This is a genomic window from Nocardiopsis sp. NPDC006139, from assembly GCF_040614155.1.
Lineage (GTDB): Bacteria > Actinomycetota > Actinomycetes > Streptosporangiales > Streptosporangiaceae > Nocardiopsis > Nocardiopsis changdeensis.
Map to the genome: position 1 here is coordinate 112186 of NZ_JBEXTT010000005.1, position 113389 is coordinate 225574.

Annotated in this window: 104 protein-coding genes, 1 CRISPR repeat array and 1 riboswitch (2 of these 106 running past the window's edge); of the genes, 68 read left to right on the forward strand and 36 right to left on the reverse strand. The window is 74.9% G+C overall.

Going from position 1 to position 113389, the window contains the following annotated elements:
- Positions 1–102 carry the start of a mandelate racemase/muconate lactonizing enzyme family protein gene (locus tag ABZ249_RS08295; protein WP_355259040.1) on the reverse strand. Its footprint begins 1065 nt before the window's first position, so only the first 102 of its 1167 coding nucleotides appear in the window; its start codon is at positions 100–102; its stop codon lies off the left edge, out of view.
- A gap of 115 nt (positions 103–217) precedes the next feature.
- Here ABZ249_RS08295 and ABZ249_RS08300 point away from each other — a divergent pair, with 115 nt between their 5' ends.
- The gene (locus tag ABZ249_RS08300; protein ID WP_355259043.1) at positions 218–916 is read left to right on the forward strand and encodes a GntR family transcriptional regulator; all 699 of its coding nucleotides are present in this window, start codon (positions 218–220) and stop codon (positions 914–916) included.
- Positions 917–968: 52 nt separating this feature from the next.
- On the opposite strand, the gene ABZ249_RS08305 is transcribed toward ABZ249_RS08300, so the two are convergent.
- Both ABZ249_RS08305 and ABZ249_RS08310 read right to left on the reverse strand, forming a co-directional pair.
- Positions 969–1445 (reverse strand): hypothetical protein, encoded by a 477-nt coding sequence (locus ABZ249_RS08305; protein WP_355259046.1) that lies wholly within the window; start codon positions 1443–1445, stop codon positions 969–971.
- A gap of 56 nt (positions 1446–1501) precedes the next feature.
- The gene (locus ABZ249_RS08310; RefSeq protein ID WP_355259049.1) at positions 1502–2185 is read right to left on the reverse strand and encodes an HAD-IA family hydrolase; all 684 of its coding nucleotides are present in this window, start codon (positions 2183–2185) and stop codon (positions 1502–1504) included.
- A gap of 66 nt (positions 2186–2251) precedes the next feature.
- Here ABZ249_RS08310 and ABZ249_RS08315 point away from each other — a divergent pair, with 66 nt between their 5' ends.
- Positions 2252–3445, forward strand: a complete 1194-nt coding sequence (locus ABZ249_RS08315; RefSeq protein WP_355259052.1) for an ROK family protein — start codon at positions 2252–2254, stop codon at positions 3443–3445.
- Positions 3446–3750: 305 nt separating this feature from the next.
- On the opposite strand, the gene ABZ249_RS08320 is transcribed toward ABZ249_RS08315, so the two are convergent.
- From ABZ249_RS08320 to ABZ249_RS08355, 8 genes are all read right to left on the reverse strand, one after another.
- A complete protein-coding gene (locus ABZ249_RS08320; RefSeq protein ID WP_355259055.1) occupies positions 3751–4968 on the reverse strand; it encodes a glycosyltransferase in 1218 nt (405 codons plus the stop codon).
- Complete coding sequence (locus ABZ249_RS08325) at positions 4965–5435, reverse strand: MarR family transcriptional regulator (protein ID WP_355259058.1); 471 nt, start codon at positions 5433–5435, stop codon at positions 4965–4967. Before ABZ249_RS08325 ends, ABZ249_RS08320 begins: the two co-directional genes overlap by 4 nt.
- Positions 5436–5591: 156 nt before the next feature.
- Complete coding sequence (locus ABZ249_RS08330; RefSeq protein WP_355259061.1) at positions 5592–7094, reverse strand: hypothetical protein; 1503 nt, start codon at positions 7092–7094, stop codon at positions 5592–5594.
- Positions 7091–7945 carry an ABC transporter ATP-binding protein gene (locus ABZ249_RS08335; RefSeq protein ID WP_355259064.1) on the reverse strand — a complete coding sequence of 285 codons (855 nt, stop codon included), beginning with the start codon at positions 7943–7945 and terminating at the stop codon, positions 7091–7093. The genes ABZ249_RS08330 and ABZ249_RS08335 overlap by 4 nt, the downstream gene beginning before the upstream one ends.
- Positions 7942–8532: a helix-turn-helix domain-containing protein gene (locus ABZ249_RS08340; protein WP_355259067.1), complete on the reverse strand. Its 591-nt coding sequence runs from the start codon at positions 8530–8532 to the stop codon at positions 7942–7944. The genes ABZ249_RS08335 and ABZ249_RS08340 overlap by 4 nt, the downstream gene beginning before the upstream one ends.
- Before the next feature lie 85 nt (positions 8533–8617).
- Entirely contained in the window at positions 8618–10237 is a 1620-nt protein-coding gene (locus tag ABZ249_RS08345; protein WP_355259070.1) for an antibiotic ABC transporter, read from the reverse strand.
- Positions 10234–11139, reverse strand: a complete 906-nt coding sequence (locus ABZ249_RS08350) for an ABC transporter ATP-binding protein (RefSeq protein WP_220561707.1) — start codon at positions 11137–11139, stop codon at positions 10234–10236. Before ABZ249_RS08350 ends, ABZ249_RS08345 begins: the two co-directional genes overlap by 4 nt.
- Positions 11136–11801 (reverse strand): helix-turn-helix domain-containing protein, encoded by a 666-nt coding sequence (locus tag ABZ249_RS08355; RefSeq protein ID WP_355259073.1) that lies wholly within the window; start codon positions 11799–11801, stop codon positions 11136–11138. The genes ABZ249_RS08350 and ABZ249_RS08355 overlap by 4 nt, the downstream gene beginning before the upstream one ends.
- A gap of 140 nt (positions 11802–11941) precedes the next feature.
- On the opposite strand from ABZ249_RS08355, the gene ABZ249_RS08360 reads away from it, so the two are divergent.
- From ABZ249_RS08360 to ABZ249_RS08370, 3 genes are read left to right on the forward strand one after another with little or no spacing between them, the layout of a single operon-like run.
- Positions 11942–12496, forward strand: coding sequence for a hypothetical protein (locus ABZ249_RS08360; RefSeq protein WP_355259076.1), 555 nt, complete (start codon positions 11942–11944; stop codon positions 12494–12496).
- A gap of 32 nt (positions 12497–12528) precedes the next feature.
- Positions 12529–13143: a TetR/AcrR family transcriptional regulator gene (locus ABZ249_RS08365; protein ID WP_220561704.1), complete on the forward strand. Its 615-nt coding sequence runs from the start codon at positions 12529–12531 to the stop codon at positions 13141–13143.
- 2 nt (positions 13144–13145) lie between these two features.
- Positions 13146–14414: a glycosyltransferase gene (locus ABZ249_RS08370; protein WP_355259080.1), complete on the forward strand. Its 1269-nt coding sequence runs from the start codon at positions 13146–13148 to the stop codon at positions 14412–14414.
- Here the strand turns inward: ABZ249_RS08370 and ABZ249_RS08375 are convergent.
- Positions 14411–17005, reverse strand: coding sequence for an ATP-binding protein (locus ABZ249_RS08375; protein ID WP_355259083.1), 2595 nt, complete (start codon positions 17003–17005; stop codon positions 14411–14413). The genes ABZ249_RS08370 and ABZ249_RS08375 overlap by 4 nt on opposite strands.
- A gap of 221 nt (positions 17006–17226) precedes the next feature.
- Here ABZ249_RS08375 and ABZ249_RS08380 point away from each other — a divergent pair, with 221 nt between their 5' ends.
- The 7 genes from ABZ249_RS08380 (at position 17227) to ABZ249_RS08410 (ending at position 24119) form a co-directional block, all read left to right on the forward strand.
- On the forward strand, positions 17227–17391 hold the full coding sequence (locus ABZ249_RS08380) for a hypothetical protein (RefSeq protein WP_355259086.1): 165 nt from the start codon (positions 17227–17229) through the stop codon (positions 17389–17391).
- Positions 17388–17477, forward strand: a complete 90-nt coding sequence (locus ABZ249_RS08385; RefSeq protein ID WP_355259089.1) for a potassium-transporting ATPase subunit F — start codon at positions 17388–17390, stop codon at positions 17475–17477. The genes ABZ249_RS08380 and ABZ249_RS08385 overlap by 4 nt, the downstream gene beginning before the upstream one ends.
- A complete protein-coding gene (gene kdpA / locus ABZ249_RS08390) occupies positions 17477–19177 on the forward strand; it encodes a potassium-transporting ATPase subunit KdpA (RefSeq protein WP_355259092.1) in 1701 nt (566 codons plus the stop codon). Before ABZ249_RS08385 ends, kdpA begins: the two co-directional genes overlap by 1 nt.
- Positions 19178–19185: 8 nt before the next feature.
- On the forward strand, positions 19186–21333 hold the full coding sequence (gene kdpB / locus ABZ249_RS08395) for a potassium-transporting ATPase subunit KdpB (RefSeq protein ID WP_355259095.1): 2148 nt from the start codon (positions 19186–19188) through the stop codon (positions 21331–21333).
- 1 nt (position 21334) lies between these two features.
- Entirely contained in the window at positions 21335–21904 is a 570-nt protein-coding gene (kdpC, locus tag ABZ249_RS08400) for a K(+)-transporting ATPase subunit C (protein ID WP_355259098.1), read from the forward strand.
- A gap of 101 nt (positions 21905–22005) precedes the next feature.
- Entirely contained in the window at positions 22006–22725 is a 720-nt protein-coding gene (locus ABZ249_RS08405) for a response regulator (protein ID WP_220561697.1), read from the forward strand.
- Between the two features lie 83 nt (positions 22726–22808).
- Positions 22809–24119 carry a potassium transporter TrkG gene (locus ABZ249_RS08410; protein ID WP_355259585.1) on the forward strand — a complete coding sequence of 437 codons (1311 nt, stop codon included), beginning with the start codon at positions 22809–22811 and terminating at the stop codon, positions 24117–24119.
- A gap of 61 nt (positions 24120–24180) precedes the next feature.
- Here ABZ249_RS08410 and ABZ249_RS08415 read toward each other — a convergent pair whose 3' ends face one another.
- On the reverse strand, positions 24181–25746 hold the full coding sequence (locus ABZ249_RS08415; protein WP_355259101.1) for a DASS family sodium-coupled anion symporter: 1566 nt from the start codon (positions 25744–25746) through the stop codon (positions 24181–24183).
- Positions 25747–25967: 221 nt separating this feature from the next.
- A complete protein-coding gene (locus ABZ249_RS08420; RefSeq protein WP_355259104.1) occupies positions 25968–26873 on the reverse strand; it encodes a 2-dehydropantoate 2-reductase in 906 nt (301 codons plus the stop codon).
- A 408-nt stretch (positions 26874–27281) separates the two neighbouring features.
- Here ABZ249_RS08420 and ABZ249_RS08425 point away from each other — a divergent pair, with 408 nt between their 5' ends.
- The 16 genes from ABZ249_RS08425 to ABZ249_RS08500 all read left to right on the forward strand — a co-directional run bounded on the left by ABZ249_RS08425 (position 27282) and on the right by ABZ249_RS08500 (position 44557).
- Positions 27282–27590: a hypothetical protein gene (locus ABZ249_RS08425; RefSeq protein ID WP_355259106.1), complete on the forward strand. Its 309-nt coding sequence runs from the start codon at positions 27282–27284 to the stop codon at positions 27588–27590.
- Between the two features lie 242 nt (positions 27591–27832).
- Complete coding sequence (locus ABZ249_RS08430) at positions 27833–28846, forward strand: Gfo/Idh/MocA family oxidoreductase (RefSeq protein WP_355259109.1); 1014 nt, start codon at positions 27833–27835, stop codon at positions 28844–28846.
- Positions 28830–29708 carry a sugar phosphate isomerase/epimerase family protein gene (locus ABZ249_RS08435; protein WP_355259112.1) on the forward strand — a complete coding sequence of 293 codons (879 nt, stop codon included), beginning with the start codon at positions 28830–28832 and terminating at the stop codon, positions 29706–29708. The genes ABZ249_RS08430 and ABZ249_RS08435 overlap by 17 nt, the downstream gene beginning before the upstream one ends.
- Positions 29705–30985, forward strand: coding sequence for a M20/M25/M40 family metallo-hydrolase (locus ABZ249_RS08440; protein WP_355259115.1), 1281 nt, complete (start codon positions 29705–29707; stop codon positions 30983–30985). The genes ABZ249_RS08435 and ABZ249_RS08440 overlap by 4 nt, the downstream gene beginning before the upstream one ends.
- Complete coding sequence (locus ABZ249_RS08445; protein WP_220561690.1) at positions 30982–32121, forward strand: Ldh family oxidoreductase; 1140 nt, start codon at positions 30982–30984, stop codon at positions 32119–32121. Before ABZ249_RS08440 ends, ABZ249_RS08445 begins: the two co-directional genes overlap by 4 nt.
- Positions 32118–33038, forward strand: coding sequence for a Gfo/Idh/MocA family oxidoreductase (locus tag ABZ249_RS08450; RefSeq protein WP_220561689.1), 921 nt, complete (start codon positions 32118–32120; stop codon positions 33036–33038). Before ABZ249_RS08445 ends, ABZ249_RS08450 begins: the two co-directional genes overlap by 4 nt.
- Positions 33035–33505, forward strand: a complete 471-nt coding sequence (locus ABZ249_RS08455) for a hypothetical protein (RefSeq protein ID WP_220561688.1) — start codon at positions 33035–33037, stop codon at positions 33503–33505. Before ABZ249_RS08450 ends, ABZ249_RS08455 begins: the two co-directional genes overlap by 4 nt.
- A 156-nt stretch (positions 33506–33661) precedes the next feature.
- Positions 33662–34192 (forward strand): EF-hand domain-containing protein, encoded by a 531-nt coding sequence (locus ABZ249_RS08460; RefSeq protein WP_220561687.1) that lies wholly within the window; start codon positions 33662–33664, stop codon positions 34190–34192.
- Between the two features lie 85 nt (positions 34193–34277).
- Positions 34278–35483, forward strand: coding sequence for a DegT/DnrJ/EryC1/StrS family aminotransferase (locus tag ABZ249_RS08465; protein WP_355259121.1), 1206 nt, complete (start codon positions 34278–34280; stop codon positions 35481–35483).
- The gene (locus ABZ249_RS08470; protein WP_220561685.1) at positions 35480–36628 is read left to right on the forward strand and encodes a DegT/DnrJ/EryC1/StrS family aminotransferase; all 1149 of its coding nucleotides are present in this window, start codon (positions 35480–35482) and stop codon (positions 36626–36628) included. The genes ABZ249_RS08465 and ABZ249_RS08470 overlap by 4 nt, the downstream gene beginning before the upstream one ends.
- Positions 36625–37608: a UbiA family prenyltransferase gene (locus ABZ249_RS08475; RefSeq protein WP_220561684.1), complete on the forward strand. Its 984-nt coding sequence runs from the start codon at positions 36625–36627 to the stop codon at positions 37606–37608. Before ABZ249_RS08470 ends, ABZ249_RS08475 begins: the two co-directional genes overlap by 4 nt.
- Positions 37605–38948, forward strand: coding sequence for an NAD(P)/FAD-dependent oxidoreductase (locus ABZ249_RS08480; RefSeq protein WP_355259125.1), 1344 nt, complete (start codon positions 37605–37607; stop codon positions 38946–38948). Before ABZ249_RS08475 ends, ABZ249_RS08480 begins: the two co-directional genes overlap by 4 nt.
- A complete protein-coding gene (locus ABZ249_RS08485; protein WP_355259128.1) occupies positions 38945–40561 on the forward strand; it encodes a class I adenylate-forming enzyme family protein in 1617 nt (538 codons plus the stop codon). The genes ABZ249_RS08480 and ABZ249_RS08485 overlap by 4 nt, the downstream gene beginning before the upstream one ends.
- Positions 40561–42174: a CoA transferase gene (locus tag ABZ249_RS08490; protein WP_355259131.1), complete on the forward strand. Its 1614-nt coding sequence runs from the start codon at positions 40561–40563 to the stop codon at positions 42172–42174. Before ABZ249_RS08485 ends, ABZ249_RS08490 begins: the two co-directional genes overlap by 1 nt.
- Positions 42171–43760: a fatty acid--CoA ligase family protein gene (locus tag ABZ249_RS08495; protein ID WP_355259134.1), complete on the forward strand. Its 1590-nt coding sequence runs from the start codon at positions 42171–42173 to the stop codon at positions 43758–43760. The genes ABZ249_RS08490 and ABZ249_RS08495 overlap by 4 nt, the downstream gene beginning before the upstream one ends.
- On the forward strand, positions 43757–44557 hold the full coding sequence (locus ABZ249_RS08500) for a methyltransferase domain-containing protein (protein WP_355259137.1): 801 nt from the start codon (positions 43757–43759) through the stop codon (positions 44555–44557). Before ABZ249_RS08495 ends, ABZ249_RS08500 begins: the two co-directional genes overlap by 4 nt.
- A 52-nt stretch (positions 44558–44609) precedes the next feature.
- Here ABZ249_RS08500 and ABZ249_RS08505 read toward each other — a convergent pair whose 3' ends face one another.
- Together ABZ249_RS08505 and ABZ249_RS08510 are read right to left on the reverse strand one after the other, a co-directional pair.
- Positions 44610–45056: a carboxymuconolactone decarboxylase family protein gene (locus ABZ249_RS08505; RefSeq protein WP_355259140.1), complete on the reverse strand. Its 447-nt coding sequence runs from the start codon at positions 45054–45056 to the stop codon at positions 44610–44612.
- 154 nt (positions 45057–45210) lie between these two features.
- Complete coding sequence (locus ABZ249_RS08510; protein ID WP_355259143.1) at positions 45211–45969, reverse strand: IclR family transcriptional regulator; 759 nt, start codon at positions 45967–45969, stop codon at positions 45211–45213.
- A 215-nt stretch (positions 45970–46184) separates the two neighbouring features.
- Between ABZ249_RS08510 and ABZ249_RS08515 the strand changes: the two genes are divergently transcribed.
- From ABZ249_RS08515 to ABZ249_RS08525, 3 genes are all read left to right on the forward strand, one after another.
- Entirely contained in the window at positions 46185–47537 is a 1353-nt protein-coding gene (locus ABZ249_RS08515; RefSeq protein ID WP_355259146.1) for an NAD(P)-binding domain-containing protein, read from the forward strand.
- Positions 47538–47625: 88 nt separating this feature from the next.
- Entirely contained in the window at positions 47626–48972 is a 1347-nt protein-coding gene (locus tag ABZ249_RS08520) for a TRAP transporter large permease subunit (protein ID WP_355259149.1), read from the forward strand.
- Entirely contained in the window at positions 48969–49232 is a 264-nt protein-coding gene (locus tag ABZ249_RS08525; protein ID WP_355259152.1) for a hypothetical protein, read from the forward strand. Before ABZ249_RS08520 ends, ABZ249_RS08525 begins: the two co-directional genes overlap by 4 nt.
- A gap of 289 nt (positions 49233–49521) precedes the next feature.
- On the opposite strand, the gene ABZ249_RS08530 is transcribed toward ABZ249_RS08525, so the two are convergent.
- Positions 49522–49752, reverse strand: a complete 231-nt coding sequence (locus ABZ249_RS08530) for a hypothetical protein (RefSeq protein WP_355259155.1) — start codon at positions 49750–49752, stop codon at positions 49522–49524.
- A gap of 215 nt (positions 49753–49967) precedes the next feature.
- On the opposite strand from ABZ249_RS08530, the gene ABZ249_RS08535 reads away from it, so the two are divergent.
- The 3 genes from ABZ249_RS08535 to ABZ249_RS08545 all read left to right on the forward strand — a co-directional run bounded on the left by ABZ249_RS08535 (position 49968) and on the right by ABZ249_RS08545 (position 53587).
- Positions 49968–50990 carry a zinc-dependent alcohol dehydrogenase family protein gene (locus ABZ249_RS08535; RefSeq protein WP_355259158.1) on the forward strand — a complete coding sequence of 341 codons (1023 nt, stop codon included), beginning with the start codon at positions 49968–49970 and terminating at the stop codon, positions 50988–50990.
- A 95-nt stretch (positions 50991–51085) separates the two neighbouring features.
- The gene (locus ABZ249_RS08540; RefSeq protein ID WP_355259161.1) at positions 51086–51457 is read left to right on the forward strand and encodes a metalloregulator ArsR/SmtB family transcription factor; all 372 of its coding nucleotides are present in this window, start codon (positions 51086–51088) and stop codon (positions 51455–51457) included.
- Between the two features lie 3 nt (positions 51458–51460).
- Positions 51461–53587: a cation-translocating P-type ATPase gene (locus tag ABZ249_RS08545; RefSeq protein WP_355259164.1), complete on the forward strand. Its 2127-nt coding sequence runs from the start codon at positions 51461–51463 to the stop codon at positions 53585–53587.
- A gap of 19 nt (positions 53588–53606) precedes the next feature.
- Here the strand turns inward: ABZ249_RS08545 and ABZ249_RS08550 are convergent, their stop codons facing one another.
- Entirely contained in the window at positions 53607–56081 is a 2475-nt protein-coding gene (locus ABZ249_RS08550; protein WP_355259167.1) for an AAA family ATPase, read from the reverse strand.
- Between the two features lie 279 nt (positions 56082–56360).
- On the opposite strand from ABZ249_RS08550, the gene ABZ249_RS08555 reads away from it, so the two are divergent.
- The 4 genes from ABZ249_RS08555 to ABZ249_RS08570 all read left to right on the forward strand — a co-directional run bounded on the left by ABZ249_RS08555 (position 56361) and on the right by ABZ249_RS08570 (position 61634).
- Positions 56361–57173 (forward strand): hypothetical protein, encoded by an 813-nt coding sequence (locus ABZ249_RS08555; protein WP_355259170.1) that lies wholly within the window; start codon positions 56361–56363, stop codon positions 57171–57173.
- Positions 57174–57237: 64 nt separating this feature from the next.
- On the forward strand, positions 57238–57945 hold the full coding sequence (locus ABZ249_RS08560; protein WP_355259173.1) for a DnaJ domain-containing protein: 708 nt from the start codon (positions 57238–57240) through the stop codon (positions 57943–57945).
- Positions 57946–58627: 682 nt separating this feature from the next.
- Positions 58628–58888, forward strand: coding sequence for a hypothetical protein (locus ABZ249_RS08565; protein WP_355259176.1), 261 nt, complete (start codon positions 58628–58630; stop codon positions 58886–58888).
- Positions 58889–58919: 31 nt separating this feature from the next.
- Entirely contained in the window at positions 58920–61634 is a 2715-nt protein-coding gene (locus ABZ249_RS08570) for a CHAT domain-containing protein (RefSeq protein WP_355259179.1), read from the forward strand.
- Between the two features lie 26 nt (positions 61635–61660).
- Here the strand turns inward: ABZ249_RS08570 and ABZ249_RS08575 are convergent, their stop codons facing one another.
- Both ABZ249_RS08575 and ABZ249_RS08580 read right to left on the reverse strand, forming a co-directional pair.
- Entirely contained in the window at positions 61661–62518 is an 858-nt protein-coding gene (locus tag ABZ249_RS08575) for a hypothetical protein (protein WP_355259182.1), read from the reverse strand.
- Positions 62519–63165: 647 nt separating this feature from the next.
- Positions 63166–64647, reverse strand: coding sequence for an MFS transporter (locus ABZ249_RS08580; RefSeq protein WP_355259185.1), 1482 nt, complete (start codon positions 64645–64647; stop codon positions 63166–63168).
- A gap of 110 nt (positions 64648–64757) precedes the next feature.
- On the opposite strand from ABZ249_RS08580, the gene ABZ249_RS08585 reads away from it, so the two are divergent.
- Together ABZ249_RS08585 and ABZ249_RS08590 are read left to right on the forward strand one after the other, a co-directional pair.
- A complete protein-coding gene (locus ABZ249_RS08585; RefSeq protein WP_355259188.1) occupies positions 64758–65366 on the forward strand; it encodes a TetR/AcrR family transcriptional regulator in 609 nt (202 codons plus the stop codon).
- A 168-nt stretch (positions 65367–65534) separates the two neighbouring features.
- Positions 65535–66758, forward strand: coding sequence for an aminotransferase class I/II-fold pyridoxal phosphate-dependent enzyme (locus ABZ249_RS08590; protein ID WP_355259191.1), 1224 nt, complete (start codon positions 65535–65537; stop codon positions 66756–66758).
- A gap of 50 nt (positions 66759–66808) precedes the next feature.
- Here the strand turns inward: ABZ249_RS08590 and ABZ249_RS08595 are convergent, their stop codons facing one another.
- The 3 genes from ABZ249_RS08595 to ABZ249_RS08605 all read right to left on the reverse strand — a co-directional run bounded on the left by ABZ249_RS08595 (position 66809) and on the right by ABZ249_RS08605 (position 67982).
- Positions 66809–67063, reverse strand: coding sequence for a glutaredoxin domain-containing protein (locus ABZ249_RS08595; protein WP_220561661.1), 255 nt, complete (start codon positions 67061–67063; stop codon positions 66809–66811).
- A gap of 77 nt (positions 67064–67140) precedes the next feature.
- Complete coding sequence (locus ABZ249_RS08600) at positions 67141–67515, reverse strand: CrcB family protein (RefSeq protein ID WP_355259194.1); 375 nt, start codon at positions 67513–67515, stop codon at positions 67141–67143.
- The gene (locus tag ABZ249_RS08605) at positions 67515–67982 is read right to left on the reverse strand and encodes a CrcB family protein (RefSeq protein ID WP_355259197.1); all 468 of its coding nucleotides are present in this window, start codon (positions 67980–67982) and stop codon (positions 67515–67517) included. Before ABZ249_RS08605 ends, ABZ249_RS08600 begins: the two co-directional genes overlap by 1 nt.
- 39 nt (positions 67983–68021) lie before the next feature.
- Positions 68022–68093: riboswitch (Fluoride riboswitch) on the reverse strand.
- 119 nt (positions 68094–68212) lie between these two features.
- Here ABZ249_RS08605 and ABZ249_RS08610 point away from each other — a divergent pair.
- Entirely contained in the window at positions 68213–69559 is a 1347-nt protein-coding gene (locus tag ABZ249_RS08610; RefSeq protein ID WP_355259200.1) for a CoA transferase, read from the forward strand.
- 19 nt (positions 69560–69578) lie between these two features.
- On the opposite strand, the gene ABZ249_RS08615 is transcribed toward ABZ249_RS08610, so the two are convergent.
- Complete coding sequence (locus ABZ249_RS08615) at positions 69579–70502, reverse strand: aminoglycoside phosphotransferase family protein (protein WP_355259203.1); 924 nt, start codon at positions 70500–70502, stop codon at positions 69579–69581.
- Between the two features lie 178 nt (positions 70503–70680).
- On the opposite strand from ABZ249_RS08615, the gene ABZ249_RS08620 reads away from it, so the two are divergent.
- The gene (locus ABZ249_RS08620; protein ID WP_355259206.1) at positions 70681–71619 is read left to right on the forward strand and encodes an alpha/beta hydrolase; all 939 of its coding nucleotides are present in this window, start codon (positions 70681–70683) and stop codon (positions 71617–71619) included.
- A 30-nt stretch (positions 71620–71649) separates the two neighbouring features.
- Here ABZ249_RS08620 and ABZ249_RS08625 read toward each other — a convergent pair whose 3' ends face one another.
- The gene (locus ABZ249_RS08625) at positions 71650–72390 is read right to left on the reverse strand and encodes a GntR family transcriptional regulator (RefSeq protein ID WP_355259209.1); all 741 of its coding nucleotides are present in this window, start codon (positions 72388–72390) and stop codon (positions 71650–71652) included.
- A gap of 139 nt (positions 72391–72529) precedes the next feature.
- Between ABZ249_RS08625 and ABZ249_RS08630 the strand changes: the two genes are divergently transcribed.
- The 14 genes from ABZ249_RS08630 (at position 72530) to ABZ249_RS08695 (ending at position 87079) form a co-directional block, all read left to right on the forward strand.
- Entirely contained in the window at positions 72530–73534 is a 1005-nt protein-coding gene (locus ABZ249_RS08630) for a Gfo/Idh/MocA family oxidoreductase (RefSeq protein WP_355259212.1), read from the forward strand.
- A 109-nt stretch (positions 73535–73643) separates the two neighbouring features.
- Complete coding sequence (gene iolC / locus ABZ249_RS08635) at positions 73644–74609, forward strand: 5-dehydro-2-deoxygluconokinase (protein WP_355259588.1); 966 nt, start codon at positions 73644–73646, stop codon at positions 74607–74609.
- Positions 74606–75481, forward strand: a complete 876-nt coding sequence (locus ABZ249_RS08640) for an aldolase (RefSeq protein ID WP_355259215.1) — start codon at positions 74606–74608, stop codon at positions 75479–75481. The genes iolC and ABZ249_RS08640 overlap by 4 nt, the downstream gene beginning before the upstream one ends.
- Complete coding sequence (gene iolB / locus ABZ249_RS08645; protein WP_355259218.1) at positions 75478–76377, forward strand: 5-deoxy-glucuronate isomerase; 900 nt, start codon at positions 75478–75480, stop codon at positions 76375–76377. The genes ABZ249_RS08640 and iolB overlap by 4 nt, the downstream gene beginning before the upstream one ends.
- Positions 76374–78257 carry a 3D-(3,5/4)-trihydroxycyclohexane-1,2-dione acylhydrolase (decyclizing) gene (iolD, locus tag ABZ249_RS08650; protein ID WP_355259221.1) on the forward strand — a complete coding sequence of 628 codons (1884 nt, stop codon included), beginning with the start codon at positions 76374–76376 and terminating at the stop codon, positions 78255–78257. The genes iolB and iolD overlap by 4 nt, the downstream gene beginning before the upstream one ends.
- A 30-nt stretch (positions 78258–78287) precedes the next feature.
- Positions 78288–79223: a TIM barrel protein gene (locus ABZ249_RS08655; protein ID WP_355259224.1), complete on the forward strand. Its 936-nt coding sequence runs from the start codon at positions 78288–78290 to the stop codon at positions 79221–79223.
- Positions 79224–79275: 52 nt separating this feature from the next.
- The gene (locus ABZ249_RS08660) at positions 79276–80256 is read left to right on the forward strand and encodes a sugar ABC transporter substrate-binding protein (protein WP_355259227.1); all 981 of its coding nucleotides are present in this window, start codon (positions 79276–79278) and stop codon (positions 80254–80256) included.
- A 2-nt stretch (positions 80257–80258) separates the two neighbouring features.
- On the forward strand, positions 80259–81332 hold the full coding sequence (locus ABZ249_RS08665; protein ID WP_355259230.1) for an ABC transporter permease: 1074 nt from the start codon (positions 80259–80261) through the stop codon (positions 81330–81332).
- A complete protein-coding gene (locus ABZ249_RS08670) occupies positions 81329–82117 on the forward strand; it encodes an ATP-binding cassette domain-containing protein (protein ID WP_355259233.1) in 789 nt (262 codons plus the stop codon). The genes ABZ249_RS08665 and ABZ249_RS08670 overlap by 4 nt, the downstream gene beginning before the upstream one ends.
- Positions 82118–82324: 207 nt before the next feature.
- Positions 82325–83155 carry a CoA-transferase gene (locus tag ABZ249_RS08675; RefSeq protein WP_220561645.1) on the forward strand — a complete coding sequence of 277 codons (831 nt, stop codon included), beginning with the start codon at positions 82325–82327 and terminating at the stop codon, positions 83153–83155.
- A gap of 41 nt (positions 83156–83196) precedes the next feature.
- Positions 83197–83925, forward strand: a complete 729-nt coding sequence (locus tag ABZ249_RS08680) for a CoA-transferase (protein WP_355259591.1) — start codon at positions 83197–83199, stop codon at positions 83923–83925.
- The gene (locus ABZ249_RS08685; RefSeq protein ID WP_355259236.1) at positions 83925–85103 is read left to right on the forward strand and encodes a thiolase family protein; all 1179 of its coding nucleotides are present in this window, start codon (positions 83925–83927) and stop codon (positions 85101–85103) included. The genes ABZ249_RS08680 and ABZ249_RS08685 overlap by 1 nt, the downstream gene beginning before the upstream one ends.
- Positions 85104–85143: 40 nt before the next feature.
- Positions 85144–86604 carry a benzaldehyde dehydrogenase gene (locus ABZ249_RS08690; RefSeq protein ID WP_355259239.1) on the forward strand — a complete coding sequence of 487 codons (1461 nt, stop codon included), beginning with the start codon at positions 85144–85146 and terminating at the stop codon, positions 86602–86604.
- Positions 86605–86722: 118 nt separating this feature from the next.
- A complete protein-coding gene (locus tag ABZ249_RS08695; RefSeq protein ID WP_355259242.1) occupies positions 86723–87079 on the forward strand; it encodes a VOC family protein in 357 nt (118 codons plus the stop codon).
- Between the two features lie 7 nt (positions 87080–87086).
- Here ABZ249_RS08695 and ABZ249_RS08700 read toward each other — a convergent pair whose 3' ends face one another.
- Positions 87087–87962: a helix-turn-helix transcriptional regulator gene (locus ABZ249_RS08700; protein WP_355259245.1), complete on the reverse strand. Its 876-nt coding sequence runs from the start codon at positions 87960–87962 to the stop codon at positions 87087–87089.
- 194 nt (positions 87963–88156) lie between these two features.
- Here ABZ249_RS08700 and ABZ249_RS08705 point away from each other — a divergent pair, with 194 nt between their 5' ends.
- Positions 88157–89782 carry an AMP-binding protein gene (locus ABZ249_RS08705; protein ID WP_355259248.1) on the forward strand — a complete coding sequence of 542 codons (1626 nt, stop codon included), beginning with the start codon at positions 88157–88159 and terminating at the stop codon, positions 89780–89782.
- Between the two features lie 57 nt (positions 89783–89839).
- Here the strand turns inward: ABZ249_RS08705 and ABZ249_RS08710 are convergent, their stop codons facing one another.
- Entirely contained in the window at positions 89840–91552 is a 1713-nt protein-coding gene (locus ABZ249_RS08710; protein WP_355259251.1) for a dihydroxyacetone kinase family protein, read from the reverse strand.
- A 37-nt stretch (positions 91553–91589) separates the two neighbouring features.
- Complete coding sequence (locus tag ABZ249_RS08715) at positions 91590–92561, reverse strand: aldo/keto reductase (protein WP_355259254.1); 972 nt, start codon at positions 92559–92561, stop codon at positions 91590–91592.
- A 276-nt stretch (positions 92562–92837) separates the two neighbouring features.
- Here ABZ249_RS08715 and gndA point away from each other — a divergent pair, with 276 nt between their 5' ends.
- Positions 92838–94277, forward strand: coding sequence for an NADP-dependent phosphogluconate dehydrogenase (gene gndA / locus ABZ249_RS08720; protein ID WP_355259257.1), 1440 nt, complete (start codon positions 92838–92840; stop codon positions 94275–94277).
- A gap of 33 nt (positions 94278–94310) precedes the next feature.
- On the opposite strand, the gene ABZ249_RS08725 is transcribed toward gndA, so the two are convergent.
- A complete protein-coding gene (locus ABZ249_RS08725) occupies positions 94311–94577 on the reverse strand; it encodes a BON domain-containing protein (RefSeq protein ID WP_220561636.1) in 267 nt (88 codons plus the stop codon).
- A 259-nt stretch (positions 94578–94836) separates the two neighbouring features.
- Between ABZ249_RS08725 and ABZ249_RS08730 the strand changes: the two genes are divergently transcribed.
- Together ABZ249_RS08730 and ABZ249_RS08735 are read left to right on the forward strand one after the other, a co-directional pair.
- Entirely contained in the window at positions 94837–95259 is a 423-nt protein-coding gene (locus ABZ249_RS08730) for a CPCC family cysteine-rich protein (protein ID WP_355259260.1), read from the forward strand.
- A gap of 192 nt (positions 95260–95451) precedes the next feature.
- Complete coding sequence (locus ABZ249_RS08735) at positions 95452–96222, forward strand: isocitrate lyase/phosphoenolpyruvate mutase family protein (RefSeq protein WP_355259263.1); 771 nt, start codon at positions 95452–95454, stop codon at positions 96220–96222.
- A gap of 89 nt (positions 96223–96311) precedes the next feature.
- On the opposite strand, the gene ABZ249_RS08740 is transcribed toward ABZ249_RS08735, so the two are convergent.
- The 3 genes from ABZ249_RS08740 to ABZ249_RS08750 form a co-directional block, all read right to left on the reverse strand.
- Positions 96312–97598, reverse strand: a complete 1287-nt coding sequence (locus ABZ249_RS08740) for a DUF3500 domain-containing protein (protein ID WP_355259266.1) — start codon at positions 97596–97598, stop codon at positions 96312–96314.
- 281 nt (positions 97599–97879) lie between these two features.
- The gene (locus ABZ249_RS08745; protein ID WP_355259269.1) at positions 97880–98458 is read right to left on the reverse strand and encodes a dihydrofolate reductase family protein; all 579 of its coding nucleotides are present in this window, start codon (positions 98456–98458) and stop codon (positions 97880–97882) included.
- A gap of 222 nt (positions 98459–98680) precedes the next feature.
- Positions 98681–99970 (reverse strand): Ig-like domain-containing protein, encoded by a 1290-nt coding sequence (locus tag ABZ249_RS08750; protein ID WP_355259272.1) that lies wholly within the window; start codon positions 99968–99970, stop codon positions 98681–98683.
- A 338-nt stretch (positions 99971–100308) separates the two neighbouring features.
- Between ABZ249_RS08750 and ABZ249_RS08755 the strand changes: the two genes are divergently transcribed.
- The gene (locus tag ABZ249_RS08755) at positions 100309–100554 is read left to right on the forward strand and encodes an alcohol dehydrogenase catalytic domain-containing protein (RefSeq protein ID WP_355259275.1); all 246 of its coding nucleotides are present in this window, start codon (positions 100309–100311) and stop codon (positions 100552–100554) included.
- Between the two features lie 118 nt (positions 100555–100672).
- Here ABZ249_RS08755 and ABZ249_RS08760 read toward each other — a convergent pair whose 3' ends face one another.
- Together ABZ249_RS08760 and ABZ249_RS08765 are read right to left on the reverse strand one after the other, a co-directional pair.
- Positions 100673–101308, reverse strand: a complete 636-nt coding sequence (locus tag ABZ249_RS08760) for a DUF305 domain-containing protein (RefSeq protein ID WP_355259278.1) — start codon at positions 101306–101308, stop codon at positions 100673–100675.
- Positions 101309–101406: 98 nt separating this feature from the next.
- A complete protein-coding gene (locus ABZ249_RS08765; RefSeq protein ID WP_355259281.1) occupies positions 101407–101886 on the reverse strand; it encodes a hypothetical protein in 480 nt (159 codons plus the stop codon).
- 392 nt (positions 101887–102278) lie between these two features.
- On the opposite strand from ABZ249_RS08765, the gene ABZ249_RS08770 reads away from it, so the two are divergent.
- Positions 102279–102692: a hypothetical protein gene (locus ABZ249_RS08770; RefSeq protein ID WP_355259284.1), complete on the forward strand. Its 414-nt coding sequence runs from the start codon at positions 102279–102281 to the stop codon at positions 102690–102692.
- A 48-nt stretch (positions 102693–102740) separates the two neighbouring features.
- Positions 102741–103535 carry a helix-turn-helix transcriptional regulator gene (locus ABZ249_RS08775; protein ID WP_355259287.1) on the forward strand — a complete coding sequence of 265 codons (795 nt, stop codon included), beginning with the start codon at positions 102741–102743 and terminating at the stop codon, positions 103533–103535.
- A gap of 79 nt (positions 103536–103614) precedes the next feature.
- Here ABZ249_RS08775 and ABZ249_RS08780 read toward each other — a convergent pair whose 3' ends face one another.
- On the reverse strand, positions 103615–104385 hold the full coding sequence (locus ABZ249_RS08780) for a DUF1963 domain-containing protein (RefSeq protein ID WP_355259290.1): 771 nt from the start codon (positions 104383–104385) through the stop codon (positions 103615–103617).
- Positions 104386–104457: 72 nt separating this feature from the next.
- Positions 104458–105498, reverse strand: coding sequence for an iron-siderophore ABC transporter substrate-binding protein (locus ABZ249_RS08785; protein ID WP_355259293.1), 1041 nt, complete (start codon positions 105496–105498; stop codon positions 104458–104460).
- Positions 105499–105780: 282 nt separating this feature from the next.
- Between ABZ249_RS08785 and ABZ249_RS08790 the strand changes: the two genes are divergently transcribed.
- The 5 genes from ABZ249_RS08790 to ABZ249_RS08810 all read left to right on the forward strand — a co-directional run bounded on the left by ABZ249_RS08790 (position 105781) and on the right by ABZ249_RS08810 (position 112985).
- On the forward strand, positions 105781–106830 hold the full coding sequence (locus ABZ249_RS08790; RefSeq protein ID WP_355259296.1) for a glucose 1-dehydrogenase: 1050 nt from the start codon (positions 105781–105783) through the stop codon (positions 106828–106830).
- 112 nt (positions 106831–106942) lie between these two features.
- Positions 106943–107884, forward strand: coding sequence for a universal stress protein (locus ABZ249_RS08795; protein WP_355259299.1), 942 nt, complete (start codon positions 106943–106945; stop codon positions 107882–107884).
- A gap of 351 nt (positions 107885–108235) precedes the next feature.
- Positions 108236–109417, forward strand: a complete 1182-nt coding sequence (gene rhaI / locus ABZ249_RS08800; RefSeq protein ID WP_355259302.1) for an L-rhamnose isomerase — start codon at positions 108236–108238, stop codon at positions 109415–109417.
- A 68-nt stretch (positions 109418–109485) separates the two neighbouring features.
- On the forward strand, positions 109486–111522 hold the full coding sequence (locus ABZ249_RS08805) for a bifunctional aldolase/short-chain dehydrogenase (protein WP_355259305.1): 2037 nt from the start codon (positions 109486–109488) through the stop codon (positions 111520–111522).
- Positions 111519–112985, forward strand: a complete 1467-nt coding sequence (locus ABZ249_RS08810) for a rhamnulokinase family protein (protein ID WP_355259308.1) — start codon at positions 111519–111521, stop codon at positions 112983–112985. The genes ABZ249_RS08805 and ABZ249_RS08810 overlap by 4 nt, the downstream gene beginning before the upstream one ends.
- Positions 112986–113153: 168 nt before the next feature.
- Positions 113154–113389: direct repeats of the CRISPR family, unit length 29 nt; unit sequence GTGAGCCCCGCGCATGCGGGGATGGACCG; it runs 707 nt beyond the window's last position.

Sequence of the window (113389 nt, forward strand, 5' to 3'; positions counted from 1 at the left end):
CAGGGCCAGGATCGTGCAGTCCATCTTGCTGAAGTCGATGTACGCGTTGCGCATCGACGAGCTGATCGGGATGGTTCCCACGTGGGCGGAAACGATTCGCATGGGTCTCTTCCTGCGGAAAGGGGTCTTATAAGACACTTATAAGTTATGCGGGACCCTATACTGGCCGAGGTGGGGCCACAAGCCCATGAGGGAAAATCTTGTGAGAGAGGTCACGATGACCGGCGCGAACGTCTTCTCCAGCAAGGGCGGGCTGGCCTATACCGAGCTGCGCCGCCGCATCACCTCGGGCGAGCTCGCCCCGGGATCACGCCTGTCGCAGTACGAGCTGGCGGAGGAGATGGGGATGAGCATCACCCCTCTGCGCGAGGCGATCAGGCGGCTGGCCAGCGAGGACTGGGTCGTGATGGACACCCACCGGGACGTGCGCGTGGCGACCATGAGCGCCTCCGAGGCGCGCGAGCTGCTGGAGGCCCGCTTCTCGCTGGAACCCTCCGCCACCGAGCTCGCCGCGCTGCGCCGGACGGAACGGGAGATCGCCGCGATGAGGGCAGCGGCCGACGCGCTCCTGCCGGTCACCCGCACCTGGGGCGAGGAGGCCATCGCGGCGCACAGGGCCTTCCACCGGGCGATCTACACCGCCTCCCACAACAACGTGATGATCCGGCTCCTGGACGACCTGTGGGACAAGGCAGACCGGTACCGGCGGATCGGCCTGGAACTGCCGGCGGGCGCCGAACCGCGCACCATCGACCTGAACCAGCACCACGAGATCCTGGAGCTCGTCGTCATCGGCGACGGCGCCGCCGCGGCCGGACTGGTGCGCTCCCACATCCTCAACAGCCTCGGCGCCATGGTCACGGACACCCTCGAGGGCAGGGAGCACGCCGCCTACCACCCGATCGCCGGGCACTAGGCCGAGCGCACCGCGGCCCGGGCGGCCGGGGGGCGGGGCCGCCCGTCGTTGGTCAGGTCGGGGTCGGAAGCCAGGCGTCCGTGCGGCGGTGCCGGCCGAGCCCGGCGGCGTCGAACTCGTCGAAGTGGTCGCCCCTGGCGACGCCGAGCCTCCGGAGCGCCTGGGAGATCGGGCTGCCGGCCGGTGGGGCGGGTTCGCCCTCGGCGGTGTGCAGGGGGCCGAGGACCACCTCGCCGCGGTCCCACACCTGCGCGGACTGCGTTCCGGTCCCGCCGAAGAAGTCCGCCTCGACGTAGGCCACCGGGCCGTGCGCCGAGCACGCCGCCGACCTGTCGCCGAGCCCGGCGGGAGCCTTCCAGAACCCGTCGAGGCCCGGGGCCCCGGCGACGGTGAGCGCCTCGAACAGCGCGTCGGTCATCGGCAGCAGCGACAGGCCCTGGCCGAGGGGCACGATGTGCGCCTGCCGGACGGGGGCGGCCAGCTCACGGAGCACCGCTCGGTCGGCGATGACTGCTTCCAGGCAATACACGCCTCCATTGTCGTCCGGCCCAGAGAGGCGGGGGAGGGCGGGGCACCCGTTCGGGGTCAGGGGGTGGAGCGGTGGGGCCAGTGGAGGCGGGCGCCGCCGTGGGCGGCGGGGGTGGCGCCGACCGGGCGCAGGTCCGGGACGCGGTCCAGGTGGCGGGTGGCGGGGGAGAGGTGGGAGCCGACCACCAGCGTGTGCGCGCCCGAGGCCAGGCCGGCGAGGATGCCCGCCTCCGCGTCCTCCAGCACCAGGCAGCGGTCCGGGGCGACGCCCAGGCGCGCGGCCGCGGCCACGTAGCCGGACGGGTCGGGCTTGCCCGCGGCCACGTCCTCGGCGGCCACGAGCACCTCGGGCACGGGGAGGCCCGCGGCGAGCAGGCGCGCCTCGGCCAGCGGCCGGGAGGCGGAGGTCACGACGGCCGTGCGGGCGCCGCGCAGCAGTTCCAGCAGGCGGCGCGCCCCGGGGATCTCGGTGATGCCGTCGGTGCGCGTGGTCTCCTCCCGCTCGATCTCCTCGGCCACCGCGTCCACGTCGTGCCCCGGCGGCAGGAAGCGGAGCAGCGTGTCCTTGGTCTGGCGGCCGTGCGAGTACGCGAGCACGTCGGCGAGCACGACGCCGTGGCGGGCGGCGAAGCGGGCCCACACGTCCTCCACCACCGCGGTGGAGTCCACGAGGGTGCCGTCCATGTCGAACAGCACCGCCTCGACCTCGACCGTGGTGCGGCCGGCCTGGTCCGTGCTCATCGGGCCTCCTCGCGGTAGTTTTACTCGGAGCCCGAGTATATTTCCCGAGCGGAAGGACCACCAGTCGTGACCGGAGACCGGATGTCCCGTTCGGCGCGCCTGCGGTGGTCCACCGCCTCGGAGCTGCTCCGGCTGGTGTACGCCGAACCCGGGATCACCCGCACCGCGGCCTGCGAGCGGCTGGCCCTGGCCAGCGGCGCGGCCGCCGAGCTGATCGAACGGCTGCGCGCCGCCCGCCTGCTGGCCGAGCACCGCGCCGGGCGGGGCGGGCCCGGCCGCCCGACCACTGTGTTGGGCGCCCACCCGCGGGGTCCGCTCGCGGCCGTCGTGGACCTGCGCGCCGCCGGGTGGCGGGTGCTCCTGGGCGACCTCGCCGGCACCGTGACCGAGGCCGCCGCGGGCACCTACGGCGACCGGGAGCCCGCGGACTTCCTTCCGGAGGTCGCCGGGGCGGTGGGCGCCGCGGCGCGCCGCGAGCACGGCCGGGTCGGGGCGGTCGTCGCCGCGGTCGCGGGCGCCGTGAGCGGGACCCGGCTGCTGCAGTTCTCCACCCGCGGCTGGCACGAGGCCGACCTGGGCGTCCTGGCGGGCGGCACCGGCGTACCGCTGCTGGTGGGCAACGACGCGACGCTCGGCGGCATCGCGGAGGCGCGCGGGGGCGCCGCCCGCGGCGCGCGCGCCGCGCTGCACCTCCTGGTCGCGGTCGGCGTCGGGGGCGCGCTGCTGGTGGACGGCCGTCCGGTGACGGGGGCGCGCGGAGCGGGCGGCGAGTACGGGCACCTGCCGCTGGGCGATCCCGACCTGGCCTGCCCCTGCGGGGCCCGGGGCTGCTGGGACCTCATGGTCGACGGCCGCGCCCTGGCCCGCCACCGGGGCGATCCGGCCCCCGGGGACCCGTTCGCCTACGGGCGGGAGGTACTGGAGGCCGTCCGCTCGGGGAGGGCGCCGGACCGGGACCGGCGGGCGGTCGAGCGCACCGCGCGGGCGCTCGGGGCGGGGATCGCGGGCCTGGTCAACCTGCACGACCCCGACGCGGTCACCCTCGCGGGCCTGGCGCCCGGCCTGCGGGCCGCGGCCCCGGACGCCTTCGCCGACGCCTACCGCGGCGGCCTCATGGCGCTCCACCGCGCCGACCCGCCGCCCGTGGCCGACGCGGTCCACGGCTCCGACGGTCCGGTCCGGGGCGCCCTCGCCCTGGGCTTCGACGAGATCACCGGACCGGCGGCGCTGGCCCGTTGGAGCGCGCACAGGACCCCTTGAGCGCCCCTTCGGTGCGGTGCGGGATGAAGCGCGGATCATCGCCTTTGGCGGTGGCGGTGGCGCCGGCGCCGCTGTCGGCGGTCGCCTTCCGCCTGCCGGCCGGCTGCGCAACGGGCTGGACCCGCGGTTCACGCTGCCCCGGATGTCCGACCTCAGGGGTGTCCAGAGCCGGGGAGAGCCCGACGGACCGGCTCGGCGTCCGCCGGTCCGGCCGCGTCCCCGGCCGGACGCGACGGGGACCGACCGTCCGCGCTCCGGTGCCCCGCACCACCGCCCGGTGGTGCGGGGCACCGTGCCCCCCCGGCTCAGGCCGCCGCCGCGAGCACGCGTTCGGCGGTGCGGTCCGCCGCCGTGGCCTCCTCCTCCGCGACCGCCCCGGCCAGCTCCCGGGCCCGGCCGGAGCACGCCGCGGCCCCGTCGATCGCGGCGGCCAGCCGTTCCGGGGTGAGCCTCCCGGTCAGGGGGGCGGGACCCGCCCCGATCCGGTGGACCCGGTCGCCCCAGAACCACTGGTCCCCGGCGAACGGCCGCACGGCCTGGGGGACCCCGGCGCGCATCGCCGCGGCGACGGTCCCCGCCCCGCCGTGGTGCACCGCCGCCGCCACGTGCGGCAGCAGCAGGTCGTGCGGGACCTCGTCCACCACCAGGACGTTGTCGGAGGGCGCGGAACCGGGGGAGAGGGCGCCCCAGCCGGAGGCCAGCACCGCGCGGCGCCCGCTGAGCCGCACCCCCTCGACGACCGTGCGGGTCAGCCCGGTCGGGTCCCGGTGCACCGTGCTCCCGAAGCCGACGTACACCGGCGGCTCCCCCTCCTCCAGGAAGCGCGCCAGCGCCCCGGGCAGGGTGCGGCCCCGCTCGGGCGGCAGGTGCAGGGCGCCCAGGGGAGCGGCGGAGGGCGGCCAGTCGGCCGGCGCCGGCAGCAGGTGGCGGCTCCAGGCGTGCACGGCCCCGCCCGCGGCGATGCGCTCCGGCAGGTCCGGGCCCGGGCCCAGGTCCAGCCTCTCCGCGCGCCAGCGGCGCAGCATCCGCCGGTAGGGCGCCTCCACCGCCGAGGCCAGCCGCCAGCTCGGCCGGTTGAGCGCGGCGGGCGGGCGGAAGGGCAGCAGCGGGGAGGCGAACCCTCGGGTCGGCGTGTACAGCGGGATCGCCAGGAGCGGGACCGCGGGCACCCCCAGCCGGTCCGCGAGGTCGGCCGCCCCCAGCGCCTTGGGCGCGAAGACGACGGCGTCGCACGCCGTCCCGGCCAGCCCGGCCACGCTGTCCAGCCAGGCCCGCAGAGCGGGGGCGACCCGGCGCGCCGAGGTGAGCGCGGCCATCGTCCCGCGGCCGGCGAGCTCGTCCTGGAGCGCGAGCGTCCCCTCGTCCAGGGCGGCGAAGTCCACCCCGTGCCGGGAGACGAGCGTGGAGAACCGGCCGGGCGCCGCGAGCACGGCGTCGTGGCCCCGCCGCCGCAGGGCGAGGGCCAGGGCCGCGAACGGCTGGACGTCGCCCCTGCTCCCGGTGGTGACGAGCAGCGCCCTCATTCTCCGCGCCCCTTCCTGACCCGGTCCCATTCGTCCAGCAGGTCTGGGAACCGGTCGGCCATGAACCCGTACATGTCCCGCATCAGCTCCAGCCGCTCGCGGCGCCGGGGATCGTCCCCCACCGCGGCCAGCCCGCGTTCGGCCAGGGCCCGGAAGCGGTCGAACTCGGCCATCTTCGCCCGGAACGCGCGCTGGAAGACGTCCTCGGCGAGCCGGTACCGGTCCCGCCGCTCCCCGGGTCGCCGGAACCGCTCCACCAGGCCCGCCTGCTCCAGCCTGCGCAGGGAGACGCTCATGCTGCTCTTGGCCACGCCCAGCGCCTCGCACAGGGCGGGGGCGTCGGCGTCGTCCTCGGGGGCGCTCAGCAGCCGGCCCATGACGCGGCCCTCGGTCCGGCTCAGCCCCAGGCGCTCGTAGAACAGCCCGGCCTCTTCGACGAAGGCCGCCACGGCCTCTTGCTCGCTCATGCCCACCACTTCCATCGCTTTGTTCGGATCATTCCGAACAAACGGGAAATGGTCAAGGCCGCACGGTCCGCCTTCCCGGACTCGGGGATGGAGTGACCGCCACCGGTTCCGGGGAAGCGGGCCGCCTCCCCCGAACCGGGGACGGGGGCCGTGGGCTCAGGCGTTCTCCAGGCGTCGGCGGGCGCGCCGGACCAGCGGCCACCCGGCCGCCGCCGTCCAGGCGATCCCGAGGGGCAGGCACCACCACGGGGTCAGCGGGCCGGCGTCGTAGCCGGGCAGGGCGAGCGCCGCCCAGACCGGGGGCAGGACGGCCGCGGCCAGGTTCCACGGGGAGGGGGCGGCCCAGGCCAGGACGGGGCTCAGGACCAGGACGGCGCCGACGGCCTTGGCGGCGACCAGCGCCTCCACCGTGTTCGCCGCGAACGCCGCCATGAGCGCCACCAGCAGCGGGGCCTGGAGGGACGCCAGCAGCACGGCCGCCACGGGCAGGGGCCCGCCCCCGCCCAGGGACGGGCCGCTCAGGGGCAGCGCCACGGCCAGCCCGGCCAGCGACGCCGCGCCCGCCAGCGCCATCCGGTAGGCCAGGTAGGCGGGGACCGACACCGGGGAGACGCGCAGGACGAGCAGGACCCCGCCGTCGAGCTCCTCGGCCGCCCGCAGCCCCTGGACGAGCCCGAACATCATCGGCACGTGCAGCAGCACCAGCGCCGCGACGAGCGCCGGTGCGTGGGGCCGCAGGTCGAACCCGAAGGCGTCCATCACGAACCCGGACACGGGCGGGAACAGCAGCCGCAGGCCGACCGCCAGCAGGGCCGGGGAGCACAGCAACAGCAGGAGGAGGGGGTCGCGGCCGGTGCCGAACAGGTCGGTGCGGGCGAACCGCACGATCGCCGGCGTCCGACCCCGGCCGACGGCCCGGACCCCGGGGCGGGGCCGGACGCGGACGGGCCGGGTGCGCCCCGGCGGCGCCTCCGCCCCCGGGCGGACCAGGAGGGGGCCGAGCACCGCCCACCCCAGCGCGTACACCACGGCGGCCGGAGGCGGGGAGCCGGCGCCCCCGGCCAGGCCGGAGCGGATGAGCTCTGCGCCCGCCGTGGTGGGGACCGCGTACAGGAGCGGGTGCCCGGACGGCCCGAACACGTGCACCAGCGGGACCAGGACGAGCGGCGCGACCACCGGCGGCAGCACCAGCAGGAAGCGCGGCAGGTCCGGGCTGCGCGCCCCCGCCGCCAGGCACGCCGCGGTCAGCAGCGCGGACGTGAGCGCCACGCCGCCCAGGACGGGCGGGAGCGCCGCGACCAGGTCCGCGGGCCGGTCCCGCAGCGCCGCCACCGCCATGGGCAGGGCGATGAGCAGGGCCAGGGCGGTCAGCGTCGCGATCCGGGCCGCCGCACCCTCCGCGGGCCGCAGCGGGCTCGCCTCCAGGGCCCGCCGCGAGCCCTCGACCCGCTCGAAGAGGAGCAGGAAGGCGCCGAAGAGCGCGCCGAAGCCCGCGGTGTCGAGGAACAGCAGGTGGGCCGCCACCTCGTCGGCCGCCCCGGCGGGCAGGGCGACCAGGGTGAGCGTCCACACCGCGCCCAACGCGGCGGCGACGGCCGCGATCCCGTACCCCGCCTGGAGCCGGGCCTCCAGCGCGGCGGCGGCGAGCAGCCGGTTCACAGCCGCTCCCGGGTGACCTCGGTGAAGACGTCGGCCAGCGACGCCTCCCGCGTGTGCAGGGTCTCCACGGCGCCCTCCCGGAGCAGCCCCAGGAGTTCGGCGTCGTCGGCCAGGGCCCGGGCCGCGACCTCCCGGACGCCGCCCCCGCGCAGCTCGGCGACGATCCCCGGGCGCCCGTGGCGGAGCCTGAACCCGCGCGGGGAGTCGACGGCGGCGATCCGCCCCCGGACCACGAAGGCCACCCGGTCGCACAGCAGGTCGGCGGTGGCCATGTCGTGGGTGGTCAGGAAGACTGCGCACCCCCGGTCGGCGGCCGCCCGGACGACGTCGCGCACCAGGGCGGCGCGCACCGGGTCCTGGCCGGAGGTGGGCTCGTCCAGGAAGAGGACGTCGGGCCGGTTGACCAGGGCCCGGGCCAGGTTGAGGCGCATGCGCATCCCCTTGGACAGCTCCGACAGGCGCAGGTCGGCCGCCCCGGCCAGGTCCACCCGCTCCAGCAGCTCCGCGGGGTCCTCGACCGGGCCCCGGTACAGGGAGGCGAACGCGGCGAGGTTCTCCCGGGCGGTGAGCCGCCCGAACCCGGCCGGGAGCTCGAACCCCACCCCCACCCGCTCGAAGTAGTCCCGCCCCCACTCCTCCAGGCGCCGGCCCAGGACGCCCACATCGCCCCGGTAGCGGCGGAGGAGCCGGGTCAGCACCTTCTGCGCGGTCGACTTGCCCGCGCCGCTGGGCCCCAGGAACCCGAACACCTCGCCGCGGCCGACGGTGAAGTCCATGCCGTCGACCGCCGGGGACGCGGCGCCCGGGTAGCGGACCGAGAGGCCCTCGACGGAGATGACGGGGGCGCTCACGGGCGCGCCCCCTGCTCCGGGGCGGGCAGTCCGCGCAGCGCGTGGAACACCCGGTCGATCACGTCGGGCAGTTCGACCCGCTCGTGGGCCTCGCTCCAGGCGATGACGGCCTCGGCCAGGGCCGACGCGCACGCCGCGGCCACCGCCCGGGTCTCCATGTCGGGCTCCCGCCCCTCGGGGGTCAGCCCGCGCTCGAAGGCGGTGCGGGCCGAGGCGAGGTTCTCGCCGATCCGGGCGCGCAGGCCCGGGATCGACAGCAGGAGTCCGACCCGGCCCAGCAGGGCCTCCCGGTTGTGCTCGTAGACCTGCCCGAGTCCGGCCATGGTGGCCCGGTGGACGCGCTCCACGGGGGGTTCGGCGGCGGGGCGGGCCCGGACCAGCTCCTCCAGCATGGGGTCGTAGTCGTCGTCCAGGACGACGTCCTCCTTGGTCGGGAAGCACCGGAAGAACGTCATGTGCGAGACCCCGGCCTCGCGGGCGATCTGCGCGACCGTGGTCGCCTCGTAGCCCTGCTCGGCGAAGAGCCGCAGGGCCGCCTCCTGGATGGCGGCCCTGTTCCGCCGCCGCGTGTGCGCCCTGCCGTCCATGCCGCCGCCCGTTCCCGCCGCAGAAAGTGTTAGTCACTAACATAATGCGGGTCGGGGCGCCGCGCCACCCCCGGCCGGGCGTCCTTCAGGCGGGCATGTCCCGGCGGTGCAGGGCCCACGCCCCGGCGGCGGCCAGCGCCCCCGCCAGGACGGCCAGCACCAGGGGAGCGGCGCCCGGCGGACCGTAGTAGGGGTTGACGTGGGCGAACGGCGAGGTGAGCAGGAACAGGACCTCCGGCACCGCCCCGGTCTTCACCGCGATCTCGACCAGGATCCCCGTGCCGAGCGCCGCCCACCCCAGCGCCGCGCACAGGCGCGGCAGCGCCCCGTACGCCAGGAAGGCCACCGCCGCCACCACCCACACGGACGGGACCAGCGAGAGGGTGAGCCCGGTGAACCGGACGAGGTCGGCCGCCGACCCCGGACCGCCCAGGAACACCCCGGCCCCGACCGCCGTGCCCAGCACCGCGAGCAGGACCGCGGGGCCCAGGAAGGCCACCGCCAGGTGCGCCAGCGCCCAGCGGACCCGCCCCACCGGTCCCGACAGCAGCAGCTCGGCGGTCCCGGCCGCCTCCTCCCGGCGGAGCCGCAGCACCGCCAGGACCGCCTGGGCGGCGATCGGGAAGACGAGGACGAAGACCACGTACACGAAGAAGGCGTCCCGGGGCGCCACCCCCAGCGCGTCGGCCATCGCGCGCACCCAGGGCGCGCCCGCGTACTCGGCCATGGCGCCCGCCCCCACGACCCCCATCGCCAGGCCGACGCCCGCGACCGCCCCCGCCCACAGGGCCAGGGAGGTCCGCTCCGAGCGCAGCGCCAGGGCCAGGGGGGACCGCAGCGAGCGGGCCGCCCGGGCCGGGCCCCGGCCGCGGGGGAGCAGTCCCTCGCCCGGGTCGCGCCGGTCGGCCAGGGCGAAGGCGGCCGCCGCCAGGGCGGCCGTGCACAGCAGCACGGGCACCAGCGCCCACCAGCGTTCGCCGGCGAAGGGCCGCACGTTCTCCAGCCACCCGGAGGGCACCGCCCAGGTGGCCCACAGGGCCGGTCCGCCCGCCATCGCCCCCAGCCCGCGGACCAGGTGCAGGGCGTAGAAGGCCCCGAACGCCAGCCCCACCGCAGTCCCGGTGCGCGCGGTGAACTGGGCGGCGACGGCGGCCAGGCCCGCGCCCACCCACGCCGCCGCGCCGACGACCAGCCCGAAGGCCGCCGATCCCGCGGCGGGCGCGCCGGTCGCGACCAGGCCCGCGGCGACGGCGGCCGCGATCGCCGCCCCCGCGCCCAGGGCCACGGCCAGGGCCGCCGCCAGGTCCGCGTGCCGCCCCAGCGGGAGCCCGGCGAGCAGCTCGCGCCGCCCGGAGCCCTCCTCCCCGCGGGTGGCCCGCACGACCAGCAGCACGGCGCCCAGAGCGGCGCACATCGTCCCGGCGCCGAACGCCTGCTGGACGGCGAGCGCCTCGGCGGAGTCGTCGAACGCCCGGCTCTGGAAGAGCACGAACATGGGGATCTGCCGGAGCTGCTCCCAGCGCGCCGCGCGGTCGGCGGCGGTCGGGTAGGTGGTCCCGGCCGCGGCCACGCCGCCCAGGGCGATGCCGACGGTGCACAGGGACCACACGGCGAGCAGGACGCGCTCCCGGCGCAGGACCGCCCGGGCCAGCGGGGCGGCCCCGGCCGCCGTCCCCCCGGCGGGGCGGGCGCCGACGGCGGTCATCGCGCCCCCTCGGCGGCCGTGTCGTAGTGGCGCAGGAACAGCTCCTCCAGGGTGGGCGGATGCGCGCCGAGGTCGCGCACCCCCAGTTCCCCCAGGCGCGCGCACAGCCCGGCCAGCGCCGCCGGGTCGGCGTGCAGCCGCAGCCGGTCGCCCTCGACCTCCAGATCGTGGACGCCGGGCAGGGCGGCCAGTCCGTCCGGGGGAGCGGACAGGACGGCGGTGACGGTGATCCGGGACAGGTGGCGCAGGTCGTCGAGGGTGCCGCTCTCCACGGTGCGGCCCGCGCGCACGATGGAGACCCGGTCACAGAGGGCCTCCACCTCGGACAGGATGTGGCTGGACAGCAGGACGGTGCGGCCCCGGTCGCGCTCCTCGGCGACGGTCCGGCGGAACACCTCCTCCATGAGCGGGTCCAGCCCGGAGGTGGGCTCGTCCAGGACGAGCAGCTCGGTGTCGGCGGCCAGCGCGGCCACCAGGGCGACCTTCTGCCGGTTGCCCTTGGAGTAGGCGCGGCCCCGGACGCGGGTGTCCAGCGCGAAGCGGTCCACGAGTTCGGCGAGCCGCCGTCCGTCGGTGCCGCCGCGCATGCGCCCGAGCAGGTCGAGGGTCTCCCCGCCGGACAGGCCGGGCCACAGGGCGACGTCGCCGGGGACGTAGGCCAGCCGCCGGTGCAGGGCGGCGGCGTCGTGCCAGGGGTCGCCGCCGAGCACGGACGCGGTCCCGGCGTCGGCGCGGGTGAGCCCGAGCAGGATGCGCAGGGCGGTGCTCTTGCCCGCGCCGTTGGGGCCGAGCAGGCCGTGGACCTCCCCGGTGCGAACGGTCAGGTCCAGGCCGTCCAGCGCGGTGGTGCGGCCGAAGCGCTTGGCGAGCCCGCTGACGCGGATCGCCTCGGTGGTCGTCATGGCTCTTCCTCCCGGGGGGTGGGGGGTGCGTCGCCGGTGAGGGCATCGGAGATCGGCCGGCCCTGCTCGCCGGACAGGAACGCGACCGTGGTCGTGTACACCCCGACCATGGCCGCGGCCAGCCGCGGGGTGTGGGCGGGGTCGAGCGGGTCGACGCCCATCCTGCGGCGCAGGTGGGTGTGCAGGGTGAGGGTGGACAGCTGCATGGCGCCCATGACCGCGGCGGCGTCCCGGGTGGCCTCGGCGCCGGGTGGAAAGCGTTCGGGGTCCTGTTCGGTGAGGAAGCGCTCGGCGAGCGCCGCCCCGGTGTCGAAGAGCTCGGCGGCCGCGGGGGAGTCCTCCACCAGGGCGCGGGCCAGGTAGCGGGTGCTCGCCCCGCTCGCGCGGTGCATCGAGTCCATGAACCCCGGGGCCCCGGTGTCCTCCTCCAGGGCGCGCCGGGCCTGCTCCAGCAGGGTGCCGACGGCGTACTCGTCGCAGGCCCGCCGCAGGCCGTCCTTGGAGCCGAAGTGGTGGCGGATGAGCCCGGTGGAGACGCCCGCGGCGGCGGCGATGAGCTGCACGGTGGCGCCCTTGGTCCCGCGTTCGGCGAAGACCTCCAGTGCGGCGTCGCGTATGCGCGCCCGGCCGGTGAGGTCCTCCGCGGGTCGTTCCGTGTCCATGCCCCGATGCTACACGTTCGTGTAGTCGACTACACGAACGTGTAGCGCTAAGAGAGCGCTAAATCCGTTGAAAACAAAAATTCAATCTGTTCATATGTTTCTAAGGGGTCCGAGGGACCCCGCAACGAAAGGCACCCTCCATGGAACAGCTCCACGACTTCCTCGCCTGGGCCTGGCCGCGCCACCTCAACCCGCTGAGCTGGTACATCCGGCCGCTCTTCTTCCTGCCCATCGCCTACTTCTGCTGGACCAGGCGCCCGGCGGCCCTGCCCCTGACCATCGCCGCCCTGCTGACGAGCTTCTTCTGGTTCCCCGAACCCGAGGAGATCGACCCGGCCATGGCCGGGGTCCTGGAGATGGAGGAGCGGCTGTTCGCCGACCCCACCTGGGTCACCTGGGTCAGCCTCGCGATGATCCCGGTGCTGCTCGGCTCCCTGTGCGCCGCCTTCTGGTACCGCTCCCTGGGCTGGGGACTGGTCGTCATCAACGGCGGACTCGCGCTCAAGATCGGTTGGACCGTCGCCAACTCGGGCACCGACGGCCTGGCCACCCTGCTCCCCTTGGGATCGGGCATGGTGATCATGACCGCCGCCGTCGTCTGGACCGCCCGCCGCCGCGGCCTGCCCCTGTCCCTCACGGGCGGGCGCCCGGGCGGGCACGGGAGCGGCCCGCGAGCCGAGACGGCCGCCCGATGACCGGGCGCACCACCCTGGAGGAGAGGACACACATGCCACCGGCGTTCACCGGGCAGGAGAAGGCCCGCATCACCGGACTGCTGATGGAGGCGGGGGCCGACCTGTTCACCGCGCGCGGCCTGCGCAAGACCTCCCTGGAGGACCTGGTCGCACCCGCCGGCATCGCCAAGAGCAGCTTCTACGCGTTCTTCCGCTCCAAGGAGGACCTCTACCTGGAGCTGATGCTGGCCCGGATGGCCGACGTCAAACGGCGGGTCGTCGACGAGGCCCTGGAGTCCACCGACGACACCGAGGAGGCGCTGCGCCGCTTCCTGCGCGCCACCCTGGAGGTCCTGGACACCGACCCCCTGTACCGGCGGCTCGTGACCCACCCCGAGGAGATGGACGCGGTCCTGCGCAGGGCCGACCCCGAGCGGCTGACCGCCTCCCCCGACAACCCGGCCAACGGGCTGGCCGCCTTCGTCACCGCCGCGCTGGAGCGCGGGGACCTGGTGCCCGCCACCCCGGCCGCCGTGGTCGGGGTCCTGCAGACCGTCATGCTCGTGCCCGTGAACGCCGGCCGGCTGGCCGACCCCGCGGCCTACGACCAGACCGTCGACCTGCTCGTCGACGTCATCGCGCGCGGCCTCACCGCGCGGAAGGAGTGAACGTGCACGCCCTACTGCTCACCCACGGCACCCGCGGCGACGTCCAGCCGTTCCTGGCCCTGGCACTGGCCCTGGAGGCCGCCGGTCACACGGCGACGGTCGCCGGACCGGAGTCCTACGCGCCGCTGGCCGCCGCGCACGGCGTGGCCTACCGCCCGGTCGACGACGGACCCAACGCCCTCATGGAGGACCCCGGCCTGTCCGGAGTGCGCGAGACCGGCCTGCGGGGCCTGCGCGGCGCCGTCCACACCGTCTCCCTGCTGCGCGCGATCACCCCGCTCATGCGCCGGGTGTACACCGACATGGCCGCGACCGCCGACTCCGGCGCCGACATCGTCGTGCACATCCCCGGCATGCCGGGCGGGCACATCGCCGAACGCCTGGGCGTGCCCGCCGTGCCGGTGGGGCTACAGCCCTCCTGGGTGCCCACCGGCGCCTTCCCCGCCCCCGGTGTGCCCTGGCCCGGCTGGGTCCCCGCCCGGTTCCACCGGCTGAGCTACCGGCTGGCCGGGGCGGCCCTGCGCGGCCAGCGCAAGATCGCCGAGGACCTGCGCCGCGACCTGGGGCTCGCGCCGCGCCCCGGCGCCCACGACCCGCTGCGGAGACCGGACGGGACGCCCGCCACCATGGTCCACGCCTTCAGCGGGCACCTGGTGCCCGCCGACGCGGGCTACCCCTCATGGGTGCGCACCACCGGGTTCTGGTTCGTGCCCCAGGACGCGGAGGGCGGCCTGCCCGACCGCGTGGAGGAGTTCCTGGCCGCGGGGGAGCCGCCGGTGTTCGTCGGCTTCAGCAGCCTGCCCACCGCCGACCCCGCGGCCACCGGCCGCCTGGTCGCCGCGGCGGTCCGGCGGGCGGGGGCCCGCGCGATCGTCGCCTCCGGCGGCGGGGGAGCCGTGGCGGTGGACGGCGGGGACGTGCTGGCCGTCGACCGGGTCCCCCACCTCGCCCTCTTCCCGCGCTGCGCCGCAGTGGTCCACCACGCCGGCGCCGGGACCACCGGCGCCGCCCTGGCCTCCGGGCGCCCCCAGGTCGTGTGCCCCTTCTGGGGCGACCAGCCGTTCTGGGCGGGACGCGTCCACGCCGCCGGGGCCGCGCCCGCCCCGCTGAACGGCCGCCGCCTCACCGAGGACGCCCTGGCCGCCGCACTGGACACGGCCCTCACGGACGCGGGGACCGCCGCCGGCGCCGCCGCCCTGGGCGAACGGGTCCGCGCCGAGGGCGGGGCCGCCGGGGCGGTCCGCCTACTGGAGGAGGCCCTGAAGCCCTAAGTTCTGCTGTCGGCGCGGCCTTCCGCGCCGGGGGGCGGGGCGGCGCCCGCCGCGTCCGGGGCGGCCGCGCGCAGCACCAGCCGCATGGTCAGGCCGCCCCCGGGGGTGGAGTCGGGGACGAGCGAGCCGCCCATCGCCTCGGCGAACCCCTGGGAGAGCGCCAGGCCCAGCCCCAGGCCGGTCCCCGTGTCGGTGTCCCCCAGGCGCTGGAAGGGCACGAACATCCGCTCGCGGTCCTCCTCCGGGATCCCCGGACCGTGGTCGATCACCAGCACCTCCACGGTGTCCCCCACCCACGACGCCGACACGGCGGGCGGCGCCCCGGCGGGGCTGAACCGCAGCGCGTTGCCGACCACGTTGGCCAGGACCCGGTCCAGCAGGCCCGGATCGGCCCGCACGTCGGGCAGCTCCTCCGGCACGTCCACCCGGACCGCGGCCGCCTCCCCGCCGAACTGCTCCAGCGCCGCGAACACCGATTCGCGCAGGGGCAGCGACTCCAGCCCCACGCCCAGCACCCCCGCCTGGAGGCGGCTCATGTCCAGCAGGTCGGTCACCAGCCGGGTGAGCTGGTCCAGGGACTCGTCGGCCATCGCGAGCAGGCCCTCCCGGTCCTCCTCGCTGAAGCTCACCTCCCGGCTGCGCAGGCTGGTGACGGACGCCTTGGCGGAGGCGAGCGGCGCGCGCAGGTCGTGGCTGACCGCCGACAGCAGGGCCGTGCGCATCCGGTCCGCCTCGGCCAGGGGCTTGACCGTGGCGGCCTCCCGGGCCAGCCGCTCCTGGCGCAGGGCGACCGCCGCCTGCGCGGCGAACGCCTCGATGACCCGGCGGTCCCCCGCCTCGGGCTCGCGGCCGCGCACGACCAGGGTGAGCCGTTCATCCACCGGGACGTCGATGTCCCCCTGGGCCGGCGCCCGGCACGACTCCTCGCCCTCGCGCACCGCGGAGGCGACCACCGACCAGTCCCGGGGGTCGCGCCGGTGCTCCGGCCCGCCGACCGCTCCGGCGCGCCGCTCCAGCAGCGAGACCGACGTGAACGAGAAGGTCTCCAGCAGCCGCTCCATGAGCGCCTCCAGCGGGCGCGAGCCGCGCAGCACGTTCCCGGCCACGGTGGCCAGGAGCTGCGCCTCGGCCCCGGCCCGGGCGGCCTCCCGGGTGCGCCGGGCCGCCTGGTCCACCACCAGGCTCACCGACACGGCCACGACCACGAACCCCGCCAGGGCCAGCAGGCTCTGCGGATGGGCCACCGTCAGGGTGAAGTAGGGCTCGGTGTACAGGAGGTTGAGCAGGGCCGAGCCGCACACCGACGCCAGCAGCGCGGGCCACAGGCCGCCCACCAGGGCCACCACGGTGACCGTCGCGAAGACCAGGACGACCCCGCTGGCGAGGTTCGCCTCGTCCGTGGAGAACCCCAGGCCGAAGCCCACCGACAGCAGGGCCATGAACGCCAGGGCGCAGGCGGCCAGGCGCCTGCGGCGCGACACCGGGCTCACCGCCCGGGCGCGGGTCCGCAGCCCCACCTGCTCGTGCGTGACCAGGTGGACGTCGATCGCCCCGGACAGGGCCGTGGTGGTGGCCCCGATCCCGGGGGAGAACATGCGGGCGATCCGCCCCCGCCGGCTGGCCCCCAGGACGAGCTGGGTGGCGTTGACCCCGCGGGCGAACGCGATCAGGGCGCGGGGCACGTCCTCGCCCAGGACCTGGTGGTAGGTGCCGCCCAGGCTCTCCACCAGCAGGCGCTGGCGGGCCAGCAGGGCGGGGTCGGCCCCGGTGAGGCCGTCGCTGCGGGCCACGTGCACCGCCAGCAGGTCGGCGCCCTTGCCGCGCTGGGCGATCCGGGCGGCCCTGCGGACGAGCGTCTCGCCCTCGGGGCCGCCGGTGAGGGCGACCACGACCCGCTCCCGGGCCTCCCAGGTGTCGGTGACCCCGTGCTCGGACCGGTACTGCTCCAGTTCGGCGTCCACCCGCCCGGCCAGCCACAGCAGGGCCAGCTCGCGCAGCGCCGACAGGTTGCCCGCCCGGAAGTAGTTGCTCAGGGAGGCGTCGATCTTCTCCGGGGCGTAGACGTTGCCGTGCGCCAGGCGGCGGCGCAGGGCCTCGGGGGTCATGTCGACCAGCTCGATCTGGTCGGCGCCGCGCACCCAGGCGTCCGGGACGGTCTCGCGCTGGCGGACGCCGGTGATCTGCTCGACCACGTCGTTGAGCGACTCCAGGTGCTGGATGTTGAGGGTGGACAGCACCGTGATGCCCGCCTCCAGCAGGACCTCGATGTCCTCCCAGCGCTTGGCGCTGCCGCTGCCCGGGACGTTGGTGTGGGCGAGCTCGTCGACCAGGACGACCTGGGGGCGGCGCCGGAGCACGGCCTCCAGGTCCATCTCCTCGAAGGAGGACCCGCGGTAGGCGACCCGCCGCCGGGGCACGGTCTCCAGGTCGTCGACCATGGCCTCGGTCAGGACCCGGCCGTGGCACTCCACGAACCCGATGACCACGTCCGCGCCGCGGTCGCGGCGCCGGTGCGCCTCGTCCAGCATCCGGTAGGTCTTGCCCACCCCGGGGGCAGCGCCCAGGTACACCCGCAGCTCACCACGTGTCACCACATCGCCTCCTCCGGGTTCATTCTCACCGGTCAAAGGGCGTTCTGATGTCGTATGGCGCTAATTGTCCGCTAAATCCGCCGGTCCAGGCGCTAAGGGAGCGCTATCCCGATGGCCCCGCCCCCGGCTCCGGCCCCACAGTCGTTCGGGCGGGTGCCGCATCGGCGGAGCCCGCCGGCGGGACCGCCCGGCCCCGCCGCGACCACGACAAGGAAAAGGACATGGCGGACACACTGCTCGTCCTGGCGACCATCGGCTTCTTCGGCCTGTGCGTCGCCTACGTCCGCGGCTGCGAACGCGTCATCGGGGACGACCCGGCGCTCGGGGACCCCGGGGACGGCACCGGCGCCCCGGCTTCCGAAGCGGAAACGGCGGTACCCCGATGACCTGGGAAGAGATCACCGCGCTGGCGATCGCGATCCCCCTGGCCGCCTACCTGACGGCCGCCCTGCTGTTCCCGGAGAAACTCTGATGACCGTCACCGGATGGGCCCAGTTCCTCGCGCTCATCGCGCTCCTGGGCCTCACCGCCCCCGTGCTCGGCCGCTACATCGCCGCCGTCTACGGCTACACCGACGGGGACAAGGCCCCCGGCGACCGCCTGTTCCTGCCGGCCGAGCGCCTGGTCTACCGGCTCTGCCGGGTGGACCCCGAACGCGAGCAGCACTGGACGCGCTACGCGTTCTCCCTGCTCGCCTTCAGCCTCATGTCCTTCCTGTTCCTGTACGCGCTGCTGCGCGCCCAGAGCGTGCTGCCCCTCAACCCCGACGGCCTGCCCGGCCTCGACCCCCACGTCGCCTTCAACGCCGCGGTCAGCTTCATGACCAACACGAACTGGCAGGCGTACGCGGGCGAGACCACGATGAGCCACCTCTCCCAGATGAGCGGGCTCACCGTCCAGAACTTCGTCTCGGCGAGCGCGGGCATGGCCGTGATGGCGGCGTTCATCCGCGGCATCGCCCGCCGGGGCGCCACCACGCTGGGCAACTTCTGGGTGGACCTCACCCGCGGCGTGGTGCGCGTCCTGCTCCCCCTGTCGTTCCTGGTCGCCCTGGTCCTGGTGACCCAGGGCGTCGTCCAGAACCTCAACGGGCAGACCGTCGTCACCACCGTCGAGGGGGCCGCCCAGGCGGTCCCCGGCGGCCCGGCCGCCAGCCAGGTGGCGATCAAGCAGCTCGGCACCAACGGCGGCGGGTTCTTCGACACCAACTCCGCCCACCCCTTCGAGAACCCCACCGCGCTGAGCAACCTCGTCCAGACCTGGGCGATCCTCATCATTCCCTTCTCCATGGCCTTCGCCTTCGGGCACCTGTGCGGCGACCGCCGCCAGGGCCGCGCGGTCTTCGGGATCATGTTCGCGGTGTGGGCGTTCATGTCCGTCGCCGTCATGCTCCTGGAGAGCGCGGGCAACCCGCTGCTGGGCGGCATGGGCGTGGACCAGTCCGCCGGGTACCTGGAGGGCAAGGAGACCCGCTTCGGCGCCGCCGCCTCCGGACTGTGGGCCGCGGCCACCACGGGCACCTCCAACGGCTCGGTCAACGCCATGCACGACAGCTTCACCCCGCTCGGCGGCGGCCTGTCGATGCTGCACATGATGTTCGGCGAGCTCAGCCCCGGCGGCGCGGGCGTCGGCCTCAACGGCCTGCTGGTCATGGTGATCCTGACGGTGTTCATCGCCGGGCTCATGATCGGCCGCACCCCCGAGTACCTGGGCAAGAAGGTCACCGCGCCCGAGATCAAGCTCGTGATGCTCTACCTCCTGGCGATGCCGGTGGTCCTGCTCGGCTTCGCCGCCGCCTCGGCCGTCAACGACGCCGCGCTGGCCTCGCTGAACAACACCGGGCCGCACGGGCTGTCGGAGATCCTCTACGGCTACGCCTCCACCGCCAACAACAACGGGTCGGCCTTCGCCGGGCTCAACGCCGCCACCTGGTGGTACACGACCACGATGGGGGTCGCGATGCTGGTCGGCCGCTTCCTGCTCATCCTCCCGGTCCTGGCCATCGCCGGGTCCCTGGCCCGCAAGCGGCCGGTGCCCGCCACCGTCTCCACCCTGCCCACCCACACCCCGATGTTCGGCGGGCTGGTCGTCGCGGTCGTCGTCATCGTCGCCGGACTGACCTTCCTGCCCGCCCTGACCCTCGGCCCCGTCGCCGAGTACTTCTCCCTGTGAGCCGCACCATGCACGACGACACGTCCGAACCCGCGCCCCGGGACGTCATCACCGCGCCCGAACGCGAACCCGTCTTCATCCACCCGCCGGACGAGGAGGCGTTCCCCGAGCCGAAGGGGAGCCTGGTCAGCGGGCCCATTCTGCGCCAGGCGCTGATCGGCTCGGTCCGCAAGCTCGACCCGCGCGTCCAGTTCCGCAACCCCGTCATGTTCGTGGTGCTGGTCGGCAGCGCGCTGGCCACCGTCCTGTTCACGGCCTCCCTCGTCCAGGGCGACACCGCGCGGGCCGGCTTCGGGGCCCTGCTCACCGTCTTCCTCTGGGCGACCCTGCTGTTCGCCGACTTCGCCGAGGCGCTGGCCGAGGGCCGGGGCAAGGCCCAGGCCGCGGCTCTGCGCGCCACCCGCAGGGACACCGAGGCCCGGGTGCGCACCCCCGGCGGGGAGCTCGTGACCGTCGCGGGCACCGATCTCAAGGTCGGCGACGAGTGCGTGGTCGCCGCCGGGCAGGTCATCCCCGGCGACGGCGACGTCGTCGAGGGCATCGCCACCGTCGACGAGTCCGCCATCACCGGCGAGTCCGCGCCCGTCATCCGCGAGTCCGGCGGCGACCGCTCGGCGGTCACCGGCGGGACCACGGTGCTGTCCGACGAGATCGTCGTGCGCATCACCACCCCGCCGGGCGAGACCTTCCTGGACCGGATGATCGCGCTGGTCGAGGGGGCCGAACGCAAGAAGACCCCCAACGAGATCGCCCTGAACATCCTCCTGGGCGGGCTGACGATCGTGTTCCTGGTGGCCGTGGTCACCCTCCAGCCCCTGGCGGTCTACTCGCAGGCGCGCCAGGACACCATCGTCCTCATCGCCCTGCTGGTGTGCCTCATCCCCACCACCATCGGCGCCCTGCTGTCCGCGATCGGCATCGCGGGCATGGACCGGCTGGTGCGCCGCAACGTCATGGCCACCTCCGGGCGGGCGGTGGAGGCCTCCGGCGACGTCACCACCCTGCTCCTGGACAAGACCGGCACCATCACCCACGGCAACCGGCAGGCGTCCGGGTTCCTGACCCTGCCGGGCGTCTCCGACGGGGAGCTCGCCGAGGCCGCCCACCGCTCCAGCCTGTCCGACGGCACCCCCGAGGGGCGCTCCATCGTGGACTTCGCCATGGCCGGGCGCCCGTACCTGAACGGACGCACCGCCGACCGGGGCGTGATGGTGCCCTTCACCGCCGAGAGCCGGATGAGCGGCCTGGACGACGGCGCCCACCTCATCCGCAAGGGGGCCGTGGACGCCGTCGCCCGCTGGGTGCGCGAGAACGGCGGAGAGGCCCCCGACCGGCTGTTCTCGCTGGCGGAGAAGATCTCCGACCAGGGCGGCACTCCGCTGGCCGTCGCCGAGGTGCCCGAGGGGGGCGGCCCCGCCCGCGCCCTGGGGCTGGTCCACCTCAAGGACACCGTCAAGCCCGGCATGCGCGAACGCTTCGAGCAGCTGCGCACCATGGGCATCCGCACCGTCATGGTCACCGGCGACAACCCCAGGACCGCCGCGGTGATCGCGAAGGAGGCCGGCGTCGACGACTTCCTCGCCCAGGCCGCCCCCGAGGACAAGCTCGCCCTGATCCGCCGCGAGCAGGCGGGCGGCGCCCTGGTCGCCATGACCGGCGACGGCACCAACGACGCGCCCGCCCTGGCCCAGGCCGACGTGGGCGTGGCCATGAACACCGGGACGCAGGCGGCCCGCGAGGCCGGGAACATGGTCGACCTGGACTCCGACCCGACCAAGCTCATCGAGATCGTCCACATCGGCAAGCAGCTGCTCATCACCCGCGGCGCGCTGACCACGTTCTCCATCGCCAACGACGTCGCGAAGTACTTCGCGATCCTGCCCGCGATGTTCGCCGCCTCCCTGCCGGGGCTGGACCGGATGAACATCATGGGCCTGGCCTCGGCCGAGTCGGCGATCCTGTCGGCGGTGGTCTTCAACGCCCTGGTCATCGTGGCCCTGGTCCCGCTGGCCCTGCGCGGCGTCGCCTTCCGGGCCCGGTCGGCCTCGGCCATGCTGCGCCGCAACCTCCTCGTCTACGGCGTGGGCGGCCTGATCGCCCCGTTCGTCGGCATCAAGCTCATCGACATGCTCATCAGCGCGCTGGGAGTGCTCTGACATGCTGCGCCAGCTCATCGCCGGGTTCACCATGATGGCGATCGCCACCGTCGTCCTCGGCCTCGCCTACCCCCTGGCCGTCACCGGGATCGCCCAGGCGGCCTTCCCGCACCGGGCGGACGGGTCCTTCGTCGAACACGACGGCCGGACCGTCGGGTCGGAGTGGATCTCCCAGGAGTTCACCGGGCCGGAGTACTTCCACCCGCGCCCCTCGGCCGTCGGCCACGACCCCCGGGACAGCGGCGGGGCCAATCTCGGCCCCACCGACGCCGGACTGCTGGACGAGGTGGCCGCCCGCACCGAGGCCTACCGCGACCTCAACGGCCTGGAGCCGGACGCCGGGGTCCCGGTGGACGCGGTGACCGCCTCCGCCTCCGGCCTGGACCCGCACATCTCCGTGGAGAACGCCCGGCTGCAGGCCGACCGGGTCGCCCGGGCCCGCGGCCTGGACGCCGCGCGGGTCGAGGCCCTCATCGGGGAGCACACCACGCGGCGGACCCTGGGCGTGCTGGGGGAGCCGGGCGTCAACGTCCTGGAGCTCAACCTCGCCCTGGACCGGGCCCCGGCCTGACACCCGGCGGCCGCCTGGGACGCAAGGGGGCCGCCCTTCCCTACCATCGGTGCGGTGGGACGCCGTTCCCACCGCACCGGACACACGAGAACGGACCGACCATGAGCGACGGGAACGAGGCGCCTCCCACGGTGCTCGTCGTCGACGACGACCCCCGCCTGCGCAAGACCCTGGAGCTGAACCTGCGGGCCCGCGGCTACACGCCCTACCTCTCCGACAGCGGCGAGCACGCGCTCAAGCTCATCGCGCACCACCACCCCGGGCTGGTCCTGCTCGACCTGGGCCTGCCCGGGATGAGCGGGCTGGACGTCCTGCGCGGGCTGCGCGGCTGGACGCAGGTCCCGGTCGTGGTGCTGTCCGGGCGCGACACCGAGCAGATGAAGGTGCAGGCCCTGGACCTGGGCGCCGACGACTACGTGGTCAAGCCGTTCGGCATGGACGAGCTGTTCGCCCGGGTGCGGGCCGCCATGCGCCGCACCGCGGCGTCGGCCGAGCCGGAGGCGTCGGTGGTCACCGACCACTTCACCGTGGACCTGGCCGCCAAGCAGGTCACCCGGGGCGGGGAGCAGGTCCGCCTGACCCCCCGGCAGTGGCACATCGTCGAGGTCCTGGTGCGCAACCGCGGCCGCCTGGTGACCCACCGCGAGCTGCTGCACGAGGTGTGGGGGCCCGAGTACGAACGGGAGACCAACTACCTGCGCGTGTTCATGACCAAGATCCGCCAGCGCCTGGAGCCCGACCCCCCGCGCCCGCGCTACTTCCTCACCGACCCGGGGCTGGGCTACCGGTTCCTGGCCGGCGGGGAGGAGGGGGAGCGGTGAGAAGCCCGCGCGCGTATCCGAGCCGCCCGTTCCCGCAGGTCGGGGGTCTCCGGTTCGGACCCGGGTTCTGGAAGCGGCCCCCGCTGGTGACGGTGGCGGCCTTCGGCGCGCTCATCCTGACCGGCACCCTGCTCCTGTCCCTGCCCGCCGCCGACCACGGCCAGGCGACCCCCTTCATGACGGCGCTCTTCACGGCGACCTCGGCGGCCAGTGTGACCGGCCTGGCGGTCGTCGACACCTCCGGGCACTGGTCCGGCTTCGGCGAGACCGTGATCCTCGTGCTGATCCAGGTGGGCGGGTTCGGGATCATGGCCCTGGCCACCGTGCTGTCGCTGCTGGTGAGCCGGCGCATGGGCCTGCGCATGGCCGTCACCACCGGGGCCGAGACCAAGTCGGTGTCCCTGGGGGAGGTGCGGCAGCTGGTGCTGGGGGTGCTGTGGGTCACCCTGGTCTTCGAGGCGCTGCTGGCGTCCGCGCTCACGCTGCGCTGGTGGACCGCCTACGACCTGACCTTCACGGCGGCGCTGCACACCGGTGTGTTCCACGCGGTCTCGTCGTTCAACAACGCCGGGTTCTCGCTGTACTCCGACAACCTGATGGGCTACGCCACCGACCCGTGGATCACGCTGCCGGTCGCGTTCGGCGTGATCGCCGGGGGGCTGGGCTTCCCGGTGTGGGTGGAGCTGTGGCGGTTCTCCCGGAAGCACAAGGAGAAGCGCCACTGGACGCTGCACGCCAAGTTCACGCTGGGGATGACGGCGGCCCTGCTGGCCGTCGGCTTCGTCGCGTTCCTGGCGCTGGAGTGGACCAACCCGGCGACCATGGGGCCCCTGGACACGGGGGACAAGGTCCTCACCGCCTTCTTCCAGGCGGTGATGCCGCGCACGGCCGGGTTCAACAGCCTGGACTTCGGCGCGATGCAGACGCAGACGCTGCTGGTCACCGACATGCTGATGTTCGTCGGGGGCGGGAGCGCGGGCACCGCGGGCGGCATCAAGGTGACCACGTTCGCCGTGCTGATCCTGGTCGCCTACGCGAACGTGCGCGGCGAGCCGACGGTCCACGCGGGCGGGCGGCGGCTGTCCGCGGGCACCGCCTCCCAGGCGACCACGGTCGCCATGCTGGCGCTGGGGCTGGTGCTGGCGGGAACCCTGGTCCTGATGATCGTGACCCCCTTCACCCTGGACCAGATCCTCTTCGAGACCACGTCGGCCTTCGCGACGGTGGGGCTGTCCACCGGCATCACCGCCGACGTGCCCCCCGTGGGGCAGGCGGTGCTGATCTTCCTCATGTTCGTCGGCCGCATCGGCCCCATCACCCTGGCGTCGGCGCTGGCGCTGCGCCGGCACAGCCGGCTGTACGAGCTGCCGGAGGAGCGCCCGATCGTCGGCTGACCCCGCTCGCGCGGCGGCCCGGGGCGGATCCGTCCGCCCCGGGCCGCCGACCGCGTAGGGGCTACATGGTGATGCCGATGGCCCAGGAGAACAGGGCGTACATCGAGCCCAGGATGACGACCAGGGCGATGAGGTTCAGCCACAGGCCGCCCTTGATCATCTGGCCGATGCGGACGTGCCCCGTGCCGAACACGATCGCGTTGGGCGGGGTGGCCACCGGGAGCATGAACGCCATGGTGGCGGCCAGGGCCACGGGGACCACGAGGGTGAGGACGTCCATGTCCATGCCCATCGCCACGCCCCCCAGGATCGGCAGGAACGTCGCGGCGGTCGCGGTGTTGCTGGTGAGCTCGGTCAGGAACAGCACCAGAGCGGTCACCACCAGGATCAGCACCCACAGGGGGATCCCGGCCAGGACCGAGACCTGGCTTCCGATCCAGGCGCTCAGGCCGCTGGCGGTGAACTGCGCGGAGATGGCCAGGCCGCCGCCGAACAGCAGCAGCACGCCCCAGGGGAGCTGCACCGCGGTCGCCCAGTCGAGCAGGCGGGTGCCCTGCCGGTCGATCGGGACCAGGAAGAGGACGACGGCGACCGTCATCGCGATCCCGGCGTCGGAGATGCCGGCCAGCCACGGCAGGGCGCCGCCGACGCTCTCGCTGCGGGCCAGGATCGGGATGAAGATCCAGGACAGGGCGGCCAGCGCGAACACCAGGGAGACGCCCTTCTCGCCGCGGGACATGGGCCCCATCGCGGCGAGCTCGGAGCCGATCAGCTCCTGGGCGCCCTCGACCCTCTTGGCCTGGGGCGGGAACACCTTGATCAGCACGAACCAGGAGATCAGGAGGAAGACCGCGGCCAGCGGCACCCCGGCGAGCATCCACTGGCCGAAGCCGATGGTGATGTCGTGGGTGTCGGAGAGGTAGCCGACCATGAGCACGTTGGGCGGGGTGCCGATGATGGTGGCCACCGAGCCGATGGACGACGCGTAGGCGATGCCGAGCATGAGGGCGGTCGCGAAGTTGGCGTCGGTGCGCCCGTTGCGGAACTGGGTGAGGACGGTGACGACGGACAGGCCCACGGGCAGCATCATTACGGCGGTGGCGGTGTTGCTCACCCACATGGTGATGAACCCGGTGGCGATCATGAAGCCGCCGATCAGCCCCGCGCTGTTGGAGCCCACCTTGGAGACGATGGTCAGCGCGATCCGCTTGTGCAGGTTCCACTTCTGCATGGCCAGGGCCAGCATGAAGCCGCCCATGAACAGGAAGATGGTGTCGGAGCCGTAGGAGGAGGACACGCTCGCGATGGGCGTGCCGTCCAGCATCACGGGGAACAGCACCAGCGGCAGCAGCGAGGTGACCGGGATCGGGATGGCCTCGGTCGCCCACCAGATGGCGATGAACGCGGTGATCGCGGCGACGGTGCGGCCGTTGGCCGAGATGACGGCCTCGTCCTCGCCCTCGGCGAGCGGCAGCGGCATGTCCGGCATGAGCAGGTAGACGATCAGGCCGACGAGGGGGCCCGCGATGAGACCGATGACGCGGGAGCGGGTGAAGCGGCCCTCGGCGGACTCCTCCGGGGGCGACGCGGTGCGGTCGTCCGGTTTCTGCTCGTTGGGGGAGGTCATGTGTTCCTTCGCTGTGCGGGGTGTGCGGAGTGTGCGGGTGCGGGTCGGGGCAGGACCGGCGGCGTCCGTTCGTTACCGGCAGGTCACCGGCGGATTTCCCGCCCTTTCCGAAGGAGGGTGAGCACGTTCGGGACGATGTGTCCACTTCTCGCCGAAGAATTGAGGTTCTCCTGACATTAGGTGACGTTCCGCCCGGAGCCCCGGACCCAGGGTGACGTGGGTCACGGACCGGAACAGGTCGCCGCGGTCAGCGCCAGGATCAGCCGGTTCACCGGCACGTCGATGCCGTGGCGCTCGGCGGCGCGCACCACCGCCCCCGTCAGGGCGTCGTACTCCAGAGGCCGCCCGGCGATCCGGTCCTGGAGCATCGACGTGGTGGCACCCTCCGGCGCGTTCTCCAGCCAGGCCAGGACCTCCCGGGCGTGCGCGGCGGACAGCGCGGCGCCCTCGGCGCGGGCGACCCGGAGGGCCTCGTCCATGATGCGGCGGGCGACGGCGCCGACCCCCGGGTCCCGGAGCACGTCCGCCCGGCGGCCGGTCAGGGCGGTGAGCGGGTTGGCGGTGATGTTGGCCAGCAGCTTGGCCCAGGCCGCCGTCACGAAGTCCGCCTCCAGGCCGACGCGCATGCGTCCCGCCGTCAGCTCCGCCGCCAGCGCCCGGGCCGGGGCCTCGTCGGGCAGCACCAGGTCCCGGCGGCCGACGCGGCGCAGGGTCGCCCGGCCCGGCCCCGTGCGCTCCACGTTCAGGTAGACCACGGCGGGCACCACGTACGCGCCGCCGGTGTGGGGGGCGACGCGTTCGCGCTGTTCCACCCCGTTCTGGGCCACCAGCACCGTCGTCCCGGGGGCGGAGACGGCCCTGAGCCACGCGGCGGCCGCCTCGGTCTGGTGCGCCTTGACCGCCAGGACCGCGGTGTCGTACCCGGCGATGTCGCCGGGGGAGTCCGCCTGCGCCACCGGCCAGGACTCGGTGGACCCGTCCTCGGTCACCTCGATCCGCCCGAACCGGCGGCTCGCGCCGCACACCGTCACCGGGCGGCCCGCCCGCGCCAGCGCCGACGCCACCGACGTCCCGATCGCGCCGGCGCCGATGACGGCGACCGGTCGCCCCTGCCCGCGCGCGGCCATCCCCACCCCCTGACGGCGCGGGGCCGCCCCGCGGGGGGGCGTCCCCTTTTCGGCCCCGTGCGGGCACCCTAACCGGGCGTGTCCGCGCGGGGCCGCTCCGCGTGCCAGGGGCGGGCATGGAGGGGGCAAACACTCGCCCACCCGGCCCCGTCAGGGCGCCGGGCGACGGGGTGCGGACGGGCGGCGGTACCGGCGCGCCCGCCGCGCGCGCCGGCGTCCGCTTTTTGTTCGAATTCCGTCCGGCGAGGCTTATTCGCGTGTCCCGGGCGGACCGAAACCGCGTTCTTCGCCTTTTCTGTTGCGGGCGCCCCCGGGTTCGGAGAGTATTGGCGCGGTGATCCTCCGTGTCATTGGTGCGCGAGGTGATCTTTTCCGTGAATCGCGTATGAAACGAGAAAGGATGGTGGAATGAGGGTTCTGTCCACCGTGCTCGCCCTTGCCCTGACGAGCGCGCTGGTGGGGGCGGCCCCCGCCCACGCGGCCACCGGCGAGGTCGTCGTCTTCACGACCGAGTTCGAGGACCTCGTGCGCTACCCGGACCCCGCGTCCGGGAGCTGCACCGTACTCCCGCCGACCGCCCACGTGCTGGTCAACCTCACCGACGCGGAGGTGAGCATGCACGCCGGGCGCGGCTGCTTCGGCCCCGGGGTGCCGGTGGCCCCGAACCGCGGCTGGCACGCCCCGCCCAGCGGGCTGTTCAGTTTCTCGGTCGCCTGATTTCCCCGGAGAAAACGGTCATTTCCTCTCCGATTTCTCTCGCCGTGTCATGATGCCCTTTATCAGAACATCCTCTCAGGTTGTGGAACCCCGTTCCCCAGGGTTTGGGGCCTGAGAACCCGTTCCATTCCTTGACGCTTTTCCCGGAATCGGTCCAGTCTGTGCTTCCGTTCGATCGGTTCCGCGCACCCTCGGGGGCCGCGGAACGACGGGGACCGCGAACGGAAAGGTGTCCTCCCTTCATGCTGCACACCCTCATCGTCGGCCTGGGGAGATCGGGACGGGGGCTGCACGCGCCGTCGCTCGCCAAAGCGCGGGCGGCGGCGCGCGGCCTCTTCGCCCCGGGACCGGTGATGGGCCACGACCCCCTCCAGCCGGGGGCCGAGGGGGTGACGGCGGTGCCCTCCCTGGAGGAGGCCGCGCGCCGCCTGCCGCCCCGGAGCACCGTGGTCCACCTCTGCACCCCGCCGCACCTGCGGGCCGAACCGCTGGAACGGCTCGCCCGCCTGGGATACCGCATGGTCGTCGTCGAGAAGCCGCTGGCCCTGGACCTGGCGGAACTGGCCGCGATCGCCCGGCTGCGCCGCCGCTGGGGCCTGCGCCTCACCGTCGCCACCCCGTGGACGGCCAGCGCGCTGAGCGCCCGCCTGCTCGCGGTCCACCGCTCCGGGGTGTTCGGGCGGCTGCGGACCCTCACGGTGCTCCAGCACAAGCCCCGCTTCACCCGGACCCTGGAGTCCTCCGGGCACCCCACCGCCTTCGACGTCGAGGTCCCGCACGCCCTCGCCGTCGCGGTCGCGCTCGCCGGCGACGCCGAGGTGGCCGGGGCCGAACTCGACGACATGGCCTTCGACGGGATCCGCCTGCCCGGCCTGGGGGCCGCCCGGATGGACCTGGTGCACCACACCGGGGTGCTCACCCGTATCGAGTCGGACCTGACCTCGCCCTTGCGGGAGCGCCGGATCGTGCTGGAGTTCGACGAGGCCGTCCTCACCGGCCACTACCCCTGCAGCGACGCCGACCACACCGCGCAGCTCACCGTGGCGGCCCACGGCCGGGCGCCCACCCGGTCGGTGTTCACCGACGACGCCCTGACCGCCTTCTGGCACCGCTGCTACGCCCGCTTCGCACAGCCCGCCCGCGACCTGGGCGACCTGCCCGTGCACGTGGAGGCCGTCCGGCTGCTCGCCGAGGCCAAGGACCTGTGCTCGGCCCGCGCCGCCGAACAGGAGGTGGAGAGTGCCGTCGGAGCCTGAGACCCCCCGCCTCGCGGGCCTGGGCGACGAGGCCGCGCCCGGCCTGGACGGCCAGCTGGCCGCCCTGGACGCGCTCGGCTGGGACCTGTTGGAGGTGCGCACCCTGGACGGGGTGCCGATCGCCGCCGTGCCCGAACGGGACGTGGCACGGGCCGCCGAGCGGATCCGCGGCGCCGGGTCCGGGGTGGTCGCCGTCGCCGCCAAGATCGGCGACTGGTCCCGCCCCGCCACCGGCGACTTCGCCCTCGACCTGGCCGAACTCGACGCGCTGGCCCGCCGCTGCGCCCTCCTGGGCACACGCACCGTGCGGATCATGTCCTATCCCTCCGGCGGGCTGACCGAATCCGAGTGGGGCCGGGTCGCCCGCGCCCGCGTGCGCGAACTCGCGTCGCGGGCCCGGGACGCCGGCCTGCTGCTGGTCCACGAGAACTGCGCGGGCTGGGCGGGCGAGGACGCCGAACGCGCCCTGGACCTGCTCGCCCACGCCGACAGCCCCGCGCTGCGCCTGCTGTTCGACACCGGCAACGGGGTCGCCCACGGCTACGACGCCCCCGCCATGCTGCGCGCACTGGCCCCCCACGTGGCCCACGTCCACATCAAGGACGCGGTCCGCACCCCCGGCGGCGACACCGCCTACGTCCCGCCCGGCGAGGGCGAGGCCGGGGTGCGGGAGTGCCTGGGGATCCTGGCCGACCACGGGTACCGCGGCGCCCTGTCCATCGAGCCCCACCTGCACCTGCGCCCCCACCTGCTCGCCGACGGCGCCGACCCCGGCCGGGGCGACCCGGCCGCGTTCGTGGAGTACGGGCGGCGGCTGGAGGACCTCGTGCGCCGGTCCTGGAACACGGAGGGAGCCCGGTGACCCTCACCGAGGACGACATCGCCCTGCTGCTGCGGCTGCTGGAGACGCCCACCGCCGGGCCTCTGGAGGTCGGCCGCGACGGCCCGCGCCCCCGGCTGCACCAGGCCCAGCGTGACTACGCCCGGGCCGCCGCGCCCACGGGCTTCCGCACCGTGCACCACGCCCCGGCCGACCCCGCGGACCTGGACCGGCCCGGGGTGCCCGCCGCGGTGCGCGAGGCCGCCGCCGACCCCGGGTTCCTCCGGTGCCAGCCCAGCCTGGTGCTGCGCCTGGGACCCGACACCGTGCCCCGCGAGCGCACCGTCATGTTCAACGTGCACCTGGACACCGTCGCGGGCGGGCCGCCGGCCTCCCGCGACGGCGGCCTCGTCCGGGGCCGGGGCGCCGTCGACGCCAAGGGCCCGGCGGTGGCGCTGCTGGCCGGGGTGCGCGCCGCCCGCGAGCGCTCGCCCCGGCTGGGCCGCGACACGGCCGTGCTGATCCAGGCCGTCGCGGGCGAGGAGGGCGGCGCCATGGGGGTGCTGGGCACCCGGCCGCTGGTCGACCGCGGCCACACCGGCCGCCTCAACGTGTTCTGCGAGCCCACCTCCGGCCGGTTCCTCACCCGCTCCACCGCGTCCATGACCGCCCGGGTGTCGGTGCGCGGCGAGGACGCGATCGACGACCGCCCCCACACCGGGCACAACGCCTCGGTCCTGCTGGGGTTCCTCGCCCACCGGATGGGCCGGTCCCTGGACGGGCACGCCCGCACCGGGGCCGTGTGCGTGGCGGGCCTGCACACCGGCACCCTGCACAACCGGGTGTACGGCAGCGGCGACCTGCTGTTCAACCTCTCCTACGCCGACGCCGGGGCGGGCCGGACCCTGGAGCGGGAGGTGGCCGGCGCGTTCGACACCGCGCTGGAGGAGTTCACCGCCTCCTTCGCCGACACCGCCCTGTTCGCCCGCACCGCCGCCGACGCCCGCGGCCTCACCCGCCTGGACTGGCCCAAACGGGGCCTGCCCGTCCTGGACGACCGCGACGCCTGGGGCCACGACCTGCTGCTCCGGGCCGGGGTCCCGCGGTGGCCGGCGGACGAGCCGGCCTTCACCTGCGACGCCATCTGGATGGCCGGGGTCCCCGACGCCTGCACGGTCGTGCTGGGCCCGGGCGACCTGGCCGCCGACGGGGCGCACGGCGACGACGAGCGCGTGCGCCTGTCCGACCTCGACGGGTTCGCCGACACGGTGGCCCGCCTGCTGACCGCCTTCACCGACGCAACGGACGGAGACCAGTGACCACCCTTTCCCCCGAACCGCCGGGGTCCGCCCCGGAGCGGACCGCGGTCCTGACCGACCACGACTCACTGCTGGCCTTCCTCACCGGGGTCTTCGCCCACCGGGGGCTGCCCCCGCACCGGGCGGCCGCCTCGGCGCGCGCCCTGTGCCACGGCGACCTGACCGGGATGGACTCCCACGGCACCGCCAACCTCACCCGCCTCTACCTGCCCCTGCTCGACGAGGGACGGGCCGACCCCCGCGCCGAACCCCGGATCGTCACCGACCTGGGGGCCGCGGTGCTGGTCGACGCCCGCCGCGCCCTCGGGCTGTGGGCCGCCACCGAGGCCATGGACCTGGCCGCGGACCGCGCGGAGGCCGGCGGGATCGGCATGGTGGCCGTCCGCGGCGCCACCCACCTGGGCTGCGCCGGGTACCACGCGCTGCGCGCGGCCGAACGCGGCATGGTCGGCCTGGTCGCCAGCAACTGCGGCGGACAGCGCATCGCCCGGCCGCCGGGCGGCGCCGCGGCCCTGCTGGGCACCAACCCGCTCAGCGCCGCCGCCCCCGCCGGCGACCACCCGCCCTTCCTGCTGGACATGAGCACCACCGCCGCGCCCACCGGGCGCATCCGCCAGGCCGCCCGGGAGGGGCGGCCGGTGCCCGAGGGGCTGCTGTGCGACGACCGCGGCGGCCCGGTCACCGACCCGGCCGAGTTCGACGCGGGGCGCGCGCACCTGATGTGGCTCGGCGGAGAGCCGGGCCGGTACAAGGGCTTCGGCCTGGGGCTGCTGGTCGAGGTGCTGTCCGCCCTGGTCTCCGGCTCCGGGCGCGGCCCCGCCCCGCAGGCCCTGGCCGGCGACGGGAGCCCCGCCGGGCGCGACGACGACATCGGGTACCTGATGCTGGCCGTGGCCCCCGACGCGCTGCGCGGGGGCGTGCGCGAGGACGCCGAGGAGCTGTTCGGGACGGTGCTGGGCTGCCCGCCCGTCGATCCCGCGGACCCGGTGCGCTACCCCGGCTGGCACGAGTACCACCGGGCCCGGCGGTGCAGGGAGCACGGTGTGCCGCTGGCCGCCGGGCTGTACCGCGAACTGGCCGACGTGGCGGAGCGGACCGGCCTGGCCGCCCCCGCGATCCTGGAGGAGGGGCGATGAGGGCGCTGCGCGTGGCGGTGGTGGGCCTGGGGGTGATCTCCCGGTTCCACCTGAAGGCACTGGCGGACTCCCCGGACTGGGACCTGGTCGCGGTCTGCGACCTGGCCCCGGCCCGGATCGCGGCCCCGCCGCCCGGAGCGGCCGGGTACACCGACCACGTCCGGATGCTGGAGCGCGAACGGCCCGACGCGGTCGTGGTCACCGCGCCCAACGACGCGCACGCGCGGATCTGCGCGGACGCGATCGCCGCCGGAGCGGCGGTGTGCGCGGAGAAGCCCCTGGCACTGGACGTGGCTGAGGGGGAGATGCTGGCAGCCCTGGCCCGGGAGCGCGGGACGGTGCTGTTCACGGCCTTCCACCGCCGGTACAACTCCGAGTTCGCGGCGCTGCGGGAGCGGATCGCCGGGCACGCCGTGGAGGAGGTGACCGTGCGCTACCTGGAGCGGATCGAGGAGCACGCGGGGGACGACACCTGGTACCTGGACCCGGCCCGGTGCGGCGGCGGATGCGTGGCCGACAACGGGCCCAACGCCTTCGACCTGGTGGAGACCCTGCTGGGCCGGGCCGAGGTGACCGCGGCCCGGGTGGAGCACGACGGGGCGGGCGTGGACCGCCGGGCGGACATCGCCCTGGCGGCCGGGGCCGCGCGGGCCCGGGTGCTGCTGGACTGGTCCCATCCGGGGGAGCGCAAGGACGTGGAGGTGCGCACCGCGGACGGGCGGGTGCTGACGGCCGACCTGCTGGCCGGGCGCCCCGCCTTCAAGGAGTCGCTGTGGCACGAGTACGAGGGCGTCGCGGCCGACTTCGCCGCCCGGATCCGCGCCGGACGGGCCGGCGACGGGGCCGGGGTGTCCGCGCTGCGCCTGGTCGCCGAGGCCTACCGCGCGGCGGCCCGGGAAGAGGGGGTGGTCCGGTGAACCCGCACGAGGACGGGGCCAAACGGGAGGTGGCCGCGGCCCTGGTCAAGGTGCTGGTGCACCGCAGGACCGACCGGGGCATGCGGCTGGAGCCGTTCGCGAGCCGCTGTGTGCGCGCGGGCGAGGTCCACGAGCTGGTCGCCACCGACCACACCGGGACCGCCGAGGGGACGCGGATCGACCGCGTGGGCTTCCTCGGCTTCGCCGAGATCACCGCGGCCGGCGTCGTGGACCGGGGCGACGAGGTGTGGATCGGCCCGCGCCGGGTGGGCGTGGTCCTGGGCTTCGACGCCTGCCACACGCCCAACCACTACAACGTGCTGATCCACGCCGACCCGGTGCCCACCGGCCGGGACCTGGAGCTGCTCCCGGAGGAGCGCGTGGTCTTCCGGCAGGGGAGCGCGGAGGCGGTGGCCGACCTCTTCCCGGGATCATTTGCAGAAAATACCGAAGAATGTCCGATATAAAGTTTCCGCAGTTTTGACGATCTCTCGCCCGAGGGTTTTTCTGGGGGTCGGGTCGGGGTAATATGTAAAAGGGATCGGGCTCCTGGTGGAAAGCCCGCGGTATTCCCCCTTCGGAAATACCCTTTCCTTTTCATTTTCTTTTCTCAAGGAGAATTCATGAGCGTCGCCGTCAAGGCCAGCAGCCGCCTCGAAGAGCGCTTCAACCTCTGGGACCACAACGGCAACGGCGTGATCGAGCGCTCGGACTTCGAGCAGGAGATCCAGAACATCCTCGACCGCTTCGGCGCCGACGCCTCGGGTCCGGGCGCGGCCGGCCTGCGGGCCGCCTACCTCGGCCTGTTCGACCGGCTGGCGCGGTCCGCCGGCACCGAGCAGCTCGACAAGGAGGCCTTCCTCCAGGCCGCCCAGAGCGAGATCGTCAGCCGCGGCAACGCCGGCTTCGCCGAGGTCCTCCAGCCCACCATCCAGGCCATCATGGGCATCGCCGACACCGACGGCGACGGCGAGATCAGCCCGGTGGAGCTGGAGCGGTGGTTCGAGGCCATCGGCCTGTCCGCCGACCAGGCCCGGGAGGCGTTCCAGCAGATCGACACCGACGGCGACGGCACCCTCAGCGTCGGCGAGCTGGTCGCCGCCGTGCGCGACTACCACCTCGGCAAGAACGACATCCCGCTCCTGGGCGTCTGACCCGCCTTCGGGAACCGAACCCCTTTTCCCGGCCCGGCCGCACACGGGTGCGGCCGGGCCTCCGCGTCCCCCTGGAACGGAGCACATGAAGTCGACACTCGCCTCCCCGGCCTCCACGGAAAGGAGCGGGGAGAATTCCGGCGTACCCTTCTTCGACCAGTCGGAGGCGTTCCGAAGAATATGGCCCGAGATCCGGGGCCACTGCTCCCGCGTCCTGGACGACGGGAAATTCTCGCACGGCTCCATGGTCGCGGAGTTCGAGCGCGCCCTGGAGCGGTACACCGGTGCCCGGCACGCCGTCGGCGTCAACTCCGGCACCGACGCGCTCGTCCTGCTGCTGCGCGCCGCCGGACTGCGCCCGGGTGACGAGGTGATCGTCCCGGCCCACACCTTCGTCGCCACGGCCACCGCCGTCGTGCACGCCGGCGGCGTCCCCGTCTTCGCCGACATCGAGGAGCACGGGTACGGCATCGACCCCGACGCCGTGGCGGCCGCCGTCACCGACCGCACCCGCATGGTCATGCCCGTCCACCTCTTCGACCGCCTCGCCGACATGGCGGGCGTGCGCCGCGTCGCCGACGCCCACGGCCTCACCGTGGTGGAGGACAGCGCCGAGGCCATCGGCATGCGCTCCGGCGGGACGCACACCGGACTGCTCGGCACCGGGGGAGTGCTCTCCTTCTTCCCCGCCAAGACCCTGGGCGCGGTCGGTGACGCCGGAGCGCTGCTCACCGACGACGACGCCGTCGCCGAGACCGCGCGGATGCTGCGCCACCACGGCCGGTCCGGGCGCACCCTGGCCGCGTTCCCCGGCATCTCCAACCCGACCGTCGTCACCGGCGGCAACAGCAAGATGGACGACCTCCAGGCCGCCGTCCTGCTGGCCAAGCTCGCCCACCTGGACGCCGACATCGAACGCCGCGCCGTGCTGTCGCGCCGCTACGACGACCGGCTGCGCGGCCTGCCCGGCGTGCGCGCCGTCCCCGGCGACCTCCCCGTCCGGCCCGGCGAGAACCGGGTGGTCTACGTCCACCTCGTCCAGGTCGACGACCGCGACGGCCTCGCCGCCCGCCTGGCCGCGGCCGGGATCGGCACCGAGGTCTACTACCCGCGCCCCTTGCACCTGCAGCCCTGCTTCGCGCACCTGGGGTACAGGCCCGGCGATCTGCCCCGGGCCGAGGAGCTCTGCCGCACGGCCCTGGCCCTCCCGCTCTACCCCGACCTGGCCGAGGAGGCCGTCGACCGGGTCTGCGACGAGATCGAACGCCACTACTCCGGGAGGTCCCGATGACCGTGGCCGCCGAACGGACCGCCGTGCCGTTCTTCGCCCCCGACCTGTTCGAGGCCGACCGCGAGGTGCTGCTGGAGGCGCTGTACGAGGTCGGCACCGACCCGGAGCAGAAGTTCATCCTGGGCCGGCGCACCGCCCGCTTCGAGGACGCGCTGCGCGCCCGCCTGGGCTCCGCCGACGCGGTGGCCTGCTCCAGCGGCACCTCCGCGCTCACCCTGGTCCTGGCCGCCATGGGCGTCGGCCCGGGCGACGAGGTGATCGTCCCCGCCTTCGGCTGCGCCCCCCTGGCGAGCACCGTCCTGGCGGTCGGCGCGGTCCCCGTCTTCGCCGACATCGACCCGGCCACCCTGACCATGGACCCCGAACGCGCCGAGGAGCTGGTCACCGGACGGACCCGCGCCCTGATGCCCGCGCACATGTTCTCCGTCATGGCCGACATGCCGCGCCTGCGCGACCTGGCGGCCCGGACCGGGCTGCGGCTCGTGGAGGACTCCGCGCTCGCCCAGGGCGGCGTGCTCCGCGGCAGGCCCGCCGGACGGTGGGGCGACGCCGGCGTGTACTCCTTCGTCCAGGTCAAGGTCTTCGGGATGCCCGGCGAGGGCGGAGTGGTCCTCACCGACGACGCGGCCCTGGCCGGACGGGTGCGGATGCTGCGCAACCACGGCCAGGACGGCCGCAACCGCTTCCTGCACCACCACGTCGGCCACAACAGCCGCTTCGACGAGGTCATGGCGGCCTTCCAGCTGCACCGCCTGGCGGGGCTGGAGGAGCGCGTCGCCCGCCGCACCGCCATCTGCGACCACTACTCGGCGGCCTTCGCCGACCTCGCCGAGGCCGGGGTGGTCGCGCCCCCGGTGGGCGGGGACGGCCGCTTCCCCTACGTCTACACGCTGCTGTGCGAGGACCGGGACGGGCTGCGCGACCACCTGGCCGCCGCCGGGGTGGACGCCCACGTCTACTACCCGCGGACCCTGCCCGAGCAGCCCGCCTTCGCCCCCCACGCCCGGCCCGGCGGGGACTGGCCCCGCGCCCGGGAGGCGGCGCGCCGCAACATCTCCCTGCCCCTGTACCCGCACCTGGCCGACGCGGCCGTCGAGCACGTGGTCTCCGCGGTCCGCGCGTTCGCCCTCGGGAGGAAAGCATGACCGACCACCTGACCGCGCCGCCCGCACCGGTGCCCGCGGCGCCGGCCCCCCGGCCCGCACTGGGCACCTACGCCCGGCTGGCCAAGCTCGACATCGTCGACTACTACATCGGCCTGCCGCTGGTGTTCGCGATGACCCTGCCGCTGCTGGGCCCGCGCGCCGACACCCTCGGGTTCCTGCTGCTGGTGCTGCTCGCCGAGGTGGCCGTGGTGGCCGCCATGGTCGCCTTCGACGACGTCACCGGCTACCGGGACGGCTCCGACGCCGCCAACTACGGCTCGGACGCCGCCCGCCGCCGCCTGGCCCGCAAACCCCTGGTCGCCGGGACCCTCACCGAGGCGCAGGCGCTGCGCTTCGGACGGATCGCGACCGTCGTGAGCGTCGTCCTGTGGACGGCGGTGGTGGCGCTGGCCCCGCACCGGCCGCTGTGGGCCGTGATCGGCGCCGCGCTGTGCCTGGTCGCGTCGGTCCAGTACTCCTGGGGCCTCAAGCTCAGCTACCGGGGCTTCCAGGAGCTCTTCCTGGCCGGCCTGGGCGTGGGCTGGATCCTGGTCCCCTACGGCCTGCTCGTCGGGCACGTCGACGGGTTCGTCATCGTGCAGGCGCTGGTCTTCGGCGGCGGCCCGATGATCTTCGGCCTGTACTCCAACACCAACGACGCCGACGGCGACCGGGCCGCCGGGCGCATCACCGTCGCCGCCAGGGTCACCCCGCGCACCAACGCGGTGTTCATCATCGCGGTCACCGCGCTGGAGACGCTGCTGGTCACCGGATCGCACCTGCTCGGCATCGCGCCCTGGTGGTTCCCCACCGTGCTGCTGCCGGTCATCGCGCTGCGGGTCGCCCAGCTCTACACCGGGTTCGTCACCGGGGACATCCTGCGCGCCCGGCGCATGGCCATCCACACCCACCGGGCCACGGTCGTGCTCCTGCTCGCCGCCAACCTGGCCGCGGCCCTGCTGCCGGGCGCGCCGTGGTGACCGCCGTCGACGTGGCCGTCGTGGGCGCCGGACCCGCCGGACTGGCCACCGCCCACCTGCTGACCGCCGCCGGGCACACCGTGCGGGTGCTGGAGTCCGTCCACGCCGTGGGCGGGCGGATGCGCACCCTGCGCACCGACGGCCACCTCATCGACACCGGCGCGGAGATGATCCCGTCGGCCGACGCCTACCCGGCGACCTGGCGGCTCATCCGCGCCACCGGCCTGGACGCCGACCCCGAGGCGGTGCCCCTGGTCCGCGACGCCCTGTCGGTGTGGTGGAAGGGCCGGGCCCGCCGTCACGCCGGGCGCCCCCTGGGGCTGCTCACCGGCATGGGGCTGTCCCCGCGGGCCCGCCTGGACCTGGTGCGGCTGCAACTGCGCCTGGGCCGGGCCGGACTGGACCCGGAGCACCCCGAACGGGGCGGCCTGGACGAGGCGACCGTCGCCGACCTGCTCCGCCACCGCCACCCGCAGCTGGGCGAGCGCCTGCTGGGCCCGCTGGCCGCCGGGTTCTTCGGCTGGCCTCAGGAGGCGGCCGCCGCCGGTCCCTTCGCCGCCCACCTCGCCGCCTCCGGCAGCACCGCGACCTGGCGCACCTACCGCGACGGGATGGACACCCTGGCCCGCGCCCTGGCCGCCGGGCTCGACGTGCGCACCGACCACCCCGTCACCGGGGTGGTCCCCGGGCCGGACGGCGTGCTCGTCGACTCGCCCGCGGGTGCGTTCACGGCCCGGGCCGCCGTCCTGGCGGTGCCCGCGCCCGAGGCGGCCCGCCTGCACCCGGCCGCGCCCCCGGCCGAGCGCGACTACCTGCGGGCCTGCGAGTACGCGCCGATGCTGCGGATGACCGCGCTGCTGGACGCGCCGCTGGCCCCGCGCGGGGCGCGCCGGGGCTTCGCGCTGCTGGTGCCCGACGACCCCCTGCTGGGGGTGGTCACCATGGACCACGCCAAGCACCCCGGCCGGGTGCCCCGCGGCCGCGGCCTGATCTCCCTGGTCACCCGCCCCGAGGCGACCGGCGCGCTGATGGACGCCCCCGACGAGGACGTGGACCGCGCACTGCTGGCCCGGGCCGAGCACATCCTCCCCGGGGTGGACGCGCACGTGCGGGGCACGGTCGTGCACCGGTTCCCGCACGGGCTCCCGCTGCCGCGCCCCACGGCGCTGGCCGCGCGCCCCGCGTTCACGGCGCGGCCCCTGTCCGCCGTCGACTACGCCGGGGACTGGACCTCGCTGCGCCCGTGCAGCGAGGGCGCGGTGGCCTCCGCGTTCACGGCCGCCGAACGCACGGCGGCCTACCTCGCCCAGACCCGCGAACCGACCCCGATCGAGGCATGAGAGGCATGATGCTCACGAGCAAACCCATCCACCTGGGCACCCTCTTCGACGACCTGGCCCGGCGCGGCTCCACCACCGCGATCCGGCTGAGCAGGCCCCTGGACACCGCCCCCGAGGCGGGCGTGGAACTCGACGTCCCCAGCGCCGCCGCCCTGGTCCGGCGGTTCGCCGGCTGGTTCGCCGAGGCCGGGGTGCGCCCCGGAGACCGGGTGGCCATCGCCAAGCGCAACCACTGGGACTACGTGCTGCTGTCGTGCGCCGCCGCGCGCCTGGGCGCCGTCCCGGCGTCGCTGTCGGCCCACCTGGCACCGGAGACCCTCGACACCCTGCTGCGGAGGCTGGGGCCGGCCCTGCTGGTCACCGACGCCGACCTGCTCCACACCGCCCGCTCCGCGGGCCGCGACATCAGCGGCCGCGCCACCCGCACCCTGGTCGTGGACGGGGCGCGGCAGGGGGAGCTGTCCCCGGCCGACCTGCACGGCGCCGCCGCCCCGCCGCCGCGCCGCCCGCACCTGGACGCGCCGCTGGCGATCATGCACACCTCCGGGACCACCGGCACCCCCAAACTGGTCGTGCACACCACCCGCACCATCATGCGCAGGCTGGCCGGGTTCGAGTCGCACCGGTGGCCGGTCCTGGGCAGCCGCCGCGACGACACCGTCACCTCCTCCTACTCCTACGCCCACGGCCGGGCGCTGGCCTGGACGGCGGGCGTGCTGTGGCTGTTCCCCGAGGCGCTCTCGGTGATCGCCGACCCCGACTGGGAGCAGGCCGCGCCCGCGCTGCGCCGGCACCGCCCCACCACCCTGGAGGTCCAGCCCGCCACCCTGGCGCGCTGGCAGCGGCACCTGGACCGGGAGGGGGACCTGTTCGCGCGGGTGCGGCTGTTCGTCAGCACCTTCGACGCCGTCCACCCCTCGACCGTGCGGGCGTTCCTCGGCGCCAGCGAACGCCGGGCCCCGGTGTGGATGCAGGGCTGGGGGCAGAGCGAGACCGGTCCGCTGACCTTCCGGTTCTTCACCCGGCGGTCCCTGGCGGAGCGCCAGGGGGCCGACCCCACCACCCGCGACCTGGGGCGCCCCATCCCGGGCCGGACCCGGCTCCGAGTCGTGGACCAGAAGACCCTCCGCCCCCTGCCGACGGGGGAGACCGGCCTGATCTACTGCCGCACCGACGCCCTGTGCACGGGCTACGTCGGCGAGGAGGGGCGCTGGCGCAGCAAGCTCATCGGCCAGTGGTGGAACACCGGGGACATCGGCTCCATCGACCGCACCGGAGCGGTCCGGCTGGTGGACCGGGAGGTCGACTCCCTCACCGAGGGCGGCTGCCTGGAGATCGAGGACGTCGTCGACGAGCGGCTGCCCCAGGTGCTGGAGTGCGTCGTCCTGGGGGTGCCCGACGGGCCGCCCGTCCCGGTCGTGGCCGTGCGGGACGGCGCCCTGGACGTCGGGGCCTGGAAGGAGGCCGTGGCGGACCTGCCGGAGATGGCCGAGCCGGTGGTCGTGGACTGGGAGGACCTGCCCCGCACCGGCACCGGCAAGGTCCGGCGCGGGACGCTGCGCGAGCGCCTGGGCCTGCCCCGCACCGCCGCGGGCACGGGGAAGTGGACGTGATGACCGCCGCGACGGTCGCCGCCGCCGCGCCCCTTGCGGGGACCGCGGTACGGGCGGCGGGCGACACCCTGCCGGTGCGGATCGCGGCGGCCCGCCTGCGGGCGCTGGGGTGCGCCGTCGACACGGGCGGGGCGTGGGAGGGCGCCGGGCGGATCGACCTGCCGGGCACCGGCGGCGCCGGGTGCGACATCGGCTGGTCGGCCGGCGGCGCGGACCCGGCCGACGAGCGCGACGTGCAGGCCGCCTGCGGCCTGGCCCACCTGCACGGGCTGGCCCGGGGCGGGCCGCGCTTCCTGCCGGTGGACTACGCGTCGGTGTGCGCCGGGGTGCTGGCCGCCCAGGCGGTCGCGGCGGTGCTCCTGGCCCGGGAGAGGGGCGGCCCCGCCCTGCGGGCGTCGGTGTCGGTGTCCGGGGCGGCCCTGCTCGCGGTCGCCCCCTACGCCGCCGAGGCCACCGCGGACCCGGACGGCGCGCCCGTCCCCGTGCCGGGGGAGCCGCCGCCGTTCCGCTCCGCCGACGGGGTCCGCTTCGAGATCGAGACCCTCGACCCGGAGGCCTGGCTGCGGTTCTGGGAGCTGCTGGGCGCGCCCCGGGAGGCGATCGCCGCCGGGTGGGCGCCGTTCCAGCGCCGCTTCGCCACCGCCGTGTGCCCGCTGCCCGCCGCCCTGTCCGCCGTCCTGGAGGCGCTGCCGTTCGCCGCGGCCGCCGAGGCGGCCCGGGCGTGCGGGGTGGGCGCGGTGCCCCTGCGGACGCCCGAGGAGGAGGCGGAGGAGGAGCCGCCCTCGCCGTGGCGGCTGCGCGGCACCGGCCCGGCCGGGGCGCTGCCGCCGTTCACCGAACCGGGACCCCTGTCCGGGCTGCGGGTGGTGGAGGCCACCAACCGCGTCCAGGGCCCGCTGGCCGGACTGCTGCTCACCCTGCTGGGCGCCGACACCGTGCGCGTCGAACCGCCCGGCGGGGACCCCATGCGCGGAGTCCCGCCGCTGGCCGGCGGGCTCTCGGCCCGCTTCGCCGCGTTCAACCGGGGCAAGGGCGCCGTCGAGTGCGACCTCAAGACCGGGCAGGGGCGCCGTGCCGCCGCGGACCTGGCGGCCGCCGGGGACGTGTTCCTCTACAACTGGCCGCCGGGCCGGGCCGAGCGGTTCGGCCTGGGCGCCGACGACCTGGCCGCCCGCGCCCCCGGCCTGGTGCACGTCCACGCCGACGGGTGGGCCGGCCGGGACCCCGCGCCGGGCACCCCGGCCACGGACTTCCTGGTCCAGGCCCACGGCGGGATCGCCCACCTGCTGGCCGACGGCGGCGAACCCGCGCCGTCCCTGGTCACGCTCACCGACGTGCTCGGCGGGCTGCTCGCCGCCGAGGCCGCCCTGGCCGGGCTGCTGCTGCGCGCCCGCGCGGGCACCGGTGCCGCCGCCCGCACCGCCCTGGCCGACGCCGCCCGGCTGCTGCGCACCGCCGGGCGGGGCACCGCCCACCGCCCCCGCCCCGGCACGCCGGCGGCCGCCGACCCGGCCGCCGCGGCCGAGGCCTTCCCCGAGGCGTTCACCCGCGTCCACGGAACCGCCCTGCCCCGGGCCCCGTGGACCTTCACCGAAGCGGAGGACCACCGATGACCTGGACGTCCGCGGCGGGCCTGGTGCTCACCGACCTCGTTCCGGCGCAGCTGCGGGAACGCTGGGTGCGGGAGGGGCTCTGCCCGGGGCGGGACCTCTACTCCCTGTTCCTGGACCGGGTCCGGGAGGACCCGGCCCGCGAGGCGGTGGTGGACGGGCACGGCACCCTGGACCGGGCCGGGCTGGCGGCGCGGGTCGGCCGGGCCGCCTCGCTGCTGCGCGCCCGCGGCTGCGGTGAACGCGACGTCATCGGCGTCCTGCTCCCCGACGGCCGGGACGCGCTCGCCGTCGAACTCGCCGCCGCCGCGCTGGGCGCCGTCTCCCTGCCGGTCCCGCACGGCCGCTCCGCCGCCGACGTGGCCTGCCTGCTGGCCCGCTCCCGGGCCGCCCTCGTGGTGACCGACCGGGACGACACCGGGGGCGCGCCCGTCCTGCGCCCGGATCCCGGGGCCCTGGACGGCGGCGGCCCGCCGCCCGCCGCGGCCGCCCCCGACCCGGAGTCGCCCGCCCGCATCCTCGTCTCCTCGGGCTCGGAGGGCGAGCCGAGCATGGTCGCCTACAGCCACAACGCGATGGCGGGGGGCCGGGGCGCCTACGCCCGGGCGGTCCTGGGCGGGGGCCCCGTCCGCCCGCTGATCGCGGTCCCGCTGGCCTCCTCCTTCGGGTCGCTGGGCCTGGTCTCCCTGGTCGCGCTCGGCGCGACGCTGGTCCTGCCCGGCCCGTTCGACCCGGTGCGGGTGCTGCGCGCGATCGAGCGCCACCGCCCCACCCACCTGGTCGGCGTCCCCACCATGCTGCGGCGCACCGCCCTGGCCGAACAGGACGCCGACACCTCCTCGCTGCGCGCGCTCGTGGCCAGCGGCGCGCCCCTGCACCGCGAGGTCCGCGACCTGTGCGTGCGGCGCTTCGGCCGGCCCGTGGTCAACGTGTACGGGTCCACCGACGGGGTCAACTGCCACACCGCGCACGACCCCGCCGCGTGGGAGCCGGGGGTGGCCGGGCGCCCCGACCCCGCCGTCTGCGAGATCCGGGTGTGCGACCCCCGGGGCGGGCCGCTGCCCGCCGGCGGGACGGGGGAGATCCTCGCCCGCGGGCCGATGACGCCCCTGTGCCACGTGGCCGCACCCGACCTCGACGCCCGCCGGCGCGCCCCGGGCGGGTGGGTGCGCACCGGGGACCTGGGGCGGATCGACGCCGACGGGACCCTGCGGGTGGTGGACCGGCTGCGCCGCACCGTCATCCGGGGCGGCGTGACCCTCCACCCCGCCGAGGTGGAGCGCGCCCTGGCCGCCCACCCCGCCCTGGCCGAGGCCCAGTGCGTGCCCGTGCCCGACCCCGACCTGGGCGAGCGCGTGTGCGCCTGTGTCTGCCCGCTGCCCGGGGTGGACCCGCCCACCCCCCGCGAACTGCTCTCCCACCTGTGCGAAGGGCACGGCGTGGACGTGCGCGCCCTGCCCGAGCACGTGGTCTTCCTGCCCGCGCTACCGCTCGGCCCCACCGGCAAGGTGTGCACCGCCACCCTGACCCGGATGGCCGCCGAGGCGGTCCGCGACCGACCGACCGTACTCTCTGGAGGCCCCCGATGAACGGCACCGCCACGGCGCCCGGCTACGTCTTCGACAACCACAACGAGAACGCGCCCGACCAGCACCGCTTCCTGGCCGCCGCCTACGACCCGCTGACCACCCGCAGACTGGCGCAGACCGGCGTCGGCCCCGGCTGGCGCTGCCTGGAGGTGGGCGCCGGCGGCGGCAGCGTCGCCCACTGGCTGGCCGACCGGGTCGCCCCGGGCGGCTCGGTCACCGCCACCGACGTCAAGCCCGAGCACATCGCCCCCGCCGAGGGGCTGGAGGTGCTGCGGCACGACGTCGTCCGGGACCCGCTGCCCGAGGGGGCCTTCGACCTCGTCCACTCCCGCCTGGTCCTGCTCCACCTGCCCGAACGCGTCAAGGTCCTGGACAGGCTGGTGCGCGCCCTCAAGCCCGGCGGCGTGCTCCAGTTGGACGAGTTCGACATCACCTACGGCCCGTCCCTGCTCATGCCCGACGAGGGCGCCCGGGACCTGTACGAGCGGTTCCTGGACGCGAAGATCCGGCTGATGGCCCGGGCCGGCGCCGACCCCGCGTGGGGCCGCAACGCCGCGGTGGCGATGCGCCGTGCCGGACTGGTGGAGGTGGACCCGCAGCCGCACCTGGAGCTGTGGACCGCCGAGTCCCCCGGCGTGCACCTCATCTCCCACCACACCCGCCACCTGCGGGACGCGTTCGTGCGGGAGGGGATGACCGACGGGGAGCTGGCCCGGGTGCGGGACCTGCTGGCCGATCCGTCGTTCCGGGCCTGCTCCTGCGCGGTCTACTCCGTGCAGGGCCGCAAACCGCTCTGACCCGCCGCCCGGGGCGGGGCGCCTGGCGCGGCGCCCCGCGGGCGGGGCCCGGTCAGCGCACCGGCGGGGTCATGCCGGTGCCGATCCCGAGGCGGTTGTAGAGGTTGACCAGGCCGACGGCGGTGACGAGCGCGACCATCTCCCGTTCCGACAGGTGCGCGGCGGCCGCGTCGTGGACCTCGTCCGGCAGGCCGTCGCCGTCCAGGCGGGTGAGGGCGTCCACGACCGCCAGCACGGCGCGCTCGACCTCGGTGAAGTGGGCGCCGGCCTCGCGCCAGGCCGCCACCAGCGCGACCCGCTGCGGGGACGTCCCCGCCTCCAGGGCCTCCCGGGTGTGCATGTCGACGCAGAAGGCGCAGCCGTTGAGGACGGAGGCGCGGAGCTTGACGAGCGTGTGCAGCCCGTCGTCGAGGACACCGTCCAGGACCGCGCTCAGGCGGGCCAGTTCCGTGTACGCCTCGGGGAGGTGGTGCGCCATCTGCGCGCGGGGGCTGCCCATGGGATTCCTCGTGTTCCTCTCGGTGGCCGCGGGCGGAGGGGACCGCCGGACACAGGGAAACTACCAAGGGTGAGGGTGACGGCACGCGGGGTTTCCGAATGGTCGCTTCGGTGGGGATCGGTCCCCGTACGCCCCCCGCGCCCCGGGGGTCCGGTCAGATGCGGGCCCCGATGGCGCCGGCCCCCCGCGACAGCTCCGGCAGCCAGGCGAGCAGCTCCTCGGCGCTGGTGACGTCGGTCGTCGTCACCAGGTTGATCGCCCCGATGACCTCCTTGTCGGCGTCGCGCACCGGCAGGCTGAGGCTCAGCGCGCCCAGTTCACGCTCGGACTCGGCGAGGTGGTAGCCGTTCTCCCGCACGCGCTCGACCTCCTCCTTCAGCTCCCGCGCCCCCTGGGTCCCGCCCGACGCCAGCGCGGCCTCCGGGAAGCGGTGGAGGTACTCCTCGAACTCCTCGTCCGGCAGGGCGGCGAGCAGCACCTTCCCGCCGCCGATGTTCAGGGGCACGCGGCGCCCGATCGGGAACTGGTAGCGCAGGGGGTCGGCGCCGCTGACGCGGGCGACCAGGATGCGCTCGTCCCCCGACCGGACGAACACCGACGAGGTCAGCCGCGTGGTCGCGGACAGCTCGGTGAGCACCGGTGTGGCGACCGTGCTCAGCCGGTCGTTGACCACGAAGCCGTGGGCCAGTGACAGCACGACCGGGCCGAGCGAGTAGCCCAGGCGGCCCTGCTGGACGTAGCCGCGCCGCACGAGCTGGTTGACCGTCCGCTGGGTGGTGGCCAGGTGCAGGTCGGCCTCCCGCGCGATGTCGCTCAGCCGCAGCGGGCCGCGCGCGCGTTCCAGGCATTCGAGGACGTCCAGCGCACGGTCGAGCGTGCGCCCCTGGTTCCCGCCTTCGGCTGTGGCGCCCATGCTCGCCTCGCCGCTCCTTCGCTCGTGTGTCCTCGGGGGTCCTCCGCGTCCCGGGCGGGGCCCGCGAAGCCCGCCGGGGACGGCGTTCCCGCCCGGTATGGCCCTCCCCAAGGTAGCGGAGATGTTTCCGGCGGGTTGACAGCCGGAAGAGCCACAGGTCACACTCCCTATCAACCAGCAAGAGAAACTATCACCCAATGATAGATGGTGGAGTAATGAAGGTAGCTGTCCTGGGGCTCGGCGAAGCCGGCGCGATCTACGCGGAGGCCTTCGCGTCCGCCGGCCGGCGGACGGTCGGCTTCGACCCCGCGCCCGCGATCCCGACGCCCGCGGGCGTCACACGGGCCCCGTCGACGGCCGAGGCGGTCGCGGACGCCGACCTCGTCCTGAGCCTGACCACGGCCGCCCACGCGGTCTCCGCCGCCCGCGACGCCGCGCCCGCCCTGCGCGAGGACGCCCTCTACATCGACCTGAACGCGGCCTCGCCGCAGGTCAAGGCCGAGGTGGCCCGTACCATCGGTGACGCGGCCCGCGTCGTGGACGGGGCCGTCATCGGTTCCGTCGTCAAGTTCGGGGCGGCGGTCGAGGTCCTCCTCGCCGGCCCGGCGGCGGATGCGGCCGCAGAGGCCCTGAAGGCCGTGGGCTCCGCCGCCGAGCCGATCGGGGACACCGTCGGAGCGGCGTCCGGACGCAAACTGCTGCGCAGCGTGTTCATGAAGGGCCTCGGCGCACTGATCACCGAGTCCGTCGACGCGGGGACCGCGGCGGGTGAAGAGGAGTGGATGCGCAAGCAGATCGCCGACGTGCTCGCCGGGGGCTCCGAAACGCTCGACCGCCTGGACCGCGGCACCCGCCTGCACGCCGTGCGGCGGTCCCGCGAGCTGGACGCGAGCATCGAGCTGCTGGCCGGCCTCTCGGTCGAGACACCGGTGAGCCGGGGCGCGGCCGACCGCCACCGGTACCTGGCGCGCTCGGCCGGCGACGGCGCCCGGGAGCTGATCGACGCCTTCGCGGAGATCCCCACCGCCGCCATCGGGGACGCCCGCGACCGCCTCGGGTTCCTCTCCTCCCGGATCAGGCCGGTCTGGGCCGGGGCACGGCTGGCGGGCCGCGCGCTGACCGTCCAGACGCGCCCCGGCGACAACAAGGCCCTGCACCGCGCCCTGGCCGTCGCGCGCCCCGGCGACGTGCTGGTCGTGGACGGCGGGGGCGACGACTCCCGGGCGCTGCTGGGCGAGCTGATCGCCGAGCGCGCCGTCAACAGGGGGGTGCGCGGCATGGTGGTCGACGGCGCGGTGCGCGACGTCGACGAGCTGCGCGGGCTCGGATTCCCCGTCTGGGCCGCCGCGGTCTCCCCCGCGGGCCCCTACAAGGACGGGCCCGGCCACATCGGCCGCACCATCTCCGTGGGGGGCGCGGTCTGCGCCCCGGGGGACATCGTGGTCGCCGACGGCGACGGCGTGTTCATCGTCCCGCGCCTGGAGGCCGAGCAGACCCTCGCAGCGGCCCGGCTCGTCCTGGAGGACGAGGCCGAGCGCCTGCGGACCATCCGCCGGGAACGCGCGTGAGCGCGCCCCGGCCCCCGCGGTCGCTCCGCCCGAGCGACACCCCGCCCGCCCGCGGGCACCGGCACACCCCCGCACCGAAGGTCTCCCCATGCCCATCGCCCTGCTAGCCCTCGCGGCGTTCATCGCCGTGATCATCGTGTGGAACGTCGTGTTCAAGCGGAACATGGGCGAGGCCATGCTGCTCGGACTCGTGGCCACCTCCCTGTTCGCCGGGGCGCAGGCCCCCGCCTACCTCCTGGGCGGACTGGCCGACGCGCTCACCCACGACGTGCTCTACGCGGCCCTGGCCTTCGTGTTCATGGCCTACCTCATCGACGCCACGGGGCTGATCCAGAGGATCCTGGCCATCCTCAACTCCGTGTTCGGCCGCATCCGCGGCGGCCCCGGCTACATCGACACGGTCGCCTCGGCCGTCTTCGGGTCCCTGTCGGGGTCCAACTCGGCCAACACCGCCTCCAGCGGCTCCTTCACCGGACCCTGGATGGTGCGCACCGGGTGGACGCCCACCCGGGCCGCGACCGTCCTGGCCGGGAACGGCGGCATGGGCGCCGCCCTGCCGCCCAGCGCGTCCATGGTCATCATGATCGGCTTCGCCGGGGGCATGGTCACCACCGGCCAGGTGTACCTGGGCCTGCTCGTGGCGGGGCTCTACCAGATCCTGCTGCGCATCGGCCTGGTGGCGTACTTCGTGCGCCGCGACGGCGTCCCCCGGGTCGACGAGCACGACCTGGTCCCGCTGCGCACCTCGCTGCGGCAGGGGGCCGGGGCGCTCTCGATCTTCCTGGGCGCGCTGATCCCCATCGGCGTCACCGTGGGCCCGCTGGGCGAGTACCTCACCGAGTCGACCCCGCTGGGCGACGCGATGGGCGAGATCTCCCTGCTGACCTGGATCCCCATCCTCATCATCGGCTTCTCGCTCCTCGCCGGACGGGACCGCCTCCCGCGGACGGTGGGCGGCTGGTCCCGCCTGCTCGACGGGGCCCTGCCCAAGTTCGCGACCATCGGCGCGCTGCTGTTCTTCGCGATCGCCGCGAGCGAGATCCTCGGGCGGCTCGGCCTGGCCGAGGACGTCAACACCATGCTGGAGTCCCTGCCGGTCGGCTCCACCCTGATGGTGATCGTGGTCGGGCTGGTGATCGCGCTGGTGGCCGGCCCGCTCTCCTCCACCGCCACCCTGACCGCCGTCGGCCAGATCTCCTTCCTGGCCCTGGTCGGGGTGGGCGTCGACCCGCTGCTCGCGATCATCGCCATCCTGGTCTTCGCCTCCACCGAGGGGGCCTCCCCGCCCGCCTCGGGGTCGATCTTCGTGGCCGCGGGGCTGACCGGGGCGCGGCCGGAGAGCACCTTCCTGCCGCTCATCGTCTACTACATGATCCCGATCTTCCTGATCGGCTGTCTGATCGGTTGGGGCGTCCTTCCGGTCCTGGGGGGATGACCGTGACCGATCTCAAGTCCCGCGCCTACACCGTGGTCCGCGTGCTGTTCAAGGTCGGGCTCCTGTGCTGCTTCGCGCTGGGCACGCTCCTGGTCCTGGGCCAGGCGGCTGGCGTCGTCGCGCAGCGCCCCGAGTGGGTGACCGGCACGTCCGAGCTGCTGTTCGTGCCGACCGTCGGAGCGGCGGCCGCCTTCGGTGTCCTGGGCTTCATCGGCAACTACCTCCGGCCCGCGGGGGAGGCGGAGGCCGAGGAGGACTGATCAGGACCGGCGACGGCGGGGCGGGGGCGCTGCGGCCCCCGCCCCGCCGCGGCCGTGCCGCTCCGAACCGCCGCCGCGCTCCGGCCCGCCCAGCGGACGGTGGAGGGCCCTCGACGGACCGCCTGCGGCCCCGGCCCTCCCCTGAGGACGCCTCCTCCGGGCCTTCAGGCCCCCGGCGGCGGTACCGGAGGGCATCCGAGAACCGGGTCCCATGGCGTGTTCGGTGGATGCTTTCGTGTGGCTCGGCGCTTGCGCCGGGTGCCGGGAGCGGTCGTCGGGCGATTATGCCCTAGGGGTCAGGGGCGGTGCCGTGGTGCTCCCGGCCCGCCTCCTCCCGGGTGGCGGTGAGGGTGCCCAGCAGGGCGACGGCGTCCGCCGAGGGGGTGCCGGGCCAGGGGCCGGTCGACGCAGCAGTCCCGGGTGCGGGGGCCGAAAAGACGAACCCCACCATGTCGGGCGGCCGCCGGTCCGTGTCGAAGTGCGGGGAGTGCGGGGCGCGGCCCAGCCGGTCGGCGGCCACCAGGCCCTGGCGGGCGTCCAGGTCGAGTCGATGGGGGCCCTGCCGGTACCCCCATCGACAGGGGCTCCCTCCCGGGGCGCGGACGTGGTGGCCTGGAGGGGTACACCGCCGCGCCCGCGTCCTCCCCGCTGTGGGCGGCCCCGGGAGTGACTCCCGTGCCATGGGCGGGCGCGGTGTCGTGGACGGGTAGCCGAGAGAACGAGGATGGGAAGACCATGCGCGCTGTCGTCATGCACGCACCCGGCGACGTCCGGGTCGAGGACGTCGAGAAGCCGGTGATCGTGGAGCCGACCGACGCGGTCATCCGCGTGACCGCCGCCTGCATCTGCGGCTCGGACCTGTGGCCCTACCGCGGTGTCGAGAAGCAGGACGGGCCCGCACGGATGGGCCACGAGTACATCGGGGTCGTCGAGCAGGTCGGCGCCCGGGTGGAGGAGATCGCGGTGGGCGACTTCGTCGTGGGGTCGTTCGTGGCCTCCGACAACACCTGCGAGATCTGCCGGGCCGGGTTCCAGTCCCGCTGCGTCCACCAGGTGATGATGGGCGCGATCGGCACCCAGGCCGAGTACGCGCGCATCCCGCTCGCCGACGGCACCCTGGTCAAGGTCCCCGGGGAGCCCACCGAGGCGCAGGCGCGCAGCCTGCTGGCCGCCTCCGACGTGCTCGGCACCGGCTGGTTCGCCGCCGTCGCCGCCCAGGCCGGTCCCGGGAAGACCGTCGCGGTGGTCGGTGACGGCGCGGTGGGGCTGCTGGGGGTCCTGGCGGCCAGGAGACTGGGCGCCGAGCGGGTCATCGCGATGTCGCGCCACGCGGACCGGCAGGCGCTGGCCCGGCGGTTCGGCGCGACCGACGTCGTCGGGGAGCGGGGCGAGGCGGGCGTCGCCCGGGTCAAGGAGCTGACCGGCGGCTACGGCGCCCACTCCACGATCGAGGCGGTGGGCACCCAGGAGTCCATGATGCAGGCGATCCACTCCACGCGCCCGGGCGGGCACGTCGGGTACGTGGGCGTCGCCCACGGGGTCGAGCTGGACGGCATGGACCTGTTCTTCTCCACCGTGAGCCTGCTGGGCGGGCCGGCGCCGGTGCGCCGGTTCCTGCCCGAGCTGATCGACCTGATCATGACCGACCGGATCGACCCGGGAGCGGTCTTCGACCTCACCCTGCCCATCGAGGAGGCCGCCGAGGGCTACCGGGCGATGGACGAGCGCCGCGCCACCAAGGTGCTCCTCACCCTCTGATCCGGGGTCCGTCCGTCCCCGGGCCGTGCCGGGGGCGGACCGCCGGCCCCGGCACGGTGTCGACTCAACATATCAACGAGTGTTAGTTTGTTGGTATGTCTTCCGACTCCTGTGACCTCCTCTGCCTCGACCTGCCCCAGGCCGAGGCGGTCCGTGCCGTCGTCCCCGCCGACGAGGACGTCCGGGCCGCCGCCGAACGGGCGCACGCCCTGGCCGACCCCACCCGGCTGCGCATCGCCCGCGCCCTGGCGGCCGGCGGGGAGCTGTGCGTGTGCGACCTGGCGTGGGTCTGCTCCGCCGCGCAGAACCTCGTCTCCCACCACGTCCGCCGGCTGCGCGCCGCCGGGCTGGCGGCCTCCCGGCGCGACGGCAAGCTCGTCATGTACCGCCTCACCGACACCGGACACGCCCTGCTGTCCCTGCTGCTGCCCGAGGCCGCCCCCGTGCCCGCGGCGGGAGAGGGCTGAGCCGTGTCCGACCTGTGCTGCGGTGACGACGGCGCCCCCGAGCCGCCCCGTGTCCGCCCGCTGCCGAACCCGACCGCCGCCCCCGCGTCCCGCGCGCCGGCCGAGGTCGCCTGCCCCTGCTGCGCGGACGGAGGCGTCCGCGACCGGGACCTCCCGGGCACCGCCGCCGACGGCCGCCGTGCGGACGATGGCCACGGCCGTGCCTCCGCCGAGGCGGCCGCCGACGGCGACGGGTGCGGCGACCCGACCTGCGGCTCACCTATCCCGGATCCGGAGCGGGCACCGGGGGCGTGGTGGCACTCGGCCGCCGTGCGCTGGGCCGCGGCCGCCGGGGTGTTCTGGCTGTCCGGGCTGCTCACCGAGTGGCTGGTCGGCCTTCCCGCGGTCGCGACCGCGCTGTTCGCCGCCGCGATCGCGGCGGGCGGGCGGACGTTCGTGCCCGGCACCCTGCGGGCGCTGGCCCGGGGAAGGCTCGGCGTGGGCACGCTGATGACGGTGGCCATGGCTGGCGCCGTCCTGCTCGGCGAGGTGGGCGAGGCCGCCATGCTCGCCTTCCTGTTCTCCCTGGCCGAAGCGCTGGAGGACCACGCCGTGGCGCACACCCGCCGCGGCCTGCGCGCCCTGCTCGACCTGGTCCCGGCGAAGGCGACCGTGCTGCGCGGCGGCCGCGAGGCCACCGTCGCCCCCGGCGAACTACGGGAGGGCGACCTGCTGCTGGTCCGCCCCGGCGAGCGCGTCGCCACCGACGGCGTGGTCCGCTCGGGCCGCTCCACCGTGGACACCTCGACCGTCACCGGCGAGTCCGTGCCGGTGGAGGCGGTCGAGGGCACCGGGGTGTTCGCGGGCACCGTCAACGGCGGCGGCGCCCTGGAGGTCGAGGTCACCGCCCGGGTGGCCGACAACTCCCTGTCCCGGATCGTGCACATCGTCGAGCGCGAGCAGGCCCGCAAGGGCGCCGCCCAGCGCCTGGCCGCCGGGATCGCCCGGCCCCTGGTCCCCGGCGTCCTCATCGCCGCGGCCCTGATCGCCGTCGCCGGCTCGGTGTTCGGCGACCCGGGGGTCTGGATCGAGCGCGCCCTGGTGGTGCTCGTGGCCGCCTCCCCGTGCGCGTTCGCCATCTCCGTCCCCGTCACCGTGGTCGCCGCCGTCGGCGCGGCGAGCCGGTCGGGCGTGCTGGTCAAGGGCGGGGCCGCCCTGGAGGCGTTCGGGACCGTGCGGGTCGTCGCCCTGGACAAGACCGGGACCCTCACCCGCAACCGGCCCGCCGTGGTGGCCGTCGAGCCCGCCCCCGGGCACACCCGCGAGGAGGTCCTCGCCGCGGCCGCCGCCCTGGAGGCGCGCAGCGAGCACCCCCTGGCCGCCGCGATCCTGGCCGCCCGCCCCGACCCGGAGCCGGCCCGGGACGTGGCGGCGGTGCCCGGCAGCGGCCTGGCCGGAACCTCCGCCGACGGCACGCCCCTGCGGCTGGGCCGCCCCGGCTACATCGACCCCGGCCCCCTGGCCCCGGCCGTGGTCCGCCTCCAGGAGCAGGGCGCCACCACCGTCCTGGTCGAGGCGGCCGGCTCGGTGGTCGGGGCGGTCGCGATCCGCGACGAGCCGCGCCCCGAGGCGGTCGAGGCGGTGGCCGCCCTGCACCGCATGGGCGTGCGCACCGTCATGCTCACCGGAGACAACGAGCGCACCGCCCGCGCCCTGGCCGCACAGGTCGGCGTCACCGAGGTCCACGCCGACCTGCGCCCCGAGGACAAGGCGGCCCTGGTCGCCGGCCTGCGCCGCCACGGGCCGGTGGCGATGGTCGGCGACGGTGTCAACGACGCCCCCGCCCTGGCCACCGCCGACACCGGGGTGGCCATGGGCGCCATGGGCACCGACGTCGCGATCGAGACCGCCGACGTGGCGCTCATGGGCGAGGACCTGCGCGCCCTGCCCCGGGCCCTGGCCCACGCCCGCCGCTCCCGGCGCATCATGCTCCAGAGCCTGGTGCTGTCGGGCGGGATCCTGCTCGCCCTCGTCCCGCTGTCGGCGTTCGGCGTCCTGGGGCTGGCGGCCGTCATCCTCACCCACGAGCTAGCCGAGGTCCTGGTCATCGCCAACGGCGTCCGCGCCGGGCACCGCCCCGATCCGCGCTGATCCCCGCTGCCCCGGTTTCTCAGGGGGTGTGCTCCCCGTCCCGGTTCTGTTCGACACCGCCCACGGCAAGGCGCACCAGGTCCTCGAAGCCCAGACCGCGGCCCCGGTCCATCAGTTCCTCCGCCCGCTCCCGCCCCAGGGCCCGCACGATGCGTTCGCGGGTCCCCCGGTGCAGGGTCACCAGGCCGTCGAACCTGAACAGCCGCGGGGCGGTGGTCCCCCACAGCGCCTCGGCCCCGCCCAGCAGCAGCGCGGCGTGTTCGTCATCACCCTGCTCTTGGGCGTGCCAGGCCAGCGACTCCACCACCGCCGGCAGCCCGAGGCGGTCGCCGAGCGATGCCTTGATGACGAGGGCCCGCCGCAGGTGCCCCTCGGCCGCCGGGTCGCCTCGCAACAGCAGGTTCAGGCCGACCACCCACAGGTTGTACGAGTAGTGCCAGGTCTCCTCCCGCTCCGCGGCCATCTCGCCCGACCGCGCCAGCCAGGCCGCCCCCTCGTCCAGCCGGCCCTGGAGCGTATAGGCCAGCCCGGTGACGGACGCGCAGAGCTGGTTCATGAACCCCGGCCGGTCGGGCATCCGCCAGAAGTCGCCGGCCAGCTCCAGCGAACGCGACAGGCCCCCCTGGCCGAGGGCGACCAGGGACAGGAGAACGCGGGCCCCGTACTCCGCCTCGGCGTTGTCCAGGCGCGAGGCGATCTCCAGGGCCAGCGCGGCGCTCTCTCCGGTCGCGCGGTGGTCACCATGGACGAAGGCCAGGTAGCCGTAGGCCCACAGTGCCCGGGCCCGCGCGTAGGTGGGCTCGGCCGACAACGACAGCGCGCGCTCCAACCGGCCGCGCCCCTCGGACAGGCGCCCGGTGACCATCCAGTACAGCCACAGGTCGGCCTCGGTGACCTGGATGTGTCCGGGGTCCGTCCCGTCGTCGTAGGCGTGCTCCAGCGCCAGCCGCATGTCGTTGGTGCAGGTGCGCAGCCTCGCCAGCCAGTAGGCCTGGTCGGACCCGTACCCGTGCGCGTGGGCCCGGTGGGCCAGCGCCATGAACCATTCCCGGTGCCGGGCGCGCAGCCGCGCCTCCTCGCCCAGGTCGGCCAGCCTGCCGTGTCCGTAGCCGCGCACGGTCTCCAAGAGGGTGTACGCGCGCCCGGCGGGGGTGTCCACGGGGACGACGATGGACTGGTCGACGAGGGAGTCCAGGGCGCTCAGGGCCGAGTCGGAGTCCAGCGGATCGAATCCGGCGACGGAGCACACGTCCTCGGTCGTGGCGGGCCCGGTGAACACCGACATGCGCGCCCACAGAGTCCTCTGCGCGGGAGAGCACAGGTTGTGGCTGCGCTCCAGCACGGCGTGCAGGCTCTGGTGGCGGGGCCGGGCCGGACCGGTGACGCGCAGGCTGTGCCGGTCGAGGAAGTGTTCGCGGATCTGGCGGGGGGAGAGGGTGCGCGTCCAGCGGGCGGCCAGCTCGATGGACAGGGGGAGCCCCTCCAGGTGGCGGCACAGCGCCGCGATGTCGTGGAGGTCCCCCCGGGGCGGGGAGAAGCCGGGCCAGGCCGCGGCGGCCCGGTCGGTGAAGAGCCGGACCGCAGGGTTGTCGGCGACCCGGTTCCCGTCGTCCTCCCCGGGTACGGCCAGCGGAGCCAGGGGCCGCACGTGTTCGCCGGTGGCGCCGAGGGAGCGTCGGCTGGTGGCCAGCACCCTCAGGCCGGGAACGGTGCCCAGCAGTACGTCGACCAGGCGTGTGCAGGCGTCCAGGACGTGCTCGCAGTTGTCCAGGACCAGCAGAAGACGGCGGTCGCGCAGCTGGTGCGCCAGTTGCGCGACGGCGTCGGAGGTGTCGTCCTCCTGGATGCCGAGCGTGGTGGCGACGGTCCAGGCCACCGCCTCGGGGTCGGTCACGGGGGCGAGTTCCACCAGCCAGGCGCCGTCCCGGTGGGCGCCGGCCAGCCGCACGGCCGTGTGGCGGGCCAGCCGGGACTTGCCCACACCGCCGATGCCGGTCAACGTCACCAGCCGAGCGTCCTTCAGCACCTCGGTGAGCGCTCCGATCTCGTCGTCGCGCCCGACGAAGCTGTCCGACTCCGCGGGCAGGTTCCCCTTCGCCCGCCGCGGGGGCCGGGGCTCCTCCGCCCCGCGGTCGCGTCCCCCCGCGGTGTCGCCGTCCGCCTCGACCAGGCGCCTCCAGCGCAGCCGCCACCGGTCGAGGACGGCCTCCTCGTCCTCCGGTTCCGCCTCGGAGGCCGCTGCGAGTGACAGGCACACCCGGACGAAGGAGGTGACGGTGGCCAGGGTGGGCGGCTTCTCGCCCGCGGCGGCGTTGCGCAGGGAAGTGGCCGATACGCGCAGGCCCAGTGCGCTGGCCTGTTCGGCCATGCGCTGGAAACTGGGCGAGCCCACTGCCGTTCGCAGCTCCCGCAGCCCGAGGGCGAAGGCCCCCAGAGGGCTGTCCGGGGCCGGTACCGGGTTGGGGGGACGCCCCGGGCGGAGGTCATTGATCATCGTTCATCATCCACGGCGTCCTGGGGTGTGACGGGGACAGGACCTTGATTATCCCCGGTTCTTCCTCCGGTGACCCCCACCCCAGAGGGCCGGGACCGGATTTCCGTGTCAATGCGCATCGATGAATTGATCACCCCCGCAGCCCCGCCGGGAGGCGAGGGTGATGAATTCCTTCCTGGGAAACGGACGAGGCGTAGCATCACTGTGCGGAATTTCGACCGAGGACCGGGGTGACCGACATCGGCCTCCTGCGCCCCCGAGAAGCGAAGAAGGAGTGCGATGTCATATCCCCCTGGCTGGTATCCCGACGGGAACGGATACAAGCGCTTCTGGGACGGCGAACAGTGGCGCAGCGAGGTCTCCACGGGACAGGGGTTCCGCTGGCGGGACGAAACGGTGCACAAACCGTCGGGCCCGCCACGGTCGGCCTTCGAACGCGATGGAGTCAAACCCGCGCCCACGATCCACACCCGGTGGGATTCCGATACGAACGCGGCTGGGGGAGGGTGCTTTGCAGTCGTCATCCTGTTCGTCGTCACGGTGGTGGTGCTCCGCGAAGCCGTGGTGGCCCTCCGGTGGCCGCTGTTGGTGCTGTGCGCGGTACTGGCTGTGGCGGTAGCGGTCGCTTTTCTTCGGAAGACGGAGCTGCGGCGCTCCCGGGTGCTCCTCGCGGGGGTCGCCGCCTGTCTGGTGGCGGGCGTGGCCGCGAGATGGGGGTTCGCGCTGCATGAGGAGGCACGGGACCCCGACCCGTGGGAGGTCGGTGAGCTGAGGGAGCAGCTCGCCGGTATCGGGTCGGGCTCGGCCAACCCCTGCGGGCACATGCCCGAAGAGGAGTGGCAGGGGTTGGCCGAGCATTACGGCGGATCGACTTGCGGGGACACCTTCATCGAGATCGGCGATGCGATGTCCTCCGACACGTTCGACGATGTGCCCATGACAGTGGTGGGAGAGGAGTGGATCACTGGCGAGGACGGTTTCCGGGAACGCCGGGTCACGGTCGAACTCGGAGAGAACGAACTCGGATGGCGCTGGTTGGAAGCGGTCGGAGAGCACCCGCACGCAGACCTGTACGCCATCCGGTTCGAGTGAGCCCGCGGATCGGGGCCGCCGTCACCCACTGATACGGGAGCTACGGAAAGGAGACACCTGGAGCATGGCCGTATCGAAACCCGACCCGGACGAAGCGCGGAGGCTGCTGGGGGTCGGTCCCGGTGCCCGGGAGGAGGAGGTGGGCAGGGCTTTCCGACGCAAGGCCGCGCAGTGGCACCCCGACCGGCATTCGACAACAGGGGCGCAGGAGGCGAGGACGATGTTCGAGCGTGTCGCTCTGGCCCGGGAGGTCCTCCTGGCCGAACTGCGCACACCGGGACCCGAAGCCGACCCTGTTCCTCCGTCGGCTTCGGAACCCGGGCCTGATCCTGCCGATCCGTGGGGATCGGAGCCTGGGTCCGGCCCGACGAATACGGCACCGCCTCCCGGAGCGCGGACACCATCGGACCCATGGGACCATGCGCCCCCTCCTGGAGCCCGTTCGCCCTGGGACGCCGCCCGTCCGTATCCGACCCCGGATCCACAGGCCGCGTACCGAACCCACCCCTATCCGCCCCCATCGGCCTCCGGAGGTCGGGCGATGCCGTCGGGGCGAGGTTCCACTGTCGCGGCCTTGGTGACGGCGGGGCTCCTGTTGTTCGCCTGTAACGCTCTGGCGATTCCTGCCGTCATCCTCGCGATCATGGCCCTCTGCGAGAACGATGACCACGGGAAAGCCGCCAGGTACAAGCGCTATGCGTGGACCGCTAACGGGGTGAACCTGGTGCTGTTCGTGCTATTAGGGGGGCTCATGAGCCTGCTCGGGGGGTGACATCGTGCCAGTGGAGTGGATCAGGAAGTTCGTCCGGTCGAAAAAATGAGAAAAAAAGATATTTCACGGTTCATCCGATTTCCTGGATATTCGTTTCGACACTGAATTTCCCCAAGGCGATGGTTCGGGCCGACCCGGCTGCGATGATCGCCGTTTTCCCTGTTCTTCCCTTCAGGAGGCGTGAGTGGACCACTTGCCCGTACACAGGACGACCGGTGCGCACGGCCGCGAGGCCATCCGCCCGCACCGATCGCAGGAGCGAGCCGTCCAACGCATCGGTCCGCAGCTGTGCGCGGCCGGCGAGATGGGTTTCACTTCCGGGCCCGGGCGCGACGTCCTATGGTTGCGGGTCCCCGAGGCCGTGCGGAGGAGGATGCGGGAGTACGCCGGGTCGGAGTCCCTGCTCTGGTGGGCATCGGCTGCGGACGGTCGACGCCCAGAAGCGGTTCTGTTCGGCGACCGGGCCCTGTGCTTCGCCGACCCCCGGGTGGACACCCGGCACAAGCCGGTCTACGCGATCTCGGCCTACCATCTGGACCCCGTATCACTGCGCCGGGCCGAGGTGGTGCACCGACCTGGCCCGCAGGGGCGGCAAAGGACGTCAGGCCCACCCAGGAGGGCTTCCACGCCTCCGCCTGACGCACGTCCAGGCGCCCTGGCGATCCGGACCGGTGTTCAGGAGGTGCTCGGCCATCTGCCACCTCGCGCCCAGGAACTCCTCCAAGCCCCTTTCCTGGCCGGACAGGAGATTCTGCGCCAGGACTACCACTACTACGGGGAGGCGGGTGGTGACCTGAGCGTCTTCTGCATGGTCTTCGCCGGGCCCCAAGACGTCACCGCGGTCGAAGGGAGCCGCACCATCCCGGTCGGGCACACCGAGACCGACGCCCACTGGGACCTGCGGTGCTACCGCGGGACGGTGGTCAAGCGGCGCGGCCGCTGACCGGAATCCACTCGGAACGAGAGGTGTTGTCGTGTCGCGAATCCCGGTGGAAGCACCACTCGAAGAACTGGAAAGGCTGTGCGGTGAGGACCACTCCCCACTGGATTGTGTTCAGGTCGCCCAGGACTGCATCGCGGGGGTACAGGGTGGGGCGCCGCTCGATGTCGCCGAACGAGTGGCCGAACTGCTGGCGGCTCGGAGGAAACGGCTGTCGGAGGACGATGAGGGGCGCGTTTCGCTGTACTACGTCGAGGCCAACGCCTGGCGGGTCCGGTACCTGCATGCCGGGCGGGAACACGACCTGCGCCGGGCGATCGAGGCGATCGACGGTGCATTCGCAGCGGCCGGGCCCGACCATTCCATGTACAGCCAGATCCGAGCAGACCGAGCCATCATCCATGTGTTGCGGCCCGGCACCGATGTGATCGGTGAACTGCGGGCAACAGTGCAGGACCCGGATATCGATTCGCGGACCAGGGCCAGGGTCATGCTCAACCTCGTCAACGAGTTGCAGCAGCGCTACATCGCCACTCAGGACTCCACCGCACTGGACGAGGCGGTCGACCTCGCCGACCAGGCATTGGAACTCGACTCCCGCACGGACGACGACAAGTACTGGTGGCGGCTCATGCGTGCCGGGCAGGCCCATGTGTTCAAAGGCGCCCATAACCGTGATGCGGCATCGTTCGACCAGGGGATCGCTTTGCACCTGCGGTCCGTCGCCCGACTGCGGCCCGGCCATCCCTACTGGCCCGGTGCACTCAACCAGTTCGCGTCCGCCCTGCACGGGCGGGCCTTGATGACCGGCTCGGGAGACTCCCAGAGGCGTGAACTGGCCCTTGCCGTGCACCTCCTGCGGACATCGGTACACATGGCCGACCCCGCGGCCCCTGATTACCCCACCTTCGCAGAGAACCTCGCCACGGCCCTGCGGGGGTTGTGGAGAGTGACGGGGGAGCAGTCCCTCTTGGACGAGGCGATCACCGTCATGGAAAGAGGCCGAGCGAGCAGTGAGGCGAGCCCCACCGCTCGGGAGCGGGATTCTCTCGCCATGGTCACCGCGATGTTGCGCATCGCACGAGATCCTCGGGATCCGGAATTCCCGGACCTTCTTGCCGAGGGGTTGTCGAACGCCCACCCTCACAGCGCCGTGCTGGGCGGTCTGTTGGGCGCCTATCTGGAGACGGAGGCCGAGGATTGGCAGGGTGCGGCCGACCTGCTCCGTCATGTGGTCGAGCGGCTTCCGCACGCGATCTCCGAAGCGATCCCGTTGGAGGACCGGGAAAGAGGACTCGCCACGATCGCGACGGACCTCGCCCGCGACGCCGGTGCGGTCTTCCTCCGAGCAGGCCGACCCGTGGGCGAAGCACTCCAGATCCTGGAATCGGGGAGGGCCCTTCTCATCGGACAGGCGCTGGCCCGCCACCGCAACGCCGATCTCGACCCCGTTCGTGCAATGTCCCCGCCCCTGGCGGCGCGAGTGGAGGAACTGCGCGCGGAGCTGGCCCGGGTGCAGGATGCCGGCCACGGCCCGAACGCCGACCGGCGGCACCGCCTGGTGGGGGAACTTCGGGAGGTCACCGAGCAGATCCGGTCCCTCCCGGGGTTGGACCGTTACCTGTTGCCGCCCGCTCCGGGAGAACTCGCCCGCAGGGTGGGCGCCGTCCCTGTGGCCACGGTCAATGTGAGCCGTTTCCGTTGTGATGCACTGATCCTGCGGGAGGGAGGGGGGACCCAGCTCGTGCCTCTGCCGGACCTCACCCAGGAGGAGGCGGCGCGTCGGGCCGAGGAGTTCACCGCGGCGGTCACAGTGCTCTCCCGGCCTCTGCAGCAGGGAGGGCCGACCCTGAAGGAGCGGCTCCATCACGGCGCTGTACTGGTCGAGGTCCTGTCCTGGCTTTGGGAAACGGTAGCCGAACCGGTCCTTGCCGCACTGGGGATCACCTCGGTACCGGGCACCGGGACACTGCCTCCTCACCTGCGCTGGTCGCCGACCGGTCCGTTGACACTGCTTCCGCTGCACGCTGCCGAACGGCCCGGGACGCCCGGCGACTCCGTCATGGCCAGGGTCGTCTCCTCATACATACCGACCCTGCGCTTGCTCGACGATCCCCGTGCCGAGGCCGCACCCTCTCCGCCTCGGGAGGGGTACCTGGTCGTTCCGGTCCCGCACTCGTCTCTCATGCCGGAGGAGCCGCTGGAGCAGGCCGGGGAGGAGGCCGCGCACCTCGGGGCCGTCCTGCCCCAGGCCCGTTCGTTGGAGCCGGAAGGGGTATCGGCTCCGGTGGTACAGGCCGGCCTCGGCGGGGCCCGGGGTGTGCACTTCGCCGGTCACGGAATCAGTGACGCGCACCACCCGTCGCGCAGCCACCTGGTGCTGCGAGACGAGATCCTCACCGTGGCGGACCTGATTGCACAGCGCCTGGACGGTCTGGGACTGGCCTTCCTCTCCGCCTGTCACACCGCCCATGCGGGGGCACGGCTGCCCGACGAGATCCTGCACCTCACCTCCGCCTTCCGTGCCGCGGGGGCGCGCAACGCGGTCGGGGCCCTGTGGAAGACGGGAGACGAACACGCACGCAGGTTCACCGAGGTGTTCTACGAGCGCCTGGGCTCGCCCGTGGACGGTGACACGGGCGGGCCGGACCCTGAACGGGTCGCGGCTGCGGTGCACCATGCCGCCGTGAGAGTGCGGGAGGAATATGAGTCCCCTATGGCCTGGGCGCCGTTCGTGCACGTGGGCTGAGCGGAGGCGGTTGCGCGTCCAAGGACTCACTCTTCGAACTGCGCGTCCGCGGGTGAGGCGGAGGTCTCCGGTACAGCATCCTTCCGCTGTCGTTCTTTAAGGCGCCGGATTTCCTTCGGCGTCCCCTGGGAGACGACGACCCACCCCTCGCCCGCGGATGCGGCCACCGCCGCTCTCTTGTTCAGGAACGGGGAGACCAGGCGCCCCAGGTCTGCTGGGGACGAGGCCGGAGGGGGTGTGACGCCCAGCGAACGTGCGACCGGGCGCAGGCCGATGTCAACCGCGGTCTCCATCAGCGCCGCCAGGTCGGCGGCGCGTTCACGTGCCATGAACAGGCCGACGGCCAGCATGGCGGCCCCGCCCACCGCCGCGGGCCACCACCACAGGCCCAACACGAGGTACACGACCCCCCACGCGCCCACCCCGACCGCAGTGTCCACCGCCGTGATCGCGGCCCGGAGCTCATTGCGTACAGTTGGGGACAGTACGAGCCATAACCGGGGCCAGAGCAGCTTCAGGTCGACCCGGTAATACAGGCCGACCTGTTCCTCGGTATCCCGTATCGGCTTGTTCAGGGGATTCTCGCTGGCGTCGAACCACAGCCATCCCATCCCATGGGCCACTACCCTGCAGCCCAGTCCGGCCAGGGTAGCCGTCAGCGCCGTGCCCACAGCGGCCACGGCGAGTGTACCTGGGCGGGCGCCCTGTGCTTTCTCATACCAGTCGGAGGCCGCCTCGACCAGGTGATGCCGGTCCACGGCGTGCTCCTGCCCCAGAGCGAAGGCCAGGCACAGCGCCGCGAGGAACAGGCAGCCGGGGAGCGTGAGCCGGGAGAGCCACCGTTCGGCGAGCTTACCGCCCAGCCCGGCGAGGAAGCCGGTCACAGCCACCGTTCCACGAAGGGTCGCCCCTGAAGAGCACAGTACCGCTCCTCCGGGGGTGCGCCGGGATCCTGGGAGCGTGAGCACACACCGTTCGGGCAGGCGGGCCGCAGAACCGCGCCCTTGCCTCCGGTCACGCCCACTGCCCTTCTGTAGCCGCCGGGAGACGTGTCGGGGCCACCGCGGAACTTCTGGGTTTCGATCCCCAAGGCGCGCAGTACCGAGTTCAGGAGGTCGGAGCAATCCTCACCGCGGACCGCTGCCGCTACACAAGCCTCGAGGTCCGGCCTCAGCTCGGCTCCGGTCACCTCCCGTAGTTCCTCCAGGTTCTCGCAGCTCCACGCGATGAGTTCCGAACCCGCCACGTCGTTCCCGTTCTAGTCGGTGGAGGCATCAGGGCCAAGGTGCCGTCCTGCGGTGTTGGTCGGAGGACCGGCGGCGACCGGGAGTGCGGCCGGTCGCGGAACGGCTCCGCCGTGTACGCCACCGATTCTGCCGAGTGGAAGCCCGCAGGGTAAGGGGTTCTGTATGAAACGGCCCCATACGAGCATCCAGGCACCGGACGGGGCCGGGAGCGCCCGGTGCCGAGAGGGAGGTCGGATGCGGTGGTGGGGGAGATGGGACATGGTCGTACTCTCCTCACCCACGAGCTAGCCGAGGTCCTGGTCATCGCCAACGGCGTCCGCGCCGGGCGCCGCCCCGCCGCGGACGGCCCCCGGGCCCGCCGGCCCGGGGCCGGGGCGCGCGGGTAGGAGGAGGGCCAGGAGCGCGGTCGCGGCCTGCACCGCCGCGAGGGCCCAGAAGACGGCGGAGTACCCGGCGGCCGGGCCGCCCCCGGCGGACCCGGCGGAGGCCAGGGGGACCAGGAGCGCGAGCCCCACCGCGCCGCCGGCCTGTTTGGCGGTGTTCATCAGCCCCGACACGGCCCCGGCGTCCTCGGCGCGCGCCCCGGAGGTGACGACGGCGGTCAGCGGCGTGGCGAACAGCCCCGCGCCCAGCGCGATCGCCACCGCCGGGCCCGCGACCGCCGTGAGGTAGGTGCCCGAGGACAGGGCGGCCGCCTGCCAGGCGAAGCCCGCCGCGGCGGTGAGGGCCCCGGCGGCCACCAGGGTGCGGGCCCGGAAGCGCTCCATGAGCCGGGGCGCCACCCGCCAGCCGACGAGCATGGTGACCAGGGTGTGGGGGAGGAACCCCAGTCCGGTGGCCAGCGCCCCGAACCCCAGGACGTCGTGCATGGCGAAGGCGAGGAAGTACCACATCGGGATCTGGAGACAGGCCCCCGACAGCAGCATCAGGAGGTTGCCCAGGCCGGTCGCGCGTTCCCGCAGCAGCCGCGGCGGCAGCAGCGGGGCGGCCGCCGTGCGGGTCTCGACCACGGCCAGGACGGCCAGCGCGAGGACCCCTGCGGCCAGGCAGGCGACCGCGCCCGGGTCCGCCCGCCCGTGGTCGGCGGCGCGGGTGAGGCCGTAGGTGAGCGCGGTGAGTCCGACGGCGGCCGCCAGGGCGCCGGGCACGTCCAGGCCGCCGCGCACCGCCGCGCGGCGGTGCCCGCCGGTCAGCACGCGCAGGGCCGTGCCCACGGCGAGCAGCCCCAGGGGGACGTTGACCAGCAGGACGGCCCGCCAGGACAGCGCCTCGGTGAGCAGCCCGCCGACGAGGTTGCCCGAGGCCCCACCGGCCAGGCCGACCGCCGTCCAGACGGCCAGGGCCCGGACCCGGGCGGGCCCCTCGGGGAAGGCGGAGGTCAGCACGGTCAGCGTGGCCGGGGCCAGCACGGCGGCGCCCAGCCCCTGCGCGGCGCGGGCGGCGACCAGTACCCACGGTGCGGTGGCCAGCCCGCCGACCAGGCTGGCCGCGGTGAACAGCGCGAGCCCGGCGGTGAACGCCTGCGACCGCCCGTACAGGTCGGCCAGGCGGCCGCCCGGGAGCAGGAACCCGGCGAAGGCCAGCGCATAGGCCCCCGCCACCCACTGCACCCCGCCGGGTGTGAAGTCCAGCGCCTCCCGGATCGGCGGGAGCGCGACGTTGACCACCGACACGTCGAGCACCACCATGAACTGCGCCGTGCAGACCAGGGCGAGCACGCCCCGGTGCGCCGCGCCGGGCCCCGCGCCGGCCGCGCGTTCTCCCATGACGCCCCTCCCCATCAGAACGATGTGACCACATCGGTTTGCCTGAGACCGTAGCCGGGCTACGATGGCCCGGTCAAACCGATGTGCCCACATTGGAAAAGGGGGCGGGGATGGAGCGACGGGCCCGCGGCCGGGGGGCCGCGTACGAACGGCGCCGGAACGAGATCGCGGACGCGGTGCTGGAGGTGGTGGCCGCCGAGGGCCTCTCGGCGGTGTCGCAGAGCACGGTCGCCGCCCGCGCCGGGGTCTCGCCCGGCCGGGTCCAGCACTACTTCCCGGCCCGCCACGAGCTGATCGAGGCCGCCTTCGACCGGGCCAACGCCCTGAGCAGCGCCCGCATCGCCGCCCGGGCCGGCGCGGACTCCCCGCCCCGCGAGGCGCTGACCGCGGTCCTCACCGAGCTGATCCCCTACGACGCGCCCACGCGCACCCACATGCGCATCCGCCAGTCCTTCACCGCGCTGGCCCTGTCGGAGGAGTCCATCGCCGACCGCATGCGCGGCGAGTACGAGCGCTTCCACGGGCGGCTCGCCGACCTGCTGCGCCGGGACCGGGAGGCCGGCGCGCTCCCGGCCGCGGTGGAGCCGGACCGGGAGGCGGTCGCCCTGGCCGCCCTCGCGGAGGGCCTGGCCTACTACGTCCTCATCGGCTGCGAGGACGCCGACGCGGCCCGCGACCGGGTGCTCTCCGCGATCGCCGGCCTCTACACGTCGACCTGACCCGCCCCGGCCGGGCGCCGTGTACATCGGGCGCCCCGCCGCGGCGGGGGAACGGTGGGGGGCGGGGGTTGCCCGAGCCCGCCGGGAACGGATAGAAGGGGAGACCGAGAGGGCCGCCGGTGCGGGCCGCACCGCGCCGGGCGGCCGAACCGACCCCGGGGAGCGAGCATGGAACACACGGCCGCGGACGTGCCCAACCCCTTGGAGCAGCCGACCGTGGAGGACCTGCGCCGGCGCACGAGCATGAAGTGGCGTACCTACCCGGAGGACGTGCTGCCCCTGTGGGTGGCCGAGATGGACGTGCCCCTGGCCGAGCCGGTCGCCCGGGCGCTGCACCGCGCGGTGGAGCTCGGCGACACCGGCTACCCCGTCGGCGGACGCGCCTACGCCGAGGCGCTTGCGGGGTTCGCGCAGCGCCGCTGGGGCTGGAAGGGCCCGGAGGTGGAGCACACCGCCCTCGTCCCCGACGTCATGCTCGGCATCGTCGAGGTCCTGCGCCTGGTCACCGGGCCGGGCGACACGGTGGTCGTCAACCCGCCCGTGTACCCGCCGTTCCACGCCTTCGTCACCCACGCCGACCGGCGGGTGGCCGCGGCGCCGCTCGGCGCGGACGGCCGCCTCGACCTCGACGCGCTGGGGGAGGCCTACGCCGCCGCCCGCGCCCGCGGCGGCCGCCCCGCCCACCTGCTGTGCAACCCCCACAACCCGACCGGCGCGGTGCACACCCCCGACGAGCTCGCGGCCGTGGCCGCCCTCGCCCGGGAGTACGGCGTCCGGGTGGTCGCCGACGAGATCCACGCCCCGCTGGTGCTCGACGGCGCGCGGTTCACCCCCTACCTCAGCGTCGACGGCGCGGAGGACGCCTTCGCCGTCACCTCGGCCTCCAAGGCCTGGAACCTCGCCGGGCTCAAGGCGGGCCTCGTGCTCGCCGGACCCGGTGCGGCGGACGACCTGGCCCGCATGCCCGAGGAGGTCGGCCACGGGCCCAGCCACCTCGGCGCGCTGGCGCACACCGCCGCCCTGAACGAGGGCGGCGCGTGGCTCGACGCCCTGCTGGCGGGCCTGGCCGCCAACCGCGAACTGCTGGGGAGGCTGCTCGCCGAGCACCTGCCCGGTGTCGGGTACACCCCACCGGAGGGCACCTACCTGGCCTGGCTGGACTGCCGGGGGCTGGGGTTCGACGACCCCCGCGACACGGACGGCCCCGGGGTCGTCACCGACCTGGCGGGCCCGGCGCGCGTCTTCCTGGACCGGGCGCGGGTGGCGCTCAGCTCCGGCCACACCTTCGGCTCCGGCGGCGCGGGCCGGGTACGCCTGAACTTCGCCACGTCCGGGGCGGTCCTCACGGAGGCGGTGCGGCGCATGGGGGAGGCGGTGCGGGCCGCCGGCTGAGACGGCCCCGGGCCGGGGCGGCGCCGCGCGGGTGCGGCGCCGCGTCCGGCTCAGATCACCGACAGCTCGCGGAGCTTCGCCTCGACCTGCGCGTTGTCCGGTTCGACGTGGTGGGTCCCGTCGGGGTAGACGACCACCGGGATGTTCGTCCTCCCCGAGATCTCCCGCGCCCGCTCGGTCGCGGCCGGGTCGTGCTCGACGTCGATGTACTCGAAGGGCACCGCCAGGTCGGTGAGCTGCTTCTTCGTGCGTCGGCAGTCCCGGCACCAGTCGGCCCCGTAGACGCGGATCGCCGCCTCGTTCATCCGTCCTCCCTCTGGGTGGTCACCGCCCCAGTGTCCCCTATGCGGACACACGGCCACGAACGGGACGTGCCGCCCGGTCAGGGGAGGAGGCCGCCCACGAGCAGCCCCAGCGCGGAGGCGAGCAGGCCGAGCAGGAGCATTCCCCAGGCGTACACGAGCGCGACGCCCCGGGAGCCCGCGCGCAGCAGCCGGACCGCCTCCACCGAGGCCGTGCCGAACGTCGAGTAGCCGCCCAGGAACCCCACCCCGGCGACCTCGGGGAGGCCGCCGGCGTGCCCGTGGGCGAGGGCGTACCCGGTGAGCAGGCCCAGCAGCAGGCAGGCGGAGATGTTCACGGTGAGCGTGCCCACCGGTAGCCGGGTCCGGCCGCCCCGGGTCAGCGCGGTGTCGACCAGGAACCGGCAGGCGCCCCCCGCCCCGCCGGCCAGCGCTGTCATCAGCAGCAGGACCATCACCGCCCCCGCCCCGCGCGGCGCGCGACCGCCGCCGCCCCCGCGACGCCGACCCCGGCCGCGGCGACCCCGGCGGCGACGCTCGCCACCGCGTAGGCCGCGGCGACGGACGGGTGCCCGGAGTCGGCGAGCCGGCCGACCTCGATCACGTACGTGCTGTAGGTGGTGAACCCCCCGAGCACGCCGGTGCCCGCGCCCAGGCGGACCCGTCTGCGCCACCCGGTGTCCCCGCCCGAGCGGGAGAGCGCCTCCAGGAGGGCGCCCAGCAGGAGGCTCCCCAGGACGTTGACGCCGAAGGTCGCCCACGGCCACTGGCCCGCCCCGGCGGGAAGGGCCGCGCCGATGCCCGCGCGCGCGAGCGTGCCGACCGCGGACCCGGCCGCGACCAGCAGTGCCGTGCCGAGGATGTGCGTGCGGGGTCCTGGGGCGGTCCCCGCGGCCGCGGGCCGCGCCGGTGTGCGTGTCATCGCCGAACCCTTCCGGGCAGGCCGGACCCGCCCCGTGGAAACGGTGCAGGAACCATCAGCCGACCGGCGGTTCGGGCGGGCGCCCCGGCGGGATCCATCGCCGCCGCGAGTCTATCCCGGCCGGTGGGGGCCGGGGCGGAGCCGGGCCGTGCGGAGGGCGGCCGAGGGCGGACACCCGGCATGCGGGGCCCGGGACGGGGGAGGGCCGCCAGGTTGGGCACAATGCCCCTATGGGTGGAACCGACGTCACCACGTCCGTGCTCTGGTCCGCGCTGGGCGGCCCGCCCGGCCTGGCGGAGGGGGTGTCCTACCGGGGTGCCGGGGCGGTGCTCCCCGCCCGGCTGCCGGTGCGGGAGCTGGCCCGCGCCACCGTCGGGGTGTGCTCGCTGGCCGCCGCCGAGCTGCTGGCCGCCCGCGGCGGCGCCCCGGTGCGGCCGGTGGAGGTGGACGAGGGCTCGGTGGCCACCGCCTTCGTCAGCGAGCGCCACCTGCGGGTGGACGGGCGCCCGATGGTGCCGTTCGCGCCCCTGTCCGGGTTCTGGCGCACCGCCGACGGCTGGGTGCGCACCCACGCCAACTACCCCCACCACCGCGAGCGGCTGCTGGCCGCCCTGGAGCTGTCCGGGGACACCGACGCCGAGGCCCTGGGCCGGGTGCTGGCCGGGCGGCGGGCCCGGCAGGTGCAGGAGGAGGTGTACGCCGCCGGGGGACTGGCGGTGGCCGTGGCCGACCACCCCGACCCCACCCGCCCTCCCGTCGTGGAGGAGCGCCCCATGTGGGGCCCGGCCGACCGCCTCCTGGGCCCCGCGGACCTGCCGGCCGCCGGGGTGCGGGTGCTGGACCTGACCCGGGTGATCGCCGGACCGGTCGCCACCCGCACCCTGGCCCTGCTCGGCGCCGACGTGCTGCGGGTGGACACCCCCCGCCTGCCCGAGGACCGCGACACCCACATCGACACCGCGCCCGGCAAGCGCTCCACCCTGCTGGACCTGGCCGAGCCCGCGGACCGGGAGGTGTTCGAGGGCCTGCTGGCCTCGGCGGACGTGGTGGTCACCGGCTACCGCCCCGGGGTCCTGGACCGGTACGGGCTGTCGCCCGAGGACCTGGCCGAGCGGCGCCCCGGGGTGATCACCGCGGCCCTGTGCGCCTGGGGCTGGTCCGGCCCCCGCTCCGGGCGCCGCGGGTTCGACAGCCTGGTGCAGGCCGGGGTCGGCATCGCCGCCGCGGAGGCCGGGGAGGACGGCGCCCCCGGCGCGCTGCCCGCCCAGGCCCTGGACCACGGGACCGGGTACCTGCTGGCCGCCGCCGTCCTGCGCGCCCTCACCGACCGGGCCGCCGACGGCCTCGGACGCGACCTGCGCCTGTCCCTGGCCGGGACCGCCGGGCTGCTGCTGCACGGTATCGACCCCGTGCCCGCGGCCGAGGGCGCCCACGACCCCGAACGGTGGCTGACCACCGCGGACTCCCCGTACGGCGGGCTGCGCTACGCCCGCCCGCCGGTCGGCTACGCCGGGGCGCCCACCGACTGGGCGACCCCGCCCACCCGGTGGGGCTCGGACGCCCCGGCCTGGCTCTGACGGCTCCGGCGCCGACGGCTCAGTACCGGTGCTCCAGCAGGACCCCGGCGACGGCGGCCCCCTCCGGTTCCAGGAGGTCGTCGCCGTCCTCCACCTGCCACAGCGCGTCCTGGAGCACCCGCCCCAGCGTCCATCCCGCGGCGCGCGACCGGTCCAGCCCCAGCCGCTCGGTGAGCAGGTCGAACCGGCGCAGCACCGCCCGCGGCACGTCGCCGCGGGCCCGGACCTCCTCCCACCGGTTGGTCAGGGCCGGGAGCAGGTCGAACCCGGGGTCCCCGGCCAGGGGCTCGGGGTCGATGGCCAGCCACGGCTCGCGGTCGGCGGCCAGCACGTTGTCGTAGTGCAGGTCCCAGTGCAGCAGCCGGTCGCCGGGGGAGTCCAGGAGCTCGGCGACCGCGGCGGCGCAGGCGCGCACCAGGGCGCGGTCCTCCTCGCGGCGCAGCTCCGGGACGGCTCCGGGGGCCTGCGCCACCATGGCGGACGCCACGTCGGCGAGGGTGCGCAGCCCCGCCGGGGCGGGCACGGCGGTCAGCCGGGCCAGCAGGTCGGCGAGGATCCCCAGGGCCTCGGTGTCGTCGGGCACCGCCGACAGCGGGCGGGCGGCGTCCAGCCGTTCCAGCAGCAGGCCGCCGGTGGCCGGGTCGTGGTCCAGCAGGCGGACCGCGCCGTCGCCGTTCCAGGTGCGCAGGCCCAGGGCCGTGCCCGCGCTCTCCTCGGTGACGGGCTGGGCCTTGAGCACGGCCGGCGTGCCGTCGGGGCGCACCACCGGCAGGACCAGGCCCGCCATGCCGTTGCGGACGGGGCCGTCGGGGCGCAGCGACCAGCGGTCCACGAGGTCGCGGACCAGGGCGGGCAGCGCGGCGAGCCAGGCGCGGCCCCGCGGGCTGGAGCCGTGCGAGGCGACCAGCGCCTCGGGGACGTCGATGTGCAGGGAAAAGGACACGGGTGAGATCTCCTTCGCGGTGGATGTTCCAGGGGTCGCGAAGGAGCGGGGCGGTGCCCGGATGCGCCCGGGCCGGGGTCAACGCATGGTCAACACTGTAGGGCCTGCCGGGGGTCGGGGGACGGCGGTGTCGGAGGCGGTGGATAACTTACCGCCATAGAACACCGAGGAGTCGTCCATGCCCCCGCTGCACCCCGAGCTGCGCCGTATCCGCTACCTCCCCGTGCCCCCGGTCACCAGGGGCACCAGCGGGGTCATGCGCTGGTTCACGTCCCGGATGCGGCCCGGCCGAGTGCCCGCGGACATGACCGTGCGGCACCGCACGGTGCCCGGCCCCGCCGGGGCGCCGCCGGTCGAGGCGTGGGTCTACCGGCCCCGGTCCGCCCCGTCCACCACCCCCGCGCTGCTGTGGGTCCACGGCGGCGGGCACCTGATCGGCCATCCCGCGCAGGACGAGAGGGGCAGTGTCGGGTTCGCCCGCGAGCTGGGCATCACCGTGGTCGCCGTCCGCTACCGCCTGGCGCCGCGCCACCCGGCCCCGGCCGGCCTGGAGGACGTCCACGCCGCGCTGGAGTGGATGGCAGCCTCCGCCGGTGAGCTGGGCATCGACCCCGGGCGCATCGCCGTCGGCGGGGCCAGCGCCGGGGGCGGCCTGGCCGCCGCGCTGGCGCTGCTGTGCCACGACCGGGGCGGGCCGCGGCCGGTGTTCCAGCTGCTCGTGTACCCGATGCTCGACGACCGCACGGCGCTGCGCACCGATATCGACACGGCGAACATGTACCTGTGGTCGCCCTCGGCCAACCGCTACGCCTGGAGCGCCCTGCTGGGCCGCCCGCCGGGCTCGGAGGGGGTGTCGCCCTACGCCGCGCCCGCGCGCCGGGAGGACCTGTCGGGGCTGCCCCCGGCGTGGATCGGGGTGGGCACCAACGACCTGTTCCACGACGAGGACGTGGCCTACGCACGCCGCCTGGAGGAGGCCGGGGTGCCGTGCGCGCTGAGCATCGTGCCCGGGGCCTTCCACGGGTTCGAGGTCCCCTTCGCGGACACCGGGGTGGTCAGGGGCTTCCGCCGCGCGCAGACCGACGCCCTGCGCGCCGCGCTCTTCCCCGACGCCTGACGGCCCCCGCCGTCACGGCGTGCCGGACGGTCAGCCGGTGAGGGTCAGCTCGAAGGAGTACCGCGAGGCCCGGTACAGGTGGGAGCCGTGCTCCACCACCCGGCCCACGTCGTCGTAGACGGTGCGGTCCATGGTGAGGAGCGGCGCCCCGCGCCGCTCCTCTAGCACCCGCGCCTCGGCGGCGGTGGCGCCGCGCGCGCCGATGCTCTGCGAGGCAACCTTGAGCCGCACCCCCGCCGCCCGCAGCAGCTGGTACAGCCCGTGGTCGCGCAGGGCGTCCTCGTCCAGGCGGACCAGGTCCGCGGGCACGTGGTTGCGCATCAGCGCCAGCGGCCCGTCGCCGATGCGGCGCAGCCGCTCGATCGTGTACGCCCGGCCCCCCTCGGGCAGTTCCAGGACGGCCGCCACGGCCGGGGGCGGCTCCTCCACGGCCAGCCGCAGCACCTCGGTGCGCGGCTCCTCCCCGGCGCGGGTGAGGTCGTCGTAGAGGCTGGACAGCTCCACCGGGCGGCGCACCCGGGGGCGCACCACCTGGGTGCCCACCCCGCGCCTGCGCACCAGCAGGCCCCGGTCGACCAGGTACTCGATGGCGCGGCGCAGGGTCGGCCGGGACAGGCCGAGCCGGTCGGCCAGCACCACCTCGTTCTCCAGGCGGGTGCCCGCCGCCAGCTCCCCCTCCAGGATGCGGCGCTCGATCTCCCGGGCCACCTGGAAGTAGAGGGGGATCGGGCTGGCGCGGTCCAACGGGATCGACAGGGGCGTCTGGGTCACGGTGCCAGTGTACAGATTGACCGGAGATCATGATGTCCATATGTCTAGACAAAGTCTTGACACCGGGGAGGGTCGGCGTGACGATGGGGGCGCCGGTGTGACGTGACGCACACACCCCCCGTTCTCGAAAGGGCGCTCCATGCGCATTGGCCTCATCGGAACCGGACGCATCGGACTCTCGCACGCCGCCGCCCTGGCGGCCCGACCCGAGGTCGGCGACCTGCTCGTCGCCGACCTCGACCCCGCCCGCGCCCGCGCGGCCGCCGAGCGCACCGGCGCCCGGGCCGCCGAGAGGGTCGAGGACCTCCTCGCCCCCGGCGCGGTCGACGCCCTCGTGGTCACCGCCGCCACCGGCGCCCACCCCGGCCTCATCCTCGCCGGGGCCGCCGCCGGGATCCCCGTCTTCTGCGAGAAGCCCGTCGCCCCCACCGTCGCCGAGACCGTGCACGTGCTCACCGAGGTCGAACGCGCCCGGGCCCGGGTGCACATCGGTTTCATGCGCCGCTTCGACGCCGGGTACCGGCGCGCCCACAGGGCCCTGCGCGACGGCGAGCTGGGCGAGCTGCACCGGGTCCACGCCACCACCTGCGACATGGCCCCGCCGCCCGCCGCCTACGTCGCCGGGTCCGGGGGCCTGTTCCGCGACTGCCACGTCCACGACTTCGACATCCTGCGCTGGGTCACCGGCCGGGAGGTCGAGGAGGTCTTCGCCTACGGGGCCGGCCGGGGCGCCGACTACTTCGCCGAACACGGCGACGTCGACACCTCCGCCGCCGTGCTGCGGCTGTCCGACGGAACCCTGGCCACCCTCCAGGGGTCGAGGTACAACGGCGCGGGGTACGACGTGCGCATGGAACTGGCCGGAACACACGCCACCCTGGCCGTCGGACTCGACGACCGGGTTCCCCTGCGCTCGGCCGAACCCGGCACCGCGTTCCCCTCGGGCGACCCCTGGGAGGAGTTCTGGTCCCGGTTCACCCCCGCCTACGAGGCGGAGATCGCCGCGTTCATCGCCATGGTCCGCGACGGCACGCCCAGCCCGTGCACGGTCGCCGACGCGCTGGAGGCCGTGCTCGTCGCCGACGCCGCCGACCTGTCCAGGCGCGAGCACCGCCCGGTCCGGGTGGACGAGGTCCGGCCCTGAACCGGCGCCGGCGAGCAGAGAGGGAGGAGACCGCGTGACCACCGCCCCCGACGGACCCGCGACCGGGCCCTACCCCGCCGGACCGTCCGCCCCCGCCGAGGTCCTCACCATGGGCCGGGTCGGCGTCGACATCTACCCCGACCAGGTCGGAGTGGGCCTGGACGAGGTCACCTCCTTCGGCAAGTACCTGGGAGGGAGCCCCACCAACGTCGCCGTGGCCGCCGCCCGGCACGGCCGCTCGGCCGCCGTCCTCACCCGGGTGGGCGACGACCCGCTGGGCCGGTTCGTGCGCCGGGCCCTGGCCGGGTTCGGGGTGGACGACCGGCACGTGCGCGCCGTCCCGGGCACCGCCACCCCCGTCACCCTGTGCGAGGTCTTCCCGCCCGACGACTTCCCGCTGTACTTCTACGGCCGCGACCCCGCCCCCGACCTGCTCATCGGCGCCGACGAACTGGACGAAGCCGCCATCGCCGGGGCCGGCCTGTTCTGGGTCACCGGCACCGGCCTGTGCCGGGAGCCCTCCCGTACCGCCACCCTGGAGGCCCTGCGCGTCCGCGGCCGCCGCGGCCACACCGTCCTGGACCTGGACCACCGGCCGATGTTCTGGGACTCCCGCGAGGACGCCCGTGCCCAGGCCGCCAGGGCCCTGCCCCTGGTCACCGCCGCCTGCGGCAACCTCGACGAGTGGGAGGTCGCCGTGGGCACCCGCGACCCCGACGAGGCGGCCCGGCGCGGCCTGGACCTGGGCCTGGAGACCGCCGTGGTCAAACAGGGCCCCGAGGGGGTCCTGGTCGCGACCGCCGTGGCCGTACACCGCGAACCCCCGGTCCCCGTGGAGGTGGTCAACGGCCTGGGCGCCGGGGACGCCTTCGGCGGCGCCCTGTGCCACGGGCTGCTCGCCGGCTGGGGCGTCGCCGAGACCGCCCGGTTCGCCAACGCCGCCGGGGCCATCGTCGCCTCCCGGCTGTCCTGCGCCGACGCCATGCCCACCACCGCCGAGGTCCGCCGCCTGCTGGGGGAGCCCGGGCGGGAGCCCCCGCCCGCCGACCGCGGACCGGCGGGGGAGGCACCGTGATCGCCGACCGCTACCGCGACCTGGTCGCCACCCGGGTCCACCACCCCGACGCCATCGCCCGGGCCGCCGCCGACCGGGCCCGGCCCGCCTCCCCGGTCGGGCCCACCGGGCGGGTCCTCATCATCGCCGCCGACCACCCGGCCCGCGGCGCCCTGGCCACCGGGGGCCGCCCGCTCGCCATGGCCGACCGCGTCGACCTGCTCGACCGGCTGTGCACCGCACTGGCCCGGCCCGGGGTGACCGGGGTGCTGGCCACCGCCGACCTCGTCGAGGACCTGCTGCTGCTCGGCGCCCTGAACGGCAAGTCCGTGTTCGGCTCCATGAACCGGGGCGGCCTGGCCGGGGCCGACTGGGAGGTCGACGACCGCTTCACCGGCTACACCCCCGACGGCCTGGTCCGCGCCGGACTCCAGGGCGGCAAGATGCTGCTGCGCCTGGACTACGCCGACGGCCGCACCGCGCCCGTCCTGGAGCACTGCGGCCGGGCGGTGAGCCTGCTCAACGCCGCCCGCCTGGTGGCGATGGTCGAACCCTTCGTCTCCCGGCGCAGCGGCGGCGTGCTGCGCAACGACCTGTCCACCGAGGCGGTGGCCCGCGCCGCCGCGATCGCCTCGGGGCTGGGCGACTCCTCCGCCCGCACCTGGCTCAAGCTGCCGGTGGTGGACGGGATGGAGCGCGTCGCCGCCGCCAGCACCCTGCCCGTGGTCCTGCTGGGCGGCGAGGCCGCCGCCGACCCCGAGGCCGCCTACGAGCGCTGGGCCGAGGCCCTGACCCTGCCCACCGTCATCGGACTGACGGTGGGCCGTTCACTCCTGTACCCGGCCGACGACGACGTCGAGGCCGCAGTCGACACCGCAGTGGGGCTCCTGTGACATCCACCGAACACCGCCACCACCTCCCGGCGCTCAGCACCGCGGCGCCGCCCTTCCGCACGGTCGTCACCCCCGAGGCCGCCGGATGGACCTACTCCGGGCTGCGGGTGCTGCACCTGGCCCCGGGCGCGAGCGCGCGCATCGCCACCGGCGGGGCCGAGACCCTGGTCCTGCCCCTGGACGGCGGCTGCACCGTCACCACCGGCGAGGGGGAGGTGTTCGGGCTGACCGGCCGCAGGGACGTGTTCTCGCGGGTCAGCGACTTCGCCTACCTGCCCCGGGACGCCCACGCGACCGTCGCCTCCGCCGGGGGCGGCCGCTTCGCCCTGCCCTCGGCCCGCTGCGAGCGGCGCCTGCCCGCCCGCTACGGGCCCGCCGAGAAGGTCCCGGTCGAGCTGCGCGGCGCCGGGCAGGCCTCCCGCCAGGTCAACAACCTGTGCACCCCCGAGAGCTTCGAGGCCGACCGGCTCATCTGCTGCGAGGTCCTCACCCCGGCCGCCAACTGGTCCTCCTACCCGCCGCACAAGCACGACGAGGCCACCGGCACCGAGTGCGAGCTGGAGGAGATCTACTACTTCGAGGTCGCCCGCGGACCCCGCGGCCCCGGCATGGGCTACCAGCGGGTCTACGGCGACCACGACCGGCCCGCCGACCTGCTCGCCGAGGTGCGCTCCGAGGACGTCGTCCTCATCCCGCACGGCTGGCACGGGCCCTCCATGGCCGCCCCGGGCTACGACCTGTACTACCTGAACGTCATGGCCGGGCCGGGCGAGGAGCGCGCCTGGCACATCACCGACGACCCCGCCCACGGCTGGGTCCGCGACACCTGGGCCGGTCTGCCGACGGACCCGCGGCTGCCGCTGTGCACCGCCCAGGGGCCGGGGGAGGGCCGATGAGCGACACCGTGCGCCTGACCACCGCCCAGGCACTGGTCCGGTTCCTGGCCGCCCAGTACACCGAACGCGACGGCGAGCGCCGCCGCCTCATCGCCGGGGTGTGGGGCGTCTTCGGCCACGGCAACGTCGCCGGGCTGGGCCAGGCCCTGCTCCAGGCCGCCGTCACCGGCGAGGCCGACCTGCCCTACCACCCGGCCCGCAACGAGCAGGCCATGGTGCACGCCGCCACCGCTTACGCCAAGGCGAGCGACCGGCTGTCGGCCTTCGCCTGCACCGCCTCCACCGGGCCCGGCTCCACCAACATGGTCACCGGGGCCGCCCTGGCCACCACCAACCGGCTCCCGGTCCTGCTGCTGCCCTCGGACATGTTCGCCACCCGCGCGGTGGATCCGGCGCTCCAGCAGCTGGAGGACACCCGGGCGGGGGACGCCACCGTCAACGACGCCCTGCGCCCGGTCTCCAAGTACTGGGACCGCGTCACCCGGCCCGAACAGCTGGTCCCCGCGGCCCTGGCCGCGATGCGGGTGCTCACCGACCCCGCCGAGACCGGCGCCGTCACCCTGTGCCTGCCCCAGGACGTGCAGGCCGAGGCCCACGACTGGCCCGAGGCGTTCTTCCGCGACCGCGTCTGGCACGTGGACCGGCCCCGCCCCGACACCGCCGCCCTGGAACGCGCCGCCGCCGCGGTCCGCGCCGCGCGGCGCCCGCTGCTGGTCGCCGGGGGCGGGGTGGTGTACTCCGGGGCGGCGGCCGAGCTGCGGGCGCTGGCCGAGGCCACCGGCATCCCCGTCGCCGACACCCACGCCGGCAAGGGGGCCCTGCCCTGGGACCACCCGTGCTCGGTCGGCGGGCTGGGCGCCACCGGGACCGCCGCCGCCAACGCCCTGGCCGCCGACGCCGACGTGGTCGTCGGGGTGGGCACCCGCTACAGCGACTTCACCACCGCCAGCCGCAGCGTGTTCGGCGACCCCGGCGTGCGGCTGGTCAACGTCAACATCGCCCGCGCGGACGCCGCCAAGCTCGGCGCCCTCACCGTGGTCGCCGACGCCCGCGAGGCCCTGGCCGCCCTGCGCGCCGCCCTGGACGGGTACCGCGTCCCCGCCGCGCAGGAACGCCGCGCCCGGGAGCTGGCCGCGGACTGGGCCGCCGAGGTCGACCGCCTGCACCGCGCCCCGGCGGCCGACGGCCTGCTCGCCCAGACCGCCGTCCTGGGCGTGCTCAACGACGTCCTCGACGACCGCGACGTGGTGGTCAACGCCGCCGGGAGCATGCCCGGCGACCTCCAGGCGCTCTGGCGGGCCCGCGACCCCAAGGCCTACCACGTCGAGTACGCCTACTCCTGCATGGGCTACGAGGTCGCCGCCGGGCTGGGGGTGCGCATGGCCGCCCCCGACCGGGAGGTCGTCGTCCTGGTCGGCGACGGCTCCTACCTGATGATGGCCCAGGAGATCGCCACCATGGTCGCCGAGGACCTCAAGGTCACCGTCGTCGTCGTGGACAACCGCGGCTTCGCCTCCATCGGCGGGCTGTCGGAGTCGGTCGGCTCCCAGCGCCTGGGCACCGCCCACCGCCGCCGCGACCCCGTCACCGGGCGCGACGACGGACCGCCGCTGCCGATCGACCTGGCCGCCAACGCCGCCTCCCTGGGCGCCCGCGCGGTGCGCGCCCGCACCCTGGACGACCTGCGCGACGCCCTGCGCGGCGCCCGCGACGGCACGGGGGTCACCGTCATCGAGGTGCGCACCGACCCCCGCGCCCCCGGGCCCGACTCCGGCGCCTGGTGGGACGTGCCCGTCGCCCAGACCTCCGAGCTCGACACCACGCGCCGGGCCCGCGAGGCCTACGAGCGCGCCCGCACCGCCCGCCGCCACCACCTGTAGCCCCGTCACCTTCAGAAAGGGACCGAACGGATGACAGAGGCCACCGGCCCCGCCCAGGACCGGCTGATCCTGGGATCGGCCCCCGACTCCTGGGGGGTGTGGTTCCCCGACGACGAACGCCAGGTCCCCTGGGACCGCTTCCTCGACGAGCTCGCCGCCACCGGCTACGAGTGGCTCGAACTGGGCCCCTACGGCTACCTGCCCACCGACCCCGACCGGCTCGCCGACGAGGTGGGCCGCCGGGGGCTGAAGGTCAGCGGCGGCACCGCGTTCGGCAACCTCCACGACCCCCGCGCCCGCGAGGACACCGTGGCCGTGGTGCGCGCCGTCGCCGGGCTCACCGCCGCCGTGGGCGCCCGCCACCTCGTGCTGATCCCGCCCATGTTCCGCGACGAGAAGACCGGCGCCTACACCGAACCGCCCCACCTGGACGCCCGCCAGTGGGCCGAGCTCACCGCCACCGCCGACGAGCTGGGCCGCATGCTCCTGGGCGACTACGGCGTGCGGCTGTGCCTGCACCCCCACGCCGACACCCACGTGCTCACCCAGCCCGAGATCGAGCGCTTCCTCGACGCCACCGACCCCGACCTGGTGTCGCTGTGCCTGGACACCGGGCACGTGGCCTACGGTGGCGGCGACGCCGTGGACCTGATCCACCGCTACGCCGAACGCGTCGGCTACGTCCACATCAAGCAGATGGACCCGGCGGTCCTGCGCCGCGTCCACGCCGAGGGCCTGTCCTTCGGCGAGGCCGTCGAACTGGGGGTGTGCGTGGAACCGCCCGCCGGGGAGCCCGCCCCCGCCGCCGTCATCGAAGCGCTCCGCGACGTCGACGCCCGCCTGTTCGTCATCGTCGAACAGGACCTGTACCCGTGCGAGCCCGACGTGCCCGCGCCCATCGCCGAGCGCACCCGCCGCTACCTCAACTCCTGCGGCCTGGGCGCCCGCCGCCAGAGGAGGCCCTGACCCGGCCCGCCGCACCACCGAACCGTCCCCCGACCGAGAGGGCCCACGACCCATGCAACGCCCGAAACCCCGCACCTCACTGGCCCTGGCCGCCGCCGCGACACTGCTGGCCGCCACCGCGTGCAGCTCCGAGGGGGGACGCGGGGAACCCGCCGGAGACGGCGCCCCGGCCCCCGAGCTGACCATCGCGATGATCACCCACCAGGTCCAGGGCGACACCTTCTGGGACATCGTCCGCACCGGCGCCGAGGCCGCGGCCGAGAAGAGCGGCGTGAACCTGGAGTACACCGCCGACCCCGAGGCCTCCGAGCAGGCCAACCTCGTGCAGAACGCCGTCGACCGCGGCGTCGACGGCATCGCCGTCACCCTGCCCTCGCCCGACGCCATGCGGGACGCCGTCACCGCCGCCACCGAGGCGGGCATCCCCGTGGTCGCCCTCAACGCCGGCATGGACCAGTGGCAGGACATGGGCGTCCAGCAGTACTTCGGCACCGACGAGCGCCTGGCCGGGGAGGCCTACGGCGAGCGCCTCAACGAGGAGGGGGCCCGGAACGCCGTCTGCGTCATCCACGAGCAGGGCAACATCTCCCTGGAGGCCCGCTGCGAGGGCCTGGCCGAGGCCTTCGACGGCGAGTCCGAGGTCCTGTACGTCGACAGCGCCAACATGCCCGAGGTGCGCTCCACCATCTCCTCCCGCCTGGAGGAGTCCGCCGACGTCGACCACGTGGCGGCCCTGGGCGCGCCCATCGCCGTCACCGCCGTGGACGCCGTCGCCGACGCGGGGTCCCAGGCCACCGTGGCCACCTTCGACACCAGCGCCGAACTCGTCGAGCTGGTCCGCGCCGGCGACGTCGCCTGGGCCGTCGACCAGCAGCCCTACCTCCAGGGCTACCTGGCGGTCGACTCCCTGTGGCTGTTCAACACCAACGGCAACACCCTCGGCGGCGGCGAGGCCGTCCTGACCGGCCCGGCGTTCATCGACGGGACCAACATCGAGCAGGTCGCCGAGTACGCGGAGAGGGGGACCCGGTAGCCATGGCGGGCACGGAGGCGCTCCGGGCGCCGGACCCCGCCGCGGGCGGGGGGCAGGGCACGGCGGGGCCGAACCGCCGGTCGCCGCTGCGCCGCCTGGCCACCCGGCCCGAGCTGGGGTCGCTGCTGGGCGCGGTGGTGGTGTTCGCGGTGTTCTTCGCCGTGGCCGAGCCCTTCCGCACCGCCTCGGCCATGGGCACGGTCCTGTACGCCGCGTCGACCATCGGCATCATGGCGGTCGGGGTGTCGCTGCTGATGATCGGCGGCGAGTTCGACCTGTCGGCCGGGGTCGCGGTGGTCTCCTCGGCGCTCACCGCCTCGATGACCGCCTGGTGGTTCGGGCTCAACGTGTGGGCCGGGGTGGCGATCGCGCTGGCGGTGTCGCTGGGCATCGGGTTCCTCAACGGGTGGATCCTGGTGCGCACCCGGCTGCCCAGCTTCCTGGTGACGCTGGCGATGTTCCTCATGCTCCAGGGGCTCAACGTCGCGATCACCCGGATCGTCGTGGACGGGGTGTCCACCCGGAACATCTCCGACATGGACGGGTTCGCCTCGGCCCGGGCGGTGTTCGCGTCGTCCTTCCCGGTGGGCGGGCTGGACCTGCGCGTCACCGTGCTGTGGTGGGCGCTGTTCACCGCGCTGGCCACCTGGGTGCTGCTGCGCACCCGGGTCGGCAACTGGATCCAGGCGGTGGGCGGGGACGCAGAGGCCGCCCGGGCGATGGGCGTGCCGGTGGCGGGGGTGAGGATCGGGCTGTTCATGACGGTGGGGTTCTTCGCCTGGTTCTCCGGCATGCACCTGCTCTTCGCGTTCAACACCGTCCAGTCCGGCGAGGGCATCGGCAACGAGCTGCTGTACATCATGGCGGCGGTGGTCGGCGGCTGCCTGCTCACCGGCGGGTACGGGACGGTGGTGGGCGCGGCGGTCGGCGCGTTCATCTACGGGATGACCCGGCAGGGCATCGTGTACGCGGGCTGGGACAACTACTGGGTGATGTTCTTCGTCGGCGCGATGCTGCTGGCCGCCGTCGTCCTCAACGCGTGGTTCCGCGCCCAGGCCGACAGGGGGACGACATGACCGATGCGCCGCTGCTGGAACTGGCCGGGGTCGGCAAGGCCTTCGGCACCGTCCGGGCGCTCACCGGGGTGGACCTGGTGGTGCGGGCCGGGGAGGTGACCTGCATCCTCGGCGACAACGGCGCGGGCAAGTCCACGCTGATCAAGATCATCGCGGGGCTGCACCCGCCCACCACCGGGGTGTACCGGGTGGACGGGCGGGAGGTCGCCCTGTCCTCCCCGCGCCAGGCCCGCGACCTGGGCATCGCCACCGTCCACCAGGACCTGGCGATGGCGCCGCTGATGCCGGTGTGGCGCAACTTCTTCCTCGGGAAGGAGAAGCTGCTGCGGTGGGGCCCGTTCTCGATGGCGGACGCCGCGGGGATGCGGCGGATCGCCGACGCCGAGCTGCGCCGGATGGGCATCGTCCTGCCCGACATCGACGCGCCCGTGGGGAAGCTGTCCGGCGGCCAGCGCCAGGTGGTGGCGATCGCCCGGGCCGTGTACTTCGGCGCGCGGGTGCTGATCCTGGACGAGCCCACCGCCGCCCTGGGCGTCAAGCAGTCGGGGATGGTGCTCAAGTACATCGCCGCCGCCCGCGAGGAGGGGCTGGGGGTCGTGTTCATCACCCACAACCCGCACCACGCCCACCTGGTCGGAGACCACTTCGTGGTGCTCGACCTGGGCGAGGTCGTGCTGGACGCCGCCCGCTCCGAGGTCCGGCCCGAGGACCTGGTCCACCGGATGTCCGGCGGCGCCGAGCTGGAGGGCCTGCGGCACGAGCTCGAACGCGGCGGGAGCGCCTGAGGGCGCCCGCGGACCGGCCCGGGAGCCCCGGTCCGCGGGCAGGGGGGCGCCGCGCCCCGGCGGAGGCCGGGCCGCGGCGCCCTTCCGCGTGCCCGGCCCACCCTGCCGGGGGCGCGCGACCTTGACGGATCTCCGGTGGCGGGGTTACGGTCTCCTCAGTTGTTCGCCTTGAGAACAATAGTTCGCTATACGAACGGAAGGTCCTTCATGATCGCGCCACTGGACGAGGCGATCGCCGAACTCGTCCACGACGGCGACACGGTCGCCCTGGAGGGGTTCACCCACCTCATCCCCGTCGAGGCCGGGCACGAGATCATCCGCCAGGGGCTGCGCGACCTCACCCTGGTCCGGATGACCCCCGACATCGTCTACGACCGGATGATCGGCGCCGGCTGCGCCCGCAGGCTCGTGTTCTCCTGGGGCGGCAACCCCGGGGTCGGCTCCCTGCACCGGTTCCGCGACGCCGTCACCACCGGCTGGCCCGTCCCCCTGGAGATCGAGGAGCACAGCCACGCCGGGATGGCCAACCGCTACCTCGCCGGCGCCTCCGGACTGCCCTTCGCCGTCCTGCGCGGCTACAGCGGGACCGACCTGGTCGCGCACAACCCCCACATCAAGACCGTCGTCTGCCCCTTCACCGGGCAGGAGCTGGCCGCCGTCCCCGCCCTCAACCCCGACGTCACGGTCATCCACGCCCAGCGCGCCGACCGCGCGGGCAACGTCCAGATGTGGGGCATCATCGGCATCCAGAAGGAGGCCGCCCTGGCGGCCGACCGGGTCCTGGTGACCGTCGAGGAGGTCGTCGACACCCTCGAACCCGTCCCCGGCCAGGTCGTCCTCCCCGCCCGGGTGGTCGACCGCGTCAGCGTCGTCCCCGGCGGCGCCGCCCCCTCCTACGCGCACGGCTACTACGAGCGCGACAACGAGGCGTACAGGTCCTGGGACGCCGTCGGCCGCGACCGCGAGGCCTTCACCCGCTGGCTCGCCGACCTCACCGCCACCGCGCCCGCCGCCACCCCCGAGGGGACCGCCCTGTGACCACCGCGACCCGGACCTCCGACTGGACCTCCGACGAGATCATGACCGTGGCCGCGGCCCGCGCCCTGGGCGACGGCATGTCCTGCTTCGTCGGCATCGGCCTGCCCAGCACCGCCGCCAACCTGGCCCGCCGCACCCACGCCCCCGGCCTGTGGATGATCTACGAGTCCGGCACCCTGGGCACCGTCCCCGCCCACCTGCCGCTGTCCATCGGCGACGGCGTGCTGGCCGAGAGCGCCGACGCGGTCGTCTCCGTGCCCGAGGTGTTCAACCTCTGGCTCCAGGCCGGGCGCATCGACGTCGGCTTCCTGGGCGCCGCCCAGATCGACCGCTACGCCAACATCAACACCACCGTCATCGGCGACTACGCCGACCCCGAGGTGCGCCTGCCCGGCGCGGGCGGCGCCCCCGAGATCGCCGCCTCCTGCGGGGAGGTCGTCATCATCGTCCGGCACAGCACGCGCGCGTTCGTCGACCGGGTCGACTTCGTGACCTCCGTCGGCCACGGCTCGGGCCCCGGCGACCGCGAGCGCCTGGGCCTGCGCGGCCGGGGCCCCACCCGCGTCATCACCGACCTGGGCGTCCTGGAACCCGACCCCGACACCCGCGAACTGGTCCTCACCGGCGTGCACCCCGGGGTGACCGTCGACGAGGTGCGCGCCGCCACCGGCTGGGACCTCAGGGTCGCCCCGGACCCGGAGACCACCCCCGAGCCCACCACGACCGAGCTGTCGGTGCTGCGCTCCCTGACCGGAACGGGGGCCCGGTGATGGCCGACGTCCACATCCTCGACGCGGTGCGCACCCCCTTCGGCCGCTACGGCGGCGCCCTGTCCGGGGTGCGCCCCGACGACCTCGCCGCCCACGTGGTCGGCGCCCTGGTCGAACGCACCCCCGCCCTGGAGGGCGGGGCCGTCGACGAGGTCGTCCTGGGCAACGCCAACGGCGCCGGGGAGGAGAACCGCAACGTCGCCCGCATGGCCGCCCTGCTCGCCGGGCTGCCCACCACCGTCCCCGGCGTCACCGTCAACCGCCTGTGCGGCTCGGGCATGGAGGCCGCGATCCAGGCAGCCCGCGCCGTCCAGACCGGCGACGCCCGCCTGGTCCTGGCCGGGGGAGTGGAGTCCATGAGCCGCGCCCCCTGGGTGCTGCCCAAACCCGCCAAGGGCTTCCCCGCCGCCGACGCCGCCCTGCACTCCACCACCCTGGGCTGGCGCATGGTCAACCCGCGCATGCCCGGCCGGTGGACCGTGTCGCTGGGCGAGGCCACCGAGGGGCTCGCCGCCGCCCACGGCATCGGCCGCGACGACCAGGACGCCTTCGCCCTGGCCAGCCACACCAGGGCCGCCCGGGCCTGGGAACAGGGCGTGTTCGACGACGAGATCGTCCAGGTCCCCGGCGCCGCGCTCGACCGCGACGAGTCCGTCCGCGCCACCTCCGCCGACCGGCTCGCCGCCCTCAAGCCCTCCTTCCGGGAGGACGGCACCATCACCGCGGGCAACGCCTCCCCCCTCAACGACGGCGCCGCCGCCCTGCTCATCGGCGATACCTCCGCCGCCGAGGCCCTGGGCGTGCGGCCGCTGGCCCGCATCGCGGGACGCGGCGCGGCCGGGGTCGACCCCGACGTGTTCGGCATCGGCCCGGTCCGCGCCGCCGAGATCGCCCTGGAGCGCGCCGGGATCGGCTGGGGCGACCTGTCCGTCGTGGAGCTGAACGAGGCCTTCGCCGCCCAGGCCCTGGCCTGCATCCGGTCCTGGAGCGAACTGGACCCGGCAATCGTCAACCCGAACGGCGGAGCCCTCGCCATCGGCCACCCCCTGGGCGCCTCCGGCGCCCGCATCCTGGGCGCCCTCGCCCACGAGCTGCGCCGCCGCGGCGGCGGCTGGGGCCTGGCCGCCCTGTGCATCGGCGTCGGCCAGGGACTGGCCGTCGTCCTGCACGCCGACTGACCGAAACCGTCCCCACCACCCCCCGGGAAGGCCCGTACCCATGACCGAGACCCTGCTGGCGGACGGCCGCTGGTCGTCACGCATCCACACCGACGGCTGGCGGCCCGCCCCCGCCACCCGTACCGTCACCGCCCCCGCCACCGGCGAGGCCCTGGGCGAGGTCGGCCTGGCCACCGCCGCCGACGCCGCCGAGGCCGCCGAACGCGCCGACGGCGCCCGCCGCGCGTGGGCCGCCCGCACCCCCGCCGAGCGCGCCGCCGTGCTGCGCCGCGCCGGGGACCTGTTCGAGCGGCACGCCGAGGAGATCCGGGACTGGATCGTCAGGGAGGCCGGGAGCATCCCGCCCAAGGCCGCCATGGAGACGACCATCGCCGCCGCCGAATGCCACGAGGCGGCCGCCCTGCCCACCCACCCGCACGGCGACGTCCTCACCTCCAACGACGACCACTGGTCGTTCGCCCGCCGCCGCCCGGCCGGGGTGGTGAGCGTCATCGCCCCGTTCAACTTCCCGCTCATCCTGGCCATCCGCTCGGTCGCGCCCGCCCTGGCCCTGGGCAACGCCGTCCTGCTCAAGCCCGACCCGCGCACCACCGTCTCGGGCGGGGTGTCCATCGTCCGCGTCTTCGAGGAGGCCGGGCTGCCCGCGGGGGTGCTCCAGCTGCTGCCCGGCGGCGCCGACGTGGGCGAGGCCGTCGTGACCGCGCCCGCGGTGCGCGTGGTGTCCTTCACCGGCTCCACCCCGGCCGGCCGCAGGGTGGGCGAGGCCGCCGCCCGCCACCTCAAGCGCGCCCACCTGGAGCTGGGCGGCAACAACGCCCAGGTCGTGCTGCCCGGAGCGGACCTGGCCAGGGCCGTCTCCGCCGGGGCGACGGGGTCGTTCCTGCACCAGGGCCAGATCTGCATGAGCACCGGCCGCCACCTGGTCCACGAGTCCCTGTACGAGGAGTACGTGGCGGCGCTGGCGGAGAAGGCCGGCCGCCTGCCCGTCGGCGACCCGGCCGCCGGGTCGGTCGCCCTGGGGCCGATCATCGACCGGGGCCAGCTGGAGCGGGTGCACGGCATCGTCACCGCCACCGTCGAGGCGGGCGGCAGGCTCGCCGCGGGCGGCACCTTCGAGGGGCTGTTCTACCGGCCGACCGTGCTGTGCGACCTCACCCCGGACATGCCCGCCTGGCGGGAGGAGCTGTTCGGCCCGGTCGCCCCGGTGCTGCCGTTCGCCACGCCGGCCGAGGCGGTCGCGCTGGTCAACGACTCCGAGTACGCGCTGTCGGTCAGCCTGCTGGGCGAGGTCGGCGAGGCCATGCGGATCGCCGACCGCATCGACACCGGCAAGCTGCACATCAACGAGCACACCGTCGCCGACGAGGCCAACGCCCCGTTCGGCGGGTGGCGCGACTCCGGCACCGGTTCCCGGTTCGGCGGGGCGCAGGCCAACATCGAGGCGTTCACCGAGACCCAGTGGCTCACCGTCCGCCCCGACATCCCCGGCTACCCCTTCTGACCCGTCCGGCCCGGGCGCCCCGCGGGGCACCCGGGCCGGTGTCGGCGGCCTGCGGTAGCCTGCGCCCTCCGGGGCCGGAGCGCCCGGCGCCGCCGGCGAACGGAGAGAGGGGACGGCCATGGCCTCGATGACCCACCTGTACGCGGTCCTGCCGGTCACGGACGTGGAGGCCTCGCTCGGCTGGTACACGGCGCTCTTCGGCCGGCCCGCCGACGAGGTGGTCGGGGAGGAGACGATGTGGCGGGTGGACGAGGCGGCCTGGGTCGTCGTCGCCGCCCACCCCGACCGCGCAGGCGGCGGCATACTCACCCTCGGCGTCACCGGACTCGACCGGATCCTGGCGCGGCTGACCGCCCACGGCGCCGGCCGCGAACCGGTGGAGACCTACGGCAACGGCGTCCGGCACGTCGTCGCCCGCGACCCCGACGGCAACAGCGTGTCGCTGGCCGAGGCGCCCCCGGCCGAGTCCCCGTGAGCGCCGGTCAGGGCAGGAGGCCCGCCCGGCGGGCCGCCACGACCGTCTCCATCCGGGTGTGGGTGCCGAGCTTGCGCATCGCGCCGCGCAGGTAGCTCTTGACGGTCTCCGCGCCCAGTCCCAGGCGGCGGCCCACCTCCGCGTTGCCGCAGCCCACGGCCACCAGCGCGAGCACGTCCACCTCCCGCGGCGCCAGCGCCGGGGCCGGCGCCCGCCCGGGGGCCGGGCCGGACAGCCGGTCGCACACGCCGCGCAGCCGGTCGCGCAGCTCCGGGTCGGTCACCTCCTGGGCGATCGCCCGCAGCTCGGCGTGCGCCTCGCGCAGCCGCTCCCAGTCGGGCCCCGTACGCGGGTCGCGCGCCGCCCGCGTGATCTCGGCGGTCTCCACCCCCGCCACCCGGCGCTCCACCTCCGCGCGCACCGCCAGCTCGGCGGCCAGCCGGGACGCCGCGTGCTCCAGCGCGGCCACCGTGCGCGCGCCGATCGGCAGCGGCTCGCGCACCCCGCCGTACAGCAGCGCCGCCACCGACCCCGCCACCACGACCGGCACCGCGGCGACCGCGCGCAGCCCCTCGGCGCCCACCGGCGCGTCGTACTCGTGGCTGATCCGCCGGTCGGCGACGTAGTCGTCCACGCTGCCCGGCCGACCGGTGACCAGCACCCGCCCGCCCAGGCCGCTGCCGCCCCGGATCACCAGCCCCCGCAGGGCGTCGGTGCGCGCCCCCGCGATCTCGGTCAGCCGCACCGCCGTCCGCTCCGGCGCCGCCGTGCCGCCGAACAGCACGGGCAGGCCGGTGGTGCGCCGCGCCCGGCCCAGGGCGGCGCGGACGAGCACGGACACCCGGGGCACCAGGGAACCGGACGGGAGATGCGCGAGGGCCATCGGATCCTCCTGTGGGCCACCGGGCGCGGCGGGTGCGGGCGGACGCCCCGTCGGCACGGGGCACGGCCGCCGCCTCCCGCCGTGCGGACGGCGGCCGGAACGGCCGTGTGACCAGGATTACACACCGGCGCCGCCGGGAGACCACCCCCGAAAGGGGGTGGCGGGCCCCGGCGGCGTGCCCGATGCTCGGCCCCATGGGCGACACACGACTCTCCTACGCGTCCGGGACCTCCGACACCCCCCTGCTGGGCGACACCATCGGCGCGAACCTGGCGCGCACCGCCGCCCGCCACCCCGACCGCGAAGCGCTGGTGGAGGCCGAGACCGGCCGCCGCTGGACCTACGCCGAGTTCGACGCGGCCGTCGACGCGGTGGCCCGGGGCCTGCTGGCCCGCGGCGTCGCCCGGGGCGACCGGGTCGGCATCTGGTCCCCCAACAACGCCGAATGGGTCCTCACCCAGTACGCCACCGCGCGCATCGGGGCGGTCCTGACCAACGTCAACCCCGCCTACCGCTCCCACGAGCTCGACTACGTGGTCCGCCAGTCCGGCATGCGGCTCATGGTCGCCGCCACCGCGCACAGGTCCAGCGACTACCGGGCGATGCTCGCCGAGATCCGGTTCACCGAGACCGTGTTCATCGGCACCCCCGACTGGGACGCCCTGGTGGAGGCCGGGAGCGCCGTCGACCCCGGCGCCCTGGACGCCCGCGCCGCCGAGCTGTCCTGCGACGACCCCGTCAACATCCAGTACACGTCGGGCACCACCGGGTTCCCCAAGGGCGCGACCCTGTCGCACCACAACATCCTCAACAACGGGTACTTCGTCGCCCGTGGCCTGGGCTACACCGAACACGACCGGGTCTGCCTGCCCGTCCCGCTGTACCACTGCTTCGGCATGGTCATGGGCAACCTGGCGGCCACCTCCCACGGCGCGTGCATGGTGCTGCCCTCCGCGGCGTTCGACCCCGCGGCCGCGCTGCGCGCCGTCCAGGACGAGCGCTGCACCTCCCTGTACGGGGTGCCGACCATGTTCATCGCCGAGCTCGACCACCCCGACTTCGCCCGCTACGACCTGTCCACCCTGCGCACCGGCATCATGGCGGGCTCGCCCTGCCCGGTAGAGGTCATGAAGCGGGTCGTCGGCGAGATGAACATGGCCGAGGTCGCCATCTGCTACGGGATGACCGAGACCTCCCCGGTGTCCACCATGACCCGCCGCGACGACGACCTGCGCCGCCGCACCGAGACCGTCGGCCGGGTCATGCCGCACCTGGAGGTGAAGGTGGTCCGCCCCGGCACCACGGTCACCGCGCCGCGCGGCGAGGCGGGGGAGCTGTGCACCCGCGGCTACTCGGTGATGCTCGGCTACTGGGACGAACCGGACAAGACCGTCGAGGCCATCGACTCCGCCCGCTGGATGCACACCGGCGACCTGGCCGTCATGGACGACGAGGGCTACGTCGACATCGTCGGCCGGATCAAGGACATGGTCATCCGCGGCGGCGAGAACATCTACCCCCGCGAGGTCGAGGAGTACCTGTACACCCACCCCGACATCGCGGACGTACAGGTCATCGGCGTCCCCGACCGCAAGTACGGCGAGGAGCTCATGGCCTGGGTGATCATGCGCCCGGGCGCCGAACCCCTCACCGAGCGGGCGCTGGCGGAGTTCTGCGAGGGGCGGCTGGCCCACTACAAGATCCCGCGCCGCGTCCACGTCGTCGACGCGTTCCCCATGACCGTCACCGGCAAGGTCCGCAAGGTCGAGATGCGCCAGGCCGCCATCGACCTGCTCGGACTGCACGACCACCGGGGATGACGGGCCGGGGCCGGGCCCCTGAAAGGGGAGGGGCCCGCCCCGGCGCGGCCGGCCCGGTCAGCGGCCGGCGACCTCCCGCAGGCCGGGCAGGCCCGCGGCCGCCTCCGGCTCGTAGACCCGCGCGAGGACGAGGAACAGCAGCGCCACCCCCAGGGCACCGGGGTCGGGGACCCCGACGGCGCGCTCGCCCACGTAGCTGGCGCGGCCGCGCCGCGGGGTGAGGTCCGCCGTACCCGCCGCGCCCCGGGCCGCGGCCTCGGCCGCGGCGCTGAAGGGGGCGTCCGACCCGTCCCGGGCGGCGTCCCCCAGCGCCCGGGCGGCGGGCGCGAGCGCGTCCACCAGGGTGCTGTCGCCGACCTCGGCGCCGCCCACCCGCCGGACGGCGGCCAGGCCCGCCTCCGCGGCCTCCGCCGCCGAGCGCGCGTCTGGCACCCCCTCCTCCGGCCAGGCCACCGCGCCGAGCTGCTGGAACAGGAGGCCGAAGAGCGGCCCGCTGGTACCGCCCACGTCGTCCAGGAACGCCCGGGCCAGCGCCCCCATGCCGCCGCCCGCCGCCCCGTCCAGGGCCTGAGCCCGGCGCACCCCGCCCAGGAGGTTGTCGCCGAAGTCGCCGTCGCCGACGAGCTGGTCGAGCGCGGTGAGGTCGTCGCGCGACTCCGCGACGGCCTCGGCGAAGCGGTCCAGGACGGTCCGGCCGGACGGGTCGGCGGCGCCCTCCGCCTCCGGGGCCGGCCCGGGCCGCACCACCGCCCCGGCCGCGGCCTCCGCCGTCAGCGTGCGGGAGGGGAGCACCAGCGGGGTGTCCGAGGGCGCGGTCCACAGCTGTACCCACTCCGGTTCCATCCGGGTCAGGGTGAGGGAGAACCCGGACATGTCCAGGGCCGCGGTGAAGGTCCCGGGCACCACCGCCAGGGGCTCGGCGCCGCGCGCGGACAGCGCGTTGTACAGCAGCGAGCCGACGGCGTGCAGCTCCAGGCCGGTGGTGGCGCCCAGGCCGTTGACCAGCGCCAGCACGCGCTCCTGCCCGGCGGGTAGGGCCGCGAGCAGGTCGTCGGCCATGCGTTCCACCAGCTTCTCGACGGGGAGGCGCTCGACGGTGCCGGTGCCGCGCTCGCCGTGGATCCCCACCCCGTACTCCAGGGTCCCGGCGTCCAGGGCGAAGGCGGGCTCCCCGGTCGCCGGGGAGGTCTGCGCCCGGGCGGCCACCGCGATGCTGCGCGAGCGCGCCACGATCCGCGCGCCCAGGTCGGCGAGCTCGTCGAGCCCGGCCCCCTGGTCGGCGCGGGCGCCGAGCAGCTTCTCCAGCACGACGGTCGCCGCGGTGCCGCGGCGGCCGGTCGCGGAGTCCTCGCCGTCGGTGGCCAGGTCGTCGTCGACCAGGACGGTGGCGACCGGGACCCCCTCGTGGCGCAGGCGCTCGGCGGCGATCCCGAAGTTGATGACGTCGCCGGTGTAGTTCTTCACGATGAGCAGGACCCCGCCGTCCCCGGCGACGGCCGCGCAGGCCGCGTGGATCTGCCGGTTGTGCGGGGAGGCGAAGACCGCGCCCGGGCAGACGGCGTCCAGGCCGCCGGGCCCCAGCAGGCCGGTGTGCAGCGGCTCGTGCCCGGAGCCGCCGCCCGACACCAGCGCGACGGTGCGGCCCGGGGCGCGGGTCCTCGCGCGCAGGAACAGGGGGTCCTCGTGGACCTCGATCAGGCCGGGGTGGGCCAGGGCGAGACCGCGCGCGGCGGTCGCGACCGGGTCGGCGGACGGCAGGAAGTGGGTCATCGGTGCTCCGTTCGGTGTGGGGACGGTCGGGCGGGTCTCAGTGCCAGGCCAGCCGGGACCGCCGCGCCCAGTAGGCGTCGGCGGGCTCGGCCAGCGCGGCGAGCCCGTCCCGCTGTTCGGGGTCCAGGACGATGTCGGCGGCGCGGAGGTTGGCGGCGAGCTGGTCGACGGTGGCGGCCCCGGAGAGCACGATGTCGGCCCAGGGCTGCGCGATGACGGCCGCCAACGCGACGGCGTCACTCGTCGTACCCGTTTCGCGGGCGATCCGCGCCACCGGCTCCAGCTCCGGTGCCAGGTGCGGGCCGGCCAGGCGGCCGTTGGCCATGGCCTCCTTGACGATCACCGTGCGGCCCTCGGCGTGCGCCTGCGCCAGCGCCTCGCCCGCGGAGCGCTCCAGCACGTTGTAGGTGCTCTGCACGCTGTTGAACAGGGGCCGCCCGCCCACCGTGACCTCCAGCGCCGCGCGGATGGTCTCCGCCTGGCGGGGGCCGCTGGTGGACAGGCCGACGGTCACCCCCTCGGCGGCCAGCCGGGCCAGCTCCCCGTGCAGCTCGGTGTCGCCCAGCGCCGGGCTCTCGGGGGTCACCGAGTGGACCTGGTAGACGCCCAGCCGGCCGCCGAGCAGCGCGCGGGTCTCGGCGAGCTGGCGGCGGTACTCGGCGACGCCGTGGTCCTTGACCTCGTGGACATCGGCGTCGGTGCGCCAGCCGGCGGTGTAGGTGTAGCCCCACTTGCTGCCGACCACCACGTCCGCGACCCGGGGCCGGGCCGCCAGCCACCCGGCCAGGAACTCCTCGGCCAGGCCGTAGGAGCGGGCGGCGTCGAAGTAGCGCACGCCGCGCTCGTAGGCGGCGTCCATCAGGGCGAACGCCCGCTCCCGCAGCGCCTCGGGCGAGCGCACGGCGGGCAGGTCCGTGTCCCGGCCCAGGTTGATGTAGCCGGGCCGCCCGACGGCGGCCAGGCCCAGGCCGATGCGCAGGGGCGGTGCGGTCCGTGGAGTCGCGGTCAAGAGAGGAGCCTTCCGAGCGGTCTGCGGTCGGTGCCGTGCGGGCGGCGGTCCGCCCGCTCCGGTCACCCATCCTGCGCGATCCGGGCGCCGATCGCCACGAGGGCGGTCCGGCGCCCCGGCTCCGGCGGCGTTTCACACCGGGCCACCGGCGCGTGGACACCGCGCCGCGGCGGCGGGCGCTTGTAGGGTCCCAGGGGTACGGGCGGATCGCGCCACGGCCCGCCGGGCGGCGCTCCGTCGAGAGGATTCGGGTTCTCGGTCCAGGAGCGGACGAACATGGGCAGTACGGCTCAGATCGGTGTCACAGGCCTCGCGGTGATGGGGCGCAACCTCGCACGCAACTTCGCGCGCAACGGCTACACGGTGGCCGTGCACAACCGGACGGCGGCGCGCACCCGCGCCCTCGTCGAGGAGTTCGGCGGCGAAGGCGACTTCGTCGCGACGGAGACCGCCGAGGAGTTCGTGGCGGCCCTGGAGCGGCCGCGCCGCCTCGTCGTCATGGTCAAGGCGGGCGAGCCCACCGACGCGGTGATCGCCGAGTTCGCCCCGCTGCTGGAACCCGGCGACATGATCGTCGACGGCGGCAACGCGCACTTCGCCGACACCCGGCGCCGCGAGCGCGAACTGCGCGAGCGCGGCATCCACTTCGTCGGCACCGGGGTCTCCGGCGGCGAGGAGGGCGCACTGAACGGGCCCAGCATCATGCCCGGCGGGTCCGCGGAGTCCTACGAGGCCCTGGGCCCGATGCTGGAGAGGATCGCCGCCAGGGCCGACGACGGCGCGCCCTGCGTCACCCACGTCGGCCCCGACGGCGCCGGGCACTTCGTCAAGATGGTGCACAACGGCATCGAGTACGCCGACATGCAGCTCATCGGCGAGGCCTACCAGCTGCTGCGCGACATCGCGGGGTACGACCCGGCGCGGATCGCCGACGTGTTCCGGCGCTGGAACACCGGCCGCCTCGACTCCTATCTCATCGAGATCACCGCCGAGGTGCTCTCCCACGTGGACGCCGCCACCGGGAAGCCCTTCGTGGACGTGGTCCAGGACCGGGCCGAGCAGAAGGGCACCGGCCGCTGGACGGTGCAGACCGCCCTGGACCTGGGCGTCCCCGTGTCGGGGATCGCCGAGGCGGTGTTCGCCCGGTCGTTGTCGGGCCACGCCGACCTGCGCGCCGCCTCCCGCGGGCTGCCGGGGCCGACGGCCCGGCCGCTGCCGCCGGAGCGGGCCGAGGCGTTCGCCGACCGGGTGGAGCAGGCGCTGTACGCGTCCAAGATCGTGTCGTACACGCAGGGGTTCCACCAGATCGCCGCCGCGAGCGCGGAGTACGGCTGGGGGATCGACGCGGGCGCGGTGGCCCGGATCTGGCGCGGCGGCTGCATCATCCGGGCCGCGTTCCTGGACCGGATCACGGCCGCCTACGAGGCCGACCCGGGACTGGTGTCGCTGCTGTCGGACGCGGAGTTCGCGCGGGAGATCGGCCGGGCCCAGGACGACTGGCGGTCCGTCGTGTCCCTCGCCGTCGCCGAGGGGGTGCCGGTGCCGGGGTTCGCCGCGGCGCTGGCGTACTACGACGGGATGCGCGCGGACCGGCTGCCCGCCGCCCTCACCCAGGGCCAGCGGGACTACTTCGGCGCGCACACCTACCGCCGCACCGACCGCGAGGGGGTCTTCCACACCCTCTGGGGCGGCGACCGCTCCGAGGTCGAGGGCTGAGGCGCCCCGGCCTCCGGGCCCGGCCCCGCGGCGTCAGTCGGCGGAACGCTGCCGCGGGGCCCGCTCCACGTCCAGGCCCTCGGCGGACACGCCGGTCACCCCGTGGGTGGCGGCGGCGATCTCGATCGCCTCGCGCCGCTGCTCCTCGGTGACCGGCAGGACCGAGGACAAGGTCACGCGGCCCCCGGTGCTCTCGACCGAGATCGCCTCCTCGGGCAGGCCCAGTCGCTCGGCCAGATCCCCGCGGATCTTGGAGCCGATGAGTCGGTCCGAAAGCGCGCTCCGTGTGGCACCGGCCATCGCGGTCCCCTTCCTCTCCTCGCGGGCGTGCGCCCTGCTTCGGACATCCTCCTGGTCACCGGCGGCCGGAGCCAAGAGCCCACCCGCCGCGCCCCGCCGGGGGCGGAGCTTCGTGGTTCTCTGTGGTGTTTCGTCCCTGCCCCGCGCCCGACGGGACCCGGGATTCGGCCCTGCTGAGCGCCCCCTTTCGGTCCGGCTCCTCGCCGCCCTCCCGCCCCCGGCGGTACGCTGCGACCCCCGACCGAAAGCGAGCGCCCCCATGCCCCCCGAGCCCCGCCCACCCGGGCCCGGGCCGTGGCCGTGCCCGTGCTGCGGGTACCTCGTGCACGGGGACGGGCCCGGAGGGCACGGCATCTGCCCGATCTGCCGCTGGCAGGACGACCCCGTCCAGCTGCGGTGGCCGCTGTCCGGGGGAGGCGCGAACCGGTCGTCGCTGCTGGAGGCCCAGCGCCACTACGCCGCCCACGGCGTGTCCCGCGAGGCCGGACGCGCCCACGCCCGGCCCGCGACGGAGCACGACGTGCGCGACCGGGGGTTCCGCCACATCGACCTGCTCATCGACGACATCGAGCTCGCCGCCGACCCCCGCGTGCCCTGGCCCGCCGACCGCACCGAGCTGTACTGGTGGCGCCCCGGCTTCGGCCACTGGCGGAGAGGCCCCCACCACGGAGAGACCCCATGACCCTGACCGACCCCCGCACGCTCTTCGACGCCGCCGTGGCCGCCGTCGACGGGCCCCCCGGGGGGCGTCCATGTACTGTCGCGCGCCCCGACGCCTGAGCGTCCGGCGGCGGTGGTGCGGGGGAGCGCCGGCCCCGCCGTCTAGCATGGCCGGTACCGCAGCAGGAACCATCCGCAGAGAGGTGCGCGCCCCGTGACGTTCGCAGATCTCCACCGGCCCGGCCGACCGTTCGTGCTGCCCAACGCCTGGGACGTCGCCTCGGCCCGGCTGCTCGCCCGCGAGGGCTTCCCCGCGGTCGGCACCACCAGCCTGGGCGTGGCCGCCGCGCACGGCCTGGCCGACGCCTCCCGCAGCGGCGGGGAGGCCACCGCCCGCCTCGCCCGCGACCTGGTCGGCGCGCGCCTGGGCCGGTACCTGACCGTCGACATCGAGGACGGGTTCTCCGACGACCCGGCCGCCGTCGCCGAGTTCGTCGCCGGACTGGGCGTCGACGGGGTGAACATCGAGGACAGCACCCGCGGGGAGCTGATCGCCCCCGAGGCGGCCGCCCGCAAGATCGCCGCCGTCAAGGAGGCGGCCCCCGCCGTCTTCGTCAACGCCCGCACCGACGTCCACTGGCTCGGCGGCACCGACCTCGACGACACGCTCGCCCGGCTCGCGGCCTACGCCGAGGCGGGGGCGGACGGCGTGTTCGCGCCCGGGCTCGCGGACCCCGGCGCCATCGAGGCCGTCGCCGTCGAGATCGCCCTGCCCCTCAACGTCCTGGCCACCCCGGCGCTCGACCTCCGCCGGCTGGGGGAGCTGGGCGTGGCCCGGGTCAGCACCGGCTCCCTGCTCTATCGGGCCGCCCTCGGTCGCGCCGTGGACACAGCCCTGGCCGTCCGCGACGGGCTGCCGCTGCCCGGCGCCGTCTCCTACGCGGACGTGCAGGCCCTCGCCGGGGACGCCCCGCCCGCGGAGTAGTCCGGCCGGGAGCCCCCGCGCCGGGCGGGCGGCGAGGGGGTCGGACCCCCGTCGCCCCCCGCCCGGGTGGAACACGGCTCCGCCGCCGGTCACCCCTCGTCGCCGGGCGCACCGTCCCCCGGGGCCCCGGAGGGCGGCTCGCCCGTTCCGGGCCCGCCCTCTCCAGGGTCGCCCTCCCCGGGCCCACCCATGCCGGTCGCCTCCTGCTGGGTGACGCTGCCGGCGTAGTCGTTGGCGGGGTCGCGGTAGACGGTGTGGATGTGGCCCCACCCGGACGTGGTGTACCCGTCCACGTCGGCGCCCGCCGACCCCTGCTGGTCGGCGAACTCCACGTAGACGTCCGGCCCCGAGATCTGGAAGTAGATGCCGTCGCCCCGGGACATGTCGTACTCGGTGGCCCCGGACCAGTTCACGTAGGTCTCGTCCAGGGTCGCCTCGATCTCGGCCAGGGCCGCGGCCGTGGTCTCCTCGTCCGCCAAGCCGACCCAGTTCGCGACCACGTCCAGGAGCAGTTGCTTCTGCTCGTCGGTCAGGTCCGCCCCGGCCAGACCGGTCCCCGTCGGGTACGAGCAGGTCCCGCCGGGCGCGCAGGTCAGGTTCCGGACCTCCGACCCCTGGTACAGGTCGGCCTTCTGCTCCTCGGTCAGGCTGTCGTAGAAGGCGAAGGCCGTCTCGTACATGCCCGCGAGCGGCTGGACCTCCTCGCCCTCCTCGTTCGTGTAGACCGCGGGCTGGGAGCCCAGGTGCGTGGGTGCGAACGTGACCGAGTCGTCGGAGCCGTCCAGCGTGGCGTTCAGGCCCAGGTGGTGCCCGCCGAACTGCACCTGCCACGCGCCGGTGTCGGAGGGGTCGCCGAAGAAGGCGATGTAGTACCGCCCCAGCGAGTCCTCGGTGCTGGAGCTGTTCTCCAACAGGAACTCATCGCCGCCCATGATGCCGGTGACGGTCTCGTACCCCTCCTCGCTCAGCAGCGCTTCGAGGACCTCCATGGCCGCCGCCCGCTGCTTCCCGGTCAGGTCGTCCAGGTCCAGCCCGGCCCGGTCGACGAACGTGACCGGGAAGTTCGACCACGTCGTGGTCTTGGACTCGTCGTCGTAGGCGTAAAGCAGTTGCTCGCGCTGCTCGTCCGACAGCGTCTCCATGAACGCCTGGGCGGCGGCCGCGGTGCCGGTGACCGTCTCCTCGCGCGTCGAGGCCGGGGCCGCCGCGTCCGCCGTCGAGGACGTGGTCGCGGCCGGGGCCCCGTCGGCGGAGCCCGTGGCGGCGCACCCGCCGAGCACGAGGACCGCCGACAGGGCCGCCGCGATCCATGCCTTCTTCGTGCGCGCCGGCCGGCGCCGGGCACGCGCGGTTCTCTGGTCGGTGGTGTTCGTCATGGACACGACGGTAGGAAGCGGACCTGGGAGTTCCCTGAGCGCCGACCGTGAGAAGCGCGGGAACGGCGGGTCTCCGCGCCGCACCGCCCGTACCCGGCCCGGGGCCCGCAGGGCCCCGGAGGCCGCCCCCTCGCCTGCTGGAACACGGCCGCGGCGCCGCCGCGGCCGTCCTCCCGGGCGCACGCCGGAGGGGACGCCCGTCACAGGGCGGGGAGACGGGCGCCACCGTGTGCTCCGCGCCACGGCGGCGCCCCGCGGCCCGGAACGGCTGTGCCCGCCTCTCAGCCGTGCAGGGCGGGCCGGTAGACGAGCTCCTGGATACGGCCGTCGAACGTCCGGCTCGCCACCAGTTCGAGGTCGAAGTCGGCCGCCCCCTCGAAGATCCGGCCGGTCCCGGTCCGGCCGCTGACCACGGGGAAGAGCGTCACCTGGAGGAGGTCGACGAGCCCGGCGGCCATCAGCGCCCGGTTCATCGACAGGCTGCCGTGCGAGCGCAGCGGCACCCCGGACTCCTCCTTGAGCCGGGCGACCACGTCCACGGCGTCACCGGCCGCGAGGGTCGCGTCCGGCCAGTCCAGGGGGCCGGTGAGCGTCGTCGACACCACCGTGGTCGGCATGCTCCGCATCCGGGCGTTCACCGGGTCGATGTCGGCCTCGGGGATCGGGCCCAGCAGCTCCGTGAACTGCCGGAAGGTGGTCGCCCCGAGGACCAGGCGCTGGTCCGCGCCGAGCACGGCGCGGCGGTCGGCGAGGAACTCCGGTCCCTGCTTGCCCCAGTACCCTCCCCAGTCCCCGTCGGGGCCGTAGGAGCCGTAGCCGTCAAGGGTGGAGAAGACGTCCCAGGTGTAGGTGGCGGTCATGGCGCTCTCCTCGCGTTCGTTCGACGACGTGTCGGTGGTACCGACCAGGCTCCGCCGCGGAACTCATCGTGCTCGACGCCCCGGATCCCCGCCATCTCCCGGGCCCGTGCCCCGAGGGCCGCCGGGGCGCCGTGCCCGCCCGCTTCCCGGAGCCCCCGGCCCGGCGGGAGGACGGCGGGGGCGCGGGCCCGGATCGGCCCGCGCCCCCGGAGGCGTTCGCGCCTACTCCTCGTCCGCTTCGTCGTCCTGCGCGCCGAACGGCGACCCCGGCGGGTTGGAGCCGTCGGTGACCTGCGGCTCGCCCGTGGCGCTCTCGGCCAGCCACTCGTCCCAGCTCAGCTGCCAGTAGCCCCAGCCGTTGTCCCACTCCTTGACGCGGTCGGTCCCGGTGGTCTCCAGGACGTCGCCCATCAGGGTGTTCTCGAAGAACCACCGGGCGTCGTCCATCCGCAGGTTGGTGCACCCGTTGGAGGTGTTGGCGCTGCCGATGTTGCCGTTGTAGGACGCCTCGTGGACGAACTCGCCGCTGTTGGACGTCCGCACCGCGTACTGCACCGTGGTGCTGTACCCGTTGCGCCCCGCGGGCAGTTCGACCGTGTCGGAGTCCATGAGCAGCGTCTCGTACCGCTCCATGAGCACGTGGACGCCGCTGCTGGTGGTGGAGAAGTTCGACGTCCCGTCGCCGTTGCTCACCGGGATGGTGCGCACCTCCTCGCCGTCGACGGTGACGACCATCTCGTGGTCGGGCACGTTCATGTCCATGCGCAGCTCGCGGCCGATCTCGAACTCCAGGCGGTGGTCCCGCACCCCGTACACCCCCTCGGCGGCCCGCACGCCCGCCAGGTGCATCTCCACGCTCACCTGCTGGTACGGCTCCCAGTAGGTCTCGGGCCGGAACACGACGGTCTTGTCGTCGAGCCACCGCCACGACCCCGCCACGCCCTGCTCGGAGACCACCTTGAGGGAGTTCTCCACCGCGGTCTTCTCGGTGACCGGGAGATCGAACCCGATGGTGATCGGCATGCCCACGCCCACGGTCTCACCCGAGGTGGGGAAGTTGTGGCTCAGCTCCAGGCGCTGCCCCTCGACCGCCGCCTCGGTGGTGAACTCGTGCACCAGTTCGGTGGGCTCGCCGTCCGCGTTCTCCGCGGTGGCGGTGACGGTCACGTCGGCGCCGGGGGCCAGGTTCCAGTCGGCGGTCCAGGCGGTGCCGTCCTCGCTGAGGGTGCCGGTCATCTCGAAGGGGGAGGCCTCGTCTTCGGCCTGGCCGGGGACCACCTGGTCGACCGTGACCTCGGAGATGGTCCCGTTCTCCGCGGTGACGGTGACCGGTGTGTTCGGGGCGACGGCCTCCGCGCCGGCCTCGGGGGCGATGGTGAGGACCGCGGCCTCGGAGCCCGAACCGCCGGGGTCGTCGCCTCCGCCCGAGGAGGTGCAGGCGGTCGCCGCGAGCGCGAGCGCCGCCAGAGCGATGCCGAACCGGCCCGGAGCCGACGGGGGGATCGTGCCCATCACTGTGGGTCCTCGTTTCCTTAGAACGCTGGTGTCCTATAAGACTCCCGTCCCCGGAAAAGGTTCGCTCATACGGGGCATCCCGGGGCATATTTCGCTCACAGCCGGAGCGCCCCGACCCCCGGCGGGAACGACCGGGGCGGAAGGCGGACCGCTGCGCCGGGTACGCTGCCCGGCCCCGGAGAGGTGCGGGTGCCGGCCTGCGGGATGTGCCGCACCGCCCCGCACGTGGCCGGGGGCCTGCCGGTGTACTGGCCCCGGGTGGTGCCCGGGCGCGAGGCCGTCGGCGAGGTCGCCGCGACGGGGAGGACGTCACCGCGCCCCGGGCGGGCGAACGCGTGGACGCCGCCTGGCTGCGGCACACCTGCGGCCGCTGCCAGCCCTGCCTCCGCGGCGCCGAGAACCTGTGCCCGGACTCCCGCTACACCGGCTGGGACGCCGACGGCGGCTACGCCGGGTACGCCGTGCCCCGGCCGCCTGCGCGCACCCCTTGCCGGACGGGAACGGTGACCGCGACCCGGCGCCGCTGTCATGCGCGGACATCATCGGATACGAGGAGGCGCCCAGAGCGCTGGAGGACTTGAAGGCGGGCCGGTTCGCGGGCGCCCGGGACGCCGACCGGCTGTGCGGGACCGGTCCTGGAGGGGACCGGGTGGGCGGGGCCCGGCGCGCCGGTGGCACGCCGGGCCCCGCACGGGCGGATCAGTGCCCCTCGTGCCCCTCGGGGGACCCGGAGGGCGCGTCCGGGGCGGGCCCGGTGCCCAGCATCCCCTGCATCTCCGCGATCTCCTCCTCCTGCGCGTCCACGATCTCCTGCGCCAGCGCGCGGGCCTCGGGGTCGACCCCCTCGGCCAGCTCGGCCTCGGCCATCGCCACCGCGCCCTCGTGGTGGGCGATCATGTGCTCCAGGAACAGGCGGTCGAACTCCTCGCCCTCGGCGGACTCCAGATCGGCCATCTGCTCCTCGGAGAGCATGCCCTCCATCATCCCGTCCGAGTGCTCCATCCCCTCCGGGGAGGTGTCCGCGCCCCAGGACTCCAGCAGCCCGGTCATCTGCTCGATCTCGGGCCCCTGGGCGTCGCGGATGCGCTCGGCCAGGTCGGAGACCTCCTCCCCGGCGCGGGTCTGCGCCAGGTCGGCCATGGCCACGGCCTGCTCGTGGTGCGGGATCATCATCTGCGCGAAGTGCACGTCGGCGTCGTTGAACTCCGCGGCGCTCTCCTGCGCGGCCGGCTCCCGGGGGTCGGCCGGGGCGTCGTCGGTGCCGCAGGCGGCCAGGGCCAGTGCGGCGAAGAGTGCGGCGGCGGTGCCCTTGAGGGCACGGTTCACGAAGGTCATGGCGACCTCGCTTCCTCTCGTCTGTGGGTGTTCTCCGTGTATCGGCGAGAGGCGGGCGCGGAGCGGCCGCGCGGGACCGTCCGGCGCCCGCGCGGATCCTATATACGGAACACCTGGAGATCGGAGAGGACCGGACGCTTCCCGGCGGCCACCGACGGCGGGTCGTCGCCGCGCAGGGCACCGGTCGCGGCGGCGGGCGCGGGCGGCCCGGGCCAGGGCGTGAAGGCCGTTGCGGCGAGCCCGGCCCACGGCAGCCCGGGGCCGGCGAGCGTGGGGCACACCGACGTGGGGTCCAGCTCCGGCAGCGCGGAGGAGGCGGTCTCCAGGACCGGCTCCACGTGTGCCCCGGAGAGGGTGTGCGCGACGGGCGCCGTGTGGGCGGCGGGCGCGGGGTGCGCACCGTGCGCCGCCTGGGCGGCGGGTGCCGCGTGCGCGGCACCGTGGCCGCGGCCCCCGTGGTCGGCGTGGCCGAGCGTGTGCATGGCACCGAAGGCGGCCAGCAGCACCGCGAGCAGCAGCGCCCGCACCCACGGGGAGAGCCCCGGGGCGAAGGCGGGTCGCTGCGTCGTCGCGGTCACGGCGGCAGTCTACATTCCCCAACCAGGTAGGGGTATCGGGGTCGCCTCCAGGGCGCCCGTGCCGCCCCCCGTGCCCATGAGCGCTGCACCTGGGCGCCGCCTTCCCTCCCCACCTCTGTGGGGAGCCGCTTCCGGATGCCGTCTCCCCGCCCGGACGCCCTCGTTCCCACCCCGGCCGTGGGGCGCCCTCTCCGGCCGACCGCCCCTCCGTCCCGCCGGGACCGCTCACGCGGACCCCTCCCGCCGCACCTTCGCGCAACGGATCTGATTCGTGTTCGCGCAGTTCAACAGGGCTGTTCGCGCCCTCCATTACCCGAGAGGTAATCGACGCCCTTCCCTCCGGCCGGGATGCTCGGTGGTGTCGACGGACACGACCCGGAAGGGGAACCACCATGACCACCCGTACCGCTCCCGCCACCGCCTCCGCCACCCGGCCGCTGCGCCTGCTGCTGGGCACCGACGCCGCCACCTGCCTCGCCGCCGGAGCGCTGCTCACCGCCGCCTCCCCGTGGCTGCCGGGCCTGCTCGCCCTGCCCGCCGCCCTGCTCGTCCCGGCGGGGGTCTTCCTGTTGGGCTTCGGCGCCTGGCTGGCCCTGCTGGCCTCGGGGCGCGGCCTGACCCGCGCGGCGGTGCGGGCCGTCATCGCGATCAACGCCGTCTGGGTCGCGGCCACCGGGGCCCTGGGCCTGGGCGTCCTGGTCGACCCGAACGGGTTCGGCACGGCGTTCCTGCTGGTGCAGGCGGGCGCCGTCGCCGGGCTGGCCGCCCTGGAGGCCGTCGCTCTGGGCCGCGCGGACCTGGCCTGACGCACCGCCCGTCTAAGGTGGTCCGCAGCAACCGGGGAAGGGGGCGGAGTGACCGGGACGACCGAGCGCGCGGAGGCCGGCGGGCTCCTCAGGGAGTGGCGCGGCCGCCGCAGGCTCAGCCAGCTGGAGCTGTCGCTGCGTGCCGGGGTCTCCGCCCGCCACCTGAGCTTCGTGGAGACCGGCCGCTCCCGCCCGGGCCGCGAGATGATCCTGCGGCTGGCCGAGTGCCTGGACATCCCCCTGCGCGAGCGCAACCGGCTGCTGCTCGCCGCGGGGTACGCCCCGGTCTTCGCCGAACGCCCGCTGGACGACGCCGACATGGGCCCGGTGCGGGAGGCCGTCCGCCGGATCCTGGCCGGGCACGACCCGTATCCGGCGGTGGTCGTCGACCGCGACTGGACCCTCATCGAGGCCAATACCGGGATCGGCCTGTTCCTGGAGGCGGTCGATCCCGACCTGCTGGCCCCGCCCGTGAACGTGCTGCGGCTGGGCCTGCACCCGCGCGGCATGGCGCCCGCCATCGTCAACCTCGACCAGTGGCGGGCGCACCTGCTGCACCGGCTGCGCCTCCAGGCCGACTGGTCCGGCGACGCCGGCCTGGCCGGGCTCTACCGGGAACTGGCCGCCTACCCGGGCGGCGACCCGGGGCCGCCCCGCGAGACGCCGCCCATCGCGGTGCCCCTGCGGCTGCGCCTGGGCGGGCGGGAGCTGTCGTTCCTGTCCACGGTGGCGACGTTCGGCACCCCGCTGGACGTCACCGTCTCCGAGCTCGCCATCGAGTCGTTCTTCCCGGCCGACGACGCGACGGCCCGGGCCCTGGGCGCCGTCCGCGCCCCCGCCTGACCCCGGGCCTCCGGAGTTCGGCCCCGGTTCCCGGCTCCGGATCACCCTCCGGGCCGGGACGCGGGACCCCGGGGCCGCCTCAGTGGTAGGACCACATCACCATTTCCGCCGCCGCGAAGTTCCGGGCCCGGAGCTCGTCGCGCTGGATGATCCAGAACGGGCACGCCACGATCCCGGGGTCCTCGGGCATGTCCAGCTGGGCCTGGGCCAGCAGCACCCAGCCCCCCTTCTCGTCCTCGGGGGAGGAGTCCATGATGGGCGGGTCCTGCGGCGAGTAGGCGTATCCGCCCAGGATGATGCCGTCCTCCCACTCCACCGTCCGGTGGCCGTGGTCCTCCAGTCGGTACTCCTCGTAGAGGCGCGCGGTCTCCGGGTCGGAGAGGACCGCGTCGTCGGCGCTCGTCGGCAGGCTCGGGACGACCCGGGCGTAGAGAGGGCGCGGTTCGATGACGGGGAGGGCGCTGCCGTCCTCGGGGAGTGCGCGCTCGGTCGTGGGCGTCCCCGCGGGGACGTAGACCACGGAGTCGGAGACCTGCCTCGACGTCTGGCAGTCGGGGTCGGTCCTGTCGGTGAAGAACAACAGGTGGCCCTCGCGCGGCAGCGGGAGGTGGCAGCCGTCCGGGGGGAGGGCGGCGCAGTCGACGGTCGCGACCAGGTCCAGGCCGTTGTCCCACTCCACGCCCTCGGGAAGCGAGGGGAGGCCGCCGTACCGCCCGACCGGGGCGCCGCCGTCCCTGTTCGAGGGGCTGAGCTCGGTCTGGGGCAGGACGAGGCTCAGCGCCAGGTCGATGGCGTGTTCGGGGACGCCCGCTTCGCGCGCTCTGTCGCGGTATGCCTGGGAGGGGTTCATACCGGACATGCTGCCGCAGCCGGGGGACACTCCGCACCGTAGCGGTGGCGGTCGCGGTGGCGGGCGCCCTGCTCAGGCGGGTGTGTCCGGGTCGCCGTCGACGGCGGCGGCGATGCGCGGGACCAGCTGCTCCAGTGCGTACGGCAGGCTCAGCACCGTGCTCCAGGTCAGCGCGCCCGACACCACCACGTCGTCCACGATGAGCGCGCGCCCCTGCGCCGCCACGTCCAGGCTCTGGTACACCCGGTGGTCGGCCAGGTCCTCGCGCAGCCCCGGGCTGAACCCGGCGTTCCACAGCAGCAGGTCGCGGTCGAGCAGCTCGAAGTCCTCCTCCGGCAGCGGGGCGGCGTCGGAGTCCCCGGTCAGCTCGGCGATCTCCGCCGGCGACTCGAACCCCAGCGCCTCCAGGAACCGCGTGCGCGGGTCGGTGGGGGAGCGCACCACGAAGGTCCGGTCGAACCGCTCGGCGACCACGGCTCCGGCCCCCTGGAACCGCGGGTGGGCCGCGCTCATCTCGGCGAACCGCGCCTCCACCCCGGCGACGAGCCCGGCGGCCTCCTCCTCCCGGTCCAGCGCCCGGCCGATCGCCAGCGTCATCTCGTCCCAGGGCGCACCCCAGTCGGGGAAGTCGCCGAGCTGGGCGACCGTGGGCGCCAGCACCGACAGGGCGTCGTAGTCCTCCTGCGTCAGGCCGCTGTACAGCCCGACGATCAGATCCGGTTCCAGGGTGGCGATGAGCTCCAGGTCGGGCCGGTCGCCCTCCGGCCGCGGCATCACCTCCGGCGCGGCCCCGCCCAGCGAGCCCTGCGCCCACGGCCAGACCCCGTGGGCGAACTCCTCGTAGAAGTTGGTGACGCCCACCAGCCGCGGGCCCGCGCCCAGGGCCAGCACGGCGTCCACGTCGGTCAGGCCCACGGTGACGATCCGCTGGGGTTCGGCGGGGATCTCGGTGGCGCCGAACCTGTGCTCCACGGTCAGCGGGTACCCGCCGCGGCCCGCGGACGCGCCCGGGTCCGCGTCGTCGCGGCCCCGGCCGCAGCCGGCCGCGGCCAGCCCCAGCGCGCCCGCGGTACCGGCCAGCAGGGCGCGTCGGCTGAGGGAGGGGTGGGGCACGGCGACCTCCGGGGGAAGGGGGGCGATTCGGTCAGCCTTGCCTAACACCACCCCGCCCCACCGCGCAACAGCCCAGCCCTCGCCATCCCCATCGGACCCGCCATCCCCACCGGCCGCGCCGGGCCGACCTGGCGCGGGGCCGGGCACTCGGGTCCGCCCCAAGCGCCGGACACGGCCGGGTCAAGACACCGTCCGCGGGCCATGCCCGGACCCCGACGGGGGAACCACTCCGGGTGCGGCCGCCCGGCCGCGCCCGAAAGGACCGGACACGGCGGGGGACGGATGAAGGCGCTCACGGTGGAACCCATGAGGAACGGATCGGTGCGGGTGGAGGACGTCGAGCCCCCCGTGCCCGGGGAGAACGACCTCCTCGTCGACGGGATCGCCCTGGGGGTGTGCGGCACCGACCGCGAGATCGCCGGCGGCGAGTACGGCGCCGCCCCGCCCGGCCGCGACCGCCTCATCCTGGGACACGAGTCCCTGGGCCGGGTCCGCCAGGCCCCGCCCGGCAGCGGGTTCTCCCCGGGCGACCTGGTGGTGGGCATCGTGCGCCGCCCCGACCCGCTGCCCTGCGGGCCCTGCGGCCACGGCGAGTTCGACATGTGCCGCAACGGTGAATTCACCGAGCGCGGCATCAAGGAACTCGACGGCTTCGGTTCCCAGCAGTGGACGGTGGAGGCCGACTACGCGGTGGCCCTGGCCCCGGCCCTGGAGCGGGTCGGCGTCCTCATGGAGCCCGCCACCGTCGTCGCCAAGGCCTGGGAGCAGATCGAGCGCATCGGCGGCCGCGCCTGGTTCGACCCGGAGACCGTCCTGGTCACCGGGGCCGGCCCGATCGGCCTGCTCGCCGCCCTGTTGGGCGTGCAGCGCGGCCTGGACGTGCACGTCCTGGACCGGGTCGAGGAGGGCGTCAAACCGGAGCTGGTGGCGGCCCTGGGTGCCACCTACCACACCGGCAGCGTGGCCGACCTGGCCGCGCGGGTGCCGCTGGACGTCATCGTCGAGACCACCGGGGCCACCCCGGTCATCCTCGACGCCATGGAGCACAACGCCGCCGACGGCATCGTGTGCTTCGTCGGCCTGGGCAGCGCCGGCGGGCCGGTGCAGATCGACTCCGACCTCATGGGCCGGCGCCTGGTCCTGGAGAACGACGTGCTGTTCGGCTCGGTCAACGCCAACCGGCGCCACTACGAGCAGGCCGCCGGAGCCCTGGAGAAGGCCGACCACGCCTGGCTGGAGCGGCTGATCACCCGGCGGGTGCCGCTGGCCGAGGCCGCCGAGGTGTTCGCCGCCCCGCCCGGCGACCAGGTCAAGGTCGTCGTGGACCTGTGAGCCCCCGCGGCAGGGGGCGTAGGGCCCGCCCCGGCGGGCCCTACGCGGTGTTTTCGGCCCCGGTGCGAGGGCAGGTGACCCGTGAGGACGTCGATACAGGAGGAGTCCGCCGATGACAGACGACGACCCACGGTCCCCCAAGATCGTCCTGGGCGTGGACGGGTCCGGGCACGCCGACGCCGCCCTGGAATGGGCGGCCGCCGAGGCCGAGCGGACCGGGCGCCCGCTGGACATCGTGCTCGCGCTGCCGATGCCGATCGTGGTGATGTCCGAGGGGCCCACGCGCCCCTCGGCGACCCAGCAGCTGATCGCGCACGGGGAACAGACCCTGAGCGCCGCCGCCGACCGGGTGCGCGGGCTGTTCCCGGCGGCCCGGGTGGAGGTGTCCCTGGTGATGGACGACCCCGCCCCGGCGCTGCTGGAGCGGGCCGGGCACGACGACCTGCTGGTGGTGGGCTCGCGCGGGCTGGGCGCGCTGCGCTCGGCGGTGATGGGCTCCACCTCGGTGCGCCTGGCCGCCCGGGCGCACTGCCCGGTGGCGGTGGTTCCGGAGAAGTGGGCGCACGCCGGCCGCAGGAACCGCACCGTGGTCGGGGTGGACGGCTCGGAGGCCTCCCTGCACGTCCTCCGGTTCGCCCTGGGGCGGGCGCGCGAGGACGGGTCCGCGGTGACGGTGGTGCACAGCTGGGAGATGGCCACCCCCTTCGCCCCCGAGGCGCTGGCCGCCTCGGGGTGGACCCCGCCGGAGGAGCTGCTGGAGCAGCGTTCGGGTGAGCTGGTCGCCGCGATGTTCGAGGAGGTCGGCGACGAGGCGGAGGGCGTCGACGTGTCGGTGGTGCGCAGCCGCCAGGCCCCGGAGCGGGCGCTGCTGGCGGAGGCGGAGAACGCCGACCTGGTGGTGGTCGGCTCGCGCGGCCGGGGCGGCCTGCGCGGGCTGTTCCTGGGGTCGGTCAGCCAGGCGGTGCTGCACGGGGCCGAGGTCCCGGTGGTGGTGATCCCGCACCGGGCGGAGGAGCACCCGGAGACGCTGCCCTGGTCCGGCGGGACCGACTGACGGACCGGGCCCGAGAGCCGGGACCCGAGGCCTCGGCCCCGAGGGTCGGGGCCCGAGGACCTGGACGGGTGACCGAGTACGGGCGGCCCGGTACGGGCGACCGAAACGACCGCGGGGAGGTCCGGCGGATCATCGCCGGGCCGCCCTTCGCCGTAGGGCCGCAGCTCCGGGCCGCACCTGGGTAAAAACGATTCATCAACCCGGTGGCCAGGGATGTGTTCCACGGCATAATCGCATCTTGACGCCCTTCCCGCCCCAGGGATAACCTTCGCTCAGCATTGTTTAAAACGATTCAAGTGCCTTGTTCAGGCGGCACCTGGTCGACACAGCAGCAGCGAACGGAGATCCGCCGTGGCCACACCCTCCTCCGACCGTCGCGCGGGCGCCCTGGAGGTCCTGCGGCGCCAGCACATCGAGCTCCCCTCCTGGGCGTTCGGCAACTCCGGCACCCGCTTCAAGGTCTTCGCGCAGCAGGGCGTCCCCCGCGACCCGTGGGAGAAGCTCGCCGACGCCGCCCAGGTCCACCGCCTCACCGGCGTGGCCCCCACCGTCGCCCTGCACATCCCCTGGGACCGGGTCGACGACTACGCCGCCCTGGCCGAGCACGCCCGCGGGCTGGGCATCTCCATCGGAGCCATCAACTCCAACGTGTTCCAGGACGACGACTACATGCTCGGCAGCGTCACCAACCCCGACCCCGCCGTGCGCCGCAAGGCGGTCGACCACCTCCTGGAGTGCGTCGACATCATGGACGCCACCGGCTCGCGCGACCTCAAGCTGTGGTTCTCCGACGGCACCAACTACCCCGGCCAGGACGACCTGCGCGCCCGCCAGGACCGCCTCGCCCAGGCCCTGTCCGAGGTCTACGACCGGCTCGGCCCCGACCAGCGCATGCTGCTGGAGTACAAGCTCTTCGAGCCCGCCTTCTACGCCACCGACGTCCCGGACTGGGGCACCGCCTACGCCCACTGCCTGGAACTGGGCGACCGCGCCGTCGTGTGCGTGGACACCGGCCACCACGCCGCCCACACCAACATCGAGTTCATCGTCGCCTTCCTGCTCCGCGCGGGGAAGCTCGGCGCCTTCGACTTCAACTCGCGCTTCTACGCCGACGACGACCTCATGGTCGGCTCCGCCGACCCCTTCCAGCTCTTCCGCATCATGTACGAGGTCGTCCGCGGCGGCGGGCTGGACGCCGACACGCAGGTCGCGTTCATGCTCGACCAGTGCCACAACATCGAGCCCAAGATCGCCGGCCAGATCCGCTCGGTCATGAACGTGCAGGAGGCCACCGCCAAGGCCCTGCTCGTGGACGCCGACGCCCTGGCCGACGCCCAGCGCGAGGGCGACGTCCTGGCCGCCAACGCCGTCCTCATGGACGCCTACAACACCGACGTGCGCCCGCTGCTGGCCGACCTCCGCGCCGAGCAGGGCCTGGACCCCGACCCCATGGCCGCGCACGCCCGCTCCGGCTACACGGAGCGCGTCGTCGCCGAGCGCAAGGGCGGCACCCAGGCCGGGTGGGGCGCGTGAGCACCACCGGACCCCGGCAGACCGATCGCACCGAACGCGCAGACCGCACCTCAGTACAGGGGGACCCCGTGTCCGACACTGTCGTCGACCAGCTGATCGCCCGCAGCAACACCCTGGGCGCCGACCCGCGCAACACCAACTTCGCCGGCGGCAACACCTCCGCCAAGGGCGAGCGCACCGACCCCGTCACCGGCGAGCCCGTCGAGATCCTGTGGGTCAAGGGCTCCGGCGGCGACCTGGGCACCCTCACCGAGGACGGCCTGGCCGTCCTGCGCCTGGACCGGCTGCGCGCCCTGGTGGACGTCTACCCCGGCGAGGAGCGCGAGGACGAGATGGTCGCCGCGTTCGACCACTGCCTCTTCGGCAAGGGCGGAGCCGCCCCCTCCATCGACACCGCCATGCACGGCCTGGTCGACGCCCCGCACGTCGACCACCTGCACCCCGACTCCGGCATCGCCCTGGCCACCGCCGCCGACGGCGAGGCCCTCACCCGCGAGTGCTTCGGCGACCGCGTCGTGTGGGTGCCCTGGCGCCGTCCCGGCTTCCAGCTCGGCCTGGACATCGCCGCCATCGCGAAGGAGAACCCGAACGCCATCGGCGCCATCCTGGGCGGCCACGGCATCACCGCCTGGGGCGCGACCAGCGAGGAGTCCCAGGCCAACTCCCTGGAGATCATCCGCACCGCCGAGCGCTTCATCGCCGAGCGCGGCCGCCCCGAGCCCTTCGGCCCGGTCCTGCCCGGCCGCGAGGCCCTGCCGGAGGCCGAACGCCGCGAGCGGGCGGCCGCCCTGGCCCCCGTCATCCGCGGCCTGGCCTCCACCGACCACCCCCAGGTCGGGCGGTTCACCGACAGCGACGCGGTCCTGGACTTCCTGTCCCGCGCCGAGCACCCGCGCCTGGCCGCCCTGGGCACCTCCTGCCCGGACCACTTCCTGCGCACCAAGGTCCGGCCGATGGTCCTGGACCTGCCCGCCGACGCCCCGCTGGAGGAGGCCGTCGCGCGGCTGAAGGAGCTGCACGAGGAGTACCGGGCCGAGTACAGCGCCTACTACGAGCGCCACGCCACCCCCGACAGCCCGGCCATCCGCGGCGCCGACCCGGCGATCGTGCTGGTCCCGGGCGTGGGGATGTTCTCCTTCGGCAAGGACGCCAAGACCGCGCGGGTGGCGGGGGAGTTCTACGTCAACGCCATCAACGTGATGCGCGGCGCGGAGGCGCTCTCCACCTACCGGCCCATCGAGGAGTCGGAGAAGTTCCGCATCGAGTACTGGGCACTGGAGGAGGCCAAGCTGGCCCGGCTCCCGAAGCCCAAGCCGCTGGCCACCCGGGTCGCCCTGGTGACCGGTGCCGCCAGCGGCATCGGCAAGGCGATCGCGACCCGGCTGGCGGCCGAGGGGGCGTGCGTGGTCGTGGCCGACCTGGACGCCGACAAGGCCGCCGCGGCCGCCGCCGAACTGGGGAACTCCGACGTCGCCGTCGGCGTGGCCTGCGACGTCAGCGACGCCGACGCCGTGGCCCGCGCGCTGCGCGAGGCCGCCCTGGCGTTCGGCGGCGTGGACCTGGTCGTCAACAACGCGGGGCTGTCCATCTCCAAGCCGCTGCTGGAGACCACCGAACAGGACTGGGACCTCCAGCACGACGTGATGGCCAAGGGGTCGTTCCTGGTGTCCCGCGAGGCGGCGCGCCTCATGATCGCGCAGGGCATGGGCGGCGACATCGTCTACATCGCGTCCAAGAACGCCGTGTTCGCCGGACCCAACAACATCGCCTACTCCGCGGTCAAGGCCGACCAGGCCCACCAGGTGCGGCTGCTCGCCGCCGAGCTGGGCGGCCACGGCATCCGCGTCAACGGGATCAACCCGGACGGCGTGGTGCGCGGGTCGGGAATCTTCGCCGGAGGGTGGGGCGCCCAGCGCGCCAAGGTGTACGGGGTCGAGGAGGAGGACCTGGGCAGGTTCTACGCCCAGCGGACCATCCTGGGCCGGGAGGTCCTGCCCGAGCACGTGGCCAACGCGGTCTTCGCCCTGACGGCGGGGGACCTGTCGCACACCACGGGGCTGCACGTGCCCGTGGACGGCGGCGTGGCCGCGGCGTTCCTGCGATGAGAGCCGTCCACGCGGCGGTCGACCTGGGCGCGTCCAGCGGCCGGGTCATCGCGGGGCGGGTCCGGGACGGGCGGCTCCTCACGGAGGAGGTCACCCGGTTCGCCAACGGCCCCACCGCGGTGCCCGCCGCCGACCGCACCACCCTGCACTGGGACGTGCTGTCCCTGTACGCCGGGGCGGTCGAGGGGCTGCGGCGGGCGGCCGGCGCCCACGGGCTCGCCTCGGTGGGGGTGGACTCCTGGGCGGTGGACTACGGCCTGCTGGACGCCGACGGCGCCCTGCTGGGCAACCCGGTCCACTACCGGGACGCCCGCACCGACGGGATCCCCGAGCAGGTCTTCCGGCACTGGCCCGCCGACGCGATGTACGCGGTCAACGGCCTCCAGGTGCAGCCGTTCAACACGGTGTTCCAGCTGGCCGCCGAGGCGGGGAGCGCCCGCCTGGCGGCGGCCCGGGACCTGCTGCTCGTCCCCGACCTGCTGGGGTACTGGCTGACGGGGGTGAAGGCCGCGGAGCTGACCAACGCCTCCACCACCGGCCTGGTCGACGTCCGCGAACGCCGCTGGGCCCCCCGCGGCCTGGACGTGCTCGCCGAATCCTTCGGCGTGGACGCCCGCGCCCTGCTCCCGGACCTGGTCGAACCCGGAACCGTCGTCGCGCCCCTGCGCGGCGACCTCGGCGGCGCCCCGCTCGTGGCGGTGGGCTCCCACGACACCGCCTCGGCGGTGGTCGCGGTGCCCGCCGCCACGGCGGACTTCGCCTACATCTCCTCGGGGACGTGGTCCCTGGTCGGGGTGGAACTGGACGCCCCCGTCCGCACGGAGGCGTCCCGGGCCGCGAACTTCACCAACGAACTCGGCGTGGACGGCACCGTCCGCTACCTGCGCAACGTCAGCGGCCTGTGGCTCCTCCAGGAGTCGCTGCGCACCTGGCGCGAACAGGGGCGGGAGGCGCACCTGGCCGTCCTGCTGGAGCACGCGGCCCGGGCGCCGGCCCTGGCCTGCGTGGTGGACGTGGACGACCCCCGGTTCCTGCCGCCGGGGGACATGCCCGCGCGCATCGCCGCGTTCGCCGCCGAGACCGGCCAGCGCCCGCCCGAGAGCGAGGCCGGGTTCGTGCGCTGCATCCTGGACTCGCTGGCCCTGGCCTACCGCCGGGCCGTACACCAGGCCGCCGAGCTCAGCGGACGGAACGTGGACGTGGTCCACATCGTCGGCGGGGGCGCCAACAACACGCTGCTCTGCCGGCTCACCGCCGACGCCGTCGGCCTCCCCGTCGTCGCCGGCCCCGCCGAGGGGACCGCCATGGGCAACCTGCTGGTGCAGGCCCGCGCCGTCGGGGCCGTGGACGGCGACCTGGCCGCCCTGCGCCGTATCGTGGCCGCCTCCGCCGAGACGGTCACCTACCGCCCCGAGGGCCCGAGTTCCCGCTGGGAGTCGGCCGCCCGCCGCATCACCCCCTGACACCTGTGGCTCCCCGGGTGGGAGCCACAGGTGCCTTGCCCTCCTTTGCCTTCCCCTCCTTGAGCCCGCCCCGGCCCCCATGCCACAGTGTCCGAAGTCCTCGGCTGCAGCTCATTGGTACTCGCATAACGCAGAGATAACGCCCCGCGTTGTCCCAGGTCATTAACTGTGAGCCCCGCGCACGCGGGGATGGACCGGAGGGTCTGAACCCCACGTCCGTGCTGTTCGAGTGAGCCCCGCGCATGCGGGGATGGACCGAGCACCGCCGTGGCTCACCAGATCCACGAGCAGTGAGCCCCGCGCATGCGGGGATGGACCGAGCACCGCCGTGGCTCACCAGATCCACGAGCAGTGAGCCCCGCGCATGCGGGGATGGACCGGCCGGCGGGGGTGGACGCCCGCGC

Coding starts and splice junctions, on each gene's coding strand:
- ABZ249_RS08605 (WP_355259197.1), bottom strand. CDS start 67,982: ATGACACGCACACCGGCGCGGCCCGCGGCCGCGGGGACCGCCCCAGGA.
- kdpC (WP_355259098.1), top strand. CDS start 21,335: ATGCTGCGCCAGCTCATCGCCGGGTTCACCATGATGGCGATCGCCACC.
- ABZ249_RS08555 (WP_355259170.1), top strand. CDS start 56,361: ATGTCATATCCCCCTGGCTGGTATCCCGACGGGAACGGATACAAGCGC.
- ABZ249_RS08710 (WP_355259251.1), bottom strand. CDS start 91,552: ATGACCCACTTCCTGCCGTCCGCCGACCCGGTCGCGACCGCCGCGCGC.
- ABZ249_RS08515 (WP_355259146.1), top strand. CDS start 46,185: ATGAAGGTAGCTGTCCTGGGGCTCGGCGAAGCCGGCGCGATCTACGCG.
- ABZ249_RS08500 (WP_355259137.1), top strand. CDS start 43,757: ATGAACGGCACCGCCACGGCGCCCGGCTACGTCTTCGACAACCACAAC.
- ABZ249_RS08585 (WP_355259188.1), top strand. CDS start 64,758: ATGGAGCGACGGGCCCGCGGCCGGGGGGCCGCGTACGAACGGCGCCGG.
- ABZ249_RS08780 (WP_355259290.1), bottom strand. CDS start 104,385: ATGAACCCCTCCCAGGCATACCGCGACAGAGCGCGCGAAGCGGGCGTC.
- ABZ249_RS08310 (WP_355259049.1), bottom strand. CDS start 2,185: ATGAGCACGGACCAGGCCGGCCGCACCACGGTCGAGGTCGAGGCGGTG.
- ABZ249_RS08550 (WP_355259167.1), bottom strand. CDS start 56,081: ATGATCAATGACCTCCGCCCGGGGCGTCCCCCCAACCCGGTACCGGCC.
- ABZ249_RS08465 (WP_355259121.1), top strand. CDS start 34,278: ATGAAGTCGACACTCGCCTCCCCGGCCTCCACGGAAAGGAGCGGGGAG.
- ABZ249_RS08595 (WP_220561661.1), bottom strand. CDS start 67,063: ATGAACGAGGCGGCGATCCGCGTCTACGGGGCCGACTGGTGCCGGGAC.
- ABZ249_RS08790 (WP_355259296.1), top strand. CDS start 105,781: ATGAAGGCGCTCACGGTGGAACCCATGAGGAACGGATCGGTGCGGGTG.
- ABZ249_RS08705 (WP_355259248.1), top strand. CDS start 88,157: ATGGGCGACACACGACTCTCCTACGCGTCCGGGACCTCCGACACCCCC.
- iolC (WP_355259588.1), top strand. CDS start 73,644: ATGGGCCGGGTCGGCGTCGACATCTACCCCGACCAGGTCGGAGTGGGC.
- ABZ249_RS08590 (WP_355259191.1), top strand. CDS start 65,535: ATGGAACACACGGCCGCGGACGTGCCCAACCCCTTGGAGCAGCCGACC.
- ABZ249_RS08420 (WP_355259104.1), bottom strand. CDS start 26,873: ATGGCCGCGCGCGGGCAGGGGCGACCGGTCGCCGTCATCGGCGCCGGC.
- iolD (WP_355259221.1), top strand. CDS start 76,374: ATGAGCGACACCGTGCGCCTGACCACCGCCCAGGCACTGGTCCGGTTC.
- ABZ249_RS08655 (WP_355259224.1), top strand. CDS start 78,288: ATGACAGAGGCCACCGGCCCCGCCCAGGACCGGCTGATCCTGGGATCG.
- ABZ249_RS08300 (WP_355259043.1), top strand. CDS start 218: ATGACCGGCGCGAACGTCTTCTCCAGCAAGGGCGGGCTGGCCTATACC.
- ABZ249_RS08340 (WP_355259067.1), bottom strand. CDS start 8,532: ATGGACGGCAGGGCGCACACGCGGCGGCGGAACAGGGCCGCCATCCAG.
- ABZ249_RS08560 (WP_355259173.1), top strand. CDS start 57,238: ATGGCCGTATCGAAACCCGACCCGGACGAAGCGCGGAGGCTGCTGGGG.
- ABZ249_RS08740 (WP_355259266.1), bottom strand. CDS start 97,598: ATGACGAACACCACCGACCAGAGAACCGCGCGTGCCCGGCGCCGGCCG.
- ABZ249_RS08365 (WP_220561704.1), top strand. CDS start 12,529: ATGCCACCGGCGTTCACCGGGCAGGAGAAGGCCCGCATCACCGGACTG.
- ABZ249_RS08760 (WP_355259278.1), bottom strand. CDS start 101,308: ATGACCTTCGTGAACCGTGCCCTCAAGGGCACCGCCGCCGCACTCTTC.
- ABZ249_RS08460 (WP_220561687.1), top strand. CDS start 33,662: ATGAGCGTCGCCGTCAAGGCCAGCAGCCGCCTCGAAGAGCGCTTCAAC.
- ABZ249_RS08725 (WP_220561636.1), bottom strand. CDS start 94,577: ATGGCCGGTGCCACACGGAGCGCGCTTTCGGACCGACTCATCGGCTCC.
- ABZ249_RS08660 (WP_355259227.1), top strand. CDS start 79,276: ATGCAACGCCCGAAACCCCGCACCTCACTGGCCCTGGCCGCCGCCGCG.
- ABZ249_RS08795 (WP_355259299.1), top strand. CDS start 106,943: ATGACAGACGACGACCCACGGTCCCCCAAGATCGTCCTGGGCGTGGAC.
- ABZ249_RS08355 (WP_355259073.1), bottom strand. CDS start 11,801: ATGGACACGGAACGACCCGCGGAGGACCTCACCGGCCGGGCGCGCATA.
- ABZ249_RS08345 (WP_355259070.1), bottom strand. CDS start 10,237: ATGACCGCCGTCGGCGCCCGCCCCGCCGGGGGGACGGCGGCCGGGGCC.
- ABZ249_RS08680 (WP_355259591.1), top strand. CDS start 83,197: ATGACCGTGGCCGCGGCCCGCGCCCTGGGCGACGGCATGTCCTGCTTC.
- ABZ249_RS08485 (WP_355259128.1), top strand. CDS start 38,945: ATGAGAGGCATGATGCTCACGAGCAAACCCATCCACCTGGGCACCCTC.
- ABZ249_RS08450 (WP_220561689.1), top strand. CDS start 32,118: ATGAGGGCGCTGCGCGTGGCGGTGGTGGGCCTGGGGGTGATCTCCCGG.
- ABZ249_RS08610 (WP_355259200.1), top strand. CDS start 68,213: ATGGGTGGAACCGACGTCACCACGTCCGTGCTCTGGTCCGCGCTGGGC.
- ABZ249_RS08535 (WP_355259158.1), top strand. CDS start 49,968: ATGCGCGCTGTCGTCATGCACGCACCCGGCGACGTCCGGGTCGAGGAC.
- ABZ249_RS08320 (WP_355259055.1), bottom strand. CDS start 4,968: ATGAGGGCGCTGCTCGTCACCACCGGGAGCAGGGGCGACGTCCAGCCG.
- ABZ249_RS08690 (WP_355259239.1), top strand. CDS start 85,144: ATGACCGAGACCCTGCTGGCGGACGGCCGCTGGTCGTCACGCATCCAC.
- ABZ249_RS08700 (WP_355259245.1), bottom strand. CDS start 87,962: ATGGCCCTCGCGCATCTCCCGTCCGGTTCCCTGGTGCCCCGGGTGTCC.
- ABZ249_RS08350 (WP_220561707.1), bottom strand. CDS start 11,139: ATGACGACCACCGAGGCGATCCGCGTCAGCGGGCTCGCCAAGCGCTTC.
- ABZ249_RS08770 (WP_355259284.1), top strand. CDS start 102,279: ATGACCACCCGTACCGCTCCCGCCACCGCCTCCGCCACCCGGCCGCTG.
- ABZ249_RS08360 (WP_355259076.1), top strand. CDS start 11,942: ATGGAACAGCTCCACGACTTCCTCGCCTGGGCCTGGCCGCGCCACCTC.
- ABZ249_RS08325 (WP_355259058.1), bottom strand. CDS start 5,435: ATGAGCGAGCAAGAGGCCGTGGCGGCCTTCGTCGAAGAGGCCGGGCTG.
- ABZ249_RS08695 (WP_355259242.1), top strand. CDS start 86,723: ATGGCCTCGATGACCCACCTGTACGCGGTCCTGCCGGTCACGGACGTG.
- ABZ249_RS08580 (WP_355259185.1), bottom strand. CDS start 64,647: ATGGGAGAACGCGCGGCCGGCGCGGGGCCCGGCGCGGCGCACCGGGGC.
- ABZ249_RS08665 (WP_355259230.1), top strand. CDS start 80,259: ATGGCGGGCACGGAGGCGCTCCGGGCGCCGGACCCCGCCGCGGGCGGG.
- kdpB (WP_355259095.1), top strand. CDS start 19,186: ATGCACGACGACACGTCCGAACCCGCGCCCCGGGACGTCATCACCGCG.
- ABZ249_RS08510 (WP_355259143.1), bottom strand. CDS start 45,969: ATGGGCGCCACAGCCGAAGGCGGGAACCAGGGGCGCACGCTCGACCGT.
- ABZ249_RS08505 (WP_355259140.1), bottom strand. CDS start 45,056: ATGGGCAGCCCCCGCGCGCAGATGGCGCACCACCTCCCCGAGGCGTAC.
- ABZ249_RS08730 (WP_355259260.1), top strand. CDS start 94,837: ATGCCCCCCGAGCCCCGCCCACCCGGGCCCGGGCCGTGGCCGTGCCCG.
- ABZ249_RS08415 (WP_355259101.1), bottom strand. CDS start 25,746: ATGACCTCCCCCAACGAGCAGAAACCGGACGACCGCACCGCGTCGCCC.
- ABZ249_RS08405 (WP_220561697.1), top strand. CDS start 22,006: ATGAGCGACGGGAACGAGGCGCCTCCCACGGTGCTCGTCGTCGACGAC.
- gndA (WP_355259257.1), top strand. CDS start 92,838: ATGGGCAGTACGGCTCAGATCGGTGTCACAGGCCTCGCGGTGATGGGG.
- ABZ249_RS08540 (WP_355259161.1), top strand. CDS start 51,086: ATGTCTTCCGACTCCTGTGACCTCCTCTGCCTCGACCTGCCCCAGGCC.
- ABZ249_RS08810 (WP_355259308.1), top strand. CDS start 111,519: ATGAGAGCCGTCCACGCGGCGGTCGACCTGGGCGCGTCCAGCGGCCGG.
- ABZ249_RS08495 (WP_355259134.1), top strand. CDS start 42,171: ATGACCTGGACGTCCGCGGCGGGCCTGGTGCTCACCGACCTCGTTCCG.
- ABZ249_RS08430 (WP_355259109.1), top strand. CDS start 27,833: ATGCTGCACACCCTCATCGTCGGCCTGGGGAGATCGGGACGGGGGCTG.
- ABZ249_RS08670 (WP_355259233.1), top strand. CDS start 81,329: ATGACCGATGCGCCGCTGCTGGAACTGGCCGGGGTCGGCAAGGCCTTC.
- ABZ249_RS08630 (WP_355259212.1), top strand. CDS start 72,530: ATGCGCATTGGCCTCATCGGAACCGGACGCATCGGACTCTCGCACGCC.
- ABZ249_RS08620 (WP_355259206.1), top strand. CDS start 70,681: ATGCCCCCGCTGCACCCCGAGCTGCGCCGTATCCGCTACCTCCCCGTG.
- ABZ249_RS08385 (WP_355259089.1), top strand. CDS start 17,388: ATGACCTGGGAAGAGATCACCGCGCTGGCGATCGCGATCCCCCTGGCC.
- ABZ249_RS08675 (WP_220561645.1), top strand. CDS start 82,325: ATGATCGCGCCACTGGACGAGGCGATCGCCGAACTCGTCCACGACGGC.
- ABZ249_RS08745 (WP_355259269.1), bottom strand. CDS start 98,458: ATGACCGCCACCTACACCTGGGACGTCTTCTCCACCCTTGACGGCTAC.
- ABZ249_RS08470 (WP_220561685.1), top strand. CDS start 35,480: ATGACCGTGGCCGCCGAACGGACCGCCGTGCCGTTCTTCGCCCCCGAC.
- ABZ249_RS08750 (WP_355259272.1), bottom strand. CDS start 99,970: ATGGGCACGATCCCCCCGTCGGCTCCGGGCCGGTTCGGCATCGCTCTG.
- ABZ249_RS08490 (WP_355259131.1), top strand. CDS start 40,561: ATGACCGCCGCGACGGTCGCCGCCGCCGCGCCCCTTGCGGGGACCGCG.
- kdpA (WP_355259092.1), top strand. CDS start 17,477: ATGACCGTCACCGGATGGGCCCAGTTCCTCGCGCTCATCGCGCTCCTG.
- ABZ249_RS08685 (WP_355259236.1), top strand. CDS start 83,925: ATGGCCGACGTCCACATCCTCGACGCGGTGCGCACCCCCTTCGGCCGC.
- ABZ249_RS08475 (WP_220561684.1), top strand. CDS start 36,625: ATGACCGACCACCTGACCGCGCCGCCCGCACCGGTGCCCGCGGCGCCG.
- ABZ249_RS08520 (WP_355259149.1), top strand. CDS start 47,626: ATGCCCATCGCCCTGCTAGCCCTCGCGGCGTTCATCGCCGTGATCATC.
- ABZ249_RS08425 (WP_355259106.1), top strand. CDS start 27,282: ATGAGGGTTCTGTCCACCGTGCTCGCCCTTGCCCTGACGAGCGCGCTG.
- ABZ249_RS08380 (WP_355259086.1), top strand. CDS start 17,227: ATGGCGGACACACTGCTCGTCCTGGCGACCATCGGCTTCTTCGGCCTG.
- ABZ249_RS08600 (WP_355259194.1), bottom strand. CDS start 67,515: ATGGTCCTGCTGCTGATGACAGCGCTGGCCGGCGGGGCGGGGGGCGCC.
- ABZ249_RS08525 (WP_355259152.1), top strand. CDS start 48,969: ATGACCGTGACCGATCTCAAGTCCCGCGCCTACACCGTGGTCCGCGTG.